At 61.6% G+C, this 113,344-nt stretch carries 116 protein-coding genes, 2 tRNA genes and 3 other RNA genes (2 of these 121 running past the window's edge); 23 read left to right on the forward strand and 98 right to left on the reverse strand.

The annotated features are described in order from the left end of the window. Positions 1–382, reverse strand: the 5' portion of a protein-coding gene (locus tag K9F62_10025; protein ID UJX42985.1) for a transglycosylase SLT domain-containing protein. It extends 110 nt beyond the left edge of the window; only the first 382 of its 492 coding nucleotides appear in the window; it begins with the start codon at positions 380–382; the stop codon falls past the left edge of the window. Between the two features lie 108 nt (positions 383–490). Here K9F62_10025 and K9F62_10030 point away from each other — a divergent pair, with 108 nt between their 5' ends. Further along, entirely contained in the window at positions 491–4,384 is a 3,894-nt protein-coding gene (locus K9F62_10030) for a hypothetical protein (GenBank protein UJX42986.1), read from the forward strand. A gap of 21 nt (positions 4,385–4,405) precedes the next feature. Here the strand turns inward: K9F62_10030 and K9F62_10035 are convergent, their stop codons facing one another. The 9 genes from K9F62_10035 to K9F62_10075 form a co-directional block, all read right to left on the reverse strand. Then, complete coding sequence (locus K9F62_10035; GenBank protein UJX42987.1) at positions 4,406–4,843, reverse strand: helix-turn-helix domain-containing protein; 438 nt, start codon at positions 4,841–4,843, stop codon at positions 4,406–4,408. Beyond that, positions 4,840–5,256 (reverse strand): hypothetical protein, encoded by a 417-nt coding sequence (locus tag K9F62_10040; GenBank protein ID UJX42988.1) that lies wholly within the window; start codon positions 5,254–5,256, stop codon positions 4,840–4,842. The genes K9F62_10035 and K9F62_10040 overlap by 4 nt, the downstream gene beginning before the upstream one ends. A 16-nt stretch (positions 5,257–5,272) precedes the next feature. Further along, on the reverse strand, positions 5,273–5,641 hold the full coding sequence (locus K9F62_10045) for a hypothetical protein (GenBank protein UJX42989.1): 369 nt from the start codon (positions 5,639–5,641) through the stop codon (positions 5,273–5,275). A gap of 3 nt (positions 5,642–5,644) precedes the next feature. Further along, positions 5,645–6,202, reverse strand: a complete 558-nt coding sequence (locus K9F62_10050) for a regulatory protein GemA (protein ID UJX42990.1) — start codon at positions 6,200–6,202, stop codon at positions 5,645–5,647. A gap of 64 nt (positions 6,203–6,266) precedes the next feature. Next, positions 6,267–6,332, reverse strand: an RNA gene (locus K9F62_10055) — hammerhead ribozyme type II. A gap of 4 nt (positions 6,333–6,336) precedes the next feature. After that, positions 6,337–6,870 carry a host-nuclease inhibitor Gam family protein gene (locus tag K9F62_10060; protein UJX42991.1) on the reverse strand — a complete coding sequence of 178 codons (534 nt, stop codon included), beginning with the start codon at positions 6,868–6,870 and terminating at the stop codon, positions 6,337–6,339. Beyond that, a complete protein-coding gene (locus tag K9F62_10065; protein ID UJX42992.1) occupies positions 6,863–7,486 on the reverse strand; it encodes a hypothetical protein in 624 nt (207 codons plus the stop codon). Before K9F62_10065 ends, K9F62_10060 begins: the two co-directional genes overlap by 8 nt. Continuing rightward, entirely contained in the window at positions 7,483–8,202 is a 720-nt protein-coding gene (locus K9F62_10070) for an ATP-binding protein (protein ID UJX42993.1), read from the reverse strand. The genes K9F62_10065 and K9F62_10070 overlap by 4 nt, the downstream gene beginning before the upstream one ends. Next, positions 8,199–10,313 (reverse strand): Mu transposase C-terminal domain-containing protein, encoded by a 2,115-nt coding sequence (locus tag K9F62_10075; protein UJX42994.1) that lies wholly within the window; start codon positions 10,311–10,313, stop codon positions 8,199–8,201. Before K9F62_10075 ends, K9F62_10070 begins: the two co-directional genes overlap by 4 nt. Before the next feature lie 80 nt (positions 10,314–10,393). Here K9F62_10075 and K9F62_10080 point away from each other — a divergent pair, with 80 nt between their 5' ends. Beyond that, entirely contained in the window at positions 10,394–10,867 is a 474-nt protein-coding gene (locus tag K9F62_10080) for a hypothetical protein (protein ID UJX42995.1), read from the forward strand. A gap of 19 nt (positions 10,868–10,886) precedes the next feature. On the opposite strand, the gene K9F62_10085 is transcribed toward K9F62_10080, so the two are convergent. The 4 genes from K9F62_10085 to K9F62_10100 form a co-directional block, all read right to left on the reverse strand. After that, positions 10,887–10,952: hammerhead ribozyme type II (locus K9F62_10085), an RNA gene on the reverse strand. Then, positions 10,952–11,146: a hypothetical protein gene (locus tag K9F62_10090; GenBank protein UJX42996.1), complete on the reverse strand. Its 195-nt coding sequence runs from the start codon at positions 11,144–11,146 to the stop codon at positions 10,952–10,954. The genes K9F62_10085 and K9F62_10090 overlap by 1 nt, the downstream gene beginning before the upstream one ends. Positions 11,147–11,244: 98 nt before the next feature. Then, positions 11,245–11,460, reverse strand: coding sequence for an XRE family transcriptional regulator (locus K9F62_10095; GenBank protein ID UJX42997.1), 216 nt, complete (start codon positions 11,458–11,460; stop codon positions 11,245–11,247). Next, positions 11,457–11,891, reverse strand: coding sequence for a hypothetical protein (locus K9F62_10100; protein ID UJX42998.1), 435 nt, complete (start codon positions 11,889–11,891; stop codon positions 11,457–11,459). The genes K9F62_10095 and K9F62_10100 overlap by 4 nt, the downstream gene beginning before the upstream one ends. A 227-nt stretch (positions 11,892–12,118) precedes the next feature. Here K9F62_10100 and K9F62_10105 point away from each other — a divergent pair, with 227 nt between their 5' ends. Next, entirely contained in the window at positions 12,119–12,895 is a 777-nt protein-coding gene (locus K9F62_10105; GenBank protein ID UJX42999.1) for a helix-turn-helix domain-containing protein, read from the forward strand. Between the two features lie 429 nt (positions 12,896–13,324). Here the strand turns inward: K9F62_10105 and K9F62_10110 are convergent, their stop codons facing one another. From K9F62_10110 to K9F62_10140, 7 genes are all read right to left on the reverse strand, one after another. Continuing rightward, positions 13,325–14,689 (reverse strand): GGDEF domain-containing protein, encoded by a 1,365-nt coding sequence (locus K9F62_10110; protein UJX43000.1) that lies wholly within the window; start codon positions 14,687–14,689, stop codon positions 13,325–13,327. 488 nt (positions 14,690–15,177) lie between these two features. Next, positions 15,178–16,050 carry a hypothetical protein gene (locus K9F62_10115; protein UJX43001.1) on the reverse strand — a complete coding sequence of 291 codons (873 nt, stop codon included), beginning with the start codon at positions 16,048–16,050 and terminating at the stop codon, positions 15,178–15,180. A 12-nt stretch (positions 16,051–16,062) separates the two neighbouring features. Beyond that, positions 16,063–16,314 carry a hypothetical protein gene (locus K9F62_10120; GenBank protein ID UJX43002.1) on the reverse strand — a complete coding sequence of 84 codons (252 nt, stop codon included), beginning with the start codon at positions 16,312–16,314 and terminating at the stop codon, positions 16,063–16,065. A 71-nt stretch (positions 16,315–16,385) separates the two neighbouring features. Continuing rightward, a complete protein-coding gene (locus K9F62_10125) occupies positions 16,386–16,724 on the reverse strand; it encodes a hypothetical protein (GenBank protein ID UJX43003.1) in 339 nt (112 codons plus the stop codon). A gap of 22 nt (positions 16,725–16,746) precedes the next feature. Further along, entirely contained in the window at positions 16,747–17,775 is a 1,029-nt protein-coding gene (locus tag K9F62_10130; GenBank protein UJX43004.1) for a sulfite exporter TauE/SafE family protein, read from the reverse strand. 27 nt (positions 17,776–17,802) lie between these two features. Beyond that, positions 17,803–18,102 (reverse strand): hypothetical protein, encoded by a 300-nt coding sequence (locus K9F62_10135; protein ID UJX43005.1) that lies wholly within the window; start codon positions 18,100–18,102, stop codon positions 17,803–17,805. Positions 18,103–18,123: 21 nt separating this feature from the next. Further along, positions 18,124–18,534: a universal stress protein gene (locus K9F62_10140; protein ID UJX43006.1), complete on the reverse strand. Its 411-nt coding sequence runs from the start codon at positions 18,532–18,534 to the stop codon at positions 18,124–18,126. Positions 18,535–18,617: 83 nt separating this feature from the next. On the opposite strand from K9F62_10140, the gene K9F62_10145 reads away from it, so the two are divergent. Further along, complete coding sequence (locus K9F62_10145; protein ID UJX43007.1) at positions 18,618–18,797, forward strand: hypothetical protein; 180 nt, start codon at positions 18,618–18,620, stop codon at positions 18,795–18,797. A 136-nt stretch (positions 18,798–18,933) separates the two neighbouring features. After that, positions 18,934–21,366, forward strand: a complete 2,433-nt coding sequence (locus K9F62_10150) for a sigma 54-interacting transcriptional regulator (protein ID UJX43008.1) — start codon at positions 18,934–18,936, stop codon at positions 21,364–21,366. 10 nt (positions 21,367–21,376) lie between these two features. On the opposite strand, the gene K9F62_10155 is transcribed toward K9F62_10150, so the two are convergent. The 9 genes from K9F62_10155 to K9F62_10195 all read right to left on the reverse strand — a co-directional run bounded on the left by K9F62_10155 (position 21,377) and on the right by K9F62_10195 (position 30,181). Then, the gene (locus K9F62_10155; GenBank protein ID UJX43009.1) at positions 21,377–21,586 is read right to left on the reverse strand and encodes a hypothetical protein; all 210 of its coding nucleotides are present in this window, start codon (positions 21,584–21,586) and stop codon (positions 21,377–21,379) included. Positions 21,587–21,627: 41 nt separating this feature from the next. After that, a complete protein-coding gene (locus K9F62_10160) occupies positions 21,628–22,014 on the reverse strand; it encodes a thioesterase (GenBank protein ID UJX43010.1) in 387 nt (128 codons plus the stop codon). 132 nt (positions 22,015–22,146) lie between these two features. Next, positions 22,147–22,320 carry a Flp family type IVb pilin gene (locus K9F62_10165; GenBank protein ID UJX43011.1) on the reverse strand — a complete coding sequence of 58 codons (174 nt, stop codon included), beginning with the start codon at positions 22,318–22,320 and terminating at the stop codon, positions 22,147–22,149. A gap of 408 nt (positions 22,321–22,728) precedes the next feature. Next, positions 22,729–22,902: a Flp family type IVb pilin gene (locus K9F62_10170; protein UJX43012.1), complete on the reverse strand. Its 174-nt coding sequence runs from the start codon at positions 22,900–22,902 to the stop codon at positions 22,729–22,731. Between the two features lie 218 nt (positions 22,903–23,120). Next, on the reverse strand, positions 23,121–25,331 hold the full coding sequence (locus tag K9F62_10175; protein UJX43013.1) for a hypothetical protein: 2,211 nt from the start codon (positions 25,329–25,331) through the stop codon (positions 23,121–23,123). 19 nt (positions 25,332–25,350) lie between these two features. Continuing rightward, on the reverse strand, positions 25,351–26,688 hold the full coding sequence (locus K9F62_10180) for an ArsB/NhaD family transporter (protein UJX43014.1): 1,338 nt from the start codon (positions 26,686–26,688) through the stop codon (positions 25,351–25,353). Between the two features lie 5 nt (positions 26,689–26,693). Continuing rightward, the gene (locus K9F62_10185; GenBank protein ID UJX43015.1) at positions 26,694–27,155 is read right to left on the reverse strand and encodes a CBS domain-containing protein; all 462 of its coding nucleotides are present in this window, start codon (positions 27,153–27,155) and stop codon (positions 26,694–26,696) included. Between the two features lie 73 nt (positions 27,156–27,228). After that, positions 27,229–28,230, reverse strand: a complete 1,002-nt coding sequence (locus tag K9F62_10190; protein UJX43016.1) for a D-glycerate dehydrogenase — start codon at positions 28,228–28,230, stop codon at positions 27,229–27,231. A gap of 178 nt (positions 28,231–28,408) precedes the next feature. After that, positions 28,409–30,181, reverse strand: coding sequence for a hypothetical protein (locus K9F62_10195; protein UJX43017.1), 1,773 nt, complete (start codon positions 30,179–30,181; stop codon positions 28,409–28,411). A gap of 1,373 nt (positions 30,182–31,554) precedes the next feature. On the opposite strand from K9F62_10195, the gene K9F62_10200 reads away from it, so the two are divergent. After that, complete coding sequence (locus K9F62_10200) at positions 31,555–32,409, forward strand: zinc metalloprotease HtpX (protein UJX43018.1); 855 nt, start codon at positions 31,555–31,557, stop codon at positions 32,407–32,409. A 191-nt stretch (positions 32,410–32,600) separates the two neighbouring features. On the opposite strand, the gene K9F62_10205 is transcribed toward K9F62_10200, so the two are convergent. The 5 genes from K9F62_10205 to K9F62_10225 form a co-directional block, all read right to left on the reverse strand. Beyond that, positions 32,601–33,182, reverse strand: a complete 582-nt coding sequence (locus tag K9F62_10205; GenBank protein UJX43019.1) for an NYN domain-containing protein — start codon at positions 33,180–33,182, stop codon at positions 32,601–32,603. Positions 33,183–33,408: 226 nt separating this feature from the next. Further along, positions 33,409–34,032, reverse strand: coding sequence for a class I SAM-dependent methyltransferase (locus K9F62_10210; GenBank protein UJX43020.1), 624 nt, complete (start codon positions 34,030–34,032; stop codon positions 33,409–33,411). Further along, positions 34,013–34,891 carry an ABC transporter ATP-binding protein gene (locus K9F62_10215; protein UJX43021.1) on the reverse strand — a complete coding sequence of 293 codons (879 nt, stop codon included), beginning with the start codon at positions 34,889–34,891 and terminating at the stop codon, positions 34,013–34,015. The genes K9F62_10210 and K9F62_10215 overlap by 20 nt, the downstream gene beginning before the upstream one ends. Before the next feature lie 2 nt (positions 34,892–34,893). Continuing rightward, positions 34,894–35,940, reverse strand: a complete 1,047-nt coding sequence (locus K9F62_10220) for an iron ABC transporter permease (GenBank protein ID UJX43022.1) — start codon at positions 35,938–35,940, stop codon at positions 34,894–34,896. Then, positions 35,937–37,007 carry an ABC transporter substrate-binding protein gene (locus K9F62_10225; GenBank protein UJX43023.1) on the reverse strand — a complete coding sequence of 357 codons (1,071 nt, stop codon included), beginning with the start codon at positions 37,005–37,007 and terminating at the stop codon, positions 35,937–35,939. The genes K9F62_10220 and K9F62_10225 overlap by 4 nt, the downstream gene beginning before the upstream one ends. Positions 37,008–37,682: 675 nt before the next feature. Between K9F62_10225 and K9F62_10230 the strand changes: the two genes are divergently transcribed. Next, positions 37,683–39,158, forward strand: a complete 1,476-nt coding sequence (locus K9F62_10230) for an outer membrane homotrimeric porin (GenBank protein UJX43024.1) — start codon at positions 37,683–37,685, stop codon at positions 39,156–39,158. A gap of 352 nt (positions 39,159–39,510) precedes the next feature. On the opposite strand, the gene K9F62_10235 is transcribed toward K9F62_10230, so the two are convergent. Both K9F62_10235 and K9F62_10240 read right to left on the reverse strand, forming a co-directional pair. Further along, a complete protein-coding gene (locus tag K9F62_10235; GenBank protein UJX43025.1) occupies positions 39,511–39,828 on the reverse strand; it encodes an RNA-binding protein in 318 nt (105 codons plus the stop codon). Positions 39,829–40,109: 281 nt separating this feature from the next. Next, positions 40,110–41,063 carry a hypothetical protein gene (locus tag K9F62_10240; protein ID UJX43026.1) on the reverse strand — a complete coding sequence of 318 codons (954 nt, stop codon included), beginning with the start codon at positions 41,061–41,063 and terminating at the stop codon, positions 40,110–40,112. A gap of 129 nt (positions 41,064–41,192) precedes the next feature. On the opposite strand from K9F62_10240, the gene K9F62_10245 reads away from it, so the two are divergent. Both K9F62_10245 and K9F62_10250 read left to right on the forward strand, forming a co-directional pair. Beyond that, positions 41,193–41,268, forward strand: a tRNA-Lys gene (locus K9F62_10245). A gap of 10 nt (positions 41,269–41,278) precedes the next feature. Then, positions 41,279–41,354: transfer RNA gene (locus K9F62_10250), tRNA-Glu, on the forward strand. A 166-nt stretch (positions 41,355–41,520) separates the two neighbouring features. Here K9F62_10250 and K9F62_10255 read toward each other — a convergent pair. The 48 genes from K9F62_10255 to K9F62_10490 all read right to left on the reverse strand — a co-directional run bounded on the left by K9F62_10255 (position 41,521) and on the right by K9F62_10490 (position 78,509). Then, entirely contained in the window at positions 41,521–41,946 is a 426-nt protein-coding gene (locus K9F62_10255) for a hypothetical protein (protein UJX43027.1), read from the reverse strand. Positions 41,947–41,977: 31 nt separating this feature from the next. After that, on the reverse strand, positions 41,978–42,730 hold the full coding sequence (locus tag K9F62_10260) for a site-specific DNA-methyltransferase (protein UJX43028.1): 753 nt from the start codon (positions 42,728–42,730) through the stop codon (positions 41,978–41,980). Next, positions 42,705–42,887 (reverse strand): Com family DNA-binding transcriptional regulator, encoded by a 183-nt coding sequence (locus tag K9F62_10265; protein ID UJX43029.1) that lies wholly within the window; start codon positions 42,885–42,887, stop codon positions 42,705–42,707. Before K9F62_10265 ends, K9F62_10260 begins: the two co-directional genes overlap by 26 nt. Before the next feature lie 146 nt (positions 42,888–43,033). Beyond that, on the reverse strand, positions 43,034–43,969 hold the full coding sequence (locus K9F62_10270; protein UJX43185.1) for a patatin-like phospholipase family protein: 936 nt from the start codon (positions 43,967–43,969) through the stop codon (positions 43,034–43,036). Beyond that, positions 43,969–44,556, reverse strand: a complete 588-nt coding sequence (locus K9F62_10275; protein ID UJX43030.1) for a hypothetical protein — start codon at positions 44,554–44,556, stop codon at positions 43,969–43,971. The genes K9F62_10270 and K9F62_10275 overlap by 1 nt, the downstream gene beginning before the upstream one ends. Further along, entirely contained in the window at positions 44,556–46,886 is a 2,331-nt protein-coding gene (locus K9F62_10280; GenBank protein ID UJX43031.1) for a hypothetical protein, read from the reverse strand. The genes K9F62_10275 and K9F62_10280 overlap by 1 nt, the downstream gene beginning before the upstream one ends. Next, entirely contained in the window at positions 46,886–47,791 is a 906-nt protein-coding gene (locus K9F62_10285; protein ID UJX43032.1) for a hypothetical protein, read from the reverse strand. Before K9F62_10285 ends, K9F62_10280 begins: the two co-directional genes overlap by 1 nt. Beyond that, positions 47,788–53,919 carry a tape measure protein gene (locus K9F62_10290; protein ID UJX43033.1) on the reverse strand — a complete coding sequence of 2,044 codons (6,132 nt, stop codon included), beginning with the start codon at positions 53,917–53,919 and terminating at the stop codon, positions 47,788–47,790. Before K9F62_10290 ends, K9F62_10285 begins: the two co-directional genes overlap by 4 nt. Positions 53,920–53,928: 9 nt before the next feature. Further along, positions 53,929–54,066 (reverse strand): hypothetical protein, encoded by a 138-nt coding sequence (locus K9F62_10295; protein UJX43034.1) that lies wholly within the window; start codon positions 54,064–54,066, stop codon positions 53,929–53,931. A 128-nt stretch (positions 54,067–54,194) separates the two neighbouring features. Next, on the reverse strand, positions 54,195–54,710 hold the full coding sequence (locus K9F62_10300) for a hypothetical protein (protein ID UJX43035.1): 516 nt from the start codon (positions 54,708–54,710) through the stop codon (positions 54,195–54,197). A 34-nt stretch (positions 54,711–54,744) separates the two neighbouring features. Then, a complete protein-coding gene (locus K9F62_10305) occupies positions 54,745–55,905 on the reverse strand; it encodes a hypothetical protein (protein UJX43036.1) in 1,161 nt (386 codons plus the stop codon). Positions 55,906–55,911: 6 nt separating this feature from the next. Next, positions 55,912–56,379 carry a DUF1834 family protein gene (locus K9F62_10310; protein ID UJX43037.1) on the reverse strand — a complete coding sequence of 156 codons (468 nt, stop codon included), beginning with the start codon at positions 56,377–56,379 and terminating at the stop codon, positions 55,912–55,914. A gap of 1 nt (position 56,380) precedes the next feature. Next, on the reverse strand, positions 56,381–56,866 hold the full coding sequence (locus tag K9F62_10315; GenBank protein ID UJX43038.1) for a phage virion morphogenesis protein: 486 nt from the start codon (positions 56,864–56,866) through the stop codon (positions 56,381–56,383). A gap of 2 nt (positions 56,867–56,868) precedes the next feature. Then, positions 56,869–57,297: a DUF1320 domain-containing protein gene (locus K9F62_10320; protein ID UJX43039.1), complete on the reverse strand. Its 429-nt coding sequence runs from the start codon at positions 57,295–57,297 to the stop codon at positions 56,869–56,871. A 12-nt stretch (positions 57,298–57,309) separates the two neighbouring features. After that, positions 57,310–57,552, reverse strand: coding sequence for a hypothetical protein (locus K9F62_10325; protein UJX43040.1), 243 nt, complete (start codon positions 57,550–57,552; stop codon positions 57,310–57,312). A gap of 24 nt (positions 57,553–57,576) precedes the next feature. Further along, positions 57,577–58,470: a Mu-like prophage major head subunit gpT family protein gene (locus K9F62_10330; GenBank protein UJX43041.1), complete on the reverse strand. Its 894-nt coding sequence runs from the start codon at positions 58,468–58,470 to the stop codon at positions 57,577–57,579. Positions 58,471–58,497: 27 nt separating this feature from the next. Further along, positions 58,498–58,905, reverse strand: a complete 408-nt coding sequence (locus K9F62_10335) for a hypothetical protein (GenBank protein UJX43042.1) — start codon at positions 58,903–58,905, stop codon at positions 58,498–58,500. A gap of 3 nt (positions 58,906–58,908) precedes the next feature. Further along, complete coding sequence (locus K9F62_10340) at positions 58,909–59,970, reverse strand: phage protease (protein UJX43043.1); 1,062 nt, start codon at positions 59,968–59,970, stop codon at positions 58,909–58,911. A 434-nt stretch (positions 59,971–60,404) separates the two neighbouring features. Beyond that, complete coding sequence (locus K9F62_10345; GenBank protein ID UJX43044.1) at positions 60,405–61,748, reverse strand: minor capsid protein; 1,344 nt, start codon at positions 61,746–61,748, stop codon at positions 60,405–60,407. Continuing rightward, positions 61,735–63,333 carry a DUF935 domain-containing protein gene (locus K9F62_10350; protein UJX43045.1) on the reverse strand — a complete coding sequence of 533 codons (1,599 nt, stop codon included), beginning with the start codon at positions 63,331–63,333 and terminating at the stop codon, positions 61,735–61,737. Before K9F62_10350 ends, K9F62_10345 begins: the two co-directional genes overlap by 14 nt. Then, positions 63,333–64,946, reverse strand: coding sequence for a hypothetical protein (locus K9F62_10355; GenBank protein UJX43046.1), 1,614 nt, complete (start codon positions 64,944–64,946; stop codon positions 63,333–63,335). The genes K9F62_10350 and K9F62_10355 overlap by 1 nt, the downstream gene beginning before the upstream one ends. Next, a complete protein-coding gene (locus K9F62_10360; GenBank protein ID UJX43047.1) occupies positions 64,943–65,470 on the reverse strand; it encodes a DUF3486 family protein in 528 nt (175 codons plus the stop codon). Before K9F62_10360 ends, K9F62_10355 begins: the two co-directional genes overlap by 4 nt. A gap of 31 nt (positions 65,471–65,501) precedes the next feature. After that, positions 65,502–65,789, reverse strand: a complete 288-nt coding sequence (locus tag K9F62_10365; protein UJX43186.1) for an ArsR family transcriptional regulator — start codon at positions 65,787–65,789, stop codon at positions 65,502–65,504. A 5-nt stretch (positions 65,790–65,794) separates the two neighbouring features. Then, positions 65,795–66,121, reverse strand: a complete 327-nt coding sequence (locus K9F62_10370) for a DUF2730 domain-containing protein (protein ID UJX43048.1) — start codon at positions 66,119–66,121, stop codon at positions 65,795–65,797. Between the two features lie 24 nt (positions 66,122–66,145). After that, positions 66,146–66,523 carry a TraR/DksA C4-type zinc finger protein gene (locus tag K9F62_10375; protein UJX43049.1) on the reverse strand — a complete coding sequence of 126 codons (378 nt, stop codon included), beginning with the start codon at positions 66,521–66,523 and terminating at the stop codon, positions 66,146–66,148. A gap of 273 nt (positions 66,524–66,796) precedes the next feature. Next, positions 66,797–67,246, reverse strand: a complete 450-nt coding sequence (locus K9F62_10380; GenBank protein UJX43187.1) for a transglycosylase SLT domain-containing protein — start codon at positions 67,244–67,246, stop codon at positions 66,797–66,799. Positions 67,247–67,681: 435 nt separating this feature from the next. After that, the gene (locus K9F62_10385; protein ID UJX43050.1) at positions 67,682–67,864 is read right to left on the reverse strand and encodes a hypothetical protein; all 183 of its coding nucleotides are present in this window, start codon (positions 67,862–67,864) and stop codon (positions 67,682–67,684) included. A 10-nt stretch (positions 67,865–67,874) separates the two neighbouring features. After that, the gene (locus K9F62_10390; GenBank protein UJX43051.1) at positions 67,875–68,318 is read right to left on the reverse strand and encodes a hypothetical protein; all 444 of its coding nucleotides are present in this window, start codon (positions 68,316–68,318) and stop codon (positions 67,875–67,877) included. An 11-nt stretch (positions 68,319–68,329) separates the two neighbouring features. Then, positions 68,330–68,782 carry a thermonuclease family protein gene (locus K9F62_10395; protein UJX43052.1) on the reverse strand — a complete coding sequence of 151 codons (453 nt, stop codon included), beginning with the start codon at positions 68,780–68,782 and terminating at the stop codon, positions 68,330–68,332. Between the two features lie 548 nt (positions 68,783–69,330). Next, entirely contained in the window at positions 69,331–69,708 is a 378-nt protein-coding gene (locus K9F62_10400; protein ID UJX43053.1) for a hypothetical protein, read from the reverse strand. Further along, entirely contained in the window at positions 69,687–70,157 is a 471-nt protein-coding gene (locus K9F62_10405; protein UJX43054.1) for a hypothetical protein, read from the reverse strand. The genes K9F62_10400 and K9F62_10405 overlap by 22 nt, the downstream gene beginning before the upstream one ends. Before the next feature lie 38 nt (positions 70,158–70,195). Further along, positions 70,196–70,615: a hypothetical protein gene (locus tag K9F62_10410; GenBank protein ID UJX43055.1), complete on the reverse strand. Its 420-nt coding sequence runs from the start codon at positions 70,613–70,615 to the stop codon at positions 70,196–70,198. Beyond that, positions 70,593–71,090: a regulatory protein GemA gene (locus tag K9F62_10415; protein UJX43056.1), complete on the reverse strand. Its 498-nt coding sequence runs from the start codon at positions 71,088–71,090 to the stop codon at positions 70,593–70,595. Before K9F62_10415 ends, K9F62_10410 begins: the two co-directional genes overlap by 23 nt. Further along, entirely contained in the window at positions 71,087–71,347 is a 261-nt protein-coding gene (locus tag K9F62_10420) for a hypothetical protein (protein UJX43057.1), read from the reverse strand. Before K9F62_10420 ends, K9F62_10415 begins: the two co-directional genes overlap by 4 nt. Next, positions 71,344–71,541, reverse strand: a complete 198-nt coding sequence (locus K9F62_10425; protein UJX43058.1) for a hypothetical protein — start codon at positions 71,539–71,541, stop codon at positions 71,344–71,346. Before K9F62_10425 ends, K9F62_10420 begins: the two co-directional genes overlap by 4 nt. A gap of 2 nt (positions 71,542–71,543) precedes the next feature. Next, positions 71,544–71,759, reverse strand: coding sequence for a hypothetical protein (locus tag K9F62_10430; protein ID UJX43059.1), 216 nt, complete (start codon positions 71,757–71,759; stop codon positions 71,544–71,546). Between the two features lie 42 nt (positions 71,760–71,801). Further along, positions 71,802–71,866, reverse strand: an RNA gene (locus K9F62_10435) — hammerhead ribozyme type II. A gap of 3 nt (positions 71,867–71,869) precedes the next feature. Further along, a complete protein-coding gene (locus K9F62_10440; protein ID UJX43060.1) occupies positions 71,870–72,058 on the reverse strand; it encodes a hypothetical protein in 189 nt (62 codons plus the stop codon). 4 nt (positions 72,059–72,062) lie between these two features. Continuing rightward, complete coding sequence (locus K9F62_10445) at positions 72,063–72,338, reverse strand: hypothetical protein (protein ID UJX43061.1); 276 nt, start codon at positions 72,336–72,338, stop codon at positions 72,063–72,065. 12 nt (positions 72,339–72,350) lie between these two features. Beyond that, complete coding sequence (locus tag K9F62_10450) at positions 72,351–72,971, reverse strand: DUF3164 family protein (protein ID UJX43062.1); 621 nt, start codon at positions 72,969–72,971, stop codon at positions 72,351–72,353. Further along, positions 72,968–73,153: a hypothetical protein gene (locus K9F62_10455; GenBank protein ID UJX43063.1), complete on the reverse strand. Its 186-nt coding sequence runs from the start codon at positions 73,151–73,153 to the stop codon at positions 72,968–72,970. The genes K9F62_10450 and K9F62_10455 overlap by 4 nt, the downstream gene beginning before the upstream one ends. Before the next feature lie 3 nt (positions 73,154–73,156). After that, the gene (locus tag K9F62_10460; GenBank protein ID UJX43064.1) at positions 73,157–73,624 is read right to left on the reverse strand and encodes a hypothetical protein; all 468 of its coding nucleotides are present in this window, start codon (positions 73,622–73,624) and stop codon (positions 73,157–73,159) included. Then, entirely contained in the window at positions 73,621–74,223 is a 603-nt protein-coding gene (locus K9F62_10465) for a hypothetical protein (GenBank protein ID UJX43065.1), read from the reverse strand. Before K9F62_10465 ends, K9F62_10460 begins: the two co-directional genes overlap by 4 nt. Continuing rightward, positions 74,220–74,978, reverse strand: coding sequence for an ATP-binding protein (locus tag K9F62_10470; GenBank protein UJX43066.1), 759 nt, complete (start codon positions 74,976–74,978; stop codon positions 74,220–74,222). Before K9F62_10470 ends, K9F62_10465 begins: the two co-directional genes overlap by 4 nt. 64 nt (positions 74,979–75,042) lie before the next feature. Beyond that, a complete protein-coding gene (locus K9F62_10475; GenBank protein ID UJX43067.1) occupies positions 75,043–77,121 on the reverse strand; it encodes a DDE-type integrase/transposase/recombinase in 2,079 nt (692 codons plus the stop codon). Between the two features lie 449 nt (positions 77,122–77,570). Next, positions 77,571–77,900, reverse strand: coding sequence for a hypothetical protein (locus K9F62_10480; protein ID UJX43068.1), 330 nt, complete (start codon positions 77,898–77,900; stop codon positions 77,571–77,573). After that, positions 77,897–78,100 (reverse strand): helix-turn-helix transcriptional regulator, encoded by a 204-nt coding sequence (locus K9F62_10485; protein UJX43069.1) that lies wholly within the window; start codon positions 78,098–78,100, stop codon positions 77,897–77,899. Before K9F62_10485 ends, K9F62_10480 begins: the two co-directional genes overlap by 4 nt. Further along, positions 78,090–78,509 (reverse strand): hypothetical protein, encoded by a 420-nt coding sequence (locus K9F62_10490; protein ID UJX43070.1) that lies wholly within the window; start codon positions 78,507–78,509, stop codon positions 78,090–78,092. Before K9F62_10490 ends, K9F62_10485 begins: the two co-directional genes overlap by 11 nt. 207 nt (positions 78,510–78,716) lie before the next feature. Here K9F62_10490 and K9F62_10495 point away from each other — a divergent pair, with 207 nt between their 5' ends. From K9F62_10495 to K9F62_10510, 4 genes are all read left to right on the forward strand, one after another. Further along, positions 78,717–79,505 (forward strand): helix-turn-helix domain-containing protein, encoded by a 789-nt coding sequence (locus K9F62_10495; protein UJX43071.1) that lies wholly within the window; start codon positions 78,717–78,719, stop codon positions 79,503–79,505. 14 nt (positions 79,506–79,519) lie between these two features. After that, positions 79,520–79,702 (forward strand): hypothetical protein, encoded by a 183-nt coding sequence (locus tag K9F62_10500; GenBank protein UJX43072.1) that lies wholly within the window; start codon positions 79,520–79,522, stop codon positions 79,700–79,702. A gap of 1,640 nt (positions 79,703–81,342) precedes the next feature. After that, entirely contained in the window at positions 81,343–85,608 is a 4,266-nt protein-coding gene (locus K9F62_10505) for an autotransporter domain-containing protein (GenBank protein ID UJX43073.1), read from the forward strand. 55 nt (positions 85,609–85,663) lie between these two features. Further along, entirely contained in the window at positions 85,664–86,161 is a 498-nt protein-coding gene (locus K9F62_10510) for an OmpH family outer membrane protein (protein UJX43074.1), read from the forward strand. 365 nt (positions 86,162–86,526) lie between these two features. Here K9F62_10510 and amrB read toward each other — a convergent pair whose 3' ends face one another. The 6 genes from amrB to K9F62_10540 all read right to left on the reverse strand — a co-directional run bounded on the left by amrB (position 86,527) and on the right by K9F62_10540 (position 93,027). Then, positions 86,527–88,167: an AmmeMemoRadiSam system protein B gene (gene amrB, locus K9F62_10515; GenBank protein UJX43075.1), complete on the reverse strand. Its 1,641-nt coding sequence runs from the start codon at positions 88,165–88,167 to the stop codon at positions 86,527–86,529. Between the two features lie 78 nt (positions 88,168–88,245). After that, positions 88,246–90,555, reverse strand: a complete 2,310-nt coding sequence (locus tag K9F62_10520; GenBank protein ID UJX43076.1) for a DUF3160 domain-containing protein — start codon at positions 90,553–90,555, stop codon at positions 88,246–88,248. A 93-nt stretch (positions 90,556–90,648) separates the two neighbouring features. Then, positions 90,649–90,948 (reverse strand): hypothetical protein, encoded by a 300-nt coding sequence (locus K9F62_10525; GenBank protein UJX43077.1) that lies wholly within the window; start codon positions 90,946–90,948, stop codon positions 90,649–90,651. A 26-nt stretch (positions 90,949–90,974) separates the two neighbouring features. Then, a complete protein-coding gene (locus K9F62_10530) occupies positions 90,975–91,493 on the reverse strand; it encodes a hypothetical protein (GenBank protein UJX43078.1) in 519 nt (172 codons plus the stop codon). Between the two features lie 125 nt (positions 91,494–91,618). Beyond that, positions 91,619–92,281, reverse strand: coding sequence for a hypothetical protein (locus K9F62_10535; GenBank protein UJX43079.1), 663 nt, complete (start codon positions 92,279–92,281; stop codon positions 91,619–91,621). 311 nt (positions 92,282–92,592) lie between these two features. Then, the gene (locus tag K9F62_10540; GenBank protein ID UJX43080.1) at positions 92,593–93,027 is read right to left on the reverse strand and encodes a hypothetical protein; all 435 of its coding nucleotides are present in this window, start codon (positions 93,025–93,027) and stop codon (positions 92,593–92,595) included. Positions 93,028–94,045: 1,018 nt separating this feature from the next. Between K9F62_10540 and K9F62_10545 the strand changes: the two genes are divergently transcribed. The 4 genes from K9F62_10545 (at position 94,046) to K9F62_10560 (ending at position 97,815) form a co-directional block, all read left to right on the forward strand. Then, positions 94,046–94,765 carry a hypothetical protein gene (locus tag K9F62_10545; protein ID UJX43081.1) on the forward strand — a complete coding sequence of 240 codons (720 nt, stop codon included), beginning with the start codon at positions 94,046–94,048 and terminating at the stop codon, positions 94,763–94,765. 89 nt (positions 94,766–94,854) lie between these two features. Beyond that, positions 94,855–95,400 carry a hypothetical protein gene (locus K9F62_10550; GenBank protein ID UJX43082.1) on the forward strand — a complete coding sequence of 182 codons (546 nt, stop codon included), beginning with the start codon at positions 94,855–94,857 and terminating at the stop codon, positions 95,398–95,400. Between the two features lie 7 nt (positions 95,401–95,407). Continuing rightward, positions 95,408–96,331, forward strand: coding sequence for a hypothetical protein (locus K9F62_10555; GenBank protein ID UJX43083.1), 924 nt, complete (start codon positions 95,408–95,410; stop codon positions 96,329–96,331). Between the two features lie 143 nt (positions 96,332–96,474). Continuing rightward, positions 96,475–97,815: a YncE family protein gene (locus tag K9F62_10560; protein ID UJX39178.1), complete on the forward strand. Its 1,341-nt coding sequence runs from the start codon at positions 96,475–96,477 to the stop codon at positions 97,813–97,815. Here the strand turns inward: K9F62_10560 and K9F62_10565 are convergent. Next, on the reverse strand, positions 97,808–100,447 hold the full coding sequence (locus tag K9F62_10565) for a SpoIIE family protein phosphatase (protein UJX39179.1): 2,640 nt from the start codon (positions 100,445–100,447) through the stop codon (positions 97,808–97,810). The genes K9F62_10560 and K9F62_10565 overlap by 8 nt on opposite strands. A 91-nt stretch (positions 100,448–100,538) precedes the next feature. Here K9F62_10565 and K9F62_10570 point away from each other — a divergent pair, with 91 nt between their 5' ends. Beyond that, positions 100,539–101,837 (forward strand): sigma-54 dependent transcriptional regulator, encoded by a 1,299-nt coding sequence (locus K9F62_10570; GenBank protein ID UJX39180.1) that lies wholly within the window; start codon positions 100,539–100,541, stop codon positions 101,835–101,837. Here the strand turns inward: K9F62_10570 and K9F62_10575 are convergent. From K9F62_10575 to K9F62_10595, 5 genes are all read right to left on the reverse strand, one after another. Beyond that, on the reverse strand, positions 101,825–103,735 hold the full coding sequence (locus K9F62_10575) for a SpoIIE family protein phosphatase (protein UJX39181.1): 1,911 nt from the start codon (positions 103,733–103,735) through the stop codon (positions 101,825–101,827). The two genes, K9F62_10570 and K9F62_10575, sit on opposite strands and share 13 nt — an antisense overlap. A gap of 29 nt (positions 103,736–103,764) precedes the next feature. After that, on the reverse strand, positions 103,765–104,109 hold the full coding sequence (locus K9F62_10580; protein UJX39182.1) for an STAS domain-containing protein: 345 nt from the start codon (positions 104,107–104,109) through the stop codon (positions 103,765–103,767). A 152-nt stretch (positions 104,110–104,261) separates the two neighbouring features. After that, positions 104,262–104,678 (reverse strand): hypothetical protein, encoded by a 417-nt coding sequence (locus K9F62_10585; protein UJX39183.1) that lies wholly within the window; start codon positions 104,676–104,678, stop codon positions 104,262–104,264. Between the two features lie 58 nt (positions 104,679–104,736). Then, complete coding sequence (locus K9F62_10590; protein UJX39184.1) at positions 104,737–105,357, reverse strand: hypothetical protein; 621 nt, start codon at positions 105,355–105,357, stop codon at positions 104,737–104,739. 121 nt (positions 105,358–105,478) lie between these two features. Continuing rightward, positions 105,479–105,826 (reverse strand): beta/gamma crystallin family protein, encoded by a 348-nt coding sequence (locus K9F62_10595; GenBank protein UJX39185.1) that lies wholly within the window; start codon positions 105,824–105,826, stop codon positions 105,479–105,481. A 509-nt stretch (positions 105,827–106,335) separates the two neighbouring features. Here K9F62_10595 and K9F62_10600 point away from each other — a divergent pair. The 5 genes from K9F62_10600 to K9F62_10620 all read left to right on the forward strand — a co-directional run bounded on the left by K9F62_10600 (position 106,336) and on the right by K9F62_10620 (position 112,949). Next, positions 106,336–107,619, forward strand: a complete 1,284-nt coding sequence (locus K9F62_10600; protein ID UJX39186.1) for a cytochrome b N-terminal domain-containing protein — start codon at positions 106,336–106,338, stop codon at positions 107,617–107,619. Between the two features lie 6 nt (positions 107,620–107,625). Then, positions 107,626–108,153, forward strand: coding sequence for a Rieske (2Fe-2S) protein (locus K9F62_10605; protein UJX39187.1), 528 nt, complete (start codon positions 107,626–107,628; stop codon positions 108,151–108,153). Positions 108,154–108,183: 30 nt separating this feature from the next. Further along, positions 108,184–110,457: a tetratricopeptide repeat protein gene (locus K9F62_10610; protein UJX39188.1), complete on the forward strand. Its 2,274-nt coding sequence runs from the start codon at positions 108,184–108,186 to the stop codon at positions 110,455–110,457. Between the two features lie 100 nt (positions 110,458–110,557). Beyond that, the gene (locus tag K9F62_10615; protein UJX39189.1) at positions 110,558–111,562 is read left to right on the forward strand and encodes a transporter substrate-binding domain-containing protein; all 1,005 of its coding nucleotides are present in this window, start codon (positions 110,558–110,560) and stop codon (positions 111,560–111,562) included. A gap of 43 nt (positions 111,563–111,605) precedes the next feature. Further along, the gene (locus K9F62_10620) at positions 111,606–112,949 is read left to right on the forward strand and encodes a hypothetical protein (protein ID UJX39190.1); all 1,344 of its coding nucleotides are present in this window, start codon (positions 111,606–111,608) and stop codon (positions 112,947–112,949) included. A 146-nt stretch (positions 112,950–113,095) separates the two neighbouring features. On the opposite strand, the gene K9F62_10625 is transcribed toward K9F62_10620, so the two are convergent. Beyond that, positions 113,096–113,344: the final stretch of a sigma-54-dependent Fis family transcriptional regulator gene (locus K9F62_10625; GenBank protein ID UJX39191.1), read on the reverse strand. The gene runs 1,809 nt beyond the window's last position; 249 of the gene's 2,058 nt are visible here — the last part of the coding sequence; its start codon lies beyond the right edge, outside the window; its stop codon occupies positions 113,096–113,098.

Genomic DNA, 113,344 nt, shown 5'->3' on the forward strand with positions numbered 1-113,344 from the left:
CCCAGCCGCCGGACTCGAAGAACCGATCCCGCAGCCGGGCCAGATACTTGCAGCCCCATTCTAGGCCGATTTCCGGGGTGAGCAGCTCCCCGAACCAGCCCCGAAAGCCGATAGAACGGGCCGTTTCGCCCATGATCTGGAGCAGCCCCCAGGAGGTGGCGCGGCCGATCGCCTCGGTGTCTTTGGAACAGCCGGGGGGGACGAAGGATAAAGCCTTGCCTTTGAGGTAACGGTCGTAGAATATTGGCTCGTATCGTATGGCAGAGCAATTCCAGCTAGATTCAGTCGAGATTAAGGCCTCAATTAACTCGACAGGAAGATGGTGTTGAAACGTGGGGTCTTTAATTATCCCTGAAATAGAAAAGTTGTGAATATTTTTCATTGTGCGCCTCACAATAAGATAATGTTTTTTAAGGTGCGTTGTCTTTTGAGTAGAGAGTCGAATGGACTGGTGTGGACGGTCATTTGTTAAGAGCAAAGAGGATTTTTTATGCCTAGTTTTCAAGAGCAATCTATTTATCCACCTAGACATTGGCAAGCATTTGAAGATCTTTGTAGAGATCTGTGGGCGGCAATTTTAAACGATAAAAATACAATTAAAAATGGCAGGGGAGGACAAAAGCAGGATGGTGTCGATATATATGGTCGGGAAGGTGGAGATGGTAGATATGTAGGTATTCAGTGTAAGGGAAAATGTGTTGATTATGGGCATAAGCTTGAAGAAAAAGAGCTGATAACTGAGGTAGGAAAAGCTGTAAAATTTGAGCCAAGTTTATCAAAGTTTATTATTGCTACCACTGCCCCCAGTGATGCTCCAATACAAAAAAAAGCAAGGTTGATAACTCAAGAGAATGAAAGAAAGGGATTATTTGAGGTAATCGTCTACGGCTGGGAGGAGATAGTTTCAAGGCTTTCAGAACATAGAGATGTAATAAGAAAGCATTATTCTGATTATGGTCGCGAATTTGTCTATGAAAGGAGCTGTGGTGATGTTAGTAATTTTGGTCAGGACGTCGGAGTTCCAAATTTTAAAAAAGATGGAGTTGGATATAGTGGTGAGCCCGCTCCTTTGTTGTATCAACTAGATATAGGTGCGGCGAAGATAAATGATATAATTATCGAGAATGAAGTAGTTAATCGAGAAATAACAAAGGTAGTTCCTTATATTGATAGTCGTCCTAGAATTGCTATTTCAATGCTAGAAAAGATTCTAGAAGAGTGCAAGGGAAAGGCAGACGATAATATTAGATTTAGAATACTAACAAACATTGGTGCGTGTCATTTCGCTCTTAATAATCAAGCTGAGGCGTCGAATTTCTTTCTTAGAGCTTTTGAATTTGCTCCGGAGGGTAATGACAAGGCGCTTAGAAATGCTTCTCTCGGATATTTGCTCGTAGGAGATCTAGATAACTCTAATAAAATGATTCTGCAGGCAATTGAACTCAATCCAACAGAGCCAGATGGATATTCTTTGTTGATAGCTTCTCTGGGTAGAGATATTGATGAAAATGAAGTAAATCGGTTGGTTCCGAAGGAATGTCTCAAAGCTTCAAGTGTTAATTTGTCTTTAGGATATGCCTATAAGAATAGCGGCAATCAAGAAAGAGCTATCCATTTTTTCAACGAAGCATATTTGTCTGAACCATCATCGCCCGTAATAGCTGCTGTTTATGGAACGGAATTGTTTCAGTTTGTTATGAGTGAAAACAAGGCTCTGGTTGAGGGGTGTGTCGATTACGAGGATGTCGAAAAACTCAAAAAGTCTCAAAAGGCACTTCAATGTACATGGGAGACAGTTAAAGGAACAGATTTTTTTGAGAGTTACATATGGGTAGGAATCAACTTGACTTGTCTCAATTCGATTCTTGGTGAAATTGATAATGCAAGGGCGATTATAGCTGACATGGAAAAGTGTGGCTGCTGTGATATGAATTTTTATGAAGCTGCAGCTAGAGTTGAGTCTGATTTATATAATTATGAAGCAGCTTTGAAATTTATAGATAAAATCAATGAGCCATTAAGGCGTGATTTGCAAATAATTAAGCTCCAATGTTTAGGCTGTTTAAATCGTTTTTCTGAGGCGAATAACTGTCTAGACACAATTGACTATGTGTCAAGTTCGGAGCCTTATTACTCAATGTTTGTCCGGTTAAAATATAAAGTTATAGAAGGAAAGAGTGGTCTTTCATTGGCACTTGATTTGGCACGTGCAGAACAAAAAGCTAGGGGAAAAGACGTATTTATTACCATAGTTGTGGGAGATCTTTTACGTAGAAGTGGTGACAAAGATGGCCTAGAAAAAGAGTTGGCTTATATAAAGTCTCTTTTGAAAAAGCAAGTATCAAAAATAGAGAAGATCGCTATTGCAGATTTTTTATATAGGAATAGTTGTTATGGGGATGCTGTAGATATTTTTAAAGAACTTGTTACTGAACGAAGAGATTCTGGGCCATTACGTAGCTTGATTGTTTGTTTGTTTAAACTGGATCGAAGGCGTGATCTTATTGATATTTTTGAAAGCATTGACAGGGAAACGAAAAAAAAAGATTTTTATTTATATCATCTCGCTGCCGTGTGTGTTAAAATTGGAGAATATGCTAAGGCTGTTGAAAATATTGATGAATATCTTTTGGTTAAACCAGGTGATTTGTCTATACGAAACAATTGGATTGATTTAAATAGTAGAATTGGGAGAGTCGATAATGTGAAGCAATTTCTTTCGATTTACGTTCCTTCTCTGGAGGCTTCTTCAGAAGACCTAACTGACTATGCAAAAAGACTCCAATATTATGGATTTGAGAAAAAAAGTCTCGAGTTGTTTTATTTTATAATTAGAAAATACCGATATGATGGTGTGGCTGCTGCATCATTTATTTCATATGTACTGCTAAATAAAATTAATTTAGACAATTATGAATTTGATACTGTTAGAGCTGATGCAGCTGTTACTATTCGAAGCGATGACGGAAAAATTTACAAATATATCATTGAATCAACGTATACAGACAGAGTCTATGATGAGGAAATCCCCTTCGAGAGCGAAATTGCCCAGATCTGTAATGGGAAACGCATTGGGGAAAGAATTGCAATTGATTTAAATAAGTATACTGAATTAAAAGGGGAGATAGTCTCGATAGAATCAAAATATAGATATGTTTTAAGAAAGCTTATCGAGTCATTTTCTCGACGATTCCCTGGTGATCAGTCTTTTTTTGTAGTTGATTTAAAAAGCAAAGATGGAAACATAGACTTTTCTCCCATATTTGACATGGTTGATTCAAAGGCTAGTCAGAGGTTGCTTGCCGAATCATACTATAAAAGCAAAACTTTTCCTTTGTGTGTAGTTGCAAAATCCCTACATCTTCATCCTTTTGAAGTGTATGAAAGGTTTTCATTGGATCCATCTATTGGAGTTATTTGCAGTCGTGGAGATGAATATGTAAGGCTTACTTCATTGAATTGTGTGCATAAAAAACATAAAGAATTTATTGTTGACCCTATTACTCTGTGCGCACTCTATGACTTTGGCCTCCTGTCGGTTTTTGACAAATTCTATGGACCTATTGGAATAACACAGTCTACGCTCGACTTGTTTTTTTTCTATCTTGATGAACTTAACAATTCTGATCATAATGGCGTTTTTTTTAAAGAAAATGGAAAATATATCTACCATGAATTTGAAGATGGCATGCTATCTGAAACTATAGATAAGTATAACAGAGTATTGGATTGGGCAAAGCGAAAAACCAAAATATATCCTGCTTCTGGTGGAGTTGTATATAACTCAAAGGAGATGGTTGGAGAATCTGAGCTTGGCCTTGCCTTCTATGATACTCTTGTTGCTGCGATTGGCAATAATCTCATTCTGATGTCTGATGATTTTTCGTATAGAGAGATTGCGGCGTTAATGGGTGTAAAATGTTCTACTTGGTCTGAAATATTATGTTTAGATTTGAAGAATAGGCACTTGATAGGCTTAGAGGAGTATTGCAGGTTTTATGTAGAAATGATTCGCAGAAATTATTTTTTGCTTTCGATTGATTACCGTATTTTATATTTTGTGATTAATAACAATAATTGGGAAATCAATGATGTGGTGGTAAAGGTGTTTGATATTTTTAAAAGTAAAAGGGCTAGCGCTGTTTCGCTACTGTATGTTGCATTTGATTTTCTCAGATGTATCTGGCGTCTTGCTATCCCTTTATATGTTAAAGATAGGTTTTTATGGTTTGTTTTGAATTTCTTGGTTATTAATGAGTCGTTTAAGGTTGATATGATTGTCGCGAATTTTATTGAGCTGGATAAATTTATACAGGAACCTCAAGATGGAAGTTATCTTGATTCGTTGGATAGATGGTTAAGAGGGCATTTTTTTGTTTTTTGATTTATCTTGTTATGGTAGAAATTAGCTAGCTTCTAACGCTTTTAGTACGCTGCTTGCTGTCACTCTTGCGGGAGGCGAAATCGGATGCTTCTCGAGGCTCCCTTCTTGAATCATCTCCCAAACCCTACTCCTCCCAATAGACAACACAAACGCTACTTCAGGAATCGTCAGCAGCGCCTTCTTCGTAACCAAGTCCCAAGCCGAAACCGCCGGCAAGCTCGCAAATGCCAGCTTTTTCGTCTGGTAGGTCACCGGCAGCATCAACTCAAATCCCACAGGATCAACCAGGCTACAACGCTTGGCGCAGCCCAAGCAGACGTATTTTCGGTCTTTCCAAAACCACCGGGGTTTGCGCCTGGGGCCGCAGCCGAGGGAGTCGTAGACATGGCCTTCCACCTGCCCCTGGTAGGGCAGAAATCCCTTGTCCAGGAGCTTCAAGACGTCGTCGATAATGCTCATGGGTTCCCCCTGTGCTGCGGGAGCAGCATGTCCACGGCCACGGCCTCGTCGCTCCCGGCGACCGCCACCCACCAGCGACCGTCCAGGCCCAGGATCGGCGGGCCGGCCACGAAGGTCTTGTCATAATAGCCATTGCCGACCGGGACGCGCACGCGGTCGCCTCGGCGCAAGTTGGGACGGGCTTCGGGATAATAAGGCTCTCCGCTCAAAAGCGACGCGACGAGCCCGGCAACGCCGGCAGGCGCGAAATACTCGTATTTGCCGCCTCCCGGGCAATGCCAGCGGCCATTGAGACGCACGCGATGGCAACCTTCCGGGCCGCCCCAGGCAACGGCCGGGAACAATTCCAACTTGATGATTTTGCCCTGGTTTCGAAGCAAAACAGTAGTCGATTTCCGTCGCTTCTCGCTCATGGCCGCGCCTGTCGTATCAACCAATGTGAGATATCGCGGCCGCCGCATACAGGGCCGCCACTTCGGCCGCCTGCCGTTCCCACAGGGCGCGGCACGATTTGCAACGCCGCTTGTCCGTAACCCGGCACCGGGCGCAGGCCACGCGTTCCAGGGCTTCGTAGACCGCTGTCAGCGAAGGCGGTTCGGGGGTTGCTTCTGTCGGCGGCGTGTCGGCCAGGGCGGCCCGGATGCGCGCCGTCTGCCGGGCCACGTTGCCCGGGTAGCGACCGGCCAAAATTTGCAGCACGATGCTTTTCGTGATGCCGGTTGCCTTGCAGTATGCGTAGATGCTCCGATGGCGGGCCAGGATGGCGGCCCGTAACGCCTCGCGTTCGTCCGGCCCCATGCGTCATGCCAATGCGCGCCGCGTGCCGCCGGCTTCGGCCGGCTCGGGATCGATGCCGGCCTTGCGGCAACGGCTCCACAAGTCCTTGGCCAGGGTGGCCAGGGCGGCCGGGTCGGACAGCCACACGAACTTTTCCACGCCGAACTGCTTGGACGCCCGGCTGTCCAGGCTTTTGGGCTCGTAGCCAAGCAGGCACCACAGCATGAGGATGTAGCGCTTTTGTCGGGCCAGCGGCCCGGCAGGAATATCCAGGCGTTCGTAGCCGTCGGCCTTGTCGCCTTTTTTCCAGTCGCGCAGGCGCTTGGGCAAAAGCGGGATGTCCACGGCCGCATGCTCGGGCAACCACTGGCCGGCTAGGGCGTCCAGGACCTGGTTGCGCTGGCCGAGCGTCAGCTTCGACCAGGACGCCGCCGGGCCGCCCAGGATGCGGCCGAACATCTCGATCAGCAGGTCTTTGTCCGCCTCATACGAGAGCGTGGTCGCCTTGAGCAGCGTCCCGAAAAAGACCTTGGATTGCATGTTGTAGATGGCGGCGCAGGGAACGAAAGATCGCTTGGCCATGGGGCTCCTCTCGTGGTTTCGGCGCATCCGGCCGTCTGCTTAGAAGGCAGAGGGCCGGCTGACGTGTGGGCTGCTCGTCAGGCCCGGGCCGCCACGCCCGGACGACCGCCCGCTCGGGGCGGTTTCGCAAAAGATCAGGCGGCCGCGTTTTCGACCGTTTCAGTTTTCAGCTCGTAGAAGAATTCATCCTCGGCCACCCGTTGCACGCCGACCGTCGCCAAGCGTTCTTCCGGCCACTCGCGCATGGCTTCTTTGTCCACTTCGGGCTTGATCCGGATCGCTTCGAGAAAAGCGCCGCCATCCGGGGAATCGGCCAGTTCCTGGAGCCGCCCCAGCACCAGCTTCCAGGTCCACCGTGCCAGCGTCTTGAGCTTGGTGGACTGCCGAAAGCCCAGGACACCGAATGTCAGGTCCAGGGACTTCTTTTTCGGGAATAAATCGTCCTTGCGGGCCGTGGAGAAGTTGGCCAGGGCCACCTCCAGGTCCTTCGCGCGAGCCGCCAACGGCGCGGACTGCGCCTTGGCCTCGGCCTTGATGCTGTCGATGGATTCGTTCATCACATGTTCAAGCGCGGCCAGATCGCGCTTGATGCCGGCCAACTCGGCCAGGGCCGCATCGGCCTCCTTGATGTCCGAAAGGGCGAGCACCTTTGGTTTCGTCCTAGCCATGGGAAACCTCCTCTTCTTCCTTTTGAAATCGGGCCAGGATGGCCTGGCAGTTCTCGACGATCTTGCCGCGAATAGCCGGCTGGTAGGGATCACGCGTCAGAAAAAGACGCACGACGTCCAGCGCGGCCCGCTTTTCGGTTTCGAACGGATCGCGGATTTTCCGAGGCGGCCAAGGCGTGTCCACCCTGTCCCTGGCGGCTTCGGTCGCGCGAAACAGGTGCGTCTGGCCGCGCATGCCGTGGCGTTCCAGAAAACCCGCCTCGGCCAGCCATTGGCAGTATTTGCGTACGTGGTCGTAGGAGACGCGTGAGACGGTGGCCAAATCTTGATAGGCAAAGCCGGGCTTGGCTGAGCGGATTGCCCGCCAGACGCGCTGATAGAACTCGCCGGAGCGTTTTTCTTCGGTATCGGGATTGAACCGAAACACGCCATCCTCGACGCGAAGCAGCTCTCGGCGTTTGACCATCTCGTTGACCTGCCTACGAACCCTGGCTTTGGCCGGCTCATCGGAGCAGACCAAAGCCTCGTAGATAAGGGGATAGGCTACGGTTTGCTTGCCGCCTACGGACAACCCCTGGATAACCAGGCGCACGCGGTCCGCATCGGGTGTTCTCATGCCCGCCTCCAGGACCGCTGTTTTTGCACGGCCCGAACCATGGCCGCGTCGGCGCGGTTGGTCTCATGCGCCTTGGCCGCCTGTTCCAGGAGCCCGATCATGTTGCGCACCAGCCGCATGTCGCCGTCGGACGTGGCCCGGACCATGGCGCAGGCTTCGGATGTCAGGTCGAGGTCGGCCGCTTCCAAGGCGAAAGCCGCTATGTCGGCCTCGTCCACCGGGGCAAAGGGCACTTCCTGGGTCACGCGCGACCAGATGCGCCGGCGCTGAGACAAGAGCCCGATAAGCTCTTCCTCACCGATGAGGATCACAGCGGCACCGCTGGCCTCGTGGATATCGCGCAGATCCTCGATCCGACTGAAATGCAGACGGTCCGCCTCGTCCATGTAGATGGAGGAGGACATTTTCTGCTTACGGCGCTTATCCAACGTCTCGATGATCTTCACTTTGCAGGCGCTGGCCGAGCGCGGTGCTTTGGTTCCTGTGGCCTCGAAGCACAGCCGTCCCAGAAAGGCGGCCTGGCTTTCGTTTTCCCAAGCGGACAGGTAGACCCCGCCCCGCTCGGTGTGGCTGTTGCGCGCGGCAAAGGTCTTGCCGCGACCGGCCTGTCCCCAGGCCACGACAATGCCCGGTTGGCCGCGTTCGGTGTCCTCGACGGTCAGCACGGCCCGCCGGAATGCGGTCACGTTGCCCGTCTCCACAAAAACCGATTTCATGCTTCCAATCCTCCCCCGTTAGCAGCCATGCGGCGGCGCGCGTAGACCCGGCGAAGGCCCTCGAAACGGCCCCGCGCGCAAGCCGCGTATTCCTCGGTTTGCTCGTAACGGGCCATCCAGTCGGCATCGGCCTCACGCAGGGCCATGCCGTCCCGGACAGACACGTTGAAAAGGTATTCGTAGCGGTCGAGTTCGGTGACGATTGAGGCCATCTGTGCCGGCGGCACATAAGCCGGAGCGGCTTCGATCTTGGCCCGGGCCGCGCTTTTGGCGGCTTCGATGCTTTTGACGTTGGGCGCGGGAGGGGCGGGGATGGCAGGTGGGGCCACCTTCTGCTCGGCCACAAGCTGCATGCGGTGCTGCGTTTCCGGGAGCACGACATTCTTGAGGAATTCCCGGGCATCGGCTGTGACCTGGTTTTCGAGAGCCTTTTTGTAGGCGATCTCGGAGGCCAGAAGCGCCTTGTCCTCATCCGTGCCCAGAATGCCGGCGGCAGGATGCACGTTGGTTGGGACCGGCGTGGCCTCGCAGATAAGCCGCTTGCCCGTTTCATCGTAGACAAGCACGGACCGGCGATCCTGCTCGTCATAGCGCACCAGCACCGAATGACGCAGGGAATGTAAAAATGGGTGGCGGTAATGCCGGCCGAAAATCTTGACCCCGTTCTGGTCGATTTGGCGAACGGTTTTGGAGAGCATGCAAAGCCGCAGTTTGCGCAACTCGGCGTCGGTCAGGCCCGACCCGGCTCCGGGCTCGAACGCTTCAAGCGGCGACCGACCTTTCAAGTGACCACGTTGCGGGCGGTGGGCGTATTCGTCGAACCACATGGCCACGGCCGTGTGGGCTTCTTCAAGGGTCAGCGGCCGGTAGCCCGACGCTTCATACAGCTTGCGATGCAGGTCTTCGCCACGCTTGAGGCGGGGCGGCTTGGTAGCGATAGACGAGCCGACATAGGAGGGGCACCAGCGTTCCAATTCACCGAACGTCCCGAAGAATCGTTCGATGGTCTTGGACTGGCCGTGATAGCCCCAAGCAAAAATTGTTTGGATGCCAAGCTCTTGAAATACGCCACCCAGGCCGGTTTGCGTCAGATCAACCCCGGTAAAGAACTTGCCCTTGAACGCTTTGCCGTTGTCCAGGTAGGCGATGCGGGGAAACTTCCCAAGGCGCAGGCAGGCCCGGCGTAGGGCCGAAGCGATGGCTTGCGTGTTTTCCGTGGGCAGGATTTCCCATCCCAAAGGGTAGCTGGACGCCATGTCGTACCAGAGCACCAGCTCCATGCGCGCGCCCTTGCCGGTCTCCGGGTCGAGTATCTCGAAGTTCAAGACATGGCCGTCAGCCACCATGATGTCGCCGACCTGGATCTTCGAGTAGTCGCGCACGATGTACGGGCAGCATTCGTCCACCCAGGCTTTTTTGCCCTTTCGGGAATAGACGAATTCGCCGTAGTTATTGGCGATCCACTTTTCGATAAAGCGGCGGATGGTGATTTCGGAGCAGGGCGGCAACCCAGCCGGCTTGAAGGCTTTGAGGGCCTCGCGGCAGACTTCGGCGATGTTCGGCTGGTTCGGATGCCGAACCAGGGCGGTGATGATGGTCTGATGGGCCACTGTGAGCACCGGCTCGACGCGCACGCCGCCGCGCGTGTCAGCCAGGGCGAGGGCAGAGCCGGTGCGCCGCAGTTTGAGCTTCCAGCGTTCGAGAGATTGCACGGACACCGCATCCCCGAGCACCTCCTTGATCTTCGGCCACACGCCGGCCCGGTAGGCGGCGAGAAATTCTTTTTGGGCAATGCCCTTGCGCGAGGCCTTAGACAGGGCTTCGGTATAAAGCCGCACCAGATCGGCCCTGGCCAGCGCGCCGCACCGTTGGTACTCGGTGAGGGCGAGTTCGGACGCTTCGGCGGGCAGGTTCGCACCTTCGGAGGCCGTCAGGGCGTCCTGGACCTCGGCAGGGAGGGAGGCAGCAAGATACAGCCGGCGGTGGCCGCCACGGCCAGGCGAGGGCTCTTCCTCAAACAGCCATCCTTCTTTCTTGGCCCTGGCTTCGGCTCTCTGGCGTGATACGCCGAGCGCTTTTGCGATATTCTGTGCCGTGTACTTGTCTTGCATTGTGCCGCCGTCCGCTTGTCGTGGCTACAGGCCCTTGGTACGAAGAATCGAGAGACGAACAGCTGTCGGGAGACACCGCCGTGACACACAAACGCTTACCGAACCTTGAGCCGCCCATCGGATATGACGACCTTGAACAGCGTCTTTTTGAAGTCCGTGACCGGATTTATGAAGCCTATGATCGAGACGAACTTGTAAAGCCCGCCTTTGATTTGTCAGAACAATTTTGGAGCAACACCGCTTTGCGAGAAGCAACGGCCGAAGTTCTTCTAGGGTGTATTGTGTGGACAGAAGCAGGGCGATCGAGCGCCGAATTGCTTCGGGACTGCTTGCCCGAAATAAGAGAACTACAGGTGTACGCGCTGAATTCTCTCCTGAAGTACACGCAACTGAAAGCACACACCCAAAAAGGGGTGATCCTGAGCCGGGGTAGTCTGGTAGATGCATGGATACATCTGCTTGTGGAATTTCGTGAAGCTCTTGTCCGAGAATCGGATCATTGGATTTGGCGAGTACAACAACCCGATTATGTTCCTGATAATTTTTTTGATTAGACATTATAAAACTCCACGTTATCGGCTGCTCATCAGGCCGGACGCGCCACCGTCCGACGACCGCCCGCGAAGGGCGGTTTCGCGCTATTCGCCCAAAAATTGCGTAAGCAGATTCGTAGCCATGTAGGCGGAACCGTTGTCGACCATCGACACCTGGACTCCACACAGGCAGACAAGCGCCGCCCGAACCGCCATTTCCGGCAGGCCGTTTTGCCTCAAAACCTGGGCAATCTGTTCCATCTCTTCCGCCTTCCCGGTCATCCGCTTCCGCTTGCTCATCACCAGCCTCCTTTCCGTTTGATATCTTCCGCGCCCCGCTCTGGCGGTCTTGCCGCTCGGCCCCTGGCTTCGCGAAAGCGCGGAAATTATAGAGCGGCCTAGGCCGCTTGCTTGTCCTTGGTCTCCGGCAGGGCGAGCCATTTCACTGGACAGCCGGCGTCCACGAGTCCCTGCAAGGCCTGACTGTTATTGCGGCGGCCCCAGATGGTGTCGGACATGTGCTGACGGGGTACGCCGGCAAAATGGGCGAGCGTGGCGACGGAGACGCCCTTGCGCGCCATCCAGGCTTTGATTTCCCTGCTGTTACGCTTCATAGTTCCGTCTCGATCTTGCGTTTGCGCGCCCGCAGGCGCTTGATTTCCTGTTCCGTCCGCGCCCACTCTAGAAGCTTGGCATCCTCGCCATCGATCACCCGCCATCCCTTTCCATGAGACCTGACCAGCAGGGCCAACGGCTCGGGCGTGCCGAAGACGTGGCAAAACAGGTTGAGCGCGCGCACGCTCGGCACGTAGTCGGGCGCTTGCGGGTTAAGCCACTTTTCGAAGGTGGCCAGCCCAAGCTCCTTGGAGCTTCCGGCCGCCAGCCGGACCCCGAACCGTCGCGCAGCTTCATTGAGCCTATCAACGGCCTCGGCCCGCGATAGCCCCGCCGCTTGGACGATCCGATCCATGGACATCGCAATGTCCGCGTCCGGATTGAGCTCGGGGAGTTCGAGCAGGCTGAGTTGTCGGGCTTGGGCTGCCAAATCCTATTTCTCCGATCCAAATTTTCCCGGGGCCTGGACATTGAGGATTTCCGCCGCCCCTGTTAGCTATGGGCTGACGGGTCAAGTGACCCCGGACAGGGTTAGGATTAGAACCTAATATTGTGAAGGTCAACAGTATTTTTAGGTTGCATATTCAAAAAAATGTAACAATTTAGGTTTCCACTTCTAACATGTTGATATTAAAAAACTAAAAAGGTGATATCTAGATGACCCCAGAGGTTGCAAATTTAGTTGCAAATTCCGACTCAGAATTAGCAACTCGGTTCGACGAAATCTTCGCACGCTTGAAGCAAGCAGTTGGGGCACAAACAGACATCGAGCTTGGGACTTCTTTAGGTTTAAAACAACAAACAATTTCAACTACTAAGCGGAGAAAACAGCTTCCGGCGATATGGATAACAAGAGCATCCCTCGCATATGGGATCTCTTCGGATTGGATTCTGTATGGTACTGGCTCCATGCGGCGGGGAGAAAGCCAACTTGCCCCGGAATCCGGGCAAAAGCCGACGGGCAGTCTCGAGGATGAACGCCGGTGGATGAGCGCTGAAGCCGCGCCAGAGCTGGGATACGAGCTGGTGCCGAAGGTCCGGGCGCGGTTGTGTGCCGGCACGGGCAGCCTGGAGACGGAAGGGGAAGTGATCGGCCTCTATGCGTTCAAGCGAGAGTTCTTGAAGCGCAAAGGGCACCCCAAGAAAATGGTGCTGATGGATGTTGTCGGTGACAGCATGGAACCGGAAATCTTCTCTGGAGATACTGTACTAATCGACGAAAGCCAGCGCGAAATAATATCTGGTGGCCTCTTTGCGGTGGGTATTGATTCGGCAGTGCTCGTGAAATACGTCGATGCTTTGCCTGGAAAGCTCAGTTTTCGCAGTAGGAACGAGCGTTATAATCCAATCGAAGTCGATATGGCTGGCGATCTGGCCAACATGGTGCGCATCATCGGCCGCGTGGTCTGGAGTTGCCGCGAGTACGTCCGCTAGCCATCTCACTTTGCCTGATATTTTTGGCCCCTCAGACGGCCAATTTCTCATCTTGCCCTTTGACTGCCTGGTGCGCCGCGCCGATGTCCCAAAGCCCACGTCCGGCCTATGTTTAGCCTAGGTTGGTCCTGTCCGATCTAGGCCCCACGCCATTTCTCACTTTGCCTGACTCCCCACAGTCATCTGACGACAGAGCCCATGGGGGGCGCGTCTTATTTTTTCACTCCCCTGGGGATCGTGGATTGGAAGGCATCCGGCAAGAGGGGCAGGTGCCTCGCAGGCTGCCCGAAATCGTTTGGAGCGCTCGGTCCGGCCTCGGGGGCGACACGTGCGCGCACCCATCTGCCCCCCGGAGATCATGCTGGTCGTCTGTGCGTGCAGATCGGCTTCCGTCGAAAGTCGACTACAATTTATAGTCAATAATCCTCGTTATTCGAAGGTTTTTCCATTCCAGGAAACGACCCTGTTTCTTCCTGCGTTTTTTGCTTCATAGAGGGCCTTGTCAGCATAATACATAATGTCGGAAAGATTCTGATCCTCTTTGCGTTCGACTATTCCAATGGATACAGTGAATGCAATACTGCCATCAGGCCCGTCGACATTTAATTGAGCCAGAGTTTGTCTGAGCCGTTCAGCGATTTGTCCCGCGCCTTCTGAAGTGGTCTCAGGTAAGATCGCCGCGAATTCTTCACCGCCAACCCTTCCAAACACATCTGTCTGGCGAAAGAGTTTTCGACATTCTGCGGAAAGGACTCTTAGAACATCGTCGCCTATGGCATGTCCAAAAGTGTCATTAATAATTTTAAAATGATCAATATCAAGCATGAGAAAAGATACAGGTCTGTCATAGCGTTCTGAATGAACAATTTCTTCCTCGGCTCTTTCCAGAAAGCGATGGCGGTTGTTCGCGCCAGTGAGAGCGTCGGTGGTGGCGAGATGGTTTAACTGAAATTCCAATTGCTTTCGCCTGGTGATGTCGTCAAGAATTATCAAAATTCCAGAAAATTTACCTGATACATCCAACATATGGGCAAGAAATACATCGAAGTATTGATTCGCACCGAAGGAGTCTATCTTTACCTCTAATCTATGGGAAAGAGCATCTCCTGCGGAAAATGAACGTACTGCGTCTTTCAGCCAAGGCAAATAATCATCGAGAGGCTTACGAAGTCCCTCAGCTTCCCGGTTTAACGTACTGTGTCCTCCAGAGTAATACATTTCTCCTGAGTCCATACCTAATCCAAGTAAATCGGTGGCTGAAAGGTTCATGCTGTCCAGCAAGCCTTCCTTGTCGATCAAAAATACAGGACGAGGAGTACTTTCAAATACGGTAAGATACTTATTCTTTTCATTTGATAGACGACGATTTGCTTTTTCAAGTCTTGAAATTTGTTCGGAATCTTCTGTGGTTACCCACTCGGCGCACAAGGCGATTTCAAAGCGATCGAAGCTCCTTAAGATAAAACGAATCCATGGTTGTTTGAATTCTTCATCTCCCTTCTCTGTTAACAGGTCGATATACGTATCTCTATAATACTTGAGAAGTCCAAGAAACATACTCAAGTTAATACCGCGCTCACGATGTCGCTTGGCCTCGAGCCTTCCGAATTCTGTAACGGAATCGGTGGTGTAGTCTTCATCTGGGTTGAATTGTGGCTCTCCCTCCCCATGCCTGTAACGAGCCATGCACAGGGCAGCTGTCAGGCCGGATATGGACATACGCCAAGCATCAAGTAATGTTGAAGTATATTTGGTAAAGTCATGTTGCTTGGCATATGAAAGAATACGCTCCATAAGCCAAGCCTCATTGTCTCGCAAAAATTGTGGGAGTTGATCCACCGCGCATTCTCCGAATGGATTGTAAATTTCAAGCTTCTACAAGTATGCGCTTCGAATGATTTTTAAAATTTCGTTAGAACATACTATATATAAAAGATGCTAGATAAAATAATAGCTCATGAAGACGGTCCGCTGCAACACTTTGTTATGCCCTTGGCCTCACGACCTTTGCGGAAAAATGTGGGCACTGACCACGGTGCCTATAGCCCTTCTCCCCCTCGCATGCCTGTCGGGTGAGCCCACTCTGGGGGCTGTCGGCTCTGTGGCGCCCGGTCCGGGGACGGCGTGCCCGCAATCGCTCCCCAAATGCGGACGAGGCCGGGGAGATGTTCTCTCCCCGGCCTCGTCCGTCATCAATGGTCGTCCTGTCTTTTCCTTATTGGATATGGCCCCCCACGCTGCGCCATGAGCGTCCGGGGGAACCTGGGCCCTGTGATCCCGCGTCAGCCGTCCGCCTCGCCCGGGGCGGCGTCTCCGGCCGCATCCGGGGACACGGGCGTGCGCGACACCACGTGGAACGGGGAAATGTCGGCATCGAGCCCCACTTTCGATTCGGAAGATTCCTTGGCCACGCGCAGGGCCGTCAGCGTGCCCACCCGGCGCAGTTTCGGGTCGAGCACGGACAGCGTGTCGCCCTCCCGCACCCCGTGGGCGCTGCCAAGACCAAAGAGGATGTCCCAGTGGTCCTTCGCCTTGGCCAGCTTGTAGATGGGGCCGAGGCCCTCGGCATGCAGCCGCTCTTCTTCCTTGCCGGCCCGGCGGTAGGCGTACACCAACAGCAGGGCGGCCAGGGGAATAATGGCCATCACCACCCACCAGGGGCCAAAGCCCAGGAAGCGTTCGGAACGCGACACGTAGCTTCCCCGCATGGCGGCGGCGTCGGGGAACACGTCGACCATCACCATGGAGCGTTCCTGGTCCGGTCCCGGCGGATGCAGCTGTTCCTTGGGGAAGACCGTCACGGCATAGTGGCCGGGAGGCGTTTGCGGGCTCACCGTGAACACGCCGCGCCAGACGCGGCCGCGCAATTCCTGGAAGTGGACGGCGATGCCGGGCGCATCGGCGTGGATGGCCAGCACCTTGTCGTTGAGCAGGGCAATCCGCTCGTTCTCCTCGTCCGGATCGTCGGAGCGGGGCCGGGCGTAAACATTCTGGACGGACTCGGGAAGTTTGCCCACCACTTCATGGTGTTCTCCGGGCAGGCTGCGCAAAACGTCCGAGCGGGCGTCGAAGACGAGGTAGAGCACGACATCCGCGATGGTTGCCAGGAAAAGGACGAACAGGAGCACCGACAGCCGCGGCAAAATGTGTCGCATGGCGCCTCCGCGCTACTGCGCCAGGGGTTCGGCCTGCTGCGCGGCCTTCATGTCCCGTGCTTCCAGGCGCTTGATGCGCCACAGCACGATGTAGGCGAGGGCGATGGTGGGCACGAAGAGCGGCACGTAGCAGTGCAGAAACGTCTCGGAAAAATCGGCCGTGGTGTTGAAGCATTTCGAAAAAGTGTAGGTCAGCTCGGCGATGATCAGGACGTCCATGGTGATCAGGGTGACGGCCCGCTTGGCGGCGTGGGACAGGGACATGGCGCACACTCCTTGGAGAGTAAGGCGGAAGCGCCCCGTTTCCGGAACGCCTCCGCCGATTGGGGTGGGGGTTACTTTTTGCGCAGGTCCTGCTTGGAGACATTCATGACCTTGGCGGCCTTCTTCTTCTCGCCTTCCACGGTGTAGGCGATGCGCAGGATGTCGCCGGGCTGGGGCGGAATCCCGATCTTGGCCTCGCTGACGTCATAGACGGTCTGGATGCCGGTGGACTTGCCGTAGGGGCTCGCGGGGCCGAAGTTGGTGTCGTAGGCTTCGATCTTGATGGTTTTCTGGGCGTTGTTGCTTTCCAGGCATTTCCCCTGGACCACGCTGAAGGCCAGGGCCTGTCCGGCCGCGAATATCAGGCCGAGGGCCAGGGCCAGGGCGACAAGGGTATGTTGACGGCGCATGGCGGTTCCTCCGTTGACTGGGTTAGGCGGATTGTTCCCGGGCTTTCTTGGCGCGCAGTTCCTGGGCCGCGCCGGAGAGCATGATCCTGATGATCCACAGGCAGATGAGCGTGATGGTTCCGAGAATGACCACCGTGGCCGCGGCGTTGAACTTGAACTGCTTGAGGATGATGGAGAGCATGCAGCACAAGACGGCCACGCCGAAGGCCAGGCGGATGCCGTAGCCCTTGGCGTACTTGGTGGCCACGGTGCCGATCTGGGCGCCGATGGCCGCGCCGGAGAGCATCACGAAGACGGCCACGAGTTCGATGCGTCCCTTGAGGGCGTAGGTGAACGAGCCGTAAAGGCCGGAGATCATGACCTCGAAGAGGTCGGTGCCCACGGCGATGTGGGTCGGGCAGCCGATGAGGTAGACCAGGGCCGGCATGCGGAAGAGACCGCCGCCGATGCCGAGGAAGCCCGCCAGCACGCCGGTGAGGTAGCTGACCAGGATGGGCAGCCAGACCGAGCAGGTGAAGCCGGCCGTCTTGAAGTACATCATGGGCGGGATGTTGATCCGCTGCATGGTCTTGTACCAGGTCAGGCCTTCGCCGCTCTCCCCACTACTATTATTCTTTTTCTTGCTGGTCGCCTTGTGATAGTCATAAAAGACCATCCAGGAAATCAGGGCCAAAAGCACCACGTACACCCAGCGCACGACCGGCCCGATGGTGCCTAGCCGCTCGAGTTTCATGACGATCTGGGCGCCGCATTCGATGCCGATCATGGTGCCGATCAGCATGACGAAGCCGAGTTTGTAGTCCACGTTGCCGAATTTGGCGTGGCGCATGGTGGAGATCATCGATTTGCCGGCGATGTGGGCGATGTCGGTGCCGATGGCGAAGGCCATGGGAAAACCCAGGATGTTAAGGCCCGGCGTGACCATCCAGGCGCCGGCCATGCCGAAGAAACCGCCGATGACGCCGACCGAGAAGCCGATCAGCACGAGGCCGGGCCATAAAATTTCCACACCCGCGATGGGCATGTACAGGTAAAGCCAACTGGTATCCATGGCGTATCCTCCTTGCAGGGTGTGGCGCTAGTTTTCGATGATCTTGCGGGACTTGAGGTCAAGCCCGGTACGGGACATGATGAAGTCCATGAGCACGCCGAGGAAGCAGCCGTAGCCGGCGGTCAGCACCACGGCCCATACCGCGAACAGCACTGGGTTGAAGTTGTAGAGGTCGGCGAAGTATTTCAGGACCTCCGAAGTGATGACACGCGTATCGGCCACGACGACCAGTTCGCTCGCCCCACCACCGGCGGCCAGGGCCAGCGCCGGAATGAGCAATCCCGAAAGCAGGGTCAATCCCGTTACCCAGAACGTGCGACGCAACATACGTACCTCCAGCGGTTGCAGTTATTTAACCACGAACACGGAACAGGGAGAGTGGGCCACCACGCCCTGGGCGACGCTGCCGACCAGCAGACGCTCCAGCCTGGATTTGCCCTTATGTCCGATGACGATGCGATCCGCCTTCATTTCCTTGGCGTAGGTCACGATGGAATTGGCCGGCGATTCGCTTTGCTCCACATGGGTCTCGGCGCGCACCCCCTTGGCGGCGGCGGCTTCCTTTGCCGTGGCCACGGTCTTTTCGGCTACAGCCCGCAGCTTGTCGTTCATGCCCGGCGGCATGTCGTCGATATCGTCGAGCAGCGAGGCCACGGAGATGATGGTGAGCTCGGCCGCTTTGTCGACGGCCATGGCAACGGCTGTTTCCAGGACTTTTCCGGCAAAGGCGGAATCGTCGATGGCCACGAGGATTTTCATGGAGCACGCCCTCTCTTTATAGGTTGCGGCGATCGGGTACGGGCCACGCTGGCCCGGCGATTGTTCCAAAAAGAGCAATCGCCATGCCAGCAGCCTTTTTTGCCAAATATAGCCTTTTTATTTCGTATAGATACCGGAAATATGGAAAACCGGTATTGACACCTTTGCCGGATTTTGCAAGATGGAAAAAAAGACCTGTATCGGAAAAAGTTCTTGAGATTCCGGTAGAAAGAGAAATCCGGCAAGTTATTGCCGGATACTGACCGGATGGGGATGACGAGGCTGCGGCCGGATTTCGCTCTTTTTTTCACACAGGGGGGGACGGCGATGACCTGGATCGACATACCCAGCCGGATACAAGCCCGATTTCTCCCGTTTTATGCGCCAAACAAGCTGCGTGTGCGAACGAAGCTTTTGGCCGTGCTCATTCCCTCCATGGTGGCTATTCTGCTTGTCACGGGCTACGTCACCTACATTTTCTCGCAACAATTCCTGCAAGAAGCCCTGGAACGTAGCGGGATCGTGCAAACCCTGGCCTTGTCCAAGGCCCTGGAAGACGCCTTGGCCCGGGGCCGGCGCGACCTGCTTTTTTTCGCCGGCGAAAGGCCGACCGCCGAGGCCATGGCCGCCTATCTCTCGCGGATAAACGCCCTGCGCCCCTTTCCCTACTGTGAATTCGGCTACCTGGATCTGGAAGGCCACGAGCACGTCTATTACGTCACCTTGCACGGCAAGGCGGTCCGGCTGCCGGACGCCGCCATCCCGGACATCCGGCCGAGTCCCTTCCGCCTGGTGGAGGAAGCGCGCGGGCTGGGCCCCGGCCAGGTCGTCCTCGGTCCCCTGGCCCAGCTCGACTACCACCTGACCCTCGGCACGGGCGAGGACGTGGCCATGGGCGACGAGGTCTACCGCCTGATCACGCCCCGCGCCGACGCCGCCGGCCGGATCGTGGGCGTGTACATCCTGAGCATCGGGGCCCGGGACCTGCGCAACATCCTGTCGCTGTACAACTCCATTCACTCGCCCCTGCACGGCTTCGAGCGCAGCCTGGAAGTCCGGTTCAGTTTCCTCTTCGACACCGAGGGCTGGGTGCTGTTCCAGTCGGCCGATGTCGGCGATCCCGGCCTGGAGCTCACCACGTATCTGGCCAGGGCCGGCTACTCCGGAACGCTCGGGCGGCGCGGCATGGAATCGGCCTTTCGGCCCGAGTCCCATTACAAGCATTTCTGGCGGATGATCGGCGACGTGCGCGAGGGCAAAAGCGGCATCATCGACCAGGCCGACGACGGCCAACTCGACGTCGGCGGTTTTCGGGCCAGCTACATGCCCTATGCCCCGGTGCGGTTTGCCTCGTCGGAAAACGGCCCGTTCAAGGTGGTGGCCGGCGTGGCCTACATGGACAAGACGCGCATGACCCTGCGCGCCGGCTACAAGCAGGTGGACGTGGTGTTCATCATCACGCTTTCGGCCATCATCCTGGTCACGGGGCTCATCACCTTGCTCGCCCGGGCCATCACCCGCCCCATTATCGACCTGTCCCGGTCCGTTTCCAGCATCGAGTCCACAAACGGGCTTTCCCCCCTCAAGCTGCCGGACCACGACCACGAGACCACGCTTTTAAAAAACGCCATCAACGCCATGATCGCGGCCTTGCGCCGCCAGTGGGACGAGATCAAAAGCCGCGACAGGAAGATCGAGCAGGTGCGCATGCGCGAGGCGGCCAGCCCGGACCCGGCCATGCTCGGGGGAACGGCCGGGCTTTTCCCGGAAATAAAGGGTGTGGGGCCGCTTCTGGAGCGGCTGCGGGCGGAAGTGGCCAAGGCGGCCCATGTGGATGCCGACGTGCTGGTGACCGGCGAGACGGGTACGGGCAAGCAGCTCGTGGCCGAGGCCATTCACCGCTACAGCCGGCGCGCGGCCAAGCCGTTCATCTCGATCAACTGCGGCGCCTTGGATGAGAATCTGCTGCTCGACACGCTTTTCGGCCACGTCAAGGGGGCTTTCACCGAAGCCCGCTCCGAGCGCAAGGGGGCGTTTCTGGAGGCCGACGGCGGCATCCTGTTCCTCGACGAGGTGCAAAGCGCCACGCCCAAGGTGCAGCAGGCGCTGTTGCGCGCCATCGCCATGCGCCGGGTGCGGCCCCTTGGCAGCGACAAGGAGCTGTCCGTGGACGTGCGCCTCATCGCCGCGTCCAACGTGGATCTGCGCGAGGCCATCGCCGCGGGGGCGTTTCGGGAGGACCTCTATTTCAGGCTCAAGGTCATTGCCGTGTCCACGCCGCCGCTACGGCAACACAAGATGAGCATCTCCGCCCTGGCCCACCATTTCCTCAAGCAGGCCGGCGACACCACGGCCCGGCGGGGGCTTGGGCTGTCGCGGGGGGCGCTGGCCAAGCTGACCGCCTACGACTGGCCGGGCAACATCCGGGAGCTCAAGCACTGCATTTTGCGGGCGGCGGTCATGTCCGAGCACAGCGTCATTCAGGATACGGACATCGTGCTCGAAGCCGACGGCGGCACGTTCGACGCCGCGACGGCGGAGCAGGCGGCCGAGGCGGTCGTCGCCCCGCCCGAATCCTTCGCCGCCGTGTCCATGTCCATCGAACAGGTGGCGCTCAACGCGCGCCAGCGGACGGCGCTTCCCGTCATCGTGCGGGAGGGTTCGGTCACGCGGGGCCGTTACGAGGCGCTTTGCGGCGGCATTCCCCAGCGCACGGCCGTGCACGACCTGCGGGACATGGTGGACAAGGGGCTGCTCGCCCGGCGGGGCAGCGGCCCGGCCACGCGCTACGAACCCACGCCGGCCGGCGTGCTCGCGGCCGGGGAGGAGTAGGGGGGCAGCGTTACTCGACCGGCTCCCAGCATTTGCCGTCGGCCGAGGCCTTGGTCGTGACGGTCTTTCTGGCCCCGCAGTGCCGGCAGAAGACCTCCACCGTGCGGGTGGTTTCCGTGCTGGCCGCTTCCGAGGAACGAAGCGCCGGCTTGTTGCAGAAGATGCAGTCGAACTCGGGTTCCTTGTCGATGGGCGCGGGCTGGTGCAGGGTAAAGCTCATGGTTCCTCCCTTCGGCAGGCCTGGGACGCCTTGACGGCGCGTTATCGGTCCAGAACGTGATGCGACGGGATGACGCAGGTAAACGTCCCGCCAAGGACCATAGTCGCTTCGCGGCGCACCGTCACCTCCACCAGCCGTTTTTTCCCTTCCCCCTCCGTGACGGTGGCTTCGGCCGCGATCTCCTCGCCCACGACCACCGGGGCCGTGAAGCGGACCGTGGCCGCGCCGAGGACCACCAGCGGGTCGTTGACCGCGAGCATGGCGGCATGGTCGGCCAGACCGAAGACGAAGCCGCCGTGCACCAGTCCCCGGTCGTCGGCGGCCATGGCCGGCAGCGTGGCCAGCCGGACCACGGCCCGGCCCGGGGACAGTTCCACGGGCGTGCCGCAAAGGGCCAGGTCGATGCCGAGATGGGTGTTTCGTTGCATGGGCGCTCCTTGACCCGAACATGCCAAAAGCGCCAGGCGAGAGCAACGGCGCGAGGTCGCAAAAAAGGCCGCTCCCCGGGAAGGGGGCGGCCTTTTTTGCGAGCGGGAAATGGCTGCCGATCAGGACGTGGCCTAGCCGGCGGGCTTGATCTTTTCGGTGATGGTGGTGAAGGTCGTGCTCAACTGCTGCCCCAGGCTGGAGACGACGCCGACGATGACGGCGGCGATCAGGGCGACCATGAGGCCGTATTCCACCGCGGTGGCTCCTTCCTCGTCACGAACGAACTTGGTGATGGCGCGCAGCATGGTTTTTCTCCCCTTTCTTTATATGTGGCTTGCCGGTTGTATCCGTTGCCGATCTTGACAGGGTATAAAGCACGGGGCGTGCCAGACCGGTGATTTTGGGCAATAGCCCGCAGTGACTGGATAAAAAAGCATACTGCCTCGATGATGTTCCCGGATACGTGGAACGGCGGGCAGCCATTCCCGAATTTGTGGAAACGGCGTCGGGCGTGGCGTTCTTGCACGCGGGCAGCGAGTAGGGACGCGACGCCGCTCGGCCTGGTGGCGTTCGGAAACAAGGCCGTGCCGACGCGGCCCAGGCGCCTGTTCGCGCCCGGAGCCGGCGGCAGGGCCTTTTCACCTAAAAAAAGCCGCCCCGGGAAGGGGGCGGCCTTTTTGCGAGCGAGAAATGGCTGCCGATCAGGACGTGGCCTAGCCGGCGGGCTTGATCTTTTCGGTGATGGTGGTGAAGGTCGTGCTCAACTGCTGCCCCAGGCTGGAGACGACGCCGACGATAACGGCGGCGATCAGGGCGACCATGAGGCCGTATTCCACCGCGGTGGCTCCTTCTTCGTCACGAACGAACTTGGTGATGGTGCGCAGCATGGTTTTTCTCCCCTTTCTTTATATGTGGATTGCCGGTTGTGTATCCGTTGCCGATCTTGACAAGTCATAAAGCACGGGGCGTGCCAGTTTCGCACAAATAAAGAATATGCTGTAATAACAGCGAAAAATACTTTTTGCCTGGATGGACTGTCTCGAAAAAATAGAAAACCGTGAGTGTGTTCCAAAAAACATGGAACCAGGGGGCGTGGTCTTTTCGATCAGCGCGGGCCGGGCGAGGGTACGGCCTGAGCGGCCGTATCCGGGGATAAGGCCGCGCCGACGAGGCCCAGGCGCTTGGTCGCGCCCGGAGTCGGCGGAAGGGTCTGCAAAGTGAGGCGGGATTCCCCCGGCGGCAGGCGCAGGGTCAGCGTGACGGGCGTGGAAAGGCGCGTGGCGTCGATTTCCTGCGTCAATCCCGGCCCCGTGAGCCGCACGCGCACGGGCGTCATGGCCACGAGGTTGCACGTGAGGCGCGCCACGACCGGTTTCCCGCGGCTGTTGGTCAGCCGCAACACCCCGCTGTCGCCCACCCAGACGATGGGGCCGCTGATGGAGTGCTCCGGCGGCGAGCAGCCCTCGCCGAAGCGCAGGGTGAGGTCCGAGGGCGCGGCCACGGCCAGCCGCCAGGACGGCACGACAGCCACCGAAGCCACGGGAATGGCCCGACCCGTGATCGTCGTTTCCGAGAGTTTCCGGCGCCCCATGGCCATGGCCGGGGTCAGCCGCCAGGCGCCGGCGTCCTCGTAGAGGATGTCGGGATAGCGGTTGGTGGCGTCGCTTACGACGTGGACGGCGTCGGCCAGCAGCCCGGGCTGGTCCGGGTGCGGGGCGTAGGGATCGGGACCCGGCGGGCCAAGGCGCGTCACCCGGGCCAGGAGAATGGACGTCACCGCATCCGTCGGCGCGGACAACCGGCGCAGGGCATAGACGGGCAGGTCCGGGGGGCTGGCCGGATCGACGGTTTCGAGGACATGCACCCGCTTGCCCGCGTGGTGGGAAAACCAGGCCTCCCAGTAGCCGGGATGGGTGATCTCCACGTTGACCGTAGTGAAAAGGTCCGGGGCGATGAGGGTCGCGCCGTCCGGCAGGGCGCCGAAATCCGGGCTCTTGGCCGCGAGCTGGGCCATGCGCCAGCGCGAGGCGGCGGCGATCTTGCTTTCGAGCACCGAAGCGTTGACCGAGGCGTTTACCAGCGCCATGGCGGCGGCCAAAACGGCCAGACCGGCGGCAAGCCCCTGGCGGGCCCGGCCGGAAAGCCGGCCGCACAGCCACAGGGCGGCCAGGGCCAGGGCGATGGCCCAGGCATAGGCGGAAAAGGTCGAGGTGACGTACCAGGTGATGCCGTGGGTGGTCGGCTCCTGGTACTTGGGCGACAGGCTGATAAGGAAATTGGGGCAGTAGGCGGCGTAGAGCACAAGGCACGCCGGGAGGAGCCGCGCGCGCGGACGGTCCGGGCCGCGCGTGAGCAGATGGTAGGCGAGTCCGCCGGTGACGACCGAGAGGCCCAGCCAGGCCGGGGCCAGGCGCGGCCAGTTGCCCGCGAGCTGGCGCAGGTAGCCGGCGAAGTCGAGGACCAGGGCGGACGTGATGACCGGAAAGCGGTTGACGTAGTCGACGTCGAGGTGAAACGCGCCAAGGGGCAGGGCGCTTTGACTGTAGGCCAACACCGTTTCCAGGATGCGCAGCGGGCTTGAGAGGTCCAGGGCGTTGCCGTCGTACTGGGAGGGGTGCAGGGCGCGGTAGGTGAGGTAGACGACGAGATAGACCGCCAGGTCGATGTTGGCCCGGACCATGGTCCGCAGCCGCTCCCGTTTGGGCCGGCCGTACCGTTCCCCGGCCAGCCAGATGACGGCGCATAAAAGCGGCGCGTAGCACAAAAACGCCTCGAAATGGCAGTAGGCGGCAAAGGCCAGCAGGTTGGCCAGGACAAGGAGCCGTGTGCGGCCCATGCGCCCGTGCCGCCACAGGCAGTAGGCCGCCCAGGTGATGCACAGCAGCCCCGAATCGAAGACCAGCGGATAGGACGAGACGATGTTGTGGTGCCAGTTGTCCTGGTAAAAGGCCGTGGCGAAGAGCATGGCCAGCAGCCCGAGCGCCGGCAGCCCGGCCACGGTCGCCGCGAGAAAGGCGCACGAGGCCATGGCCGCGGCGAAGACCGTCAGCGATATCGCCTTGCGCGCCGGTTCGCTGTCCAGATGGTAGGGCAGGGAGGTGAGCCCCACGTGCAGATAGTGGTGGAAGCGGCCGCTCCCGGCGGCCAGCTCGCCCGCAAAGGCGATCAGGCTGCCGGTGATGACGTGCTGCTCGTAGACGAGGTCGTCGCTGGTGGTGGCCCCGGTGCGCACCTGCCCGGCAAAGGCCAGCAAGAACACCGCCGCCAGACAGGACAGAAGAAGGGCGCGGACGGCGGGCGACGTGGCCTTGGGCATGGGCGCGGGGGGCACCGGCTCAGACCTTGAGCAGGTAGTAGCGCACGTAGATGTAGATCATGGACAAAAAGATGGTGGCCAGGGTCACGGGCGCGCCGTACTTGAGGAATCGGACAAACGAGATCTTGTGCCCGGCCTTTTCCGAAAGCCCGACCACGATGACGTTGGCCGAAGCCCCGATGGCCGTGCCGTTGCCGCCCAGGCAGGCGCCAAGGGCCAGGGACCACCACACCGGCAGCATGGTGGGATGGGTGTAGAGCGCCTGTCCGGAAAGACCCGTGGCCGGGCCGAGGACCTTGTCCGCCAGTTCGGCCAGAAGCGGGTTCATGGTGGCCACGAACGGGATGTTGTCCACGATGGCCGAGGCGATGCCGGAAAACCAGACCATGACCATGGACAGGGTGAGCATGGAGTCCTTGGTCGGGTGGGTCAGCGCGATGACCTTCTGGGAGAAAAGCTCGATGAGCCCGGCTTTGACCGTGCCGCCGATGATGATGAAAAGGCCCATGAAGAAGAAGATGGTGGGCCATTCCACTTCCTCGAGCACCTTTTGCGGGTCCTGCCCGGAAATCAGCAGCAACGTCGCGGCTCCGAGCAGGGCCACGGTGGCCGGTTCGTAGTGGAGAATGCCGTGGAGCATGAAGCCGCAGATGGTGAGCGCCAGGACGAAGCCGCTTTTTTTGAGCAGCGCCGGGTCCTTGATGAGCGCCCTTTCGTTCATGGCCAGGATGCGGGCCTTTTGGGCCGCGCCCACGTGCAGCCGTTTGCCGAAGATGACTTTCCAGGAGAGCATCCAGGCGATCATGATGATGACGATGGCCGGGGCGAGGTGACCCAGGAAGTCCATGAAGTCGAGCCCGGCCTTGGAGGCGATCATGATGTTGGGCGGGTCGCCGATCAGCGTCGCCGTGCCGCCGATGTTGGAGGCCAGGGCTTCGGTGATGAGGTAGGGCACGGGGTCGATTTCCAGCTCCCGGGCGACGAGCAGCGTGACCGGGGCCAGAAGCAGCACCGTGGTCACGTTGTCGAGAAAGGCCGAGGAGATGGCCGTGACCACGGCGAAGATGGCCATGATGGCGAAGGGTTCGCCCCGGCCGATCTTGGCCGCCTTGACGGCCACGTACTGGAACACGCCCGTCTTGGTCATGATGTTGACGATGATCATCATGGAAATCAGCAGGAAGATCACGTTCCAGTCCACGCCGAGGTCGGCGTCGTGGAAGGCGTCGTGCTGGGTGAGGACCTTGAAGGCCAGGGTCAGGGCCGCTCCGAAGAGGGCCACCTTGGTCTTGTGGATCTTGTCCGAAACGATGACGGCGTAAGCCAGAACGAAAATGGCGGTAGCAGTCCAGAACATGGCGTCTAAGCCTCGTCTTCAAGGCCGCAACGCTCGGCCAGGTATTTGAGAATGGCCCGGCGGGAAACTTCGCCCACCAGTCTGCCCTTGTCGTCGACAACCGGCAGCACGTTGACCCCGCGCTCGGCGATGAGCGCCTCGGCCTCGAGAAACAGGGCGTCGGGCTTAACGGCCGCGAAATCCGAGGTCATGATCTCGGCGGCCAGCTGGCCCTTGCAGGCGGAAAAGGCCTGGCGCAAGACGGATTCGTCGTCGGGCAGGGCCTTGACCAGATTGGAGTCCAGATAAAACGGAAACATGACCCGCAGGATGTCGTAGCTGCTGATGACGCCAAGGAGCTTGCCGTCCTTGTCCACGACATAGACCAGGCGCGATTCCATCTGCCTATAGGCGGCGAGCAGGGCGGCGAAATCCACATCCGGGCCGATGACGGCCAGGGATTTGTGCATCATGTTGCGTATGCGCATGGGGGCTCCTTGCCTGCGTATGCGGGGCTTCTGGATTTCGGGATTTGGCAATGCGCCCTTTTATCAAATTTTGTCAAGATTGGCGGGGGGCCCCGTCGGCAAGCACCTCCGGATTGAGGCAGGTGGGCGGGGTCTGGCCGGCGAGCATGGCCAGCAGGTTTCGCGCCGCAAGCGCGGCCATGCCGTCGCGGGCCTCCCTGGTCGCCGAGCCGATGTGCGGGGTGACGACCACGTTCGGCAGCGCGGCCATGCCCATGGCCATTTTCGGCTCGAACTCGTAGACGTCGAGGCCGGCCCCGGCCAGCCGTTTTTCCCGCAGGGCAGTAACCAGGGCCGTCTCGTCGATGATGGGGCCGCGTCCGGTGTTGACCAGGATGGCCGTGGGCTTGAGCCTGGCCAGGGCGGCGGCGTTGAAGGCGTGGCGCGTCTCCGGCGTCAGCGGCGCATGGATGCTGATGATGTCGGCCGTGGCCAGGAATTCCTCGAAGGGAAGCCTTTTCGCTCCACATTCGCGTTCCAGGGTTTCGTTGGGACGCCTGCCGCCGCAGGTGACCACGGGCATGGCGAAACCGCGCCCCATCAGGGCCATGGCCGTGCCGATGCGGCCCGGACCGAAAATGCCGAGCGTCTTGCCGCTGACCTCCTGGCCGATGAACTGGAGCGGCCCCCAGCCCGGCCAATTCCCCGAGCGCATGACCGCATCCGAGACCACGATCTGGCGGGCCACGGCGAAAACCAGCGCCCAGGCCAGCTCGGCCGTGGCCGTGGTCAGCACGTCCGGGGTGTTGGATACCGGGACACCCCGGCGGGTGGCCTCGGGCACGTCGATATTGTCGAAGCCCACGGCGTAGTTGGCGTAACCGCGAAGCAGCGGCGCGGCGTCGAAAAAATCGCCGTCGATGCGGTCCGTCAAGAGCCCGATCACGCCGTCGGCCGAGGCGGCATGCTGGAGCAGCTCTGCCCGGTCGAGGGGCCGGTCCTCGGGATTGACCCAAACGTCGCAGGTCTCACGCAATAACGATAACCCGGCTTCAGGGATCCGCCGGGTCACGATGACGCTCGGTCGCTTGGCCATGGCAGGGCCTCCTTGGGAGAGGGGAGGAGGAGGAATGCGAGAGGGGAAACCCTTTTGCAAAGGGTTCTCCCCTCTCGCGCTCTCCCCTTCCTAAAGTTTTTACCGTTACGGATGCCGCTCGACTAACATGCCGTTACTTTTAAAAGTCTTTGGAAGGGGGTCTGGGGGGAACTTTTCTTCAGAAAAGTTCCCCCCAGCTCTTTATACAAATCACACGCCTGTATAACGCCGCGCCGGCGGCGGTGTCGAGCCAGCGCTTGTCCGGGCTGGGTGGCGTTTCGGCGATCATGACGCCTCTGGCCGGGGTGAACGGCGGCAGGGGAACCACGGCCGAGGCCCGCACCCGGCTGGTCGCGGTTTGGGGGCCGTCGATGAGGGCGAGGGTGAAAAAGCCGTAGGGCTTCATGGCGGCGTCGGGGTTGTCGATGCGCAGGAAGGCCAGGTCGGCGGGCTGGGACAGGGCGCAATTGAGGTAATAGGCGTTGCCGCGGCGGGTGATGCTCGTGGCCACGTCCCCGACACGGGTGACCAGGGAGAAAAAGACGATGACGGCCAGGGCCAGGGCCTGGGCGGCGGCGCCGGTGCGAACTAGGCGCGACCGGGCGCCCAGGACCTGCCCCGCCGCGAAAAGTCCGAGCACGGCCGCGACGCCGAGGCCACGGCCCAGGGAGGCGTAGAGCGTCGCCCCTTCGTGGTCCAGGAAATCGTAGGGCAGCAGGTAGCCGAACTGGAAGCAGGGCAGCATCGTAAAAAGCCTGTCAAAGGGCACGGAATAGTTGCGGCTGTCGAGGAAGGCGTTGGGGTATTTGAAAAGGACGCAGGTCAGGCACAGGGACAGCAGGAAAAGCGGCAGGGCCAGCCATTTGTTGATCCGGCCGGGCTCGTCGAGCCAGCGGGCCAGGCCAAAGGCGACAAAGGGCATGGCCGCGGTCCAGTTGCGCGCGGCGTAGGCCTCGCTGCCGTTGGCCCAGAGCATGGTGCAGAAATAGGCCGTGAAAAGAACGAGGATGGTGCCTTCGGGCTGGTCCTTGTCCTTCCAGATGAAACAGGTGAGGCCGATCAGCCCCAGCAGCAAATGGGGGGCGTTGGGAATCAACCCGTGGCGCATGTCGAAGAGGTTGGTCAGCACCCGGTCGGGCACGGCCAGAAAGGTGACGGGAAAGGCGGGGTTGCCGCCGCCCACGGCCAGGCCGAAAAGCGCCTGGTTGTAGAGGAGAAAGAGGGCGAAGAGTCCCCCGGCAATGCCGAACATGGCCAGCTGCCTTGGCCGGGATAACTTTTGGCGAAGGCCGGCGTAGACGATCAGAAAGGCTGTGGCCGCCTCCAGGGACAGTTTGACGTGGACAAAGGGCAGAAGGCACAGGCCGAGCGCGGCCCAGAGTGCATTGGCCGGGTTCTTGTGGCGTCCGGACAGGAAGAACAGGAGCACCAGGCAGTTGCAGGTGAAAAGCAGGATCTCGGCGAAAAAAAGCCGCAGGTAGAAAATGAGCGGGCAGGCAAAAGCCACCCCGGCCACGGCGGCAAGGCTCGGGCCATGGGGGAAACGCCGTCGCAGGGCCTGGTAGAGGATGACGAGTCCGAGCGCCCCCACGGCAAAGGAAAACCAGCGCGCGCCGTCAAGCCCGGCCAGGGTCAGGGCCGGGGACCCCAGGATGGGGTAGATCACGGAATGGATGAGCTTTCCGGCGTGGCCGGCGGGGCTGGTCGCAAGCGGGGTGCGAAGGCCCGCGTCGTCCACCATCTCGCGCCACAGGGCGTCGCTGGGGTGGAAGCCCTGGCCGTGGAAAATGCCGAGGCCATAGGCCGCGTAGCGCACTTCGTCGCCGGTGAAGGCCAGCTTGCCGAGAATGAGCGCGTGCACGGCCCAAAGCGCCAGGAGCAGGGCGGCCAGGGAAACGGCGGCGTCGCCCTTCCCATGGACGCGAGTGTTGGCGGGAGCGGGGCTTTGCATCCGTAATAATGAGGTTTTTTTGGCACCGGCGGCGTTGGAGGGTGAGGCGACAGTCCGGGCCACCTTGCGCCCCGGCCGTGCTGTCGGCGCAAGGTGGCCCAGACGGCGCGTCCTTGTCAACGATGGACAAAAACCGGCTCGGACAGCCGGATTCCAGGCGGTAAGCGTCGGTGAAGTGTCTTTCTGTCGAAGATTTCACTTTACAAACGCGCCGGAAGAATTATCTCTAGAATCAACGGCAACCTCATAAGAGGTGAAACCCGAGCAGGAGGCTACGCCGTCACGAACCCCGTCTCCCATAACAGGCGAAGCGAGTCGCCCACCCCCAAGGCCCAACCGGCTTATGTCGGAGCCTTGAAGGCGAAAGGACTTACCCGATCGCCACGCAAAAGCGCCAACGGTACGGCCGACAGGCCGAGAAAGACCGCCGCAGAAGTTGGGAGCCTGAGGACCTGGAAGCGGGAAACGTACCAGACGGAATACCGGAGGGCAATGCCGATGGGCTTAGACGTCCCATACTCGGCGAAGCGAGTCGCCCCGAAGTGACGGCCGTAAGCAGGCCGGAGTGGTGGCCGAACTTATCCGGTCACCGGGGAGGAGCCAGAGGCCGAAGCGCCCCGGGCCTCTCCAAAGGACACAGGATCCGGAATCAGGCAACAGCCGAACGCAAGATAAACTGGAGGGCAATGCCGACGGGCTTGAAAAACCCATATTCGGCGAAGCGAGTCGCCCCGAAGTGACGGCCGTAAAGGTCGGATAGGCGGTCGGACTTATCCGGTCGCCGGGAGGAGCCAGAGGCCGAAGCGCCCGGGCCCCTTCCACGAAACCAAGGATCCGGAATCTGGCAACAGAAGAGCTTAAGACAAGCCGGAGGGCAATGCCGATGGGCTTATAAGCCCCAAAATCGGCGAAGCGAGTCGCCCACAAGAGACGGTCAGGTAACGGCCGTCCCGGTGAGAGGGCATCCTGGGAAGCGTTGATTGGAAAAATGGCCTGAAAAAATTGGAAAAGGCCAGGACGAAACGCGACAACCAGGCAGTGGCTCCCGGTAAAAGCGATAGCCAATGCGCGCCCGGCGCGCCAAAACGATAAAGACGCAAGATGTTCCCTACCCGGCGAGAAGGCTCGCCGCGCGCACGCGGAACCGGAGGTTCTCTCCGGAACCCGCCCGAGGCAGGAACTGCCCTGCCGTCGGCGCACGGGAAGCGGCCCGGCCGCAACAGCCGGAAAATGCCACGACCCGACAACGAAAGGGTAACGGAAACAGGTTACGGCGTAACGCAACAGTATCGAACCGACCCCGCCTGGTCCGGCAGCGGACCGGACGGGGTCTTTTTCTATAGCCCCATACGGATACGGAGGTTTTCCGCATCATGAGTAGCCAGATAAAGACCGCCCTGCTCCTCGGACTTCTCACCGCGCTCATCCTCATCGTGGGACAGGCCATGGGCGGCCGGCAGGGCCTTGTCATCGCCTTCTTTTTCGCCGTGGTCATGAACCTCGGCAGCTACTGGTTTTCGGACAAGATCGTGCTGTCCATGTACGGCGCGCGGGAGCTGTCCCCGTCCGACGCCCCGGGCGTGCACGCCATGGTCGAGGAACTGGCCCAAAACGCCGGCATCCCCAAGCCCCGGGTCATGATCGTGGCCCAGGACTCCCCCAACGCCTTTGCCACGGGCCGCAATCCTGAACACGGCGTGGTCTGCGTGACGGCGGGCATCCTGCGCCTGCTTTCTCCGGAGGAGCTGCGCGGCGTGCTGGCGCATGAGCTTTCCCACATCAGGAACCGCGACATCCTGGTCCAGTCCATTGCCGCAGTCCTGGGCGGGGCCGTGATGATGATGGCCAACATGCTCCAGTGGGGCGCGATTTTCGGCATGGGCCGCAATAGCGACGACGAAGGCGGTGGCGGCGGCGTCCTCAGCGCTCTGGCCATGGCCCTGCTCGCGCCCATCGCGGCCACGCTCATCCAGATGGCCATTTCCCGGTCCCGGGAATACCTGGCCGACGCCACGGGGGCGAAAATTTCCGGCACGCCGCTGGCCCTGGCCGGAGCCCTCGGCAAGCTCGAGAACTACGCCCGGCAGATCCCCATGCAGGCCAGCCCGGCCACGGAAAACATGTTCATCGTCAATCCGTTCGCCGGCATCTCCATGGCCTCGCTTTTCTCCACCCACCCGCCCACCGAAGAACGCATCCGCCGCCTGCGCGACATGGCCGGACGTTAGGAGGGGGGGGAGGAGAAGAGTGGAAGACAGTGCGAGAGGGGAAACCCTTTAAAAAGGGTTCTCCCCTCTCGCGCTCTCCCCTTCCTAAAGTTTTTACCTGGTAACGGGTATGTCACGGCCCCCCTTTTGAAAGTCTTTGGAAAGGGGGTTTGGGGGGAAACTTTTCTACAGAAAAGTTTCCCCCCAACTTCTTACCGCGCGACTTCGCTCGCGAAATCGTCAATCCAGTAGATGCGGTCGGCCCGGCATTGCAGGTCGGTGGACACGCCGTTCTTGAAGACGAGCAGCTCGAAGCGCTTGTTTTTTTCCGTGATGAACTCGATGGCGTCCAGCAGATCGCTGTCGCCCGAGGAGAGGATCAGGGTGTCGTAGTTCTCGATATGGGTGAGCGCCAAGGTGGCCAGGCCCACGTCCACGCCTTTTTGCTGTTCACGGCTCAGGCGATGCTTGGGGTCGTTGGGGCATGAAATGGGCACCTTGCGGTGGCACTGTTCGCAGTAGAGGTCCGTGATTTCGCTCGAACGCAGTTCGTAGAGTTTGGTGATGATTTTCGGTCCGATGGGCGGCGCGCTGCGCATCCAGTTGTAAAAGGAAACCTGGGCATCGGGCGTGGGATTGGGCACTGAATTGAGGTAATAGGCTCTCCAAAGCGGCTCGTCGATCTCAAGCTTGTTTCTCAGTTTGACATAATCGATACTATACTCGCGACTGTAAATGGATTGTCCGCGATACATGTATCCGGCGTCGATCAGCCAGAGCTTTCGATTGATCATAGGCATTCTCCGTGCGTTTCTTTTATCGCGGCCGTGTGGCCGGCTTGTTGCTGACAGTGTTGCACAACCGAACCCTCCCCTCCTACCTGAAATGCAAAAAAGCGGAAAGGGACCGCTGAAAAAAATAATATCCAATAAATTCAGCTAGATTTTGAAAATAAAGGATTATTCCTATCCCTTGGGTAAGGAATAGGGTCTCGAAAAGGCGGCGGAGAGGGGCGACTGGTCAGGATTTTCGGATATGCACCCACACCCCGTAGGAGTCGCGATGGACCTCGGCGTCGGCGATGCCGGCCTGGTCCAGGACGCGCGGCAGGTAGTCGTCGGCCTTCCAGTCGTTTCGCGAGTCCTTTTCACCCTCGCCGGACCATTTGGGGCGCATGGCCCGCACTTCCTCGATGGGCTGGTAGCGACTGAAGCCGCAACCGACAAGGGCCGCGCCGCCCGGGGCCAGCACCCGATTGAGCTCGGCAAAAGCCGCCACGTGGTCTTCCCAGAAGGGGATCGAGCCCCGGCTGACCAGCAGGTCGACGGTGCCGTCCTCCATGGGGATGGCGGTCACGTCGGCTTCGAGGAAGCGGAAACGCTCGGACGGAAGATTGTGGCGGGCCACGTTTTCCCGGGCCAGTTCGAGCACCTCGGGCTTGGCGTCGAGCCCGATCATGGTCAGGTCCGTGATCTTGGCCAGCTCGATGCACACGGCGGCGCTGCCCGTGCCCACGTCCAGGCACACGCCCTTGGTGATGCCGAAGTCGTCCACGATCTGGCGGGCGAGCAGCGGGTACATGGCGGCAAACCGATGGTTGGCGTCGTAAACGTAGAAACTCCGGTCAAAAGTCGTTTCGGACATGACGGCTCCTTGGGGCGGCGTTTGCGGTCGGGCTGGCGGCGGTCAGGGGAATGACGCGTCTTTTGCCCGGATGCCGCAAGACCCGGCGCATACGCGCCGGCACGCACACCCGCATATCTTCGTTTAAGGGATGCACCTCGATGGCGGCGTCGTAAAGCCGGCCGAGGTTTGGGCTGGTGACGGCCTCGGCCGGGGGCGCGTCGGCCAGGACATGGCCGGCGCGCATCATGACCACCCGGTCGGCCACCCACAGGGCGTGGTCCGGGAAGTGGGTGGTCATAAGGCAGGTGCGGCCCTCGTCGCAAAGCCTGCGCACGATTTCCAGAAATCGGGCCTGATTGCCGAAATCCAGGCCGTTGACCGGTTCGTCCATGACGAGCACCGGCGTATCCTGGGCCAGGGCCCGGGCCAGCATGACAAGCTGGCGCTGGCCGCCGCTTAGGCGCGTGAGCGGCGTATCGGCGAATCCGTCGACGCCGAAGCGGGCCATGGCCGCCCTGGCGATCTCCCTGTCCCGCTTTCCCGGCCGGCCGAAAACCCGGGCCCTGGCGGCCCGGCCCATGAGCACCGTTTCGAAGGCGGTGTAGGCGAAGGCCGGCTGGGTCAGCTGGGGAACATAGGCGGCCAGCCGGGCCAGCTGCCGGGGCGGGCAGGCGGCCACATCGCGCCCCTCGATGCGGGCGTCTCCGGAACCCGGGGAAAGCAGGCCGAGAATCAGGCGCAACAGCGTGGTCTTGCCGCAGCCGTTGGGGCCAAGCAGGCAGGCGAGATCGCCCGGGGCCACGGTGAAGGACACGTCTTTGAGGACCGCGCGTCCGTTGTAGGAAAAGGCCAGGTTGCTGGCGGCGACGGCGTTCATGCCTAACTCCAGCCCTTTCGGGCGTTTTTGAGTACCAGCGGAAAAAACGGGATGCCGATCAGGGCCGTCAGGATGCCAAGGGGGATCTCCACGCCAAAGGCCAGACGCGAGATGTCGTCCACGGCCAGCAGGTAGACGGCTCCGAGCAGGGCGGCGACGGGCAAAAGCCGGCCATGGCCCGGCCCGACCAGCATGCGCCCGGCATGGGGAATGATGAGCCCCACCCAGCCGATCAGCCCGGCGATGGACACGGTCAGGGCGCAAAGCACCGTGGAGAGGGCGATCAGGGCCAGCCGCACCGGGCCGGTGGAGAGCCCGAGACTCCGCGCCTCCTCGTCGCCGAGGCTTAGAAGGTCCAGCCGGCCGGCGAAGCGGAACAGGAGCACCAGCCCCAGGCAAAAGGCCGGCCCGGCCAGGCGCATGGTGGTCCCGTCGGCCCGGGACAGCCCCCCCATCAGCCAATAGGTGATGGCCGGCAGCTCGTCGTTGGGATCGGCCACGTACTTGGCCGCGGCCAACAGGGCCGTGAACAGGGCGGAGCTTATCACGCCGCCGAGAATGAGCAGCAGGAGCTTGTCGCCCTTGCCGCTGCCGGCCATGGCGACGGCCAGTCCCACGGCCGTGATGCCGCCGGTAAAGGCAAAGACCTGGACCAGGGTCCAGTTTACCCCCGCCAGCATGCCGACCGCCGCGCCAAAGGCCGATCCGGCCAGCACGCCGAGCAGTCCCGGCGAGACGAGCGGATTGACGAACATGGCCTGATAGGCCGTGCCCGAGGCGGCCAGCACCGCGCCGACGAGCATGGCGGCCAGAAGCCTCGGAAAACGGATGTCGCACAGCACCGTGGCGATGCGGTGTTGTTCGCCCGCCGCCGAAGGTTGGCCGGACAGGGCGCGCAGACAAAACCGCCACTGATCGCCGAGGGTTATGGGGTACTGGCCCACGGTCAGGGACCAGACCGCCGCCAGGACGAGCACGGCCGCCAGGACCGGTATGGCGTACCGGGCCCTGGCGGCGGCGCGGGGGGAGGCAACGGGGGTGTGGCTCACTTGCCGCGGTGCGGATTTTTGCCGGCGAGCAGGGCCTTGGCTTCGTCGGCGCTGATGTCTTTTTGCAGGTACAGCTTGAAAAAGGCCTGGGTCTCCTTGACCATGTCGTAGGGGAAGACCTCCGGATACAGGGCATGGGCCATCCATTTGGCCCCGAGCAGGCGCATGAAGGACGGCGGACGGTCGAACCAGTTAAACGGCGCGTCCGGGATGAGGAACACCTTGCCCGACTTGACGGCCGGGATGTCCTTCCACAGGGGCGAGGTGAGGATCATGTCCCGGCATTTGGCGTCCTGGACCAGGATGGCCTGGGGCGCGTAGCCCATGACGGTCTCCATGGTCACCTTGTCCATGCCGAAGCGGCGGGACTGGGGCTTTTTGTGGACATTCACGCCGCCGGCCATCTCGATGACCATGGTGTGAAAGGAACCCGAGCCATCGGTATAGAGTCCGTCGCCGCCCTCGGCGTAGTAGACGGTCAGGCGCTTGTCCTGGGGAATTTTGGCCAGGCCGGCGCGCAGTTCGGTCAGTGTCTTGTCCGCGGCCGCGGCCAGGGTGTCGCCGCGCTCCTTCTTGCCGAGCGCTTCTCCCAGAAAACGAAAGTCGGCCGGATAGTTGTCCGGCGATTCGCTGTTGATGTGCACCACCGGGATGCCCATGTCGGTGAAGAACTTGTCGAACTCGGGGTTGGACCTGGCCATGGTGCCGCTGATCACCATGTCGGGCTTGGCCGCGAGCAGGGCTTCCTTGTTGGGCACCATGCCCTGGCCGAAAAAGCCGCCCAGGATCGGCAGGTTGGCCGCGCAGGCGGGCATGAAGGCCTTTGCCGGCGGGAAGGGCTTGAAATTCCACCCGGCCAGCACGCAGGGATCGATGGCGTACACGAGCAGGCTGTCCGGCGGGGACAGGGCGTAGACCTTTTTGGGGGCGTCCGGGACGGTCACCGTCGTCTTGGCCATGTCGGTGACGGTCTTGGCCGTGGCCGGCGCGGACGGGGACAGGGCCAGCAGACTGGCGAGCAGGGCGGCCGCAAGGGGAAGCGAGCGGCACAGGGGGGTACGAAGCATGGGCGGCTTTCCTCTGGCGCGGGGCGCGGTTGGCGGCGGCGACGCGGCGGATTGCGGCGGCGCGGCCGATTGGCGATTGCCTCAGTATAGGGCGCGGGTTGGCTATCGGGCAATGTGACACTGCTCATTTTTTGTTAATTATTTAGGATAAATACATGTGCAAAGGCTGAATTGTGCTGTCACGGGAAATCCAAAACGAGAGGCAATGCCGGGTTTTCTCCCTTTTTGGAAAAGGAAATATGGCCATCGCCAAAGAGGTGGAACTGTTGTTGCGGGGTGAAAGAAGAACGTAAGCCGGAGCAGACACGCTGCTTGCGAGATTTTTGTTGTACTTTCTGTGTATCGTATGCAGGATGATTTCAGTATCGGTTTTTAGATAGCATTTTTTGCGTCGTAATTCATGGTGTGAAAATCAAGAATCACGATTATTCAATATTATCGTGATCGTAATCTTTCCATATTCAATCCAGAAATCATGCACTGTCATTGTCATGCAACTGCGCGTGTCTGTTGCTGTTGTTTTTATAATTTATAACATACTGTAATTATTTAACTTATGTCGTTTGCTGTCATATTTGTAATATTTTACAAACCGTAACGACCTCTTCGCCACAGGTCGACAAGCGGCAACGGCTATTTCTGCAAAGGCGAACAGTCGCAAAAGAGGGAGGGATGATGAAACTATTGCGCAGCCTGGCCATGGCTGTTTCTTGCGTCGTGGTCCTGTGCGCCGCGGCCCAGGCGGCCACGGAAGTGAGGATGGTGGGTGACGCCCTTGTCTACGGCGTCTTTTATTCCAACCGCAATTTCACGGGCTGGAACGCGCCGGCCTGGACCTCGGCCAAGCCGACCTGGAAGGGTCCTTCCAAGACCGAGGAAAGCTTCCAGATCTGGGAGCGCTTCCGCGTGCGGACCGACTTCGTCGCCAACGAAGCCGTGAAGTTTCGGCTTTCGCTCAAGGTGGAGGATACCTGGGGCCACGGCACCTACACCGCCGCCAACCCGACCACGGCCGTGGTGCCCTACCAGGCCTTCCTGCAGTTCAAGCTCCCGGGGTGCGCGGTTTCGGCCACGGCCGGCCTGCAGCGCGTCGAAATGCCCCAGAGCCAGCTTTTCTACTCCTCGCCGGTCTTCGGCGACAACATGGCCGCCCTCGTGGTGAAGGCGCCGCTTATCGACAAGACCCTTTCGGCCGTGGCCGGCTTCGGGCGTCTGATCGATACCGACCGCACCTATGACAACACCACCACCCAGGTGGCCGACGAGCTCGACGCCTACTTCCTGGCCCTGCCCGTCACCCTGGAAGGCTTCAAGGCCACGCCCTGGGGCGCGGTGGCCGTGGCCGGACGCAACACCGACTACTTCACCAACAAGAGCTCCCAGTACAAGACGTCCTTCTACGCCGACAACCTGACCTCGGCCGGGACGTACCTGAGCCCCACGCTGTGGAAGAACGATCAGAACGCCTTCTGGTGGGCCGGCGGCGCCTTTGAGGTGTCCGCACTCGATCCCGTGCGCTTCTACGCCGACGTGATCTACGGGACCGGCTCCCAGAGCGACCGCAAGAAGAACCGCCGCGAAGGCTGGTTTTTCGACGCCGGCGCGGAATACACCGGCTGGGACCTGCTCACCCCCAAGGCCTTCGGCTGGTGGTCCACCGGCGAAGACAAGTCCACCATGAACGGTTCCGAGCGCATGCCCATCATCCGTTCCAACTGGGGTCCGGGCAACACCTTCCTGTTTGACGACAACCAGGAACTGGTCAAGGACGCCAACATGGCCATGAGCCCGGTCGGCTCCTGGGGCCTCGGCGCCAGCCTCGACAACATGAGCTTTATTGAGAAGATGACCCACCGCCTGACCTTCACCTTTGTCGGCGGCACCAACTCGGCCCGGGCCATCCGCTTCCTCAACAGCTACATGGGCAGCAACCCCTACTTCGTCATGGGTCGCGACCTGGCCGTGGGCGAGTACGTGCTTGGCGTCAACTTCGACAACAAGTACATGATCTACCAGAACCTGGCCGCCATTGTGGAAACGGGCTGGGCCCACGGCGAGTTCAAGCAGAGCGTGTGGGGCCATCGGCTGGTCAGCCAGTCCCGGGACGGCGATACCTGGAAGGTTTCTTTCGGCCTGTCCTACAAGTTCTAGTAAGATGATGCCGGCCGCCGTGGACCCGGGAACCCTCCCGGTCCACGACGACCGCCGGCCTATGCGTTGCGTTGCCGCGCAAGGCCGGAGCTTTCGGGCTCCGGCTTTTTTTATGGCCGTTGCCCGGGGCGTCGGATCGGGTGTTGCGCCCGCAAGGGGCCGCGGCGTGCTGACGCGAAAGAAGTAGCGCGCTGTGGATGTTGCCCGAAAGCATGCAGACAGGGATTTCGAGCCCGCAACAACGCGGCAACGGGCATGAAAAAGGGCCGGAACAGACGTCCCGGCCCTTGAGTGGCTTTATCAGACAGCCCGCACCCGTTGTTCACGGATCGAAGCGGACCGTATCGGCATACTACCAGCGACCGCCGCCGCCGTAGCCACCGCCGCTGCCGCCACGACGACCGCCGCCGCCGCCACCGGAACGGGGCTTTTCCTGAGCTTCGTTGACCTTCAGAGTCCGGCCGGCCAGTTCCTTGCCGTCCAGGGCGGCGATGGCAGCGGAAGCGCCTTCGTCATCCATCTCCACGAAGCCGAAACCGCGCAGGCGGCCGGTCTCGCGATCGGTGATGAGGTTGACGCTGATGACTTCGCCGTAGGGGGCGAAATGGTCGCGGACATCGTCTTCCGTGGAGGAGAAGGACAGGTTACCCACGTAAAGTTTCTTCGACATGTACGGTAGCTCCGTTCTTTGGCATGGTCTTTTTCGGCGTGTTGGGGGGCGTCTTCCAAGGGTCCAAGCAGCGAAAGTTGGCATGCGCGTTGATAAAAGTGCCTTATTGTACACAGACCGCATACAAACACAACAAATATATGCCAGGCGGCAGAGGTTTTTTAGAGCATTTTACGGCGCTCCCGACCCAGGGCCCAGGCCGCTCCAGGGCCTTACGGGAGACCCGCTCGACCGGTCGTCGCGGTGACCGGCGAAGCGGAGAATATGCCTTCCCGCATGGTTCAGCCCAAAATGGCGTAACCCACGGTGACGAGCAGGATGCTGGCCGCCCGCAGGGCCTGGTTGTGCACGATCAGCCGCATCGCCGCCTTGGGCTTGAAAATGCCGGCATAGTACGGAAACTGGTGGCGGAAGGCGCGCATGGGCGTGGACAGGATGTTGCCGACGAGCAGGGCCAGCACCACCTGCCGTGTGGTCAGGTCGCCGGCGCCGAGCATGGCCCCGGCCGCGGCCAGCCCGGCCGTGAATTCGGCCACCACCTGGAACATGACGATGCTTGCGGCCTGGGGCGTCATGAAGGACAGGAAGCCGAGGTGGGCCGAGAGCCACTTTTCCATGGCCCCGAACGCGCCGGAAACGGCCAGAAAATGGATGCCGATGTAGATGGGCACGGTGAAAAGCACCATGGTGCGGATGCGTTTCGAAAAGCGCCGAAGCCCCTTGCGCAGGGCCTTGCGCCAGGAAAAATCGCCGTCCTTCAGGTGGCAGACCACGCAGCCGTCCGGCAGGGGCGGCAGGACCAGGCGGCCGTAGGCCAGGATGGCCACTGTGCGCAGCAGGGCGGCGAGCAGGGTCAGGCCGACGTAGAGCGCGGCCGGTCGCGTGCCGAGAAAGGGCACGGTGATGAAAAACATCTGGGGCAGATGGAGGAAGTAGGTGGGCAGGCTGTTGAAGAGGTTGGCCAGGATCAGCTCGCGGTCGGTGAGCTTTTTGGCGCTATAGGCCTCGGCCAGCAGCGAATTGGCGGCCATGCCGGAAAAAAAGGCCATGGAGAAGCTGGCGCCGACCACGTCCTTGAGATGGCCCAGCCGGATGATGGGCGCAGCCAGGCGGGCCAGAAAGCGGGTCCAGTTGAGGGCCTCGATGAGATTGGCCACGAGCAGGCCGATGGCCAGGGACACGAGGAGGCGGCCAAGCGGCCACAGCAGGGAGTGCCAAAGGTGTGCGAAATCCATGGTGGGGGGAGGTATAGCCAGGGGCGGCTTCTTTGGGAAGCGCGGCGAGGTCGTGGCGTTTTTTCCGATGAGCGGGCGAATAACGCTTGACACCTGGGCCGGATGCGCATAATCGATTTCTTCCCGTGTGGGCCGTTAACTCAGTCGGTAGAGTATCTGCCTTTTAAGCAGAGAGTCGCTGGTTCGAGCCCAGCACGGCCCACCAGCAAGCGTCCGTCCCCATCGTCTAGTGGCCTAGGACGGCGGCCTCTCACGCCGCTAACAGGGGTTCAAATCCCCTTGGGGACGCCAAGCGAATTCAGCGGTTTACGTCGACCACGTAAGCCGCTTTTTCTTTGGTCCACATCTAGTCCACATCCCGCCCTCTGTTGCTGCTGTAGGGCGACCTTTAGTTTTGTGTACAACGACGTTTAGTTTTGAAGGCCACTCCCATGGGGCGTGGCCTTTTTTGGGTAGCCTATTCGAGCGGCGTCAGCCGCCATTTCTCCGCCTGTTTATCGTCCACAATCCCATACTCCCCAGACTCGGTTTGGATGAGATAATCCCGCGTCCCAAAGCGCCGGAGGCGGCCGATGGCAATGTAGTCAGAGGCGCGCGGGGGTTTGCTTGCAGCCTCAATCAGCGGCGTGTCCAGCGACTCCCACACCTCAGCCAGGGAATCATATACAGGGCCATCCAGCCACTCGCGCTCCCAAAACTGGTCAAACGTACACTCGTCCAGCGCTTTGATGCCCTGCCACGCCGCCCGAGGATCGGCATAGAATCCTGTCGAACCATCGCTTATAAACAGCAACGGTCCCATCATCGACAGAGACACCCCGTCCCCATCCGTGCCGATCAGGCCCAGTCGACCGAGCTTGCCTGCAATCATATTGAGGTCCATGTCTCTTTCTCCTTATGCGGGCAGGATGCCATCAGGCCCTAGCTCGGGCAAGCTCAGCCATCGCCCTGATCCGCTCGGCTATACGCTCGTAATATTCCCTCGACAGCTCCACACCGACGAACCGCCGGCCGGTCTTCTGGCAGGCCACGGCCGTGGTGCCGCCACCCATGAACGGATCGAGGATCACCCCACCCTCGGGCGTAACCTGGAGCAGGTCGACCAGCAAATCGACCGGCTTGCTCGTCAGATGCACCTTGGCGGCGGGGTTTACCCGGTGGGCAAAGACACCAGGGAAGCAACGTCGGGTAAACGCCTGGGCCGGGGCTTTGACGGCATGGACCACGAACTCGGCGTCACGCCGGAACGACCCCAGCATAGGCCGGGCGCTTGGCTTGTGCCAGACCACAATGCCGCGCCACTCGAAGCCGGCGGCCTGGATCGCGTCGGTCATGGCCGGGAGCTGCCGCCAGTCCGAAAATACCATGACCGGCGCACCCGGCTTGGCCAGCCGCCAGCATTGCGAAAGCCACAGGGTAGCCCACATGACGAAGGATCGCTGGTCTTTGAGGTCGCCGAGCATGGGCGGATAGGTCCGCTTGGTGCCTGCCGATTGGTACTTTTGGGCCGGCTCCTTTCGGCGCGCGCCGGCATGGAGCCCGCCGGACGAATATGGCGGGTCTGTCAAAATGGCGTCCACCGAGGCATCCGGCAGATCGCGGAGCACAGCCAGGGCGTCGCCGTTATACAATATGCCATTGTCAAAGATCGTCTTGTGATGGTCCATGTGAGGGCTCCCGTGTTGGGGCTCTCAGGCTCTCTTGGCTGGGGCTCGTGGCCCTCACATGGTTGATTGCCCCGCACCTGGGGCACTTGATGGAGAGGTCCAGGGCCTCCCCCTTGGCCAACAAACGACTACATCGGCCGCATCGGATTTCCTTCATTCTCCCTGGCTTTACAGGTTGCGCTCGCGCTGCTACGCCCCTTCCACCCTTGATCCGCAGGGGAGGGAGCAGCTGGCGCAAGCCGGTGGACCGGCGATCCCCAGCCGGGCCAGTGGGACGGCCGTAATCCGTCCCGCCTGCTCCACTTATGCCGCCCGCCGCGTCACCATCTCGCAAATACGATCCAGCTCCGCGTCCTGGTCGGCGATCAGCCCCCGGGCCACAGCTTCGAGGGTCTCGATCGCTGCGGGGCTGGCGTCATCCATGGCCATGTCCTCGGCCAGGGCTGGCTGGAGCCGGATAAACCGATCCCGGCCGAGCATGGTCTGGCACTGGTGGGCGGCGATGTCGCTTTGGCCGTCGAACATGCACGCCAGCAGCGGCCGCAACCACTTTGCCGCGCCCCAGCGGCGCGCCCTATTATAAAGATAGGGGGCGCTGATCTGGCCGGTGCCGAGCGAGACCATGGCCACGCTGTCGAGCGCGCCGGTTTTGACCGCCTGGGTAAGGGCGCACATCGTGGGATTGTTGGCGAATAAACCGCCATCCACGGCCGTGACGACGTCCCCGGCCAGAGAGGTGATGCGCGCCGGGGGGAAATACGTCGGCGCGGCGCTGGTCGCCCGGCAGACGTCGCGCACGTAAAAATCGCGGCGCGGATCGGTCGCCGCCTTGGCAGACTTGAACAGGGTCGAGGTGCGGGCCTCGATGTCGTAGGCCGGGACCAGGAGCGAGGGACCGCAATCCGACAATCGGCGATCACCGAACACCCCGGCCAAGGCCGACTCTATGCCCGCCGCGCCATACTGCGGTCCCCACAGGCCCCACCCCGTCACCAACCTATGCAGCCACGACCGGCTGAATATCTGTGCGCCGCGCTGGCGGTAGAGGTCCGCGATCTGCCGGGCTGGGATACCAACGGCTGCGCCGCTGACGATGATGCCGCCCGTGGATGTGCCGGACATCGACTCGAAGAGGCTTCCGGCGAGCCGCCCGGTCCGGGCCTCAATTTCGGCTAGGACCATTGCCGGGATCAGGCCGAGGATGCCGCCGCCATCAATGGAGAGGATCAGATATCGGATCATGCCGCACCCCCGGTGAAATCGACAACGATAGCCTCGACCTTGGCCGGCGTAGTCGCCATCGACACTTGATCCTCCAGAGCCTGCCGCTTCCCGATGATCGGGCCAGCCACAGCGGACCAGTCCGCCGCATTTTGCCGGATGCGCCGGGCCAGTTCGGCGACGCGCGCATCCTGGGTATCGCCGAGGCTCGGACGCATAGCCGCCATCTGACGGATCAGCGGCGCGGACGCGGCGGCATCGCTCTCCAATGCCGTGGCCTCTGTCACCTGCTGCGGCCAGGATTGCACCTCGCGTTCCGGGTAGGATGCCGCCAAGGGATTCAGCGCCGCGTCGCACGCGGCGCGGATCGCGGCGAGTTTGGCGGCAATGGCCTCGGTCAGCGTCGGCGGCGTCACGATCTCCAGCTGTCGCCCCATGGCCAGGGCCGCGCGGATGTCGGATCGGTAGTCGTCGGCATGGGCTTCCAGGTAGGCCTGGACGTCGGCGACGCCATCCAAAGCACCGACCGTCCAGACGTAGGTGGTGCCGTCGAGGTTAATATTGATAGAGGCAACGCCAGCGCTGATGTCTCGAAGTGTTACCATTAGATTTCTACCCCTCCATATTTCAGCGAAAAATACATAGTGTTAGTGCCAGACGAGCTAAATCCAACGAATATTTGTCCATCAGCATTGACAGGTATTGCCCCGTTAGCAAAATTGTATGCGGAAGACCCAGCATTTACTATAACACCATAGTCTGCATTATTTATTCCGTTAACCGCTTCCCCGCTAGGGCCAGTTGAGTTTACAATGGCAACGCGATTAGATAGGGTTGCAGTGGCAGAGCCATTATCGTCAGCAACGAAAGTGATGATAACTGACTTTATTCCTCGAGGGAGTCTGCAATTAGAATCAACAGCGATAGAATGTGCCGTAAATGCTTGAGCAGTTTTTCCTGCCCATGTGTATTTAGTGGATTGTATGGACGGGAATCGAATTATTTCTCCTGTCCTGCCCACAAAGCTCCCCTCATCCAGTAGGTTCCCCCGCTGCAATTGGGGCTGGCTAAAGACCGCCTCTGCATCCGTTCCGCTGTCCGCAACCGCCTGGAACGACGTTATGCCAGCGGCTGGTGTGCGTGTGACCTGGAGATAGTGGTACAGTCCATCACCCGGGTGGTACTCCGACCAGCTCTCGCCCGCGCTGTCGATGATCCCTATCCTGGCCTTATTGGCGACCGAGGAATGGACCCATACGCCGATGACCACAGGGCCGGCCCCAGCGTAGCGGCGGCAAAACTCGGGCGTCGCCACACGCTGGCCATCACTCCAGTACACCTTGCCGCCGTAGACGCGCAGGGCGTAGTAGGAGCCGGCGTGGACATTGTTGGCCTCGCGCCAGCATTTGCTCGTGAGGTCTTTGTTCCAAAGGTCGAGTGCCTTTGTGTTGTAGTCGACGCATCCGACCGTGACCTCTGTTATGGTGATCGAATCGAACAAAGCTGTTTGAGAGGCAGTGCTGCCCATAAGATTAATGTATATCGGGACAGATGGTGCTTCGAATATCCCAGAAAAGAAAGTCCAAGACGAAAGAGAAGACCAACTACCCGTATTAAATCCAATTATTGTGTTGTCAACACCTGCTGACGTCCCAACTCCTAAAGCAGGATTACAGCTTCCGTTTTTTAGCCAAGCTGAAATACGATATAATTTTCCTTCTGTTAACCAGCTAATCTGTTGATACACAGCTCCACTAAGAACTTGTGATAATTGGCCACAATTTCCATTTATGCCACCACTAACAGCTGAAATAGTAGCTCCATTATGGCCAGACCACCCTGTCGTGTCGTTGTTGAATGTTCCATTACTGACGAGGTTCGGCCCCATGTCATATACAGAAATGGAATCAATATAGCTGTATTGACCGATTGTTGATGAATTTACAAAACAGTTTAAATATAAGGTCGTAGCCGTAGCCTCAAAGACTGCTACAGATTGCGAAAATGAAGTAGTTACTCCTTGATAAGTATTTACGACATCAAAACTTGATGCGGTTGTGCCAATGCACATTGAGCCTGCTATTCCTGTTCCATTTTTACGACTAACAGCAACCTTATAAACATGACCTATACTCAACCCAACAAGAGGATAACTTGCGCTGCCGGCGGAAGCAGTAGTATTTGTTATTTTTAAACACGCCTCGCCACTATTGTACGTGCTCGTATCTCTTGTAAGGACAGAGTTAACACCAACCCATCCGCTCGTGTCAGTTTCAAATTCACCATTTTCCACAACATTTATGCTGGAGTAGGCGCTCTCCAGTGTCCCGTTGCTCCACACGCCAAAGCCGGCGTTGGTGATGTGCGTCGGCTCGGAACTGCCAGCCGGGGCATCATCCCAGACCGGCAAGCCGCCGACCACCCGCAGAACCTTCCCCTCTGAACCGATCCCCAGCCGTTGCGGGGCTCCGGCCTCGGGGTAGTAGACGAGGTCGCCGGCCGCCGTGCCGATGCCGACAGGGATGCCGCCCGCCAGGGCCTGCTGGGCGGCATCCACGGCCTCATCCCGAGCCGCAAACGTCACATCCCTTGCCGCCTCCGAGCCGGCCTGGGCCTCGCCGGCCAGAACCGCCGATGCGGCGGCTTCATCCGCCTTGGCCGTGGCCGTGGCTGCGGCGGCCGTGGCAGTGTCGGCCGCGCCGGTTGCGGTTGTCGCCGCATCGGTGACCGTGGCGATACCTTCGGAAGCGGTGGACGCCGCCACGTTGACCTCGGCGGCTACCGTGTTGACCTGCCACCTCCATATTTCCAGCTGGGTGGCCATCTGGATCAGGCCGGCGAAAAAGGCCATGCAACGCGTGCGAAATCCGCTTCCTTCGGTTGGGGATGCGGGGAGCGCCGTTATCTCCTGAGTGACTTGTGTAGGCTCGGCCATTATTTAACCCCCGTTATCTTGTACGAGACCTCTTGCATGGTTGCCGTCTTGATCGTCGGCTCATAAGTACGCAACAACCCATAGGCTATCATAATATCGCTGAGGCCATCGGCGTGTACCTCATTGGCGCAGAAAAAAGCTGTTGGCGTGGCGCGCAACGAACGGGCAACACGCAACGCCGCGCGCAGTTGGGATGTCTCTATTTGTAGGTCACCCTCCGACCCTACAGCATAAGCGCCTTGAGAAACATATATACCGCCAAATGTATTTGTATCAAAAATTGAGTAGTCCGTTGCTGGAATCGTCGGTTCCCATTGCGCATTGCCTAAAAATTTTGACTCACCGGGTATGATCTTGCCGACATCTGTTCCATCACTCCCGCGCAACGTGATTGTCACGATGGCTGCTGTCATCATGGGTATATTTATCCATACGACGTCATTATACTCCCTCGACGCATAGATAAATTCCTCAATGTTTTGCGGGTCACTTAGCAGTAAATCAATTGTTTCTGAGTAAACAACATCGCCAGCAGTGTTTTTGACTTCGATATCTACGGCCTCGGCAACAAGCCCGAACATGGCAATCGCATCGCAGTAGCTGACCGCGAGCACGTAGGTCTGATCTCCATCGGCATGGGACGTCGTATTGATGTAGGGATCAAATGCCCGCCATCGGAGGGTGTAGCCGCTGGCCGACCACCAGGGGGTGGTGCCAGAGAGGCTGGATGGTGGGGAGTGGCCAGCGTTGCTAGCCAGCAGCGACGTGTAAATCTGATGCGCCACCACGCAGGTTTCGCCGACGCCATAGACCGTGTCGGCATCATAGGCGGGGGCGTCATCCTCGGGGATGCTGGAGGAGACCAGCACATTGTCGTCGACGACCAAGGGCAGGAGGGTTTTCACGAGGCGACCTCCACCTTGCCGTCCACCGTTACCGTGCCCTTGACGCCGACTTGCAGGCTGCCAGTGACCGCCCAATCATCCTGGCGGGCATCCATCGAGGACAATTTACGGGTCTTGATGCGGTTCCACTGGCCGGATTCGGCGCGGAACTGATCGACCTTGTCCGCCAGCCTATCCATCCGGGCGATGAGCACCGAGACCAGCTCGCCGTTGCCACGGCCGAACGCGATTTCCTCGAACGCCTCGTTCTGGCTGGGCGTCAGCACGCGCTCGGCGTCGTTGGCGCGCACCAGCGTGTTGTCGCCCCAGGCGCTGTCCGAGACGATGACGCCGCCGGCGTCGAAACCATAGGTCGATTTGAGCGCCTGCCATTGGCTGTAGGCGGACATGGCCTGGCTGTAGAGCGACATGACGTCGGACGGGAGCGCGGCGACGGATGGCCATGTGGCCTGGGAGGACGTGACCCATTGGGACAACGCACCCGACCAGTCGACATACCCGGTGCCGGCCCCGTAATTGGTGAGGTACCACCCGACATAGGCGGCCGACGTCATGCCGCCGGAGCCGCTCAGGATCGCATCGGCAGCGCGCATGGAGTTGGTGCCGCCGTCCCAATAATCCGAGGACAGCAAGTTGCCGACGCCGCCGGACCAGCCCACGGCCGTGGTGGCCATCTGCGCCACCAAAGAGCCATACTTGCTCCCCTGGAACGCAGCCACGGCCTGCGCCCACAGCGTGTCGTACTGGGTCTTGCGTTGCGCGACCTCGGCCTGCTTGATGGCCAGTTCGGCCTTGGCAATCTGGTCATCGGTCACGGTCTGGGCGATGTCGGACAGGCCGGACGTGCCCGACGATGCGCCCGAGGCCAGGGACGACAACGTGCTGGTCACATAGTCGCGGGCGGAGGCGTAGACCGACTCGTCGGCCGTGCTGCTTTTGACCGCGTCCAGATAGCTGGTGGCATAGGTGCCGATGGAGCCCATGGCATCGGTGTCGCCGGACGCCGCCTTGGCCAGCTGCTCATTGTAATAGGCCAGGGCGTTGTCAGCGACCACATTGGCCGAGTCTGTCGTGTAATCCTCGCCGGTGCGGATTTTGTAAATCGTGTCGTGGATGTCGTTGACCATCGAATCCACGGCTGAGGCAATGCTTTGCAGGGATTCAATGATCTGGTCAGCAAGATCGGTTTCTCCGGCCTTGTACCTCACAAATAGGGCCTGCAACTCCTGCATGGCTGTCTGGGTAGAGCCGTTCAACGTGTCCATCAAATCCGACTGCGACTTATACAGGTCTTGCAGATCGGATTTCATGCTGTCGAGCGTGTCACTCCAATACTTAGCCAACTCGTCAATCTGGACCTGCATGAGGTCAGCGAGCAGGCTATCGTCGACGCCATCCTCGTAAGCCTGGGTCAGCTCGTCGGCAAAACCGGCGACCTTTTGCAGCGCCTCGGCCTCGGCGTCATAGCCGGCCAACGTCGCCTTGCGCGCCTCCAGGTCCCGCTGCATGGCCTCGGTCGCCTGGGTGATGGCGTCGCCGGAATCCCGGATTTGGGCGATCAACTCCGCCCATTGGGCCTTCTGGAGTGTCTGGAAAAGGGCTTCCTCGGCCGATCCCACGCTCCAATTGTAGGTTTTGGCGAGGTCGGCCAGCTCGGCCGCGTTCTCGGCCATCTGAATGGCGATGAGCGAGGAGTTGTCGTCGATGGCCGTGGCGTAGCGTTTTTGGGCGTCGCGCAGCTCCTTGGCGTAGTCCTCGGCGTGCTGGGCGATCTTGGCCGCGTATTCCAGGGCCTGCACCTCGGCGAGGCGGGCGAGATAGGCCGCGTCGTACCCGGCGGCGCGGGCGGCCGTCAGCTCCTGCTCGGCGCTGGCCAGGGTCTCGGTCAGGTCGGCCTGATAATCGAGCCCCTGTGCCTTGAGCGCCCGGACATCCAGAGCCTGATAGGCCTGATGGACGGTCGTCGCCCACGAGTCCAGGGCGTCGGAGATGGTGTTGAGGGCGTTTACCCAGCCGGCGGCATCAGCCCACTTCTCGAAATCGTCGACCGACAGCGCCCCGTGCATGGCCGCGTCGAACCGCTGCCAGAAATTGTCGATGGTGACGCCGGACGCCCCCAGCTCCTGGAGGGACTGGTTGGCCTTGTCGGTGTAGTAGGACGCTTGCTCCTGGTAGGCCTCGACGCTGTTCAGCACGTTTTTGACGAGGTTCTGCATCAACGTCTGGAAAGCATCCTCGCCACCGACGGCGTCTTCCAACTGGCTGGCGTAGTCGGCCTGGAGTATTTTGGAGAGCTGCTGATCCGTGACCGCCAGCGCCGCCGAACCATCGTTGGCGTTGGCCGCCAGCTCGGCCAGCTGGTCGGACGTGGCCCCCATGGCGCTGGCCATGGAGAGGATAGCCTGCGATGTGCCCTCGGCGGTCTCGGTATTGATTTGCCGGATCGAGGCGATGTCGTCGGCCGTGATGCCGGCCAGGGTCTCCAGGTCGTAGCCGTAGGCCTCGGTATAGCCGCCGACCAGCTGGTAGGCGTCGGCGAGGCGTGAAAACTCGTCGACGTAGACCTCGTATCGCTCGGCAACGGCGTCGAACGCGCCCCTCAACCCCGAATTGTCCAACGCTTGAAACGCCATCACGTTGGACGTGTTGCGGATATAGCTATCCATCTGCCCGTCCGTGATGGTCATCTCGGGCATGGTCAGCCCGGCCAGCAGGTCGCCGGTCGTGATCCCGAGCACCTTGCCGAAATCATGGAGATTCTCGGCCGCTTCCTTGAGCGCGTCATTGACCGCCTTGGCGACATCGGGGTCGACCATGCCGGTGTCGACCGAAAAATTGGAGGTGGACGTGCCGCCCATGGCCGATTGCGTGGTGGTCTTGTAGAAATCCACGCCGCTCATGTTGAGCGTGCCGGCGTTGATGGCGATCTTGTAGCCGGAGCCGGTTTTCTCGGTTTTTTCGCTGGAGCTAAACAGGCTGGTCACCAGCCCGGCCACGGCACCGACGGCCCCAACCACGCCCAAAGTCGAGGAGAGGACGGAAGAGAGCGACGAGGCTGTGCTGGCAGCCGACGAAAAGGAGCTAGCGAAGGATTCACCGGTCGACCACATATCCGAGCCGGCGTTCCAAACGTCGCCGTACTGCGACAGTTCTTTCCCGATGGATTTCCCGATGTCCGGAGCATCGCCGATGACAACGCCTATGTCCGAAGTGGTCGAGGCCAGGGAATCCGCAAAACTGCCCCCCGTAGCTTTGCCAATGTAATCGCCAAGGCTCTTTAAGCCCGACAACCCGCTGGAGATGCTGCCGGAAGAGCCGCTACCGGCCGATCCCGTCAGGTTGGACAGACTGATTCCGCTTCCGGTCGAGCTGGAGCTGGACGACGAGCCGAACAGACTCCCGATGTCGAGTCGCCCCACGAAATCGTTGAGCCAGCGCCGGAGCATCTCCTCGATCATAGACGCAAAGATGCTGATAGCGCGGGATTTCAGGCTCTGAAATAAGCTCTCGATGCTGGTGGTGCCATCGCCAAAACCGCGCACCATATCGCCGACGCCGCTGACAATGCTATCCACCACATTGTTTGTGGCATCGACGATCGATTGGGCGGTCTGCTCCCAGGCGGCCTGGGCCTGGGTCGCGGCGGATTTGTAGGTCCCGTAGGTGAGCGCCCATTTCGCGGACAGCACTTCGGCGAAGCTGCTCGCATACTGTTCCTGCTTTTCGAGCAGTGCCTTGTTATAGGCGTCCCACTGCTGGGCCTCGTAAATTTTATAGGCCCGCTCGTCCGTTGCATTTTGCTTGACGATGGCAAGGTGCTGTTCGATGCGCTGCTTCTCGGCGTCGAAATATTCGCTGGAGACCCCGGCGAGGTCTTCGTATGCCTGTTTTCTGGCCTCAAGCTCCTTCAAAGCCATGACCTGTTGCAGCTCGCCAAGCTGCTTCGTCTTTTCCGCCTCGTCCTGAAGGGCGTTAATCCGCTTCTTTTGGTCCGCCTCCCAGGTCTGGGCCGTGGTCATGGAGGAGGCATAGAGGGCGTTCGGGTCGCCCGACAGCCGCCCCAGCTCGCCCAGCATATTGGCCGCGTCCTGCATGGATTTCTTCCAAGCGTCAGCCTCGGCGATCTTCTTTGCGACGGCCCGGTTCTTTTCGAGTTGCTCCAGGGCGGCACGCGCGGCCTCGGTGGAGCCCTTGGCCCCGATCATCGACCTGCTTATGCTTGCCGCGGCCGAATTGTACTGCCGGTCAATCGCTGCCAGCTTCGCACTCAGCGGGTCACCTTCAAGCTGCGCGACGAGCTGGGCATACTGATCCTGGGCCTGTATGAGGTAGGCGGACGCCTGCTCGCCGTACCGCTCGGCGGCAACGGCAGCGTTGGCTTCCGCCTTGCTCCCTTTCGTCAGGGACTTCTGGTAGTCGCCTTGCGCAATGGTCAACCCATCATAGAGCTTGGCTCTGTCCTGGAGGGCTTTTTCCAGGCCGGTTCCTTGCAAATTCCCGCTCGAAATATCTTTGTTGACCTGCGCTATTTTCGGGACAATGTCGGACCATGCCTTTTGCAACTTGGACAGAGCAGAGAGAGGCACGCCGGACATGAGCTTGGAAGAGTCATAGGACGGGGCAAGTCCCATCATCTTGTTAAACTCATCCTGCGAATAGCTCTTCAGGCTCGACTTTTGCCCGTTCTTAGCGATGTCCTCTATCTCACCCAATAGCGTAGTAAGCTCTTTCTGCTGCGCTGTATCCTGGCCCTTGGACTGGACAGCGTCACCTACCCCCGCCCAAAAATCCTTAACCATCATCACCGTTTTCAAGCCCGGGATAAAACGCGCAATCGCTTCGGCGGCCTTCATGACCTTTCCGGCGGATATCCCGGCCTCGTCGCCAACTTTCTTGATCTCAGCCGCCGCGCCTGCGGCATATCCCTTGATGCCCAGCAGGTAGAGGTTGACGCTTTCCTTGTTTTCACTGAGCAGGCTGTTCGTGCTGCGGATCGCTCCCGCCAACTCTTCGCTAAACGCCGTGTAAACCATGTCCTTGTACTCGGCGACGGCGTTCTTGAGGCGCTCCATTTCGGCGGCGGCGCTGGTGGCCGCTTCGGCCGCGCCGGCCCCATAGGCTTGGTGCATGGCCTCGGCCAGCTTCGGCAGGAGGTCCACGGCCAACACCTGCCCCTGTTCCAACATCTTGCCCAACTCGGAGGTGGTAACGCCCATGGCCTGGGCAGCCAGGTTAAATGCACCCGGAAGGCGTTCACCCAGCTGGCCCCGCAGCTCCTCGGCCTGGACCGTGCCCTTGGACATCATCTGTTGGAGGGATAAAAGCGCACCGCTCGTCTGGTCAGAGGTCAAATGGAGCGCCCGGGACGCCTCGGCCACGGCGGAAAATATCTTTTCTGTCTCCTGGCCTTCCAGCGCCGTGCCCTTGGAGGCGTTCTTGAGCTGGGCATAGGCTTGGCCGGTCGATAGCAACTCCAACCCCAGACGCTTGGCCTCGCTGCTCACAAACGCGAAATCGGCGGCGGCGGTCGCGGAATCGCCGCTGGCAGTCTTCAGGGAGTTGCGCAGGGCATCGAACTGCATACCCACGGCCATGATGTCGGCGGCCATATCGGCCAGCCCACGAACAGACAGGTACGACACGATCGCTGTGCCGGCCGTCCTGGCCAGGGCCTCTAGATTGCCCAATTCTGCACCGAACTGCTGCGCCTGGCGCACCTGGGCCTTGAGGCTGTCCACCTCCTTGACCCGGGATAGTTCGCGGCGCAGGTCGGCAACCCTGGATTTTGTGGCCGTCAGGGCGGCTTCCAGGTCGCGTCCGGACGTCGCCCCGGAGCTTGCCAGCTTCTTGTATGCGGCGACGGTCTCGGCGATATCGGCCCGGATGGCATTCCCGGACCGCATGCCGAGCTTTTGATAAGCGGCTTCGAGAGTGTCGGCCGTGACCTTGCCCTGGCTGGCCAGCTCCTTGGTCTTGGCCATGGTCGAGGACAGGGCCGCGTCGGCTTCTTTGCCCGCACGCGTAACCGTAGCCCCCAAGCCGTCCATGGCGTCGACGATCTTTCCGACGCCCTGGACGGCCTGCTCTGGGGGCAGATCAATTATGATGCGGACCCTGTTCTCAGCCACGTTGCCGCCCTAAAACAGCCTTGGTTTTTTGCTTTGGATGTAGGTTTCGAGCGCGCCCAAATCCTCCCACAGATCGAGCGGCAAACTGTCCGCCGCGAACGGGTAGCCGGCCAGCCGCAGCTGGCGCAGTCGCAGCAGCCGCAGCACATAGGGCGAGGGGCGGGAGCGATACAGCTCGCAACGCTTGCAGAAGACTGCCAGCCAGCTTCCCTTTTCGCGCTTGCATTTCTCCCGTCCCCCGTCGCAGTGTTCCAGCGTGCGCTTGATGGCCGCGATTAAGGGTTTACGGCTGGCGTGGCCTCCGTCGCGCCCGAGGTCGAGACGGCCGGGGACGCGGCAGCGGCGTCGCCTTCGCTATCGTCAAAGGCGAAATCCGGGTCTCCCAGGTCTTCGATGACCACGTCGATGCCGTCCTGTTCCTCGTTCTTCTTGCTGGCGACCGACGCGAACATCTTCTGGCCGACGGCGCGCAGGATGTCCGGCATCTGCTTGATCATCATCGGCTTCCAGTCCTTGTAGTAGGCGGGATCGCTTTCGTCCGAGGAGATGACCGAGCCATGGACCGTGTGATCGCCCTTGCGGAAACCATTGGTGATTTCGGCGGCCAGCATGGTCTGCTTTTTGAAGGTCTTCGCGGTGATGACGATCTTGCGGCCCTTGCGCTCGGCTGCGTTGCTCCAGGCCAGACGCTGGGCATCGGTCGGGATGTCGCAGTAGAATTCCATTTCGGTGTCGGACAGGGTGTCGTAAACCTCGACGACGTTGCGGTCGGGGAATGCTTCGCGGGGCATTTGTCGCTCCTTGCTTTGGTTTGGCGGTTATTGGTTAGAAGTAGCAGAGGTACATTTCATCATCGCCAGTGCGCCCCTTGCAGGGGAGGTAACTCTCGGCGTAGGTGGCGATCCCTTCCCGCGCGCCATATTTCAGGTCCGAGCGCTGGGCCGCGCCGACATAAAACGCCGCGCGGTTGCCGGGGGCGGTGCCCAAATAGCCGCTGATGGCGGACTTGGTGCCGCTTTTCCAGAGGTTCCACGGGTTGTAGGTGGCGAGCTTATCCACTTCGGGGTCCAGCGACCCCGACGGATCGCGGCCGGAGATGTACAGGCCGATCAGGCCCTCGCTTGCGTTGATGTCATTGCGCTTGCTGACCTTGGCTCCCAGGTCCAATTTCAGGGCCGTACAGACCGGAGTGTACGAGCCGATCTTGACGCCCATCCCCATGGCCTGGACGCCGACCAGTTCGGTCAACGTCGGGGCCGGCAGCACCGAATCCACCGGGTCGGCCCACAAGCCGGACAACTTGAAGTCGATGAGGGCGATTTTCCCCACCTCGGCCGTCAGCGACCACGTGCCGACGATGCCCACCAGCTTGTGCAGGATGGAATCCTTCCAGAAGTAGGTCGTATCCGACTTCTGGGCCGAGGGACCGGCCGTCACGGGCTGGTACAGCAAGGCCTTGGTCACGTCGGTCACATTGCCCGTGACGGCGGATTCGCCGCCGGTAATGACCTCGGGGGCTTCAAACGTGCCGGTGGTGGGGATGACCACGAGGATGGTGTCGCGTTCGAGGTACTCGATGACCCCGGTGGCGGCGGACGTGCCGCCGGTGACGACCTCCCCGGCCTGGAACGCGGCGGCCTCGTTGAGTGTCAGGCGCACCGCATCCCGGCGCTGCATGCCGGAACAGCGCAGCAAACAGTCGTAATCCGGCGGCAGCGGCGTGATGCCGTCCACGTCCATGCCGCCGCCCCGCATCTCGACCTGGAGGGACAGGTCCAGATACTTGGCCCCGATAATGGAGCCGGTCTTGCTGTACGTGGTGCTGATGGTATCGCGGTCGGTCTTGTCCGCATTGGGGGTCACCTCCGCCCCCTTGTTGATGAGGATGCCGTTGGCGGCCGGGGTCGGCCCGGCATCCAAGGCGTAGGTTTCCTCCAGTTTGGACAGGACGGCCGAGACGTCGGCACGTTGGGTTTCGACGGGCATGGTGGTTTACTCCATGGATACGAGGTAAACGGTTTCGATGACATAGCGGGCCGAGTAAACGCTCAGGCCCCGGCCCTGGATTTCGGACTGTTGGCCGACGCGGATACAGGGGAACACATCGCCGGCCGCGATCACCTTTTTGCCTTCCAGAAGGTCGGCCACGGCCTTGAGCAGCGCGTAGCTGCCCGAGGTGGTGGCGTCCCCCCGGCGCGCCAGGGCTTGATCGCCGCCGTGACGGGCGCAGGCAAAAATGACGAACTCCATATATTCCGCCCGGCGTGGGCCACGATCTTCAAACGACGAGCCGGTGTAGTGGACCAGCACGGCCGGCCACTGCTGTATGGCTCCCTCGAATTTTTCGAGGTCCATCTCGCCATTGTACGGTTCGATGGCGCGCACGCCGTGGGTCTCGGCCAGGGGCGTGAGCTTGGCCAGGATGCCGTCCTCGATCTCGGTGATGGTGCGGTCCGCCATGCTACGCAGCCTCCGCCAAGTACTGGTTGATGATGTCGATGCACGTCCGCAGATAGGCGTCCGGCAAAGGCGACTGCGGCAGGTACGGCCGGGCCGGGATGGTCACCCGGTGGCTGCGACCGGCTTGACCGCCGAACTGATGGATCGCGGCATAGGCGGCGCTGTTGCCCCAGCCGGCCCCGATCTCCACGGACGTGGGGCCGGGCTTGTAGTTCAGGGAGCCAAAGAGGCCGCGTTCTCCCTGCACCCGTAGAATTGCCCCCGGCCACTTGCCGCGCTTCTGCCGGGCCAGGATGGTGGACGCGGCAAGGGGCTTCCAGGGCGTGCCGTCCGGGGCCTGCTGCCGCGTGAACCCGATACGGGCGAGATTGAGCAGCCGGTTGCCGATATCGTCCATGACGTCCTGCATATTGCCGAGCCGGGAGGCCAGGGTGGCCAGGGCGGTGCGCAGGGCCGCGTCAACGATGCGGATCGTGAAGCCGGCCATGGTCAAAACCCCTTGAGTGCGTCGCCGGTCATGATGCGGATCGGCGCGTCGATCAGCACGGCCTCGCCCTCGGTGGGAGCCGGCGCTTCGACGCCGGCCGCCTGCAAGGTGATGCGCCCGGCCGCCAAGTCCTTGAGCTGGGCCAGGGCCGTGTCATTGTCTTCTTTGACCTTCGGGGGGGCTTCGTCGCGGTAGAGCAGGTACAGGGCGATGGCCGCCTGCCAGCCGTCGACCATGTCCGGCGTCGAGGCAAACGGCACGGCATAGCCAGCGGATCGCGCATACCCGTGGATCGCGGCGGCCGCGTCGGCCAGTGCCTTGTCGAGAACCGCGTCGACGATGCCCCCGGTCGCGGGCACGGCGCGGTCGGTCAGCTGGATCAGCTTGCGCTCGCCGTAGCGGTCGATCATGCCGGCTTTATCAACGTACATCGCCCTGCCTCCTTACTTGCCGGTCTTGGGCGACTTTTCGCCCTTGTCGTCCTTGCCGCCGTCGGGGTCGCCGTTGGCCGGGGCGGCGTCGGGCAGCTCCAGCTCCTGCACGACGAGATTCCGCTCGGCCTTGAGCGCCGCGAGCTGCTCGGCGGTAAAGGTGTCGGCCGGATGGTCCGTGGGCACGTCCGGGTGGGACATGCCCGCCCGGCGGAACCCCTGAATCTTGGATGTGATACGGATGACTTTCGGCATGGGATTCTCCTCTTCTGCCAGTGATTACGCGAGGTACGGCACGGGCAGCACGTCGGCCGTCCCGAACCATTCGTTGGTGGCTCCGGCTGCGTTGTATTCGTTCTTCAGGAGCTTCCGCGCCGGGCCTTCCAGACTGGGGGGGACTACGAGCAGGTTGGGCATGATGCCGAGCGGTTTGCCGTCCTCGCCCTTGAAACTCTGCATGGCCGCGCGGGCGGCGGAATAGTTGTCGGCATCCAGGGTTTGCTTGGAGCCGTAGGCCATCTGCCAGAAGCCGAAGCCGACGTTGACGCGGGCGTCCACGCCATAAAGATACTCGCCGCGCATGAACACGTTTTCATCGGTTTCGCGGTCGAGGCGGACCAAGTTGTAGTCCTTGCGCTTCTGAAAGATCAGCGGCTTGACCGGCCGGGTCGTATCCAGCAGATACCACGCCGTATCCGTTCCGCCGCCGAAGTTGGAGACGCTGACGGTGGCACCGTTGATCTCGACCGGGTGATCGGTGTCGAAAAAGTACTGGCCGTCGTAACAGGCCGTGGCGAACCCGGCCGCGAGCAGCTCGAAGACCAGGGTGTCGGGATGACGCGCGGCCGCGTCGCCGAGCATGGTGAATCGCGGTCCGTAGATGCCGTAGGTGTCGTCTTCGATGGCCTCGCGTTTGATGCCGATGGTCTTCTCAAACGGCTTGTTGCGGATCGCGTAGTCATGCAGGGCGAGTGCCTTGACCACACGGTCGCCGAGCCATTCCCGCAGGCCGCCGATATCGGCCAGCCAGGGATAATGCTCCTCGGCCGTGGTCGAGGGCGAGAGCATGGCCACCCTTTGCCAAAACGATGGTGCGGCCGCAAAAGCGGTCTGGAACAGGAGGCGGTAGCCGGCGAACAGCGTCGACAGCGCGGCGGCGTTGATGACATCCATTGTTTCAATCTCCTTTCTGGGGCCGGGTTAGAACTCGACCCAGACGCCGTTGATGGCGTCCACGTCTCGGATGATGCCGATCGCCGATCGGGTGCCGGTGCCGTCGTTGGAGGCCACGGTCTGGTCGTCCACGGCGTAGGCCGATCCGCCGACATGGGCGCGGGTGACGGTATCGGTGCCGTCGTTGTCGAACGCGAAGACGCCTCGCTCGACTTCGACAAACGCCGCGCCATCAGCCCCGGTGGCGTTGGAAACGGCCCCTGTCGCGCGGCCGAGTCCCTTTTTCCCGGTGGCCGTGGTGGCCGGCTCGGCGTAGCCGGTCGCGTTCAACACGGCCAAGGCCCCGACGAAAAAAACCGCTCCGGCGGCCACGGGATGCACAACGATCTTGCCCTTGCGCCTCGGCGTGTTGCGATCCTTGGTTAAAGCGGCCATCGCTTACACTCCCTCCTTTTTCAGACTCTTCTTGAACGCCTCGGGATCGAGGCCGAGACGCGAACACACGGCCAGATCGATCTCGCCGAGCTGCCCATCGGCGGCCGGCGGCTGGCCGTGCGGACCTTCCTGGCCGGGCTTGACGATGGACGGCGCAACCGCCGCGAAAGCCTTGAATCCTTCGAGGTCCTTGGACGCGTAGGCCAACGCCCAATCCTTGTTGCCGGGCGTGACCTTGCCGGCCTTCATGGCCGCTTCCACTGCCTCAACGGCCTTGTCTTTGGCCTGGCTGTTTTCCAGGGCCGCAAGGCGCGAGGCCACGGCTTGCAGCTCGGACACGGGAGCCCACTTGGTGGGATCGGGGCTGGCGTCCGGCTGGCCCCGCTTGGCGAGGACGTCCCTGGCGCAGGCGGCCAGCTGGGCCGGCTTGACCGGATCGGACATCCCCATGGCCTTGGCGGTTTCCTCGACGGCGGCCAGGACGTCGGCCAGGGCCTTGTCGGCTTCATAGGCCATGGCGGTTTCGGGGAGCCCCAGGCGTTTGGCCATGGCGGCGAGGCTTTTGGCCTCCCCCTGGGCGCACGTGACGATCCCTTCGGCCGTCGTGTCGGGCTTGAGCCCATACGCGGCAGCCAGGGCGGCAATGACCTGTTCGAGGGTCATTTCTCCTCCGTTGGGGTTATGGAGCCTGCTGGCCAGGGCCTGCATCTCCAGTTCAGGGGTATTGGTAAGGGCCGCGTGCTCAATGCGCAGGACGCGACCATCCACGTCGAACCAGAAAACAGGCGAAAGGTATCGATATTCTCGGGCAGCGATGCAGGCCTCCGCCGTCGGCGTCCATTCCACGCGAGCCCAAATACCGTCGTCCCGCACCGCAAATTCTTTGAACCAGCCTGCGGCCGGCGCGGGGCGGCCGTTGTCGCGGCTCCAAAGGATTTGGTGGTCGTAGTCGATGGGCAGGTCCGCACCCGAAGCGGCGGCCAAAGTGGCGTCGATGACACTCTGTGGGTCATTCAGTTGAAATGGCCCGATCCCACTCCGGCCGGCGAATGAACCGGCGGGCATGACCTGGACCCATTCAGGAGCCTCGCCGGCATTGCCGGCGGCCAACGGGAGGGAGTTTACAGCGCGTCGCAACATGGCCCGGACCCTAGCGGGCCGGGCGGCAGGATGCAGGGCGGACAACTGTCCGACCCAAACGGGTTCTCAACGGAGGGGATGCGTGGGAGGAAAACGAGGTTGCGATCCGGGTAACCCCATTGGACGGCCAGAGGCAACCCCGGACATACCCCGCAAACGCGTCAGACCATGTTTACTAGGCGATTTACTGGTTTTTACGGCCGTCGCCCTGGCTTCGCTTGCCCCGGGCCGAAAACGGGCTTATATTGCTCTTGACCTTTTTGACCGCCCTGTTTGGCCGGATAATTCGCTCCCGGCTGAGTTTGCCCCGCCCTGGCAGCGGGAAAGCTCCGGGTGGGGGTGGCGTCCCACCAGGGCGGTTATTTTATTCGCTCGTACAGCCCGGCGTTATCCAAAACGGCCGGGTCGATGATCCGACCGGACCGCACGTCGTTCGTGACGATGCGCACTCTCGCCCCAGCCGCGTCATGCGCCTTGGCGGCATAGTTGACCTGCACCACCAATTTCCCCGCCGACTCCTCGCCGGCATCGATCAGATACAACAGCGCCGGGTTGGCCTTGTCCCAGTAAATCGCCTCCGGCTCCCAGAGGGCGTCCACGGCGCGCGCGATAACCTCGCGGGGCAGGCCGATGCCGCTTGCCCGCTTTGTTTCGCGGTAAATGTGGGCAATACCCGCTTCCGAGAGCGTGATGGCCCCGCTGGACAGCTCGACCGCCTCGCCTCCGGCGCTGGCCCGGCCGGCCGCGAAAAACTCCAAGACCTCATCCGGCAGCGCCCCGACAACCCGACGTTCACCGGTTTTTATGGGCGTCCCGGCGGCCAGGGCATCCAGGCGCGGCTTGATCCAGTCCGCCAGATCGCGCTTGAGCGCCGGCACCACAAACCGGGCGCTGGCGGCCTGGGCGGCGGCCATATCCGGCGAGGTGTCCACGAGCTTACCCATCATGGCCCGGGCCGCGTGGCCGTCGAGCGCCGCCTCGCCCGGGTTGTAGGCAAAGCCCGGATCGATGCCGCGCGGGATCATTTGCGTCTCGCCCGTGCGGTCGTTGGTGTAGAGGGTCAGGTCGTCCTCGGGATCGGGCGACACCTTGTAGCCAAAGGCTTCTAGGTCGTGGGCCGAAAGCTGGATGGTCGAGCACCGGCAGTGCCAGCCATTAGGTGGATAGTGGGTCTTCCACCAAGGGTGATCGACCGGCAGGACGGTCCCATTCCAAGCGCGGTGTTGAGGGCGCGTGACGCCATCCAGAATGGCCGAATAAAGCAGGTAGGGCGCGTACTTCTTGGCCCGTTGTATGCGCGCCCATTCGCCAGCCGCCTGGGACATGCGCATGTTGGTGTCGTAGATGATCTTGAGTCGTCGTGGGCTGCCGAGTTGCACGTCCTTGACCTCGCCGGTCAGCGGGTCCGCTTTTTCCATTTTGCCCCACCATCCTTTCGCTTGCAGGATAGGGGTCAGTTGGGCCGAAAACTGTTTGAGGGTCAAGCCTTGGCTGATGGCCGCGTCGGTCGCGGCCTGGATATCCTTGAGCACGTCGAAGCCGGCCGTTTTCGCCACGGTAAACGCCGTGGCATGCTCGGCCTGCCACATGTCGCGCCAGTCCCAGCTTTCGACCTGGTTAAATCCCTTGGCCTTGAAATAGGCAATGGCTTCCTCGGGCGGGAGCGGCTGGAAACGGATAGAGCCATCGTCATTTGTCGCCACTGTCCGCCCCCGTTTCGCCGCCCAGCCTCGCCATAAACGTCATGCGGGCCAGATGCTCGGTCAAGGGGCCGGCATCCTGGCCGGCCAGGGCCTCGGACAGGCGGCGCTGAAACTCCTCCAGGCTGGTACATTCGGCGAGCAGGCGGCGCACCGGTTCCAGAAGCGGGTCCACCAACTCCTGCCAATCGTCCAGTTCCTCGGCCACGGCCACGTCCACGGCATCCATGGGCCGCTCGGGCGCGGCAGCCTGGGGCGTGGCGGCATTGACGGCCCGGCGCGAGGCGGCAGCCTGCCGGCCCGAGGGCGCATCCCCGGGATCGGGCTGCGCCGGATCGGCGGTAGCTCCCTGGCCGGGGGCGTGGAGCAGCTCCTCATCCGGGGCTGGATCGGGCAGGCCGTATTTGTCGCGGATCGTGGACATCCCGACCTTAAGCCCCAAGGGCACCAGCGTTTTCAAATTCTCGGCCAGGGCCGTCAGGTCCTCTTCATCTTCGCGGCGGATAATGATCCGAGGATAGTACCGGCGCGGGCCGAGATTGAGGTCGACCATCGGCCGCACAAGGTCGCGGTTGAGGGTGGCGGCCAGTTGCCGGGCGTCAGCCGCTTCGATGTCGCGGCGCACCTCTTCGTGGGCATTGGCCGTGCCCACGTGCTGGCCCACATCCGTGGTCCCCGTTTGGCCGAGGACGGCCTTGGAAACCTGCTTGTCCAGGAAGTTCGCCAAGTTCTCGAAAAGCTGGATCGAACCCGAAATCTTGGCCTCGATAAAGTCGATGGACATGGAGGCCGGGATGATGGCCGCCGCGTCCCGGGAGATGGAGCGCACGGCCTGGAGGAGCACCTGCTTGTCCCGTTCGGACGCGCCCGGGCCGTATTTCCCGACGCGCAGGGGCACGCCGAACACCTCGGCGAACTCCACCCAGCTCTTCAAATCGAAGTTTTTGAAGAGGTAACACCAAGCGCTGACCCTGGCCAAACCGCCACGAATGGGCAGGCCGCTCTTGGATTTGTGAACGTGGGAAATGTACTTGTACGGCGAGAGCGGCACGGGCTGGCCACTTTCGGAAAGGAGCATGGGCGTGCGGCCATCCACGCGATCGAACTGGAACCATTTGGGGTCACGCCATTCCAGACGGGCCGGGAACCACTCCCCCCCCGAGGTGTCCCAAATGATTTCCGTCTCACTGAATGCCTTTCCGACCGCATCGAGCACGTCGAAAAGCTCGTCGGCCAGCTCGTCGCGGTTGAGCCAGTCGCGGACCAAGTCCGCCGCTTTGACGTCCTCGGCCGAGTCCGTGGCCGAAGCCACAGTAATGTCCAATCCGGCGACCTGATTCTTCCGCGTACTGAGCACACTGCGGTAATGGGGGTCGCGCTCCTCCATGTCCTCGGCAAGCTCCAGATATTCGGTCGGGTCAAACTCCTCGGCCGCGCGCAGCAGCCGGGCCAGCCGTCCCGGGGTAAGCCCGGCTGCCGGGTGGCCGGACAGCACTTGGCGCACGCCGGTCACAGTCGGTCCGGCTTCCTCTTCCTTCAGCCGTCCCGTGTCCACGGGCCGGCCCAAATGGTCATATAGCGTCGGCATCAGTACGCTCCCCGGCCGAACCGCGCCCGGCCGCAAAATGCGTTGTCGTCGTCCTCACTGTCGTCACCACCGCCCTGGCCAGGGTGGCCGGCGTCACCAAAAGCGGGTGTGTAGCCGTATTCGATTCGCTCCTGGCGCGTGGCGTAATATGCCAGGACGCCAGCCACCGCCGAGTCGCCGTGCCGGTACTGGCCGTCGCTACCCTTGACCCGTGCGCCGGATATCCCGGGTTTCCCCTGGACCAAGACCACCATGCGGTGATCGGCAATAACGTCTTCGTTGGCGTCCAGGCGCACAAGCTCGGACTCCATGGCCTGCCGGTATTTCGGGAACCATTCTGCATACCAGGAAGCCGAGAACATGACGCATTCCACCCGGTCCGGCCCATACTTCTGCAAGGCGGCCTCCGCGTGGCTTTGGCCGTTCCCGCGCGCGTCGAAGGCCGCCTTTTGCATAAGCGGGATGTTGTCCAGGATGTAAAAGGTGATGAGCTGTTGCACGTCGAAAGGGATATTGCGCAGCTCCACGGCAAATACCTGCCGCCAATGTCCCGGCCGGTCCTCTTGCCAGATCCAATCCACGGACAAGTCGCCGGACCGGGCGAAGTCCTGGCTGTAAACTGTGGGTTTATCCGTGTTCAGGGCATCAATGATCGGCTTGAGGTTGTCCGTGATCCACCTGTCGGCTTTTTCAAGTCGCTCGGGATCAACCACAAATTCGGAGGGCTGTTGCCAGCGCAGCCGGGGGATGCCGTCGCTATGGCAGTGCTCCAATAAAAGCCGGGTGAAGAACGCGCCCGATCCACGTTTTGGGATGCAATCAAGCTCCTCGGCCGCATCCTCGGGGGTGGTATAGTCCGCGTAAATCTCTTCCCGGTAGATGGTCTCGGCCTGGGGGCTGTAGTCCTCTCCATTTACTAGACAGACACGCTGGTAAAATCCCTGGCGCAGGGCGTCGTCGAATGTGACCTTATGCAACGAGTACGGCAACTTTTTCGCCCTGACATCCTTGCAAAGCTGGTCAAAGACATTGTCCTCGCCGTCATGGGTGGACACGATATCGATGCGGCCGCCCCACATGCGAAAAGCCAGGGACCCTTTGATGACCTCCTGGAGGTTCTCGTGGAACGCCGCTTCATCTATGCGGGCATGGCCCTGACGGGAGCGCCAGTTATAGGGGCACGAGGAAAGCGCTTCGATTTTGAAGCCGCTGGCGAGCTGAATTTTATAGGTAACGATGCTGCGCTTTTCCTCTTCAAGGATTGTCACGCCGATCTTGCTAGCCGCCTGCTGGTATGCCCGGATAAAAAAAGCGCAATCGCCGATAAACTCGGCGGCCATGGCCATGTTGTAGCCCATGTAAAACTGGTTCATGCCCCCCTTGGCCCGGGCGGCCTCAAGGGCTGCTTCTGCGGCCAGAGCACCCCAGGAAAACCCGATGCGGCGGGATTTCTCACAGATGCGAACCGGGGCTTCATCCCGATGCCAAGCCGCTTGGTACGGTAAGAGGATTTTCGGGACATCGGCCGGGGCAAGATTTTTGGTCGCCCGAGTTCGCTGGATGTCCTCGACGAGTTGGAGGGCTTCCTCCCGTTCGGTCGTGGTCATGCTCACGATGGGTCGACCTCCACCCCGAGGATTTGCGCCCGGATCAACCCCCACTGTTCCGGCGTCAGCCCGGCCTGATCCGCTGCGCCTTGAGCCGCTTCGGCGGCCTTCTCCAGGGCTTCTTTCCTGGCCTGCTCACGAATCTTGATCTCGGTGTCCAGGCCGATTTTGGAGCCCGCGGCCAAGTCCTTGATGGCCTTGGCAAGGCGTGCGGCATCAATGGCATCAATGGCGTCACCGTCGCGCAGCTTGGCGACGCCCGCCTTGAACACCAGCCGATGCACGATTTCGATCAGCACGCGCCCCATATCCCCCTCGGGGACTTCTCCCAGCTCACGCGCGAAAGCCGAGGCGATCTCGCGGCTTTCCCGGATATGCGCGGCGACCTCTTCGAACTCCTGGGAGTACCTGCCGACGGCGGATCGGGAGACCGGCGCACCCAGTTTTTGCAGGTGGGCAACAATCTGATCCAGGGTATGCGCTCCCCCGGCCAGCAGCCGGTCCAGTTCCTTGCGGATCGGCGCGGGCAACGTCTTGATCTTACTCCTGGACGGCATACCGCTACCTCGCCCGGGGGCGCTTGACGCCCGGCACCGTCGCCCGGCCCTCGGCCACATCCTGGCCACGGCCGGTCAGTTGCACCACGGTCACTGGACCGACCTTCTCGACGTTTACGAGTCCCTGTTCGGCGAGCCAGGAACACTCGGTTTCCACGCTATCCCGCGAGCAGCCATGGCCGATCAGGTCCAAGGCATCTTGCAGCACCGACGTATTGAGCTTGTGGTCCAAATCCTCAGCCAACAGACGTAGGATCACCAGTCGGCGATCCTGGGAAAACACTTCCGCCAAACCCATTACTCCCTCCGATCGCGGCGATTACTGCCCAAGTGGTATTCGAGCAGGAGACTAAGCGGGTGTTCCACTCGTTTGAAAACCTCGGCCAGTCCCCGAAGCTCGGCAGCCTGTCCCTTGAAGTCGCCCCGTAGCCCCTCAACCTCCCTGGCCAAGTCGGTAAACGCCGTAGTCGAGGGCAGCCGTCCCATGTCCTCGGCCACTTCCTTGCGACACTGACGACGGCAGGTGGCGCAGGATTCAACCGTGACGAACTTTCCGATCATCAACCACCAGACGCCTAGCATCACCGCCTGGGCCAGAGGGCCGATGATCGGCCAATACTGCAACAGCGTGTTCACGCATCCTCCCCCTTACTTCTCGCTCACTTCCTGGCACCCACGGCACCGCGTGGCCCCAGGCACGGCGGCCAGCCGGGCGGCCGGGATCGGCTCGCCGCATTCGACGCAGACCACCCGGCCATCCTCGACAACCTGCCCACCGGCAGGGGCCGGGCGCGCGGCGGCCGTCAACGCCGCCTCCCTGAAAAGCGCCTCGGCCGCCTGGGCATCATCGCCGATATCCGTCACGCCCGGGGCTCCCTGGCACGGACCTTGGCGATGTCCACGCAGGCCTGCCAGCTGATATAGGCGACTGCCACGCAGGCCACGGCAATCAGCTCCTGGGGCGACAGCCGCTTGTCCAGGGGTATCTGCGCAAGCATCCCCACAAGGGTCACGATGGCGACCCATACCTTCCGGCTTTTCCAGCCGCTTTCGGCCGAGGGCGGCAGGGTTGCCGCCATGTCGTCGAGCAGCTTGAGTTGGTCCTTGTTCACAATGCGCTCACCCGGATGTATGAGCACCTCCGGCCCTGGCGTCCCGGGCGGGGCAGGCGGTACGACACCGCCCTTCATTCCCATTATGCGGGTCACGATTTCCTCGACTTCCGCGTGGGTCAGCCCGCCCATTTGGGACGCGGCCCGGGACAGCGTTTCCTTCTTCATGTCTTCCATGGTCGCCTCCTTATTCCGGCCACTGGCCGCCGGGGATCAGCGCCAGGATTTTGCCCGGGTACGGGCTGTCCAGCTGGTGGCGATTGCCGGGGCCTCCGTTGTAGGCGCGCATGACCGTGGGCCAGCCGCCATCGGCGAGGTATTTGTCCGCCAGCCGGCGCAGGTAGCGGCAGCCCCATTCCAGGCCGACCGCAGGGGTACACAGTTCCCCGAACCAGCCCCGGAAGCCGCAACATCGGGCCGTCTCGCCCATCACCTGCATGAGGCCCCAGGAGGTGGCCCGGCCGATCCGTTCGGTCTCCAAAGAGCAAAACTCCGGACGGAAATCGGGTGTTTCCCCCTTGAGGTAGCGCTCGTAGAATTGCGGCTCGAACCGCATGGCGGCCGGGATGCCGCCGGCCGATTCGTGGGCGACCATGGCCCGGACGAGCATGACCGGCAGCTGGTAGCTGGCGGCCATGGACACAACCAGCTCATCCTGGGTCGGAGCCGAGGCCGGCACGGGAGCCGTGGGCGAGGTGGCCGCCGGAGCGGCCCGCCTCTGTTGCAGCTCATCGCGGGCGGCGGACAGCGAATCCACAATGGTGTCAAAATCGATGGAAACTGGCATATTCGTTCCTTTCTTTATCTTCCGGCTCCCGATAGGATATCTGTGCTACCTTCAACCCAAACCGGGAGGCGGAAGAAATGTCTTACGAATATCTATCTCCGTGCGTTCGAGGCAATGATGCCAAGGACATCTCAGAGAAATTGAATGCCGAACTTGCAAATCTTGCACGGGATGGATGGGAGGTTGTGCAACTTGTCCCCCTCACATTTGAACCACGCTTTCGGGAAATAAGCTCCAACCCACAAATACCCATGCCTCCTGCTCTAGATTCCTTCCAAACCACGACTATTCAAATTCTTCTGAGGCGACCTGTTTCCGAGTACAAAGGGCTTTTTCAAGGGTGTGATTTGTCATAAGGGCTGTATCAACAGTATACACCGGGGCGGTCAGCAGTCGTCTGACCGCCTTCATCTCTCTCAGGATCGCGTTCTGCACGGCCATGTGCTGCTCGAACTGCTCGGGCGTCATAGCAAGCCTCCTATTGTCCAGCCGCGCTCGTCACGGCCAGGGCCTGCACCGCGTCGGCCACCTCGCCGATGGCGCTTCGGGCCTTGGTCCAGAGCGTCAGGGCGTTTCCGAAGTTTCCGGCCTTGGCCGCCGCCTCAACGTCCGCCACCAGCCCCCGCGCCTTATCCAGCGCCTGTTCGACGACTTCCGCCGCATGGGGCGCGACGCTCGCCAGGGCGGCCAGCTTGTCCCGCAGCCCCGACACCGACGCCCACAGCCAGGTCAAGCCGGAATCCAGGCGCGCGGCAGTCGTGTCCGTCGCGGCCTCGGTTGTCGCCGTGTCCGGCCCCAGCGTGGACGCCTGGGGCGACGCGCCCGACGTCGAGCCCATGCCGCCAATCGTGCCCAGGCCGGAGCATCCGGCCAGCATCGCGGCCACACACACCACCACCAACAGTCCGATTATGCATCGCATAAGACGGCTCCTCACCAGGGCGCGCGGCCCTGGCCGTTGTAGGGTTTGGCCAGTCCGCGCCGGACCATTTCCGTGGCCACGTCGCGCGTCTCGCCGTCGATTTGGGCCTCGATGCCGGCCAGCAGCCGACAGTTTCCGTCGCGGCGCACGTCGCGCAGCACAACCGAGATGCCGGGCGGCAGGCGCGACGCCAGCCAGTCCCGGGCCAGCTCTGCCTGGGCACGGACGGAGGGACGGGGATCATGGATTTTTGGCAAGACGAGGCCGGCCACACGGACCTGGATCGGCGAGATGACCGCCGGCCAGGACGGCACGGAAACGATCACGGTACCATCGTCGCGGACGTAGCCCACCACAGCCGGGACATTGTCGGCGTTGACCCGCTCTCCGGCGGCGATCCGGGGAGACCAGACCGCCGCCAGGAGCAGGCACGCAAGTATGGAGGAGGCAACACGTCGCATCATGGCGACGGGTTTAGCGGGATCGATGCAGGGGGGCGGGGCGGACAACTGTCCGACCCAATCGAGGGGAGGCGAGTATGGCCCATTTGCCCCAGGTCGGGGCAAGGCGTCAAGAGAGAGGACGCCTCATAAAAACCAAACGGCCCGCCAGTTTCCCGGCGGGCCGTTTGTGTTTATTCACAATGTCTTATTCTGGACGAGGTATGCCTTGTGCTTTGTATGGGTCAAAATATGGATCAAATGGCATTTCCTTTCGAGCATGTTTGGAAAATGAACCGTGGGACTGATTTGTGTCTGGTTGTTGATGTTGCGTGTCGTCAACCCAAACAAATCCTCGTGATTGCATGCATTGTTTAAATTGAGACTCTGCTATTGATCGTGTAAGATAGCCTGCCCCCTTGGCCTGCATATTAGCCATATACTGGCAGTCATAACTTTTTTGCATTGCCTCTTGGCGAGGCATTGATCCGTAGTCCCAATGCCCATGCGCGCACCCACCCAGCGCCACACAGCAGATACATAATAAAATACATTTGTTCATAATACGTCCCCTACTGTTTCCTTTCCGTCCCCGGCGCGGGCGTTGCCGGCCCCGCCGCATCACCCTCCAGGCCTATCTCCGCCACCAGCCGCGACAGCGCCAACAGCGACAACCGCCCCTTGGCAAGGTGCTGGATGCCGGCCCGAACCTCGGCCTCGGGCATGTTCGGCACGCGGCGCACATAGGCGTCGAGCGACTCGCCAAGCGCACCCATCTGGCGCAGGATCGGTACGGCTTCCTTCAAAAAATCCGCGCATGACCGCATCAGCGCCAGCCGCAACACGTGCGTGGCCATATCCGGTCCCGCCGGCTTTTGCGCAGCTGCTGCCCCTTGCGCGGTCGGACGCGGCTTCCAGGCCGGCGCTCTCATCTTGCGTTTCTTGCCCATGCCACACCCTCATAGCGTTCCAGATCATCTACCAGCACCGGCTCCCGCCGGCCAACCAAAAACACCTGCCAGCGTCCGTCCAACCCCTGCATTGGGTCCGTCATAACCACAACAGCCTCATACAATGCCGCGCCGTCATCGCCACGGCCAAGCAACAGCCGCCGCCGGTCGCCGCGTCCGACATCCGGCCGGGGATCGTCCTGGCGCTGCGCCGGGACGCCAGAAAGCTTTTCACTCATTTCCATCAGCAAAACAAACAGTTCCGCATACGTCAAAAAAACGTATTTCTGGTTGGCCGAGCGCCACCAGCTGCGGCCGACCCGAACGCGGTATTGGCCGTCGAGGCGCTCGCCGCCCGGGAACAGCCGCGCCGGGAACAGTTCAATGGCCACCCGGCTGGTGGGGCTTTCGATGGTGATACGTCCCTCGGGCTTGCGCTTATCGGCCATTTGCGTCCTCATGCGCGCACAATACGCGTCATTTTCCATCAGAACAGGTTGTACTGATCGTCGCGGCCGTTTCCGGCCCCGTACTCGTTTTTGTGGCGGCGCACCGTGCGCGCATCGACTCCAGCCAGCCGCGCAACGCGCTGGCCCGAAACCCCTTGCGCCAGCCCTTCGCGGATGGCCCGGGCCACGGCTGCCTTGTTGCCGGAGAGCGGCCCGAGCGGCACCTCGAATTTCCCGCCGCCGCAACGCCGGGCGATAACCCGCGCGGCCTCCCAGCCGCAGGCGACCACCAGCCAGTTATCGTCCGTCAGCCGCTCAGGGCGCGGGAAATAGGTCTGCGTGCCGCCCTTGGCCTCGGCCACGCGATAGGCGGCCAGCTGCCCGGCCGCGTTGGCAATGTCAGCCAGGATACCCGGCCAAATGAGCCCGTCTGCGTCAAAAGGGCGAGTGGCCGACATGTTTACCGCCTTCTTTGGCAGTTAACCGTTCCCGCTTCTCCCGGGCCAGCTTTCCCAGGCGCTTGTCCAGCGCCGCGATCACGGCGCGCAGCTGCTGGGGCGTGGCCCACTCCAGGCGCATGACGCCCGACTGCCGCTTGAGGATGCCTACGGCGTAGCTCCACGGCACGTGCCGACCTTCGGTCTGGCCAAGCGCGGTCAGCAGCGCCCCGATCTTGGCGATCATGGGCTCGCGCGCCTTGGCGCTGTCGGACGGCTTGGGATCGCCTTTCTTTTTGGCGACAAAGCCATGTTTGGTAAGGTGTCCGAGCAGATCGTCGAGCTGCTTGGGGGACAGCTTGGCCGAGGACTCCACGCCGTAGAGGTTTTCGAGCATGGCGCGGTAGGTGCCGTCGTCCATGCCCAGGTCTTTCTTGGCGATGTGGATTTTGGCCAGCATGGCCCGGCGGCCGGCGGCGGAGGTGGTGGTGCTCATCGCGTTTTCCCCTTCGTCGTTTTGGCCGGCTGGCGGATCACGACGATGGCGTCGTCCTTCACAAGGCCCGCCTTGGCCGGGATGCGGCACACACGGTCGCAACCGGGACAGACCGGGCCATGCGACGCCATCCAGACGCGATACGTTCCGGGCCGCTTGCACGGCTTGTAGCCGGGTTCGGCCTCGACGACCGTATGGCCGGGCTGACGGGAGACGACATGCAACCAGTAGGTATACTCGCCCAATCGTTCGGTCATTCGGCGTCTCCTGCAAGGTGCTCAGACACTGCCCCTTGAATATCGTCCAGGTGCTCCATGGCCTCGCTCACGAGGGTGTCGATGTAGTTGTCCTCGCCACCCCAGATGTTGGCGATGCCTTCCAACTGTTCACGGATCGCTTTGATTTTCCGCCGCGTCTTGGCTGCCGCACGTTTTGGCGTCCATGCTTGCATGGCTATCCCTCCTGGCCGTCGCCGAGGCACAGCAGGGCGCATGCAGCGTCGCCCTGAATGACCCGAAATTCCGTGACGAGCGCGGGCAAAGCCTTGAGCCTTTCCGCCACATGGCCGTCGCCCAGGATCACGTCGATCAAGTGGCGAGCCTCGGCAACATGCTTTTCGATATGCTCAAGCCGCTGCAAGGGTTGATGGGTCAAGAGTTGTTCGAACATGTTGTCCTCTGTCACCATGTTACATCTACCCACTGCATTCCCCTTTGGCTGCTCATCAGGCCGGACGCGCCACCGTCCGACGACCGCCCCGCAGGGCGGTTTCGCAAGGATTATTCCGACACTGCATCCAGTATGATTTCGATAGCGTTCAACGACAGCCCGGCCGCATGCAGGCCCTCCTGGTTTTCTTCCAGAAACCGCGCCAACGCCGTCAGCTCAATATCGCTCAGGCACAACAGGCAGCCGAGGCACATTCTGTTCGGCTGGGCCTCGCAATAGTCCTCATTGCATGCGCCCATGGCCCTAGACCGTCCCGGCCATGACACGTCTGGCCTGGGTCACGTAGCCGGCCGGGAGTGCGCCGCATGCGCCGGCCTTCTTGATGAGCGCCGAGAGCTGCTCGGCTTTCGTCTTCCAGTTCCGCGCCTCGATCTCGGCGACGACCATAAAGCGAGGGGGTGGGCAGGCCTCTATCTCGTAGGAGCCGCAGCAGACGCACACCTTGGCCTCGGACTGGCCTTCGTCATGCGCGACCTCGGACCCGACGTGGCCGCAGTTGATGCAACGATACCAACTCATGGCAGACCTCCTTTACAGTGCCGCCAGATCGAGGGGGATGGGCTCATACTTCCCATCGCTGTCGCGGCGCTTATAGACCCGCAAATACGCCTTGGAGCCGGACACCTGGATGCTGTCGGAGATGGCTTTCATGGCTTGCAGCCAATCGGGGTCGGAGATGTCCAGGCTGCGCAGACCGAGGATGCGGCCAACATTCACACGGCCTTCACGGTCTACGTCAAATGCGCTGTTCACCAGGGCCTTGATGTTGTTGTTGCTTCCCTCGGACCACCGGGTGATGCACTGATCAATCAGGTTTTTGGCCGCTTGCAGGCGTTCATCAAACACGAGATTCTCGGAAATCTGACGCTGTACCAGATAGCGACCATCGAAGGACACCAGCCGGACATTGCCCTTTTTCCCTCCTATGGGAGCCTCGTACTTTTCCGCAGAGAGGTCCGCGAACGCTTCGACGTCTCCCATGGCCTTATCCCGGAAACGCTTCATGTCGCCTTGAAGCCTTTCCGCCATTCCCACCAGTTCCATAACCAGATCATTCCGGGCCATATCCACCGGCTTGACTTTGTCCACAGGGATCAAATGCCCCTGGCCATTCTCCATGTATCCGTCAGGGATGTTGGCGCTCACTGTCATTCCTCCTTGGCCGCCAGCGCGGGCACCATGCCGGCCATGGCGGTTTCTAGTTCCTCGGCCGTGTCAGCCGCGTCCGTCAGCTCCTCGCGGGCCATCTGGATGAGCCCCCATTGTTCCTCGGTCACCAGCCCGGCCAGCACGCCCAGGCCGTTGCGCACGTTGCGGATTTTGCTACCCAGCATGGCTCAATCTCCCGCATTTCGCGCCGCGTCGCGCGGCATTTGAGTTTGTCCCGCTGCCGCCTGCCGGCAGACTTTGATCTTCCCGGCGCGGCCAGCCGCCGGATGTCCCGATCCAGTCCCTTCATGATTGGCCTCCCGGTGCGGACAAACCCGACACTCGCGGTACAGCCGCACAAACGTTGGATTGACGGCCGTCCACGGCCGCGCCTGATGCTCCCGGCAGGTCTCGACGCTGATCTCGCCAACTACCGGGCAGACCACCCGCCGCGTCATGAGTGTCTCGCGCACGCGGCGCGCCATGGCGGCCGTGTCGCCGTAAGTGCCCCCAAGCACCCTGGACACGGCCGCCGGGGAGACGCCCAGGCGAGCGGCCACAGCCCGTCCGGACGTGGCGTCGCAGGCGGCGGCCATGGCGGCCAGCCAATCCGGGATGTCTCCCCAGGCCAGCGTCACCTTTTCGATGGCGCTCATTTGGCCCGTTCCTCGACCGGCTCGGTCTCACACATGATCTCGCCTGTGTTGGGGTCCAACAGCCGGCGGATGCGCTGGATTTGCGGCGCGCGAGGCCCACGGCGCATGGCCGGGACGATGGCCCAGCGACCGGCCCCGGAGGAGCGCAGGTAGCCGGCTCGGGCAAGCCAGTCGACGTAATACTGGGCTTCATGCGGGGAGACGGGAGCCTCGGGCAGAGACGCGGTCGAAGCCAAATCCCGAATCGAGAAGTCTTTCAGGATGGGCATGATCCGCCACATCCGTTGGCGTCCGGTGGGGGGGATCAGCGTGCCGTTTTTCCGAACCCTCGGAGCTTCGAGCCCCATGGCCACGGGGACGACGGTATATTCCGCGCGGGGAAAGGCCCCAGCGTTGCCAAGCGGGGTCGGCTTACTCCCTGTTTTGGCCACGATGCCGGCCTTAACGAGCGCCTGGACGTAATCGTCCACGGAACCCCTCTTCAGCCGTGTCTGCTTGGCCAGATCATCCACGGTAAATGTCCGGTTTTCCCGCATCGCATCCCAAATCAGGTCGCGTCCGGTGAGTCCCGGGGGCACATGGACGGCTTGTCTGCTCATCGCAGCCCCCGTCGCATCGGGGCCTTGCCCGTAAACAGTTCCCGGGAGCCCCAGGCCGCGCGGTCCATGATCTCCAGGCCGTCAGCCAATCCCTCGGCCTGGATGCGCTCCAGATTCACGCAAATGCGCCGTACCGACCCTTGGGCACTTTCAACCACCAGGGCCAGCAGATCGTCCGCCACACGCACCCTGTCGCAGTACATGGCGCGTAACGTCTTGGCGTCTTCGATGTCCGCCGGCTGGGCTGGCACCCAATGCATGATCCGGCCGTGAAATCGTTCCCACGCCTCGAGCTTCCCCGGGAGCCGCTCCTCGCCGATGATGAGGATCGTTCCCTGGGAGCTTTCGAAGAGGTCTTTGACGATCTCGACCGCGTTTTTGTCCACGAGGTAATCCATCTCGTCGACGATGAGCGGCCGTCCGGCGGACAGCTCCTCGGCGGCCTGATCCACCATGCCGTAGATAGTCCTGGCCGGCTCCTTGCTGCCTTTTGGGCGGATATTCATGGTCTTGAGGACGGCCTGCAAAAAGGCTTTTTTGGTCCAAGAGGACCGGCACTCGACGTAATAGGCGTCTGTCCTGGTCGCCACGTAAGCTGCGGCCGTCGACTTGCCGTAGCCGGATGGCCCGTACATGCACACGATGCCCGGCAGATGGGACGGACGGTTTTTAGCCGCCTGCAATGCCTCCAGACACCGCTGCACATTGAGCAACGGGGCGGGGCCGCCATTGACAGGTTGTCCATGTTGCGTCATTTTTCGATCTCCCTGCTTTGATTTCACTTGGAAGCCTGCCGGTTGCAACGGCAGGCTTCTGCTTTTACTGGCCGGCCTCGGCGAGTTGCGGGAAGAACTCACGCATCTGCCGTTCGGCCAGAAATTTTGGCGTTTTCTGATAGCTTTCCCACCACTTCCGGTCTTTTTCGGGGACATCCTGCCCGGCCGTGATGGCGGCATCGACCGCAAGCCAGCGGTTGTAGCGCTGGCGTTCGGTATGCGCCTCGGGCATTGCATGGACGGTCGCCTTCTCCCTGGCCATGTCCTCGACCAGGGCGGCGCGCGCGGCCAATTCGTCGGCCGTCGGCTCGTGCGGCGTGGGCGCGTCCCCGGCCCGGGCGGCGAGGCCAGCCTCTTTGAGCATCGGGGTTTCGTGGGGGACGGTGGGCTTGGGCAGGTGCGAGAGCTTGCCGGCCTGCTCCACGGCATGCTCCACGACCTCGCGGTAGACGTCGGCCGCGCCGACCTTGCGCGAGGCCGCCCTCATGGCCGCCTTTTCCTCGGCGCGCACCTTTTTGTAGACACGGGTGCGGGCCAAGGCGGCTTCGCATCTGGAGATACCCGTCAGCAGCGGGCAGACGGCCCGGCACAGGTATTCCATGCCGCCGTCCTCGTCCTGTTGATCGTGGGGAAGGAACACGTGGACCGCGCCCCAATCGGCACTATCTTCAAGGCACAACACCTGCCGGCCCTCGTGGCCGCCAAGTTCCGGGGCTGTGTAGTGGTAGCGGCCGATCTCGAGGCCCTTTTTACGGACGGGGCGGTAGCCGTCTCCCTTCTTGCCCGGCACAGGCGAGAGCAACACGTCCAGGGCGCGTTCGTCGCTGATCCGCCGAATCGGCTCGGACCATTCCGCCGCCTTTTGCCAGGGCGTCAGACCGTCCATCCCCTCGCCGGAGTGCGGCTCGTGGGCATAGATGGCATCGGTCCACTCGTCGCAAAATTTTTGGAGCGCGTCAGGGGAGAGGAGCAGCTCGGGCGGCGTATCCAGATCGCCATGATGCAGGCCCTTGGCCAGTCGCACGGCAAACGCCTTGCGGTCCTCGATGGCCTTGCGCTCGGCCACGCTGTGCCCGATATAACCGGGTAAATCCTCGAAAACGCCTCGAAGAAACGTGCCGAAGACACGCTCGACGAACGGCTTGTGCTCCGGGGTGAACGGCGGGGCGACTTCACGTTTGATGTTCAGGGCCAGGGCCAGCCGCACCATGTGCTTGCTGACATAATCCGAGCCGTTGTCCGTCACGAGGGTTTCGACCTGCCCCCAATCCAGCAGGCAACGGCGCAGGCATGAGGCCACGGCGGCAGTGCTGGACGATCGCGAAACCAGAAACTTGACCCGGCGCGTGTAAACGTCGATGCAGGCGACAATGATGTGGCGGGACTTCTTCTTTCCGTCCCAAAGCATGATGTCGCCTTTGGTGCTGTCCATCTCCCAGCGCTGGTTCGGGTGGTCGATGCCTTCGTAACGGCTGCCCGTGGCCGGCTGATACCGGGATCGGCAGGCGTCAGGGCTGGTAATATCCAGCATGAGACGGGGATTGTTTTTGCGAAACGTCCGCAACCAATCCTGCACCATCTTTTGCGTGATGCCAGCGGCCGGAAACCGCGTCGAAATACCCTTCAGCACGCGCTTTGCAGTGATGGTCGGACGCTCGTACAGTTCGCCCTTGATGAACTCGGCGATTTCCGGGTTCTGGTCGATCTTGCCCGTGCCCTTACGGTGGCCGTAGTCGCCGGCCAGCCGCGAAATTCCTTCCCTGGTGACGGCTTTTTGCCAGTTGCCTATGCTTGTCGCGCAGACCTTAGGCAGCACGGCGCGGACTGTAGCGTCGATTTCGATTTCCCCGGTGCGGTACTGCACGGCGAAGACGTGGCGGGCGGTTGAGGCCGGGAGACCCGAAGAGAGGAGGAACGCATCGAAAGCGGCGAGGAGCGTGGCCCGGGCCTCGGCGCGAAGCCGGTCCTTGCCGGCGAGCCGGGTAAATTTTGCCAGCCCTTCCTGGCGCGCGGCATCGGCCACGGCCTGGGCGGACTCCTCTTCGAGCCGGAGCTTGAGCCCTTCCATCCGCCCGGCGGCGGCCGCTTCCGAGGCGGCGACGTTCCCTAAGGCTTGGCGCACGTCGGCAGGGAGTGAGGCGAGCGGGTAAAGCCGCCGTTTACCGCCACGGCCGCGCCCTTTCTCTTCAACGTAAGGCCAATCCTTGTCGTAGATGACCCGCGTCGAAACCCCGAGCGCTTTCGCTATATTCTCTGCCGTAACCCTGTCTTCCATCGCCGTTACCGCCTGCCTTGCCGCCTTGTAAGTGTTCCGCGTCCCCTGATAGGATCGCCGTTACATGTTTCCACAACCGTCAACCCACACAGGAGACGCGGAAATGTCTGACGCCGAAAAGAAAGGGAAAAAGTTGGCACAGGACTTAAAAGCCAAACTAACTAAAGAAATTGAAACTTTTCTTGATAAGCCAGAGAGCCGCCAATATGTGATCGGGGAAGCAGTCATATCTTTAATGGAGGAAGGGATGCCTATTAGCAAAGAATCGCTAAAAGAGTGGATTGAAGTGCGCATCTCTATTTCATCCCCTGGGTTTGGCAAAACGCGACTGGAGCATCTTCTCGATTGGATAGAATCGCTGCCAACCCCCAAAACAACATAACCTTTATGCGGAACCACTCCTGTTCGCTAAGTCCCAGCTGGTCGACCAGACCAAGGAGAGCTGTCTTCTGGTCGTCGACCGGCTGGAGGATCAGGCGGTAGGCAAGTTCCAGCCCCATAATCATATGGTCCTGTCCGTTGCCGTTCTCCTTGAAATACACTTCAAGCTCGGCTTGCGTGGGTGGAGTCTCGCAAAGGAAGAATTCCGCCCCGTCTTCAATGATCACTTCGCCAAGTGCCATCACGCCGCCTCCTTCTTTCCTTCTCCCAAGTACTTCGCCGGACACCCTTGCCCAAGGAACCAGTCCCGGATCACCAGTGCTTTCTTCTTGCCGGCCAAAAAATGGTACACATAGGACTGATGCACACCCGCGCCATCCGCCACGTCCTGGACACTGAGTCCCCGCTTGAGCATCCATATTTTGATCGACCGCTTACGCACCATTGATCCGCTCCCACAGTTCACGCTTCTTGCGGCCGCGCCGCCGCTCCTCGACCACCACCTTGCCCAGCTCGTAGACGGCCGCCTCGGCCGGAGACAGCACCACGTGGCCGGCCGGGCAGGCGGCCGCCAAAATGCGGCTGTCGCCCAGGATCACGGTCAACGCGGCGACGTATTCAACGGGCAGGTGCCGCTCGCCGGCCTTGCTCTCGGCCGTCCAACTGTTGATATGATGGATGCTGATCTGGTCGCCTGTTAACCGGGATAGCTCCCCGGCGACGTATTCCCGGGACAGGCCGGATGCGGACAAGGCTTCGCGCAGGGCCTCATAGACGGCCTCGCGGCAGCGCAGGCTGCCGGCCGCCATGTTGGCCGTGGGCAGGCTGGCCAGGGGCAGGGTGAGCTGCACCATGGTTCCGCCTAAATTTCGTTTCGCCTTAGCCATTGCCCGTCCCGTGATTCTCGACTAGAAATCGGGGAAAGCGGTCATATTTTGTGACCGCTTTAAGGCATGTCTAATGTCAAAGTCTTATGTGGTCAAGGTAAAAATTTACTTCGTAGAAGCTTTTGACCACATTTTGCGGCAAATGTTTACAACTATTTAACATCATTTAAGTTTATGCCGTCACAAGTAAAAACCAACACTTCGCAGAACGCTTCGCAGAACATCCCAGGTTCTACGAAGTCTTTTGAGGCAAAGTTTGCCAGGGTCATGGAAGCATGCGGGGCGTCAAACGATTCTGAATTAGCCAGAATATTAAATATTACGCCCCCATCCGTAGGGACTGCACGAAAAAGACGTAAAATACCGAGCGGATGGGTTGAAAAAATAGCTGAAACTTTTGACGTTTCAGCGGATTGGCTGTTTTTTGGGAAGGGGCTGAAGCAGAGCGACAACGCCCAAACTGCGCCCGCTGAAGCGCAAAACGCCTGCCTCATCCCACCGGGAGAGCCCCAGTGGATGAGCCCGGAAGCCGCGCCAGCTATGGGATATTCGCTTATCCCCAAGGTAAAGGCCCGTCTGTGTGCGGGTACAGGGAGTCTGGAGACGGAAGGTGAGGTGATCGGGTATTATGCTTTCAAAACCGACTTCCTCAGGCGGAAGGGACGCCCGAAGAAGATGGTTTTGATGGATATAACAGGCGACAGCATGTCTCCTGTCTTGATGGACCGTGATTCAGTCTTGATTGATGAAAGCCAGAATGAGATTATTGCAGGCGGTATTTTCGCGGTAGGGATAGACAGCGAGGTTTACGTCAAATACCTGGACAAAATCCCTGGCAAGCTCATTTTGCGCAGCAAGAACACTGAGTATCATCCAATTGAAGTTGATATGAACGGGGAGCTTTCAGATTCCGTGCGCGTCATCGGCCGCATCGTTTGGAGTTGCCGCGAATATGTGAGATAAAAAAGGAGATTTCCATGCTTCCAGACATCGGGCTTATGGTTGGCCTTTACATTATCACAAAAATGCTTGTCTTGATTAAGGACAACAATTCCAAACTGGTTAAAGTATTTGCCGTAATTACTATCCTCGTAGCCATAATCGGATCGCTGGATTTGTTTCTTGTCGGGACATCGGGGAAGTTCGCTGGCCTCAAGTAGTTCAAAACTATGCGTCGCAAGCGCGACGTTTGACCAAATCTAAGCGTCGTCGGCCGCGATCGCGTTTCCAGGTCCCCGACGGCGCTTGACACCCCGGATTCCCCCACGGCCCGGGGCTCCCCGTCCCATCATATCCCACGTCCTCCCGGCATATCCCGGATCACTCCCCCTTCAAAACTAAGTGTCGGGGCACAGCTGCGTCGAATCGGCTCTCTTGCCGATGCCCACAATACTGCCATAAGCCTGTTTTTTTGGCGGTGGACCGGCAGCCATACGGGCAGTCAGCCCCCTCTTCCTCCTGCTTCCCCTGCTTCGGTGTCCCAACCCGTTGCCCCTGCGGCCCGGAGAGGCAGGGTAACCGCCATAACGGCCCTCCCGGGGCACGGATGACGCGCTCTGCCGGAAGCGGGAAGGCCGCGTTCATGGCCAAACCTTCCCGGTTTTCGTCCTCGATCACACCAAGCAGGCGATAGCTACGCCCTTCCTCCCACGGGGCACTTCTTTTGGCATCGACCTTGCTGATGCCCGGAAACAAGACATTGAAGCCGCTTTGACCGCCGTCGCCGGATCCCTTTGTCTTCGACCCGGAGACAGGCCAGTCCCGCGTTCCCTTCAAGGGCACGGAGTCGTGCGACGAGGACCTGAAGTCCGTGGAAAGCGGCAACATCACGGCCTCGGCGATCTGCCTGTCATGCGCATCGAGCTGTGGCGCTTTTCGAGCCATGTCCCGAAAAACGTCAGCGTGCCGGCGACGGCGTTGCCGCAGGCCACTACGACCGGCTGCGCGTACGGCATTTGCCAAAACGCATCCTGATCCCAACGTTGCAGTAATACTACATTTAACGAAAAAACGACGATAACGTGCAATTTATAAGGAGTTTTGTGTAATGAGTAGGCGTTATTGCATATTATCGAAGAAAGAAAAGCGGAAAAATATTCGAAAGTTATCTATTGTGTGTAAATGTAGTATCATTTTTATGATTTTATGCACTGCATTGCAGCTGTTGCAATGTGTTGCTACAGCAGAAACATACAGCCCTAGCGATTTGGGTACGCTTGAAGGTAATATAAGTACAGCAAAAGACGGAGATATTATTGATCTGAAGAACCTTGCCGATCAAACAAATTCACTGATAAGTGCGCTCGCTATTGGAACTTCAGGCAGTGTAACTCTGCAAAACACAAATGCAAAAGATGTAACTCTTGCTATCGGCGATGATACCATTCTCACCGAGAGTGATAATGTTATTACTCTGTCAAATTATACGAAGTTAACCCTGGGAGGGAACACAGACAAGGGGAATATTGTGTTAACCGCCTCGGGCTCGAGTAATTATGTGATTAATATCTCCAGTATGAACGCGGCGCTGAGCTCCATAGGCAAGAATGTCACCCTCTCCGTCGATTCGCACTTCCCGGCATACGGTATTCGCGCTACTTATGGCATCAGCATCGACGGGGGGGTCTCCGGCTCCATCACCGCCACGGGGACCGGGAGTGGTGGCACCGCGTACGGCATATACGCTTTGGCAGGCGGGGTCAGCATCGACTCCATCGCCGACACGGGCCAAATCCAGGCCAAGGGGGCCCTCCAAGCTGCCGGACTCAGTGGGGCTAGCGGAGTAACCATCACGCAGGATATGGCCGGCTCCATCACCGCCACGGTGACCGAGAAAGGCAGCAGCGCGTACGGCATGCTCGCTGCTGGCGGCGCGATCAGCATCGGCGGGGGGCTCTCCGGCTCCATCACCGCCACGGCGACCGGGGATGGTGGCCGCGCGTACGGACTTAAAAATGATGCCGGCAGCATCAGCATTTCCGGGCCGCTCTCCGGCTCCATCATCGCCACGGCGACCGGAAGTAGCGGCAGAGCGTACGGCGTTAGCACTCCTTCCGGCGACTTCAGCATTTCCGGGCCGCTCTCCGGCTCCATCACCGCCACGGCGACCGGAAGTAGCGGCACCGCGTACGGCATATACACTTCGGGAAGCGTCAGCATCGACTCCATCGCCGGCACGGGCCGAATCCTGGCCGAGGGGGCCGCGGACGCTGTCGGACTCAATGGGGCTAGCGGAGTAACCATCACGCACGATATGGCCGGCTCCATCATCGCCACGGCGACCGGAAGTAGCGGCAGCGCGTACGGCATGCTCGCTTATGGCCACGCGATCAGCATCGGCGGGCCGCTCTCCGGCTCCATCACCGCCACGGTGACCGGGGATGGTGGCCACGCGTACGGCGTTGCCATTTCTTCTATCGGCGACATCAGCATTTCCGGGCCGCTCTCCGGCTCCATCACCGCCACGGCGACCGGGGATGGTGGCCGCGCGTACGGCGTTAACACTTCTTCCGGCGACATCAGCATTTCCGGGCCGCTCTCCGGCTCCATCACCGCCATGACGACCGGGGCGGGCGGCGCCGCGCGCGGCATTTATAGCAGTAAGAGTCTCACGAACGGCTCGGGTGGCGCGCTGGTCATCTCCAGCACAGGTTCCGTTTCAGCCATATCCGACGGCATGGCCACAGCCGTTCTCTCCCACGGCCAGCTCCTGTTGACCGTCGAGGGAAAGCTCTCCGCCACGAACACCAGCGGCCACGTCTTCGACAGTGGTTACGCCATCCAATCCAGTTCAGGCAACGACGGCGTCACCTTGGCCGATGGGGCCACGATCATCGGCCGCATCGACCTGGGCTCCGGCAATGACAGCGACACCCTGAAGTTGCTCGGGACCCCGAATGCCGATACGAATATTCCCTTGATAAGCGGCGTCGAAACACTCGACGTCGGCGACGGGACAACGGCCACCAACTGGTCTCTCGCGCCGACAAGCGCAAGCTCTTTTACGACGACAACCATTTATACCAACGCCGCCCTCACCATCAACAGCAACGTCTCCCTCGGCGCGTTGACCCTCGACGGCGGTATGCTCCGTCCATCCGAAGACATGACCTATTCGGGGGACGTGGCGCTCTCTGTGAAAAATGGCACCTTCGACACCAACGGATACGCCATGACGCTTGCCGGCGTCGTCTCCGGTTCCGGCGCCTTGACCAAGACAGGATCGGGCACTCTGACGCTTGCCGGCACCAACACCTACACCGGGGCCACCAACATCAACGGGGGCACGCTGAGCATTTCCTCGGCGGCCAACCTGCAAGACACGAGCGGCATCACCCTTGACGGCGGCACGCTTCAGGCCACGAACACGCTGGCGCTTGACAAGTCGATCGCCTTGGGCGCCAGCGGCGGCACCTTTGCAGTCGGCAACGGCAGCGACACCCTGACGCTTGCCGGCGTGGTCTCCGGTTCCGGCGCCTTGACCAAGACAGGATCGGGCACTCTGACGCTTGCCGGCACCAACACCTACACCGGGGCCACCAACATCAACGGCGGCACGCTGAGCATTTCCTCGGCGGCCAACCTGCAAGGCACGAGCGGCATCACCCTTGACGGCGGCACGCTTCAGGCCACGAACACGCTGGAGCTTGGCAAGTCGATCGCCTTGGGCGCGAGCGGCGGCACCTTTGCAGTCGCCAACAGCAGCGACACCCTGACCCTTTCCGGCGCGATCACCGACGCCGTGCCGGGAACCGCCGGCTCCCTGACCAAGACCGGGGCCGGGACGCTCAAGCTCACCAACACCGGCAACACCTACTCCGGCCCGACCTTCATCAACCAGGGCACGCTGCAAGCCGGGGCGGTAAACGCCTTTTCCCCGAACTCCGTGGTGGTCCTGGCCAATGCCGCCGGGGCGACGTTGGACCTCAATAATTACGATCAGGTCATCGCCGGCCTTTCCGGCGGCGGATCGAACGGCGGCAACGTCTCCCTCGGCTCGGCCACCCTGACCGTGAACCAGGCCATCGACACCACCTACGCCGGCGTCATCTCCGGCACAGGCTCGCTCAAAAAGTCCGGTTCCGGCACCCTGACCCTCACCGGAACCAACACCTACACGGGCGGCACCCTCTTCGCCGGCGGCACGATAGCGGTCGCCAGCGACGCCAACCTCGGCGACGCCTCGGGCAGCCTCACCTTCGACGGCGGCACGCTCAAGACCACCAACGACTTTGCAATCTCCCGGGACATCGAGGCCGCGAGCACCGGCACGCTGGACAACGGCGGCAACAGCGTCAGCCTGCAAGGGAGCCTGACCGGCTCCGGCGCGCTGACCCTGGCCGGCTCCGGCACGGTCACCCTGGACACGGGCTTCGACGCCTCCACGTCCACCGGCACGGTCATCGTGGCCAACGGAACCACCCTCGCCGGCGTCGGCAAGCTGCACAACCTGACCGTCAACGGCATCATCTCGCCGGGCCATTCCCCCGGCACCATCACCGTCGGCGGCGACTTCACCCTGGGCTCGACCGGCACCTACGTGTGCCAGGTCAGCGCCTCCGGAGACTCCGACCTGATCAACGTGACCGGCAAGGCGACGCTCTCCGGCACACTCACCGTCGTGGCCGTCGACACCACCTACACCAGCGGCACGAGCTGGAACATACTCCAGGCTTCCTCCGTCAGCGGCACCTATTCCAACGTGACCTATGCCGGGACGCCGCAAAACTGGGTTTTCGTGCCGGGTGTCTCAGGCACCGGCGCCACACTGACCCTGACGCGCCAGTCCTACTCGACAGCGTCTTCAAGCTCGCAATCCTCCTCGACCGGCTCCGCCCTGGACGCCGCGGCCTACACCGCCACCGGCGAGATGGCCTCGCTTATTACGGTATTGGACAACTCCTACGGCCTGGCCGACGCGTCCTGGAGCAGCGCGCAAACCCTCGCCAGCGCGATCAGGTCCACGACGCAAAACGCCCTGACCGACTATTCGCTCAATGTCCTCAGCGCCGAGGTCTACGACGCGTTTTCCCGGAATGTGTTCGCGGCCGGCCGGCTTCTGACCGCCGCCCAGCGCTCCGGGCTGCACGAAGGCGAGGACGGCGTGGGCCAGGGTTTCGCCAACCCCCTGGAAATCGGGCCGTCGACGCTCGCCTCCCAAAACAACCAGTACGGCCTGGCCCTGGGGCTCGATACCGCCGGCGTCGGCGCGTCGTCCCTGTCCCTCGGACGCCTGGGGGTCTTTATCAAGCCGCTGGGCATGCGGGCCTTCCAGCAAGGCTCCTCGAACCGGACCGGCTACTCCGCCGTTTCCGGCGGCATCACCGGCGGCCTGCTCTACCGCCCCTCCTCGAAGCTGACCCTGGCCCTGGCCCCCGGGTTCGTCACCCAGTCCATCAGCGTCCACAGCGAAGGCGGCGGCCAGGGGACGGTCAACGACTGGAGCCTGGGGCTTTTAGCCGCCTACAGGAGCGGCCCCTGGCACGCCGACGCCGGGGTGCGCGGCGCGTACAACACGTTTCGGTCCTCGCGCTCCCTGCCGTTGCCAATGGGGTCGTACACGGCCAAGGGGAACTGGGATGGCTGGAACGTGGATGTCAGCGCCGGCGGCGGTTACGACTTCACGGCCGGGGATTATACCTTCGGCCCGCTGGCGGCGGTGTCCTGGCAACGGTTGCATGAAAACGGCTTTGCCGAGACGGGGGCGGGCACGCTTGGCCAAAGCATTCGTCCCCGCAACACCGAGGCCCTCAATACGGTGCTTGGGGCGCGTCTGGCCCGGACCTTCGAGACGTCGGCCGGGGATGTGACGCCGGAGGTACGCCTGGGCTGGAGCGCGCAGTGGCTTGACGCATCGCAAAACATCACGGCCTCGTTCATTGGCGCGTCGGGGTCGACGTATCAGGTCAAAAGCGCGGATCATGCCTACAATTCGGCTCTGGTCGACATCGGGGTGAGTATGCGCGTGTCACCGTCGCTGACGGCCACGACCCGTGCCGGCGTGGAGCTCTTCCGTCCCGGCTACGAGTCCCAGGCCGCAAGCGTCGGGCTCAAATATTCCTTTTGACCGCCGGCTGGCGGCCTGGTTCGATGGCAATGCACTCTCAATAAAGGATGTCTTCATGCGGTTTGGTCTTTTTCCCCTGTTGTTTCTTGGCCTCATGCTGTGCTCCACAGGTTGTCAAATGGGTTCGGGCAAGCCGACCATGGCGGTGATCAATACGCGGCAAGTCATCACCAAGTGCAATGCCGGCATAAACGCGTCCGAGCAGGTGCGGAAGAAATTCGCCCCGCGCCAGGCGGCCTTGAAAATCCAGGAAGAGGCCATCGCGAAGATCAAGGCCGCTCCGGGGTTAAGCGATCCGAAGACCGGAAAGCAGGCGGAACTTGAAAAGCTTGTGCGCCAGTATGTGGTGGACGCCCAAGCGCTGCGCAAGGATGTCGGCGAGGAGGAATCCACGGCGTTTAAACCCATTGTGGACAGGATCAACAAGGTGCTTGCCGACTACGCCAAGGAGAATGGTTTGCTCTCCGTGCAGGATAAAAACGGCTTCGCCTTCATTGATCCGAGGATCGATATCACCGATGCGATCATAAAAAAGGTCGATGCAGCGAAATAGTTTTCTGCCCCAGGACATGAAGAATGCTTATGGCTTCCCAAGATGATCATACTGGGCGGCCATAAGCATTCCTTTCGAGAAACCGCAGCGAGAAAGAACGCCACGTCCGTGCTGGTCCTGATTGCCTCCTTCGCAACATTGTCTCTCCTTTCGTACCGCCAAGATCGCCGGGTTTCGAGAACGGCCCAAGGCAACGCCATGCCATTTCACGGGTAACGATTTCTTTTTCTGAATCCCCCCAATGGTCGCCTTCCTCTCGCCAGAAGCGCCGGGCGTCGTTATGAAAACGGCGCTCCGGGCGGCCAAGGCGTTTATCGCGGGGCATCGGCCACGTCCGGGAGGTGGGACAGGCCTCTTCAGGCGGGTCAGGGGCGCAGTCCCAGTTTCCGGTAGAGATTGCCGATGGGCAGACGGCGCAGGGCGTAGGTGCCTTGGGGGAAGAAACGGACTTCGAGGAGCGCGCCGTCGGCGTCGGGGCGGGACTGGTCGAAGAGGAAGTTGCCCAGGGACCAGGCCTGGCAGGCATTGGCGTCGCAGGTGAGCGGCCAGGCGTGATGCGGGTGGCAACCGATGACGCATTGGGTCCCTGCCGCAGTCAGGGCCTTGGCCAGGGCCAGGACCCGTGGGTCGGGGCCGCGGGCGAATTCCTCGCCCCAATGAATCATGGCGAAAAGCGGCTTGGGCGGCGTGGGGGGGATCAGCCGGTTGATGGCGGCCCGGGTCAGCAGGTTGCGGCGTCTGGGGTCGGCATTGTCCAGGTCGGTCAGGGCGGCCAGGCGAAACGGACCGAGATCCGTGGTCTGGCCGGCCAGGACGGGGATGATGCCGCTGCGGCGCAAGGTTCGGGCCATGCGGCGCAGGGCGCCTGGGCCCAGGTCATTGGCGTGGTTGTTGGCCAGTACGGCGACCGTGACGCCAAGATCGCGCAGCAGGCGCACGGTGTCGGCCCGGGGCATGCACAGGGTATAGGGGCCGGGATGGGCTGGGCAGCGGCGGGAGAGCACGCCTTCCAGATTGACGATCAGCGGCGCGCCGCCTGTACGTGCGCGCACCCGGCGGACGAGTTCCGCGCGTTTGCCGGGGCGGGCCAGCAGTTTGGCCATGAAGCGGCCAAAAAAGGCGTCGCCGGTGAAAATGAACCGGTCGGGGCCGGGCAGGGGAGCGTCCGTCGGGCCGTAGTACTGCACCATGTAGCTGGTGGAGCGGGTCACGGGCGTGGCGGCGTAGGCTTGGCTGTTGCGGTTGGCCACGGTGGCGGGGGCGGCATGATGGACGTCCCGTTGCAGGGCGCGTTGGAGAAAAAGCGCGCCCAGGCAATCCACATGGCGCGGCTGGCTGAGGGTCAGGAGCTTTGCCGGATCGGGATCGGCCAGGAGGCGCAGGGTCTGCTGGTCCATGCGGGCGGCCTCTGCCGGCGTCAGGTCGTGTGAGAAGTCCGTGCTTTGAACGAGCAGGGTGTGGGCGTCAAGCAACGGCGTCAGGGCCTTGGCCAGGGTTCTCCATTGTTTTGGGGACGCCGAGGCCCGGATGGCCACGGCCACAAGGCGGGCCCTCGGAAAGTGGTGGGCTAGAAACGGGGTCAGGGCCTGGACGCCGTGCTCGTGGGAAAAAAGATTGGAGGCGCCCACCAGAGGGCAGGCCAGCAACCGGTCCGTGGCCTTTCTGTCCAGGGCCACGGGGCCCAGCGCGGTTTGGAAGTCCCGCACGGGCACGGCAAAGGGCGTGGCCGAGCGGTGGAAGTGGTCCGGGCACAGGATGATCACTCGGTGGTAGCGTTGCCCGCGCAGGCGCGAGAAGGCGTCGGCGATGAGGTCGGCGGCCAGGAGGTGATGGGGTACGGTGAGGCCGGTGACGCGCCAGGGAATGGCCGGGGTCGGCTTTCGGGCCAGGGCCGCCCGGAAAAGTCCCGGCTCCGGGTACAGGGCGGGAAAAGGCGGCGCGGCCTGGGCCGTGGCGGCGGCCAGCAGCCAGAGCGCCACTCCCCAGCCCAAAGATATCTTGAACACCCCCGACGACTCCTTTCCTCGTGCCCGTAAGGACGGCCGGGAGGGCCGGAAAATCCCCCCGGCCGCCGGGCGTCCCGCCTATTGTGTGTCCAAGCCCTTGTACCACGCGTTTTTTGCGGGCACGCGCGGCGGTTTGGCGTAGGCGTCGCCCCGCCAGGCCTCATCGGTGAGGCGGCCTTCGCTTATGGGGCGGGCGAACTCGTAATGGTTGTAGGCCGTGCCCACGGTGAGCCTTGGGCTGTGCTCGTTGCCCACCAGCACGAGCATGACATAGGGCATGCCCGTGGCCTCGTAGAGCGCCTGCCCGGTGACGGCGTCGGTGTGGATGTCGGCGGTCAGGCCGCTTTTGCACTGGTCGCTGCAGAGGACGACCGATCCGAAGGGCGCGGCCATGAAACCCAGGTCCTGGGTACGCAACCTTTCGTATTCTTTCTCGGAAATAGGCTGGTTGGCCATCTCCTTGGCCGCCAGGGAGGCGTAGAAGGCCAGAAGGTCGTTGAACCTGCCCAGGCGTCCATACTCCTCCAGTTCATCGGGGAGCAGCTTGTAGTGGGCGAATCCGGCTTTGGCCGTGCCGAGGAGCTTGACCATGGCCGCCCAGAAGTCCGGGGCCGGTTCCACGAAGCCCCTGGGCACCGGGGGCGGCGTGCCCTCGTCCTCGCCGTCGCCGCACTCGGCATAGTTCTGCTTGGCGTACAGCACGGTGGCGTGCTTGAGTTCGGTGTAGGAGCCAAGGATGGTTTCGATGCGCTTGGCCGGGAAGGGCGGACTTTGCATGTAGGCCGGCCAGCCCGGTCCGTGGCGGGTCTTGAGGGTGGACAGGACGTGGAGCCAGGCCGCGGCCAGGCTTTCATCCCAGCTCTTTTCCGGCAGGCCGGCCAGTCCCTTGGCCGTGGCGTCCATCCGTCCCAGGAAGGCGGTCACCTCGTCCGGGGAAAAATCCTGGCCCGGACCGGCCAGAAAGGCGGCGGTGAACTCCCGGGCCGTGGCGTTGCCCAGGGCCGCCGGCACGAACAGGGCCGAAGGCATGGAGGGCAGGCGGACGTCGGTTTGTTCCTGGCCGGCGGTCAGGCGGGACAGGATCCAGGCGTCCGGGGAAAAACGCTGGCCGAACAGGCGGAAGTTTTTGAGCTGGGCGAGCATGGCCTCCTTGGTGGTCTTGGGGATGGAGGGATCGACCAGGATGTCGGACAGGATGCGCGGCTCGGGCAACTCGCCGAGACGGCCGGCGAGCCTTCCCAGCACATCCGGGTTCACGGCGTCGGCCAGGGACAGCTTCTTTTGCCCCAGCACCTTGAGGGCGAATGCGCGCAGGGTCTCGTAATCGGTGTCGTCGGGCATGCCGGCGAAAAAGCCGGTGACGTCCATCAGGCGTTTCCAGGAGGCGGACAGCGGTTTGCCGTCCTTGCCCGGCTCGGCCAGAAGCCCCGTGACGATCAGGGCGTCGGACAGGCCGGCGGGCGTGCCAAGCGGCCAGCCCATGCGGCCCAGGAACATCATGGCCCGGAAGTAGCCGCGCAGTTGCGAGTTTTTGGCGTAATGCCCCCGGGGCTTGTACTGGGTGTAGTCGGCCTTGATCGTGCCTTCGGGATCGTAGCTGCGAAAAAGCGGCGACGGCTCCATACCCTCGGCCGCGTAGATGCGCCGCAGTTCGGTTTGGAGGGCGGCCAGGGTTTGGGGCGAGAACGGCTTGGACAGGACGGCCAGGCGCTTTAGGGCGGCGGTGGGCGTGTCGGCCTTGTCGGGCACTTCCTCATCCCCGTACACGGGCATTTCGCCGGGCTTGGGGGGCGCTTTCGCCTTGACGTTTTCCAGCAGCACCAGGGGCACGGTGAGCTGGGCGGCCACGGTTTCCAGGTGGTCGGCCAACGCGCCGGAAGCGGTTTTCCTGTGGGTCAGGGCCCGGTCCCGCAAAGCGGCCACGAACCGGGTCAGCAGCGGGGCCAGCTCCTTTTTTTCCAGATACTCCAAGACGTTTTCGAAATATTTGCCCATGGCGTGGAGCACCACGTCCGGCCCCACGAACTTGGTGTTCTCCGGTTTGCGCTCAAGGGGCGAACCGTCGCCGCCGACAACGTCGAACATGCCGAGCATCTCGTCATAGCCGTTGAGGCAGTACGGGTCGGTATCGCCACCATCCTGGCCGAAGCGGGTGTCGCGCTTGGGCACCAGGAGGAATTTGTTGGCATCGAGGAAGCGTTTTTGGTCCGGGGTCAGGTTGATTTTGAGAAAGGAAAGCACCGCCTGGGCATTCCTGGCGTTTTCCAGGGAGGGAAGCGTCTCCTCCATGGCCGGTTTGGCCGGGCCCCCCTGGGCGGCGGCCAATCCGGGCAGGGCAACCAGAGACAGAACAAGCGCCAACAGCGGCAATGGACTTCGGTGGGACATGGTGCCTCCGGTCTCGCAATCGTGCGCGCTACGGTTTCTTCGAACATCCGGAATGCAAAGGGGACGTTTCCCCGGTGGGGGCATTCTGCATATCTATCGCAAAGGATATCCACTTCCAAGTAGGCGTGCGCCGCTTTTGTCGAGCATATCCAGCAGGTACAATCCGCCAAGAACCAGGGTTGCGGCCAGGCAGCAGCCCGCCAGATACAATCCCGCGCGACGCTTCCGCAAAAAATATCCCCAGAGACACCAGCACCAAAAAACTCCGGCCATGATGCAAAAGAGCAGGAGCGCATTTCCTTGCCGGGTCACCAGCAATACGCCCATGAACCAGAACTCGCATACCGCCGCAAGACACAGCGCCACGAGGCTCAAGGTGTAGTGGTAGTGCATGGACCTTCTTGCGGAAAGTTGGCGGATTACCGTCTGGCCCAGGCCCGGGCGCACTGTTCGAGCTCGTTCTCGCTTATGGCAAGCGCCTGTTCCATGAGCCAGCCGTCATGGCTTTTACCTTTGGCGTCCACGTAGCGGACCTGCAACCATTCCTTGTAGATGCCGAGCAGGCGCACGGGGGCGTCGGCCGGGACCTTCACGCCGAGGGGGCTGTCGATATGAGGGCCCTTGCTCAGGGAGGGAGCACCGTCCTCGGTGGCTGAGGCGCACGTGCCCAGCATGCTGCCGTGCATCCAGCCCGTGACGCCGCCGGCCTCGACCTTGAACCAGCTGCCGGACTGTCCGCTGACCGGGACCTGGCGCGGCGTACTGCCGCTTTCGAACGGGATGACCTTGATGATTTTTCCGGCGGGGGACGCGCGGACATTGGTCCCCCTGGGATCCTTGTCGATGAGCAGCACATTCCAGGACCGCCCGGCATCGCCGGCCGCGGCCGGCAGGGCGAAAAGCAGCAGAAGCAGGGACGCCGGCAGCAGTGTTTTCATGTCCGGTTTTCTCCTTGTGGGCGTAAAGCCCTGTCCGGGGCGTGCCGGATGCCGCACAGCGCCACCTCCCCGGCCGCCATGGCTGCATGGTCCGGGGAGGCGAGCCGACGCCGCACGGTCGCGCCTTAGAATTTTCCGATATCGGCAAAGGTGGAGGCCACCACGGTGATCGAGTCGTCCTTTTTATCCATGTGCAAGGAGTAAACAATGGCGTCGCCAAAGTCGGCCATGGTGGCTTTTTGCGTGATGTGCCCGGTAGCCTTCATTGCCTTGGCCATTTCCTCGAACATGGCTTCAGGACAAAAGGTGACGGTGATGCTTCCCTTTTCCTGGCCGGCGTAGGTGCTTAGCGCATCCTTCAGGGCGTCGTCCCGCGCGTCCGTATCCTTTCCGGCGACAGCCAGCCTGGCGAAGTTCAGTTCGTTTTTCTCGTCACCGACCAGGCGGCTGACCACCATCGGCACGGCAAGACGCTCCTGCATGTCTTGCAGCATGGTGAAAACCTGGTCGTTGCCGGTCAGTTTCGCCGTCAGCCCGACCACGGCGATGTCCTTGCCCTTGAGAAGCAGACGCACGTCCCACTTCTTGCCGCCCCAGGTGACCGTGGCCTTCATGGCGTTTTTCCCGGCTGCTGTGGCTCCCGACTTTTTGGCATCGGCCATGGTCATAGCCGGAAAATAGACGTCGAGTCCGCTCTGGCTGCCGTCGCCCGGATCGCCCTGCGCAAAGGCGAAGGATGCGCAAAGGCAGCAGCAAAAGGCCAGGAGGCTGATAAGTCGTGCATGCATGGGTGTGCTCCCAAGAGAGTATTGTTGTGCGGCATGGGCCGGAACAAGACGCCATTGCTTTTCCGGCCGTGTCCTGGACCGGCAAGGGGAGACGGCCTTGCTTCCGTTTGGCCCGCGCACCTCGACGCAGGCCTCTTTCGCGGCAGATCCCGAAATGCTTCCGGGATTGGGTGCCTTATCAGGAGGGGGACATGGCTTTCGCCGCGGACCCGAAAGCTTGCGCATCCGGGCCCACGGCCCCTTTCTTGGCTCCTGGCAGGGATGCAGAGGGGAGATTGTCCCGCGCTTCGCCTGCGTTTTGGAACCTGGAACTAGCTCGCCCGTTCGAAGTTGATATTGCGGACTTGGACTTCAACGTCGTCATACGGAAAAGAACCGCGACGGGGTTGGACTTTTCTCCAGAATTTGATCTTCAGGCCCTTTTGCCGCCCCGGTCCGAGCGCGGGCGAAAAATCCCAGTCCACCTTGACCTTGCGGGAATATGTTTCTTCTCTCCCGCTGAAATATCCATGTACGGAAACCTCTACCCAGTTCACTCTTGCTATATATTCGACTTGGGAGACATTGCGGAATATCGCATCAAATATGATGAGCTGCTTTCCATCCCGCACCGGACCGGCGATGGATCCGTTCATTTTGCAGTCGATCGTACGTGCCTCGCTGTCGATTGCCGATGCAGCAACCGCGAGGCATGTAAAAACGATCAGCATGACAAGAATTTTTTTGTACCTGGCCAGAGTGCTCATCTTGAATCTCCATTTTCGATCACGTTGCGGCGACATCACGCAATGGATATCCCCTGTGTGATCGAGCTAGACATGAAAACACGGCACATTCCTTTTTCCCCGCAATCCTCTACCCATAACGCATATATGCGGCGAACTTCCTGTGCCTCTCCCACGGACGCGAGGGGCGAGAGCCTTCGCGCGGCGGCATTGCATGCGGCGTGCCTTCCACGGCAGGCCAAGCCTCCCTGGCTTTCGGGACGTGGGCGTTGTCGCCCGTAAAAGCAATATTGTATATATTTATTATTATATTTCATGTGGTTATGATAAGGGGGCGTTGTTGCGTCGTCCTGTTCCCCGGTTTGCCCCCTCCCGGGGCCTGCGTCGGACAGCGATCGCGCATATGCCAAAAATTTTGGCGCAACAGACGCCTGGGGGAACAGCGCCGCCATGGCACTGCTTCGCCATTGGAATCCTCAGAACAAGGCGGGCTGGACAACAAACGGCGCTCACGCGCGGCAGGGGGAAGATACAGAGGAAGGAGGCGCCAGAACTGCCCACGATTCTGCCAACAGCCTGTTTTTCGGTCGGCCGGCATGGAGAATTTCCGGCTGGCGTCGCACCCTTTTCCTTGGTGCCGGCCATGGCCAGGTCCGGGAAAGAGGCGTTGAGGCCGTTTGGGTTGTCACCGCCGGATTCCCTCGGGCAGGGATGGGGGAGGGGCAGGAGGTCGCGGTGGAGGGCCGGGAGACTTTGCGCGGCGCGCGTTCCTGTCTGCCGCTGCAGGCAGTGGCGCGGCGAGGTATGGCCGCGTCGCTTGCAAAGCGCTTGCATGCGCAGGGCAGGGAAATAATCACGCAACGAGCAGCTGTGTTCCAGAATGCATAAAGCTGGTATGGTTGTTGCTTCGGGCTGAGCACACCGCCTTAGAGCAGAACCCCTGTCATGAAATGGAGTCTACATGCATACGAGAGTGCTGCACCTCCTGTTTATTTGTCTGTTCGGACTCTGTCTGGCTCTGCCCCGTGCAGCCTCCTGCATGGACGAGAAAAAAACGACCGCGCACCTGGGTTCCCTGGAGCTCAAGGATGGCCGGCTTGTGCTGCGCCAGACCGGCAAGCCTTTGCCCGATGGAGTGGCAACACTTACGCCCGTGGAGCATTCCGACATGCGGTTCGCGGTTGTCGAGGCTTTCGCCGTCGAGCGGGACAAGCTTCCCGTACGACCGGGGCTGTATCTGGTCAGGTCCGACGGTGCGGTGACGTATTTCAATTCCGCCCTGGAGGATGAGGGGCCCGAGGCCTGGGAAAGCGTCGTGGCCGTGTCCCTGTCGCCGGACAAGGACATCTTGGCTCTGGGATATTTCGCCACGCTCCAAGGAGGTTGGTATTTTTTCCACTGGCCGGACGTCCGGCCCCTCGAGCACCCCACGACCGTGGGGTACTGGGAGACTTCCCGCAAGTCGCCGCCGCTGCTGTGGAGCGGCAAGCGGCAGGTGGTTGTCGATTCCATGGACGTGGAAGGATGCAAGCGGCCGTGCGACTATGATCCCTGTGGACGGATCTCGGTCGTGGCCTACGACCTGGACACGGGCAAAACCAGCCCGATTTTTCAAGGCACGGATCTTTGCGACTATCGTGTGCGGTCCGTGAAAAATGGCTCGGTCACAGCCACGAAGCTTTGTCTGCCGAAGGTTGCGGCCTGGAAGAACTACCCGGGAAACGCATCCGCGGAAACCGTTGCCGCGCCCCTGCCGTAGGCAGGCCGGACAAACCGTCGCCAAGCGCCAGCCCAGGCACGACATCCCCCACGCACGGGGACACCCGCTTACACGACAGGAGGATAGGCATGCCGCGCGCGAGACACATCCTTTGCGCCATGGCCCTTTCGCTTTTGCTCGCAGCCCTGGCCCCGGCCGCCGACACAGCCAAGGGCGACGCCGGCATCAAGGAGGCGGCCGGACTTTGCGCCGCTCCTGCCGCGACCGTCGCCTTTTCCTGCAAGACCCGGGACAACTATCTGGTTGCCGTTTGTACCCGGGATAACGGCTTGCTCCAGCTGGTCTTCGAGCAGACGGGCAAGACGAACACCCGCGTCGCGCTGCCCAAGGACCCGGCGGAGAAGGCGTCCGTACGCGTGGGGTACATGCTGTATTCCGGCGGCGGCGGCAGCTATGGCGGGTTCAAAGCCGGGGACAGGGAGTACGTGGCCTATTCCGGCTTCGGAAAAGGCTGGAAGCAGGCCGGGATGTCCGAGGTCAGGGGGGAAAAGCACCTCGCGGAACACATCTGCCTTCCCGCGACCAGGCCCTACGATATCGGATTCCCTCTCCTGGGCGAAAAGGCCGGCTACGCCCGGGATGCGGCCCAGGATTTTGACCTCGACGTGCAATGAGGCCCCCATGCGTCCCCATTTTTTCATCTGCTGCCTGCTGGTCCTGTGCGGCCTGTCGCCCCAAGACTCGCCGGCCGGACAGGTTGAAAACGCCACCAGCGTGTTCACCCTGAGCGGCCTGTCCCTGCCGGACCTTGCGGCGCCGCGACGAGTGGACATGCGCCTCGCTCCCGGCCAAAGCGAAACGGTTTCCCTGCCGCCAGGCAAAAGCCGCCTCAAGGCGGACATGGGCATGGTCCGTTTCGTCTTTCCGGCCGGCGAATACGGCACGGCGCGAAAACTCGTGGTCCAGGGGAGCGACAAGCCTGTCCTCGTCGTCACGGACGCCCGGGGAATCCCACACCGCGTGCCAGGCACGATGCTGAACCTGCGCGCGGCTGACGCCGGGGACGAAGCGGTCTTCGACTGCCGCCAATTTCTGTCCCCGGCCGATGCCGCGGACGTCGGCGCCATTTTGGGCCTGAGTCCCGAGCAGCTGGCCTCCGGCTGGGAAGGCGCCGTAGCTTACGGTCCCTTACGCGGCACGGGGCATCTCCGTTTGCGGCACGGCCGGGTGCGGCTGACCATTTCGGGCAAGCTGACGCCCGAGACCGTAGCCAGCGTGTTGGACGCGCTGGAGGCGCAAGGACGGCTCTGGCGCGTGGCGCTGCCGGGGCGCGGCAAGGTTTCCGATGGAATCGCCCTCTCCGGAGCGCAACGCCCAAAGGCCCTGCGGCAATTGGCTTCGGACGTACAGGCCGGGCTGCGAAGCAAAGCGGGCGTCGCGCTGCTTGCGAGTGTGGACAGCGCGGCCTCGGGTGGCGCGGTGCTCGCCCCCAACCCGTCGGAGGATGCCCGGTGCGTCCTGGTGGGAATGGACTTCGCCACGGCGCGGTGGCGGTTGTCTTTTGTCACCACGGCCCAAGCCAGGGCCAGAATGAAAACCTCCTGAAACATTGCGGGTGCGGTGCAGCCACGGCTGCCCCTTTTCTTTCGTTTCCCGACCGCGGGCTGCTTCCGGCGGTCTTGTCCATGGCGGCCGGCGAAGAGTCGGCCGTTTACTCCGCCCACGATCTTACCGAAAGGGAATTCCCCATGCGATACGCATTCCGGTGTCTTGGCGCCGTCCTGCTGACGGGCTTACTCACAATTCCCGGATTGGCCCATGGCGCGCGGTTGGTCCGGGAAGTCTCCATCGGGACGTTTCGTCTGTCCCATTTCCCGCGCTCCGTCATCGAACCGGACATGCACTCCCCGAAAAGTGTGGCCTTCACCCCCGATGGCCGGCTGCTCCTTATCAACGCCCTGGAAGCCGGCAAGACCTTCGCCTTCGAAACCGGAACATGGCGCAAGGCATGGCAGGTCAGCCACGCCTTCCCGGCCTCCGAGCAAGCGCGCCACGAGGCCTTGATCCCGGACAATTTGCGGCAGTATTTCGATTTCCCCCCAAAAGCCCGGGCCTGGACAGGCAAGCCGGTGGAGATGGCCATCACCCCGGACGGACGTCTGGCCTACGTCACCAGCTATCGGAAAAATTTTGACCCGCATGGGCATCTGGCCAGTTCGGTCAGCATCATCGACATCGCCGCCGGCAAGCTGATCGCCTCCCTGCCCAGCGGCCCCATTCCCAAGTCCCCGGCCATCTCGCCCGACGGAACACGGCTGGTGGTGGCCGACTGGGGGGACAATACCGTCTCGGTCTGGGAACTCGGCAAGGACGGGCTGCCCCTGCGCCTGGTGAACCATTTCGCCGTCGGGAAACGGCTCGACGTGTCCGGACTCACGGGTAACCGGGACGTGCAATGCGGCTATTGCCTGCGCGGCACGACCTTTGCCTCGGACGGCAAAACCGTGCTCATAAGCCGCATGAGCCGCAACAACGGCCTGGACATCGTGGACGCGGTTTCGGGCGCGCATGTCGGATTTTTGCCCGACGTGCCGACTTCCTTACGGCATCTCGTTTGCACCCGGGGGATGGTCTACGCCTCGTCCTCGGCCGGAAAGTGCCTTGCCAGCATCAAGGAAGCAACGCTGTTGTCCCCCAAGCACAAACCCCGCAGGGAGAACTGGCGCGTCCGGAAAGCGGACTCCGGCGTGCGCACCATCGCCGTGGCCGGCGACGTCCTTGTGGCGGCCATGCACGGCCGCAAGGAGATCGGCCTGTATGACGCCGCGAGCCTCGCCCCCCTGGAAAGGCTCCCGACGGCGGCCTGGCCCGTGGGTGCCTGCGTGTCCCCGGACAATCGCTGGATTGCGGTCACAGCCCAGGGGTACCATGGTTCCGGCGGCAATATGGTGGCCGTTTACCGTCTTGAGGACGACCGCCAGCCCACCGTAGTGTGTTCCCTCGCCCTCGTGGCCGAAGAAAAACACGTGGATCGGTTGCGCTTCGCGATTGCTTCCCTGCAACAAAGCCTCGCGCTGGTTTTCAATTGAGTTCCTTTCCCTCCCGGGCGCGGGTGATGACCATAAGCGAAATGTCGTCCGTGGCGGGCCGTCCGGCCATGTGCCGCGCGAGATCTTCCCGCAGCCGCGCGACGATGCCTTCCGGCCCGGACTCGGGAGCGACCTCGCGACAGGCCCGGTCGAAGGATTCGGCCAGCCGCGCCTCGCCGTAGAGTTCGCCGCCGGAGGCGTCGGGAGCGTTGCCGGAGGGCGGCGGCCCCTGGGCCTCGTCCGCGCCGTCGGTGTAGAGCAGCAAGGATTGCCCCGGCGCAAGGCGCACGTGAAAGGTGGAATAACGCTGGCCGTCACGCACGCCGAGCACCAACTCGCCGGGCCAGGCCAAGGGCCGGGCAGCGCCTGGCGAAAACCCGTCTCCTTGCGGCTCGGGTCCGGGCAGCGGCGGCGGATGCCCGGCGCTGGCCCAGGAGAAGGTTCCGTCCCGGTCCAGGATGCCCACGAGCATGGTCACGAACATGGAGGAATTCTCGCGGCGCAAAAGCGCGCTGTTGAGGCGGGACAGCGTTTCGGCCGGGGAAAGGCCGGCCAACAGAAAGGCGCGGGCCAGGGACATGGTGCGGCTCATGACGATGGCCGCGGGAATGCCCTTGCCGCACACGTCGCCCATGAGGCAGCAAATCCGGGTCGGGTCTGCGGGATCGGGCACGAAACAGTCGTGCAGGTCGCCGCAGACCTCGCGGCACATATCCAGCCCGGCATGGACGGCGGCCCAGGGCAGGCGGGGAAAGACGGCTGGCAGCATGGAGCGTTGGATGTTTCGGGCCAGCTCCAGCTCGTTGCGCATGCGCTGCTCGGCCGCGGCGCTGTTGACGAGATTGCGAAACGAGGCCCGCAGGGTCACCCGCACCCGCTCGAAGGTATCGAGCATCCGGCCTATTTCGTCGGCGAAACGCGCCCTGGGCACGGGCGCGTCCAGGTCGCCCTGGCCGAAACGTTCCAGACAGGAGGCCAGGTCGTGCAGGGGGCGCAACGTGCGCGAGGTCACGAGCCAGGTGACGCAGCCGATGCACAGCGGTCCCAGAATGGCCATGAGGAAAAAGGCCCGGGGCAGTTCCTGCGGCGCGTCGCCGAGTTCCTCGCTGGAAACAAGCAGGGCCAGGGACCAGCCCGGCGTGCCCATGGGGTAATAGGCCAGGGACGTGGGCCCTTCCCAGGGCAGCGGCCAGGGGGTGGCGTCCCCATGGAGGATCGGCCGCAGTTGGACCACTCCTTTTCCCCCGGCCAGGATTTTCTTTTCCAAGGCCAGGATTCCCGACGCATGGTCTTGGCGCGCCTCGTCGGCAAGGCTCTGCGGGCCGCTGCCCATCCGCCGCCCCACGGGATAGATGACGTACTGTCCGGTATGATCGAGGAAGAAGGGGACCGCGTTTTGAAAACCGGCCAGGGCGTGCAGCGTCCTGTCGATCCAGGGCATGACGATGATCGTGCCGATCCAGCCGTCCTCAGGCCTGCCCGAGGGGGTCAGGGGCACGGCATAGAGCATGGCCGCATGGGGATCGTCCTTGCCGAAGGTCATGGGGAGGCGTTGCCAGCGGGCGGGCGCGTCGCCGGCGGCAACCAGGGCCGTCAGGTCCCGATCCAGGCCCTCCCGGCGCGGTTCCCCGTCGCGCATACGGTACAACCAGGTTTTCCCGCCGTATCCCGTCACGACGCCGAGGACGGGAACCTCGGCCACCAGGGAACGCAGTGTCGGGCCGTTTTGCAGTCGCCGCAGCAGCGCGTCCGGATGCCCGGCCAGTTGCGCGATATCGGGGAGAAGGCGGGCGTTTCGGGCCAGACGCTCCACGGCGTCCCCCACACGCGCAATGAATGTCGAGGAGATAACCGACTGGGTGTGCATGGCCTGCATGGCGCGGGTGGTGGCGTTGGCGGCGCGCACGTTTGCCACTTCCAGGGAATACAGCGCCATGGCCCCCCAGATGAGCGCCACGGAGCACAGGGTGAACACGACGGTCTGGCGCAGGGCCAGATTACCGAACCAGACCGCGCGCAGCCGGTCCAGCCTATTGCCGGCCTTGGCGGCCGGGGATGCGGCGTTCGGGGAACCCGTATCCGTCGCGCTGCGGCCGTTGAGCGGCAACTCGAGGCAAAGCCGGTTGCCGGAGCCTGTCCATTGGTACTCGGTCCGCGCGGTCAGCAGACGCACCAGGGTGAGGCCGCGTCCGCCGACCGGGGTGTCGCGGATGCCGGCCACGGGTTTGGGCTCGTAGGCGAGGGGATTGAAGGGCTTGCCCGTGTCGCGCAGCACGATGCGGACAACGCCCTGGGGAGGACGCGGTCCCGTTGTACCATGGCCTTGGGCCGACGCGGGCGGGTCCTTGTCGCCGGGCGTTTCCCCTGGCCTGTCCGCCGCCAGATGTTCCAGCTGCAGGTCGACCTTCCCCTGGGCGTCGCGGACAGCGCCATGCATGCAGATGTTCGCAAGCAGTTCATCGAGCACAAGGCGCAACGAAAGGCCGTCGTCGCGGACGATGCCTTGCTGGGCGGCCCATTCCTGGACAACGGCGAGGATGCCCTCCACGGTGTCCGGTTGGGCGTCGAAACGCAGGACAAGGGTGCGCTTCTCCGTGGCGGCGGGTGGGAAAGCGGGGTCAGCGTGCGGCATCGGTCCCCCCCGCCCAGGGAAACTTGCATCGCCCATTTTTTGGGCATATGTCGTAGACTGCCCAATTATCACCCATGATTCGCAACCGCCTATGGATACGCCCTTGCTGTACGCCAAGCTGACCCAGATTTGTGAAGCAATAAGTCGCGGAGAATACGAACAGGCCAAGGCCGTTTTCGACCTGCCCCCCGGCGACGGTCAGGCCAATCCGGGCAATGTCCTGGCCGAGGCTCTGGGCATGATGCTGGTGCGCATCGAAGCGCGCGAGTTCGAACTGGGCCGCGCCATCACGGAGCTGACCGCCACCCGCGAGGAGCTTGTCTGGCACAAGGACCGGCTGGCCCATGAAAACAGCCGGCTGCGCGCGGAATTGCGGCGCAAGTCCGACGGCGCGCGCCCCGTGGCCTCCGCGCCGGCCATGCTCCAGCTCATGCGCCAGGCCGAGCGGGCCGCCCTTGTGGACGCGAACCTGCTCATCACCGGCGAGACCGGGACGGGCAAGGGCGTGTTCGCGCGCCACATCCACGCCATGAGCCAGCGGGCGGGGAAGCCTTTTATCCCCATCAACTGCGCGGCCATTCCCGCCTCGCTGCTGGAAAGCGAACTGTTCGGCATCGAGGCCGGGGTGGCTTCCGGCGTCCAGGCCCGGATCGGACGTTTCGAGCAGGCCGCCGGGGGCGCCATCCTGCTGGATGAAATCGGGGACATGCCCCTGGAAAGCCAGGCCAAGCTGTTGCATGTCATCGAGACGGGTGTGGTGGAGCGCGTGGGCGGGCGCAAACCCATCAGCGTCGGCGTGCGCATCATGGCCGCCACCCACCGCGACCTGGAACGCCGCGTGGCCGAGGGGTCGTTTCGGGCCGACCTTTTTTACCGCCTCAATGTCATGCGCTTGCATATTCCCCCTCTGCGGGAACGCCGGGAAGATATTCCCCTGCTGGCGCGGCTGTTCCTGGCCCGGCTGGCCGAGCGCTCGCCCTTTGCCGCCTCTATCGTCGCCCCGGCAGCCCTGAAGCTTTTACTGGCCCACTGCTGGCCCGGCAATATTCGCGAACTCGAAAACGAGTTGGAACGTTCCGCCCTCCTGGCCGAAGGGCCGGCCATCGGCCCCGGCGACCTCTCTCCCCTTATCGGGATGGCTGCACCGCTGGAGGACGATTGCGCCGTCTCGCCGGAACGGTCCCGGCCGGACATGGAAGACGAAGCCGCCGCCGCGCAGGACGCGCGCATCGCCACGCTGGCGGAAGTGGAATCCGCCCATATCCGGACCGTGCTGGACCGGATGGGGGGCAACAAGTCAAAGACCGCGCAGGCCCTTGGCATCAGCCGGGAAGGGTTGCGCGTCAAACTGGAAAGGACGCGCGCAAACCACGGGCCTCAGACCTCCTGACGGCCGGCGTCCTCGGGCGACACGTTCCAGGGATCGACCGGAGGCCGCGGCGTGCCCTTGGCGACGTCGCCCCGCCAACGCACCGCGAAAAAGGTCAGGTCGTCCTGGGGCGGGCCACCGGCATGCTGGCGTATCCGCGCGTAAAGCGCCCGCACAAGGTCAGCCGGCGCATCGGTATTTCCCGCCAGGAAACGCCGTAACGCGCGTTCCCCGTAGGATCTTCCCAGGGCATCCGTCACGGAAAGCAGGCGTGGTCCGGCAAAAAGCAGCGTTTCCCCCCGGCGCAAACGGATCTCGCGCTCCGGATATGTTTCCTTGTCGCGGATGCCGAGCGGCATGTTGCCGGTCCAGTCCAACTGATCCACCTCCCGCCCCAGACTGCGAAACGGCGGCGTGTGCCCCGCGCTGGCCCAACGCAGCAGACCGTCGTCCAGGTCCAGGATCCCCGCGAAAACGCTGACCATGTGCTGTTCGCGGGAGGCCGTCGGCCCGAGCACCCGGTTGCTGTGCTCCAGGGCCTTGCCCGGGGGCAGGCCGGTCAGCAGCAATTCATGCAGCAGCGGGATGATCCGACTGGTCAGCAAGGCGGCGGGCACGCCGTGGGCGGCGGCATTGCCCATGACGCAGCACAGACGCCGGGGGCTTTGGAAAAAATAGTCGTACATGTCGCCGCACACGTCCCCGGCCGTATGCGCAAAGGCCGCCACCTCCATATCGGCCGTCTGGGGGAGCTTTGGCGGGCGCATGGATTCCTGCATGCCGCGGGCGAAGGTCATTTCGCCGAAAAGTCGCTCCCGTGTCCGTCCGATCAAAGTCAGGTCCTGCATGCGCTGTCGCAGGGCCCGGCGCAGTTTCTCCGTGGCCAGGCGCAGGCGTTGGGCTTCATCGGGAAAACGGGTGGCGGGCCCTGGGGCCGGTGCGTGCGGATCGGCCTCCAGCTCCCCGCGCGCCAGCCGCGCGGCCAGCCGGCCCAGGGGCTTGAGTGGACTGAGCACCGTTTTGGAGGTGCGGTGCAGGCTGTAGGCGGCCAGCACCAAAACTGCCAGTCCAATGAGGCCCAGCAGGTGCGTCAGCCCGTCGAGGTCGCCAAAGAGGTCCTTGCGCGGGATGAGCAATCCCAAATGCAGTTCGCCGCCGGCCATCGGCATGAAAACAGCCATGTACGGCGTATCCTTCCAGACGAAGCTGCTCTCCCCGGAGGCCTGGGCCAACATGCGGGTCTTGAGCCGGGCCAAGGGGATGTCGTCTTGCGGCGGCAGGGTCCACATCCCATTGCGCGTGAGGAAGAATACACTGCCGTTTGTAAAGGGACTGAAGGAACGCACGCGGTCGGAGAACCAGGAAATAGCCAGGCTGACGCTGCAAATGCCGATGGTTTCGGTTTTCCCGCCGCTGTCCGTGTCCACGATCGGCACGGAATAGCGCAGCATGAGATTGCGTGCGGCATCCACTTCGGGCGCGTGCCACTGCGGGGCGGTAAAAGCCTGGACGCGCTGCCGCGTCCATTCCGTCATGGGGGGAGGGCCGACCGACAGCAACTTCTTGCTGTCGTAGCGGCGCATGGTCACCTTGCCGTGTGCGTCCAACAGGAGCACGTCCACAATCTGGCGTCCACGCGCATCGGAAATGATGGCGGACAGGTCCGCGTCGGCGGCTTTCTGCTCCTGCCCGTTTAAATGGGGAAAGGTGGCGACCAACCGGAGCAGGGGCTGCATGCCGCGCTTAAGCCAGTTGCGGTTGTAATCGTCCTGCCGGGCGATGCTGCCCACAAGCTGGGCCACCTGCCCCCGGGCTGAAGCGAGTATCTGATCCCGGGCGTGCAGATAGCCAAGTGTCAGCAACAGCGCCAGCACCCCCACCAACCCCACCAGGATCGGTAGGGATTGGCGTGTTTCCAAGCGATAGCGCCAAGCTACCCGGGATGGGTTCAAGCCTTGTCCTTAAACGCCCGCAGAGCCGTGTCCACATCGGGGTATTCGGGAAACAGACTGCTAAAGCCGCTGCCCACGAAAACCTTGCGCACCTGGGCTTGCAGCGAACTCATATGAATGCCCCCCTGTAGGGGCTCCAGCAACTTCCCGGTGTTGAGCAGGCTGCGCAGGCCGAAAGAACTCACGTAATCCACCCCGGCGGCGTCGATGACGACCAGACGCATGCCCTCCCGCACCAACGCCGCGCACTGTTGCTCGAAGGCCGAGGCGGAAAAGGTGTCCCAGCGCCCGGAGAGTGTGATAATGTATGCGCCCTGGGCGGGACGGACCTGTATTTCCATAGCGTGCTCCGGGCCGTGCCCAGTCGAATATGCTACCAAAAAAACGATACCGCTCCAAGTGCATTGCGTCGCCTCACGGCGGGCCTGACCGAAGGCCACCTCCCGGGTCTGAAAAACCTCATGAACCCGCTCCCATACGAAGCGCGTCGTGCTTATTTTCCAATCTGGACATCCAGGGTATAATGCGTGTCGTCACCCCGCATGGCACCGACAATGATTTTGTAGGTACCGTCCACGGGCAGGACCCCTTTCCACGCGGTGGCATCGTCATCCTTGCCGGCTTTGGGCAGGTAGGCTTCCTCCTTGCCGGGCTTTTGGATGTGGAACAACACAAGCTTGTGCTTGTTGGACACTTTCACCTGCATGGTTTGTCCGGCCTTGGCCGTTATGGGATAGATATCGCGGTCCATCCCCTGGATCTCGCCTTTGAGGCTGGCGCTGTTGCCCCCGGACGCGAATTTGATTTGGGGCTTATCTCCGGCGACAGCAGCAGTCGCGAGGCACAAGAACATAATGAATGGCAGCGTGCGCGCCGTCAGGACGCGAAGAATGCTACAGCTCCTGGACATGTGATTTCTCCTCGGTTGTAGGCCTGGAAAGCCTGTTTCAGACGGAAAGAACCGTTTGCTATCGGGCCATGAAATCGGAACTTGCCACAAATGATTTTGCAATGTCGCTGACCAGCGGGTTGAACACGGCACTGGACGATTTTGGGTAGGTCAAGATGAATGTTGCCGTGATGGCTTTATTCTTGATCGTTTTTTGGTAAACGATCTTCCCGTCTTTTATCCCGGAAACGACAAAGAAATTCTTCCCCATATATTCATATGTAACGCGCGAGCCAATCTCCTGTTGCGCTTTTATATAAAGCACTTTTATGGGATTTGTTTTCACGGAATTCCATTTCGCCCAGCAAATCAATTTAACCTGTCCCTCCGAATCCTTGAAAATCTGCCCATCGCCAGCGTTGGACTCCCCCATGGCTGTGAGCAGTTTCTTGGGCCAAGCAATCACGTATCCATACTTGTGGTTTGTATACCATTCATATGGAGTAGCTTTGCTGCCAACGGAGATGCCCCCTGCATCATGCCCTTGTTGCGATTGTGTGGCTAATACCTCTCGCGCGCCAGCCGGCAACAGCATGAAGAGAAGAAATACTGCAGGGACTGTATGCATGGTTAGGACGTACAGCTTGGCATTCATCGCAATTTTCACTGATTGAACCGCTTGGCATGATCGCAGGCCCATGCTTACCTCTTTCTCTGATGATGTGCGGTGTAATATAAAAGCAAAAAAGCAAGCACACGCACAAATACAATGTGGGATTTTATCCCAGGCCCCGTTCGGGATGGCGCAATAGTTTGCAATACTACTCAACGATAATGGACGAAGTTATATCGTTCCATCTGTCTCCGACATATCGATGATTGCTCGTTACCGTAGCTCTTCTTCCACTGTAATTCTTATGCTCAAATAAATAAACAGTGTTTCCGTCTCTGACTTTTATCGAACTGAGCATATCATTTCCGATATCAAGATCGTCTACATTGTAGCTCCCTTCTTGCAAACATTGCCTGCTTCCTCCGTAATCTATATGTTCATAAATGATGGCCGCACAGCGCTTTGCTTCAGATTTATTGGGGATGAGTACACACAGGCCAGCCACCATGGTAAACAACGCCATGGCAATATATCCATTAAGGTACGCCCGCTTCATCTTTTTCTCCTTCATGCGATTTTGTTTTCCCAACGCTCTGGCCCGGCTCTGCATCCTATTTTGCTGCATACGCCTAGCGTTATGGTTGCCGAGGTAATGCATGGACCGTGCCGGAGCAGAGGAGAAGCGAAACGCCTGAAGCAGTGCGCCTCCGCGCCCCTCGGGCGATGCTACGCATGCCAACAATCCTGCCGGTAGCCTGTTTTTTTGTCAGATTTCCTGGCATATAACCTGACAGCCGCTGGGGCCTGTTTCCAAATCACCGGAGTCAGATGCGGCACGCTGCGATGGTGACCATGGCAAGGAAGGTCTGGGCCAGCTTTTCGTAGCGGGTGGAACATCGTGGACATGAAGCACGATTGGAACGTCATCTATCCTTCCGTGAAAAAATAGGGCAAGGCCGGAGGAACGCGCAGGGTCCACGATTTCCCCTGGCCACGTCCGGCGTTGTCGGGCGTGACGTTCGCATGGCCATTTGCCGCCCGGTCGCCCAAGAGGTTTCTTGCCGCATGGCGTCTTCCCGGAAATCCGTCACGGACCTGATCCTGCACCTGCATCCGCCAAGCGTGCCCGCCGCGACGTTGCGCTTCCGTCTGAGTTTCGGCCTTGGCGGCATGGCCGTGACACTTACCGGGCTGCTTTTCGCCACGGGCCTCCTGCTGCTTTTGGCCTACCGCCCCGAAACCGACGCGGCCTATGGTTCGATCCTGGTCATCACCCGGGAGGTCCCCTTCGGTCGCTTTGTCCGCAACATCCACCACGCCAGCGCCAACCTGCTGGTGGCCGTCGCCCTGCTGCACCTTTTCCGCGTGGCGGCGACCGGCGCGTTCGGCCCGGGCCGGCGGCTCAACTGGATCATCGGCCTGGTGCTTTTTGCCCTTGTCCTGGCCGCCAATTTCACCGGCTACCTGCTTCCCTGGGACCAGCTCGCCTACTGGGCCGTGACCATCTGCACCAGCATGCTCGGCTACGTGCCCCTTGGCGGGCAGTGGCTGCTGGAACTGTTCCGGGGCGGGACGGACATCAGTCAACCGACCCTGGCCAACTTCTTCGTGCTCCATGTAGCGGCCGTGCCCGGTCTGCTGGTCGCCTTTTCCTTCTGGCACTTCTGGCTGGTCCGCCGGGCCGGAGGGCTTGTCCGCCCCGGGGAGGAGGGCGATCCGCGCCTGCCGACCGTGCCGCATCTGCTCGTGCGGGAGGCGGCCGTTGGTCTGTGGCTGATCGCTTGCGTGCTCCTTGTCGCCATGGTCTGGGACGCGCCGCTTCTGGCCCAGGCCAATCCCGCGCTGAGCCCCAATCCGGCCAAGGCGCCGTGGTATTTCCAGGGCTTCCAGGAACTCCTGCTCCATCTCGATCCGGTTTTCGCCGTCTGCGTCTGGCCGCTTCTCGGCGCGGCGGCCTTGCTGGCCGTGCCCTTTTGGCCCGGCAGCGCCCTGCCGCCCGGGGACTGGTTCGGCTCGCCGCGCGGCCGGCGTCTGGCCGCCTGGATGGCTGCGGCCGGCCTGCTTTTTACCGCCGGGGCCATCCTGCTGGACAATTTCCTGCCCGTCGCCGCCGGGCCGGCCGCCAGCGCCTGGATCACCCGGGGCCTTTTGCCCACGCTCCTCGTGCTTGCCGTACTGGCGGGCGCGTATCGGTTGCTGGTCAAAACATGGGGCGCGACCCGGGCCGAAGCCGTGATGGCCTGTCTGTGCCTGGCCCTGGCCGGGCTTGTCGTGTGCACGGTCGTCGGCGTCTGGTTTCGCGGCCCGGAGATGCGCCTTGTCTGGCCTGTGGCGCAAGGAGGCGCGTAGGACACCATGAAGCGCAAAAGCAAAGAGGCGACGCCGGCCATGGAGAATGCCCCGGTCGAACCCGGCCGCCGCCGGTTTTTCGGCTGGCTGTGGGCCATGATCGGACTCGCCGCCGTGGCGGAATTCTGCTGGGTCGGCGTCTCGTTTCTGCTGGCCCGCAAGGAGCGAAGCGCCAAGGCCGCCGGGGCGCGCATCGTCACCGCCGGATCGGTCGACACCTTTTCGCCGGACACGGTGACCGCCATCCCAAGCGGCCAGTTCTTCCTGGCGCGCCTGCCCGACGGCGGTTTTCTGGCCCTGTCGCGCACCTGCACGCACCTGGGCTGCTCGATCCATTGGGACGCGGAAAAAAGTCGCTTCCAGTGTCCCTGCCACGGTTCGAGCTTCAATCTGGCCGGCGAGGTCCTAAGCGCCCCCGCCCCGAGGCCCCTGGACTGTTACCCGGTGCGCATCGAAAACGGCCTGGTAAAGGTAGACGTGGCCGCCCCGCGCCGCCGGGACCGCTTCGAACCGGATCAGGCCGCCCGGATCTGACGCCATGCCAACCCCAAGCGACAGCATGCCATGACGCCGGCCACGGACAACACCAAACCCTGGGAACGGGCGGCCCTTTTCGCCGCCGGGATCATCCTGGCCTCGCCGTTGCTCTATCTGCTCGTCTTCGGCCCGGGAACGCCCCCGCCCAAGGACAGGCCGGCCGCCTTCGTCGGTAGCGAAAAATGCCGGAAATGCCACGAGACGGAGTATAAGAAATGGCTCGGTTCCGACCACCGCCTGGCCATGGCCGAAGCCGGCGAGGACACGGTGCTCGGCGATTTCGGCAACGTCAGCTTCACCGATCCCTACAGCCACGTCACGTCGCGCTTTTTCCGCAAGGACGGCAAATATTACGTCGAAACCGAAGGCCCGGACGGCAAGCCCGGGCAGTTCCGGATCGCCTACACCTTTGGCGCGCGCCCCTTGCAGCAGTACCTCGTGCCCTTTCCCGGCGGCCGGCTCCAATGCCTCAACATCGCCTGGGACGTGGACAAAAAGACCTGGTACCGCCTGCCGCCCTATGACGTGGTCCCGCCGGGCGACTGGCTGCATTGGACCGGCGGCGGGCAGACCTGGAACGCCATGTGCGCCGAGTGCCACTCGACCAACGTGACCAAGGGCTACGATCCCGAAACAGGCGACTACCAGACCACCTGGTCCGAGATCACCGTGGGCTGCGAGGCCTGCCATGGCCCGGGTTCCAAACACCTCGCCTGGGCCGATCTGCCGCCTTTGGCCCGAAGCCGGACCGACAATTTCGGCCTCACCGTGCGCACGGGAAACGTCACCGCCGACGAGCAGATACGGCTGTGCGCGCCCTGCCATTCCCGGCGCTTCCAGCTCGGCGACAACCGCCATGTCCAGGGCGAGCTGCTCGACCTCATGGTGCCGGAGCTTTTAAACGAAGGGGTCTACTACCCCGACGGCCAGATTTTGGCCGAGGATTACGTCTACGGCTCCTTTGCCCAAAGCAAGATGCACCAGCGCGGCGTTCGGTGCAGCGATTGTCACGACGTGCATAGCGGCAAGCTCCACAAGGAAGGCAACGCCGTGTGCACCCAGTGCCACCGGGCCGCTGTCTACGACACCAAGGAGCACCATTTCCATAAGGACGTGTACGAGGGAAAGCCGAGCGACGGGCACCTGTGCGTCAAGTGCCACATGCCCGGCCGATACTACATGGGCATCGACTACCGCCCGGACCACAGCCTGCGCGTGCCACGTCCGGACTTAAGCGCCAGGATCGACACCCCCAACGCCTGCATGGCCAAGGGCTGCCATGCGGACAAGAGTCTGGCCTGGAATATCGACGCCTGCACGAAATGGTACGGCGAGACGCGAAAGCCCCAGTACGGGACGGTCTTCGCCGCCGGCCGCGCCCGGAAGCCGGAGGCCGAGGCGGACCTGATCCGCCTGGCCGGGGACCCGCTGTTGCCGACCATCGTCCGGGCCACGGCCCTGGGGCTGTTGCGTGCCTATCCCAACCCGGCCAGCCATGACTGCCTGGCCAAGGGGCTCGACGACCCGGACGCCCTGATCCGCTACACCGCCATCCGCAGCCTGGAGTACTTCGACCCCGAAACGCGGCTCAGGCGCATCGCGCCCAAGCTTTACGATCCGGTCAAGGCGGTGCGCATGGAAGCGGCCATGATGCTCTCCGCCCTGCCGGAAGACCGCCTGCGCCCGGACGACCGGGAGGCCTTTCGCCAGGCCCTCGGCGACTACCGGCAAGCCATGCGGTACAACGCCGACCTCGCTCCGGAGCGCTACAATCTCGGCAACCTGGCCGCCAACCTGCACGATGTGCCGACGGCCATCCGCGAGTATGAAAAAGCCATTGCCATCGATTCCCAGTTCTACCCGGCCCAGGTCAATCTGGCCATGCTGTTGAACGGGCAGGGGAAAAACAAGGAAGCCGAACGGCTCTTGAAGGAAGTCCTGCTGCAACATCCCGAACTGTATGAAGTGTCGTATTCGCTGGGACTGCTGCTGGCCGAGATGGGCAAGTACAAGGAAGCGGAGCACTATCTGGAGCGCGCCGCGATGGGCATGGACTACGGCCGCGCCTCCTACAATCTGGGGCAGGTGCTGCTGGTGCTTAGGGAGCCAACGCGGGCGGAGCGGGCGTTTTCGCGGGCTTTGGAGCTTACCCCCGGGGACCGGCAGGCCTTCGCCGCCCTGGCCGGGCTTTACCTGCGCACGGGGCGGACGGACAAGGCCAGGGAGCTGGCCGAGCGTCTCCTGCGTCTTGCCCCGGACCACCAGGAAGCCCGACAACTGTTGCGTCGTCTGGAGAATTAGGGCCGTGCCGCCGTTACTTTTGAGAGGAACAACGGCGCCGCATATTGACTTTGCCGCGAGGCGGCAGGATAACTTCCTCTACTTCCCTCAAGAGGACGCAATGCGACGCATAGTGCAGTTTTTCTGTCTGTTGTGGCTCATGGCCGGCACGGCCATGGCCGGTGAAACCCTGGACTCGGTCAAATCCTCCAGGCTGGTGCGTTGCGGCGTCAGTACCGGCATCCCGGGTTTTTCCGAAAAGGACGCGCAGGGCCGTTGGAGCGGCGTGGATGTGGATTTTTGCCGCGCCGTGGCCGCCGCGGTCGGAGAGGGAACGCGCGTCTCATACCAGGCCTTACCGACGCTGGCCCGGTTCCCCGCCCTGATGAGCGGGGAAGTCGACATCCTGGCCCGCAACACCACCTGGGCCCTGGGGCGCGAGGTGCGTCTCGGCATCGTGTTCACGGGCCCGCTCGTCTACAGCTCCCAGGGCGTTTTGGTCAGGGCGGAAAGCGGCATGGCGGACATCGCCGCTCTCGACAACACGAAAATCTGCGTGGTCAAGGATTCGACCCAGGACGCGTCCCTGCTTTACTGGGCCATGCGCTGGAAACTGCATATCGACAAGGTCGGCTTCGACAGCGACGAGCAGGCGCGCGAGGCCTTTTTGCGGGGCGAGTGCCAGGGCTACGCCAGCGATGCCGTGCTCCTGGCCTCCATGCGCCTGGGCGCCCCCGGGGGGAAGGATGCCTATGGCATTATCGAGGACGACTCCACCATGGCCCCGCTTTCCCCGGCCGTGTGCCAGGGGGACGACGCCTGGCGGCAGCTCGTGGAAACCATCTGGGCGACCCTGCTTCTGGCCGAGGAATTCGGCCTCGGGCAAGCGGATTTCACGCCCGGCGCGCCCATGTCCTCGGCCAAGGAAGTTTATCTGCGCAAATCCGACATCCTGGCCAAGCCGCTCGGCATCGAGCCCGGCTGGGCCGCACGCGTCGTGGCCGCGGTCGGCAACTACGGCGAGATGTTCGCGCGCAATCTGGGACCCGACAGCCCCCTGCATTTGGAACGGGGGCCCAACCGCCTCTGGTCCCAGGGGGGCCTGATGATTCCACCCAATTTCTGATCGCCATCCATCTCCTCAAACGCCAAACGCCGGAAACCCCGCCATGCTGGATGCGCAAACGCTTGTCATCACCGTCGTGTTCGGGCTGGTCATCGTCTGCATCGCACTCGGCGTCGCGGACATGACGCTGATCGCGCTCCTTGGCCTGTGCGTGCTGACCGTCGGCGGCCAGCTCACCCACGCCGACGTCCTGAGCGCCGTCAAGTCCTCGTCCGGCTCCCTGGCGCTTTTGTTCGGCGGCATGGTGGTGGCCCGGGTGCTTGCGCCGACCGGCGTCTTCGAAAACCTGGGCACGCGCTTTCTCATCCTGACAAGGGGCAGCGGACGTCGCTTCCTCCTGCTTTTGACCGCGCTGACCTCCCTGGTCTGCGCCATTTTGCCCAACGCCACGGCGGTCATCCTCATCGCTCCCCTCGTCATACAGGTTTGCGAGGAACTGGACGCGGATTTTACCGGGCCGCTCATTCTCACGGCCATCATCAGCAACGCGGCCGGCCTCCTCACCCTGGTCGGCGATCCGGCGACCTTTCTGGTCGGGCAGGCGGCCGGCCTGTCCTTTCTGCGTTACCTCCAAAAAATCAGCGCTGGCGGCTTGCTGAGCATCCTTATCGTGATTCCGCTCATGCCGTGGCTGTTTAGGCCGCTCTGGAAGACGCGCCGGGACCTTTCCCCAAACCTGCGGCCCAAGCCCGTCGCCCGTCCGGGATTCTGCCTTCTGTCCCTTGGCGCCCTGGCGGTCATGGTCCTCCTGTTTCTCGTCGGCGAGTTCCTGCCCGTTGCCATCATTGCGCCAAGCGCGGCCATCATCGGCGCGAGCCTGGCGCTTTTGGCGCTGCACATCTCCCGCTACGAACCCACGGAAGCCGTCTTTCGGGACATCGACTGGCGCACACTGATTTTTATTTTCTGCATGATGTGCTTTGTCGAGGAGATTACCAAAACCGGCCTCATGAGCGGCCTGTCCCGGGCGCTGTACGCCGCTTTGGGCGACCATATCCTGGAAGCGGCCCTCGTGCTGCTCGCGTCCATCGGGCTGCTTTCCGGGTTTTTGGCCAATATCCCTGTCGTTGCCGCGGCGATCCTTTTGGCCAAAGGCTATCTGGTCATGGCCAAGGTGGTTCCCGAGCTGGCCCTGGGCTACGGCTATGCCGATTGGCCGCCGGCGTCGCTGCCCATCTTCGCGGGGATGATGTTCGGCGGCACCCTCGGCGGCAATGCCACCCTCATCGGCTCCTCGGCCACACTCGTGGCCGTTGGCATCAGCGCCAGCTACGGCAAGCCCGTGCCGTTCGTCTCGTTCATGCGATACGGCATTCCCATCGCCGGTTGCCAACTTGCGGTCTCGGCTCTGTATATTTGGCTGCTGTCGTTGTTCGTCGCGCCATGAAAAACGGCTCCCGGCGAGGATTGCCCATCGTGGCGCGTCGTTTCCACTGGGGACGTCAGCCAAGTTCAAGGGCTCACCGCCAAAAAAGCCGTGAGCCCTTTTTCTCGCCCAACATGTATCCCGCGACGCGGGTATCGCCCCACGCGTTACAGCGCGCCGCGAATGGCCTCCAGGTCCAGGCCGCAGCGCTTGATGCGCGCGTAAAGCGTCACCCGCGACACCCCCAGCTCCTTGGCCGCGGCCCGTACGTTCCCCTTGGCCGCGCGAAGCGCATCGGCCAGGCCCTGCGTGCCCGTATCGCCCCCAAGGCCGGATTCCGGGGCTTTCCCGGCCGGCGGGCATGATGCGCCCCGGAGGCATTCCGGTGGCAGGTCCGCCAGCTCGATGCGCGCCCC

Source organism: Desulfovibrio sp. JY (assembly GCA_021730285.1).
Taxonomy (GTDB): domain Bacteria; phylum Desulfobacterota; class Desulfovibrionia; order Desulfovibrionales; family Desulfovibrionaceae; genus Solidesulfovibrio.

Excerpts from the sequence above, each read along its gene's own strand:
- K9F62_10535 (UJX43079.1), bottom strand. The coding sequence starts at position 92,281 with ATGCATGCACGACTTATCAGCCTCCTGGCCTTTTGCTGCTGCCTTTGC.
- K9F62_10500 (UJX43072.1), top strand. The coding sequence starts at position 79,520 with ATGCTTCCAGACATCGGGCTTATGGTTGGCCTTTACATTATCACAAAA.
- K9F62_10095 (UJX42997.1), bottom strand. The coding sequence starts at position 11,460 with ATGAAGCGTAACAGCAGGGAAATCAAAGCCTGGATGGCGCGCAAGGGC.
- K9F62_10130 (UJX43004.1), bottom strand. The coding sequence starts at position 17,775 with ATGGATACCAGTTGGCTTTACCTGTACATGCCCATCGCGGGTGTGGAA.
- K9F62_10165 (UJX43011.1), bottom strand. The coding sequence starts at position 22,320 with ATGCTGCGCGCCATCACCAAGTTCGTTCGTGACGAGGAAGGAGCCACC.
- K9F62_10420 (UJX43057.1), bottom strand. The coding sequence starts at position 71,347 with ATGACCGAACGATTGGGCGAGTATACCTACTGGTTGCATGTCGTCTCC.
- K9F62_10470 (UJX43066.1), bottom strand. The coding sequence starts at position 74,978 with ATGACGCAACATGGACAACCTGTCAATGGCGGCCCCGCCCCGTTGCTC.
- K9F62_10350 (UJX43045.1), bottom strand. The coding sequence starts at position 63,333 with ATGCCGACGCTATATGACCATTTGGGCCGGCCCGTGGACACGGGACGG.
- K9F62_10235 (UJX43025.1), bottom strand. The coding sequence starts at position 39,828 with ATGTCGAAGAAACTTTACGTGGGTAACCTGTCCTTCTCCTCCACGGAA.
- K9F62_10300 (UJX43035.1), bottom strand. The coding sequence starts at position 54,710 with ATGCCCCGCGAAGCATTCCCCGACCGCAACGTCGTCGAGGTTTACGAC.
- K9F62_10585 (UJX39183.1), bottom strand. The coding sequence starts at position 104,678 with ATGTCCAGGAGCTGTAGCATTCTTCGCGTCCTGACGGCGCGCACGCTG.
- K9F62_10140 (UJX43006.1), bottom strand. The coding sequence starts at position 18,534 with ATGAAAATCCTCGTGGCCATCGACGATTCCGCCTTTGCCGGAAAAGTC.
- K9F62_10155 (UJX43009.1), bottom strand. The coding sequence starts at position 21,586 with ATGAGCTTTACCCTGCACCAGCCCGCGCCCATCGACAAGGAACCCGAG.
- K9F62_10405 (UJX43054.1), bottom strand. The coding sequence starts at position 70,157 with ATGGCCGATAAGCGCAAGCCCGAGGGACGTATCACCATCGAAAGCCCC.
- K9F62_10380 (UJX43187.1), bottom strand. The coding sequence starts at position 67,246 with ATGGCCGCCAGCTACCAGCTGCCGGTCATGCTCGTCCGGGCCATGGTC.
- K9F62_10395 (UJX43052.1), bottom strand. The coding sequence starts at position 68,782 with ATGATGCGACGTGTTGCCTCCTCCATACTTGCGTGCCTGCTCCTGGCG.
- K9F62_10315 (UJX43038.1), bottom strand. The coding sequence starts at position 56,866 with ATGGCCGGCTTCACGATCCGCATCGTTGACGCGGCCCTGCGCACCGCC.
- K9F62_10465 (UJX43065.1), bottom strand. The coding sequence starts at position 74,223 with ATGAGCAGACAAGCCGTCCATGTGCCCCCGGGACTCACCGGACGCGAC.
- K9F62_10225 (UJX43023.1), bottom strand. The coding sequence starts at position 37,007 with ATGCTTCGTACCCCCCTGTGCCGCTCGCTTCCCCTTGCGGCCGCCCTG.
- K9F62_10065 (UJX42992.1), bottom strand. The coding sequence starts at position 7,486 with ATGAGAACACCCGATGCGGACCGCGTGCGCCTGGTTATCCAGGGGTTG.
- K9F62_10195 (UJX43017.1), bottom strand. The coding sequence starts at position 30,181 with ATGCAAAGCCCCGCTCCCGCCAACACTCGCGTCCATGGGAAGGGCGAC.
- K9F62_10340 (UJX43043.1), bottom strand. The coding sequence starts at position 59,970 with ATGCCCGCCGGTTCATTCGCCGGCCGGAGTGGGATCGGGCCATTTCAA.
- K9F62_10050 (UJX42990.1), bottom strand. The coding sequence starts at position 6,202 with ATGGCCAAGCGATCTTTCGTTCCCTGCGCCGCCATCTACAACATGCAA.
- K9F62_10275 (UJX43030.1), bottom strand. The coding sequence starts at position 44,556 with ATGGTAACACTTCGAGACATCAGCGCTGGCGTTGCCTCTATCAATATT.
- K9F62_10505 (UJX43073.1), top strand. The coding sequence starts at position 81,343 with ATGGCCGGCTCCATCACCGCCACGGTGACCGAGAAAGGCAGCAGCGCG.
- K9F62_10495 (UJX43071.1), top strand. The coding sequence starts at position 78,717 with ATGCCGTCACAAGTAAAAACCAACACTTCGCAGAACGCTTCGCAGAAC.
- K9F62_10580 (UJX39182.1), bottom strand. The coding sequence starts at position 104,109 with ATGGAAATACAGGTCCGTCCCGCCCAGGGCGCATACATTATCACACTC.
- K9F62_10330 (UJX43041.1), bottom strand. The coding sequence starts at position 58,470 with ATGGATGTCATCAACGCCGCCGCGCTGTCGACGCTGTTCGCCGGCTAC.
- K9F62_10550 (UJX43082.1), top strand. The coding sequence starts at position 94,855 with ATGCCGCGCGCGAGACACATCCTTTGCGCCATGGCCCTTTCGCTTTTG.
- K9F62_10595 (UJX39185.1), bottom strand. The coding sequence starts at position 105,826 with ATGAAGCGGGCGTACCTTAATGGATATATTGCCATGGCGTTGTTTACC.
- K9F62_10545 (UJX43081.1), top strand. The coding sequence starts at position 94,046 with ATGGACGAGAAAAAAACGACCGCGCACCTGGGTTCCCTGGAGCTCAAG.
- K9F62_10455 (UJX43063.1), bottom strand. The coding sequence starts at position 73,153 with ATGCTGGGTAGCAAAATCCGCAACGTGCGCAACGGCCTGGGCGTGCTG.
- K9F62_10415 (UJX43056.1), bottom strand. The coding sequence starts at position 71,090 with ATGAGCACCACCACCTCCGCCGCCGGCCGCCGGGCCATGCTGGCCAAA.
- K9F62_10320 (UJX43039.1), bottom strand. The coding sequence starts at position 57,297 with ATGTACGTTGATAAAGCCGGCATGATCGACCGCTACGGCGAGCGCAAG.
- K9F62_10590 (UJX39184.1), bottom strand. The coding sequence starts at position 105,357 with ATGGGCCTGCGATCATGCCAAGCGGTTCAATCAGTGAAAATTGCGATG.
- K9F62_10490 (UJX43070.1), bottom strand. The coding sequence starts at position 78,509 with ATGGTGCAGCTCACCCTGCCCCTGGCCAGCCTGCCCACGGCCAACATG.
- K9F62_10555 (UJX43083.1), top strand. The coding sequence starts at position 95,408 with ATGCGTCCCCATTTTTTCATCTGCTGCCTGCTGGTCCTGTGCGGCCTG.
- K9F62_10230 (UJX43024.1), top strand. The coding sequence starts at position 37,683 with ATGAAACTATTGCGCAGCCTGGCCATGGCTGTTTCTTGCGTCGTGGTC.
- K9F62_10215 (UJX43021.1), bottom strand. The coding sequence starts at position 34,891 with ATGAACGCCGTCGCCGCCAGCAACCTGGCCTTTTCCTACAACGGACGC.
- K9F62_10375 (UJX43049.1), bottom strand. The coding sequence starts at position 66,523 with ATGGGTCGCCATCGTGACCCTTGTGGGGATGCTTGCGCAGATACCCCT.
- K9F62_10445 (UJX43061.1), bottom strand. The coding sequence starts at position 72,338 with ATGAGTTGGTATCGTTGCATCAACTGCGGCCACGTCGGGTCCGAGGTC.
- K9F62_10205 (UJX43019.1), bottom strand. The coding sequence starts at position 33,182 with ATGATCAATCGAAAGCTCTGGCTGATCGACGCCGGATACATGTATCGC.
- K9F62_10040 (UJX42988.1), bottom strand. The coding sequence starts at position 5,256 with ATGAGCGAGAAGCGACGGAAATCGACTACTGTTTTGCTTCGAAACCAG.
- K9F62_10160 (UJX43010.1), bottom strand. The coding sequence starts at position 22,014 with ATGCAACGAAACACCCATCTCGGCATCGACCTGGCCCTTTGCGGCACG.
- K9F62_10265 (UJX43029.1), bottom strand. The coding sequence starts at position 42,887 with ATGAAGGAAATCCGATGCGGCCGATGTAGTCGTTTGTTGGCCAAGGGG.
- K9F62_10485 (UJX43069.1), bottom strand. The coding sequence starts at position 78,100 with ATGGTGCGTAAGCGGTCGATCAAAATATGGATGCTCAAGCGGGGACTC.
- K9F62_10175 (UJX43013.1), bottom strand. The coding sequence starts at position 25,331 with ATGCCCAAGGCCACGTCGCCCGCCGTCCGCGCCCTTCTTCTGTCCTGT.
- K9F62_10135 (UJX43005.1), bottom strand. The coding sequence starts at position 18,102 with ATGTTGCGTCGCACGTTCTGGGTAACGGGATTGACCCTGCTTTCGGGA.
- K9F62_10125 (UJX43003.1), bottom strand. The coding sequence starts at position 16,724 with ATGCGCCGTCAACATACCCTTGTCGCCCTGGCCCTGGCCCTCGGCCTG.
- K9F62_10510 (UJX43074.1), top strand. The coding sequence starts at position 85,664 with ATGCGGTTTGGTCTTTTTCCCCTGTTGTTTCTTGGCCTCATGCTGTGC.
- K9F62_10400 (UJX43053.1), bottom strand. The coding sequence starts at position 69,708 with ATGGGCAAGAAACGCAAGATGAGAGCGCCGGCCTGGAAGCCGCGTCCG.
- K9F62_10190 (UJX43016.1), bottom strand. The coding sequence starts at position 28,230 with ATGGCCAAGCGACCGAGCGTCATCGTGACCCGGCGGATCCCTGAAGCC.
- K9F62_10335 (UJX43042.1), bottom strand. The coding sequence starts at position 58,905 with ATGGCCGCTTTAACCAAGGATCGCAACACGCCGAGGCGCAAGGGCAAG.
- K9F62_10090 (UJX42996.1), bottom strand. The coding sequence starts at position 11,146 with ATGAGCAAGCGGAAGCGGATGACCGGGAAGGCGGAAGAGATGGAACAG.
- K9F62_10600 (UJX39186.1), top strand. The coding sequence starts at position 106,336 with ATGGCGTCTTCCCGGAAATCCGTCACGGACCTGATCCTGCACCTGCAT.
- K9F62_10390 (UJX43051.1), bottom strand. The coding sequence starts at position 68,318 with ATGCGATGCATAATCGGACTGTTGGTGGTGGTGTGTGTGGCCGCGATG.
- K9F62_10570 (UJX39180.1), top strand. The coding sequence starts at position 100,539 with ATGGATACGCCCTTGCTGTACGCCAAGCTGACCCAGATTTGTGAAGCA.
- K9F62_10105 (UJX42999.1), top strand. The coding sequence starts at position 12,119 with ATGACCCCAGAGGTTGCAAATTTAGTTGCAAATTCCGACTCAGAATTA.
- K9F62_10240 (UJX43026.1), bottom strand. The coding sequence starts at position 41,063 with ATGGATTTCGCACACCTTTGGCACTCCCTGCTGTGGCCGCTTGGCCGC.
- K9F62_10310 (UJX43037.1), bottom strand. The coding sequence starts at position 56,379 with ATGGCGGACCGCACCATCACCGAGATCGAGGACGGCATCCTGGCCAAG.
- K9F62_10540 (UJX43080.1), bottom strand. The coding sequence starts at position 93,027 with ATGAGCACTCTGGCCAGGTACAAAAAAATTCTTGTCATGCTGATCGTT.
- K9F62_10620 (UJX39190.1), top strand. The coding sequence starts at position 111,606 with ATGCTGGATGCGCAAACGCTTGTCATCACCGTCGTGTTCGGGCTGGTC.
- K9F62_10525 (UJX43077.1), bottom strand. The coding sequence starts at position 90,948 with ATGCACTACCACTACACCTTGAGCCTCGTGGCGCTGTGTCTTGCGGCG.
- K9F62_10430 (UJX43059.1), bottom strand. The coding sequence starts at position 71,759 with ATGTTCGAACAACTCTTGACCCATCAACCCTTGCAGCGGCTTGAGCAT.
- K9F62_10170 (UJX43012.1), bottom strand. The coding sequence starts at position 22,902 with ATGCTGCGCACCATCACCAAGTTCGTTCGTGACGAAGAAGGAGCCACC.
- K9F62_10180 (UJX43014.1), bottom strand. The coding sequence starts at position 26,688 with ATGTTCTGGACTGCTACCGCCATTTTCGTTCTGGCTTACGCCGTCATC.
- K9F62_10385 (UJX43050.1), bottom strand. The coding sequence starts at position 67,864 with ATGACGCCCGAGCAGTTCGAGCAGCACATGGCCGTGCAGAACGCGATC.
- K9F62_10560 (UJX39178.1), top strand. The coding sequence starts at position 96,475 with ATGCGATACGCATTCCGGTGTCTTGGCGCCGTCCTGCTGACGGGCTTA.
- K9F62_10325 (UJX43040.1), bottom strand. The coding sequence starts at position 57,552 with ATGCCGAAAGTCATCCGTATCACATCCAAGATTCAGGGGTTCCGCCGG.
- K9F62_10145 (UJX43007.1), top strand. The coding sequence starts at position 18,618 with ATGCCAGCAGCCTTTTTTGCCAAATATAGCCTTTTTATTTCGTATAGA.
- K9F62_10440 (UJX43060.1), bottom strand. The coding sequence starts at position 72,058 with ATGGGCGCATGCAATGAGGACTATTGCGAGGCCCAGCCGAACAGAATG.
- K9F62_10255 (UJX43027.1), bottom strand. The coding sequence starts at position 41,946 with ATGGACCTCAATATGATTGCAGGCAAGCTCGGTCGACTGGGCCTGATC.
- K9F62_10530 (UJX43078.1), bottom strand. The coding sequence starts at position 91,493 with ATGAAAACACTGCTGCCGGCGTCCCTGCTTCTGCTGCTTTTCGCCCTG.
- K9F62_10410 (UJX43055.1), bottom strand. The coding sequence starts at position 70,615 with ATGTCGGCCACTCGCCCTTTTGACGCAGACGGGCTCATTTGGCCGGGT.
- K9F62_10075 (UJX42994.1), bottom strand. The coding sequence starts at position 10,313 with ATGCAAGACAAGTACACGGCACAGAATATCGCAAAAGCGCTCGGCGTA.
- K9F62_10110 (UJX43000.1), bottom strand. The coding sequence starts at position 14,689 with ATGGAGCGTATTCTTTCATATGCCAAGCAACATGACTTTACCAAATAT.
- K9F62_10115 (UJX43001.1), bottom strand. The coding sequence starts at position 16,050 with ATGCGACACATTTTGCCGCGGCTGTCGGTGCTCCTGTTCGTCCTTTTC.
- K9F62_10030 (UJX42986.1), top strand. The coding sequence starts at position 491 with ATGCCTAGTTTTCAAGAGCAATCTATTTATCCACCTAGACATTGGCAA.
- K9F62_10610 (UJX39188.1), top strand. The coding sequence starts at position 108,184 with ATGACGCCGGCCACGGACAACACCAAACCCTGGGAACGGGCGGCCCTT.
- K9F62_10200 (UJX43018.1), top strand. The coding sequence starts at position 31,555 with ATGAGTAGCCAGATAAAGACCGCCCTGCTCCTCGGACTTCTCACCGCG.
- K9F62_10070 (UJX42993.1), bottom strand. The coding sequence starts at position 8,202 with ATGAAATCGGTTTTTGTGGAGACGGGCAACGTGACCGCATTCCGGCGG.
- K9F62_10060 (UJX42991.1), bottom strand. The coding sequence starts at position 6,870 with ATGGCTAGGACGAAACCAAAGGTGCTCGCCCTTTCGGACATCAAGGAG.
- K9F62_10210 (UJX43020.1), bottom strand. The coding sequence starts at position 34,032 with ATGTCCGAAACGACTTTTGACCGGAGTTTCTACGTTTACGACGCCAAC.
- K9F62_10280 (UJX43031.1), bottom strand. The coding sequence starts at position 46,886 with ATGGCCGAGCCTACACAAGTCACTCAGGAGATAACGGCGCTCCCCGCA.
- K9F62_10185 (UJX43015.1), bottom strand. The coding sequence starts at position 27,155 with ATGCGCATACGCAACATGATGCACAAATCCCTGGCCGTCATCGGCCCG.
- K9F62_10035 (UJX42987.1), bottom strand. The coding sequence starts at position 4,843 with ATGAGCATTATCGACGACGTCTTGAAGCTCCTGGACAAGGGATTTCTG.
- K9F62_10615 (UJX39189.1), top strand. The coding sequence starts at position 110,558 with ATGCGACGCATAGTGCAGTTTTTCTGTCTGTTGTGGCTCATGGCCGGC.
- K9F62_10520 (UJX43076.1), bottom strand. The coding sequence starts at position 90,555 with ATGTCCCACCGAAGTCCATTGCCGCTGTTGGCGCTTGTTCTGTCTCTG.
- K9F62_10460 (UJX43064.1), bottom strand. The coding sequence starts at position 73,624 with ATGAGCGCCATCGAAAAGGTGACGCTGGCCTGGGGAGACATCCCGGAT.
- K9F62_10605 (UJX39187.1), top strand. The coding sequence starts at position 107,626 with ATGAAGCGCAAAAGCAAAGAGGCGACGCCGGCCATGGAGAATGCCCCG.
- K9F62_10425 (UJX43058.1), bottom strand. The coding sequence starts at position 71,541 with ATGCAAGCATGGACGCCAAAACGTGCGGCAGCCAAGACGCGGCGGAAA.
- K9F62_10450 (UJX43062.1), bottom strand. The coding sequence starts at position 72,971 with ATGACAGTGAGCGCCAACATCCCTGACGGATACATGGAGAATGGCCAG.
- K9F62_10305 (UJX43036.1), bottom strand. The coding sequence starts at position 55,905 with ATGCCCGTCGAAACCCAACGTGCCGACGTCTCGGCCGTCCTGTCCAAA.
- K9F62_10120 (UJX43002.1), bottom strand. The coding sequence starts at position 16,314 with ATGTCCCTGTCCCACGCCGCCAAGCGGGCCGTCACCCTGATCACCATG.
- K9F62_10260 (UJX43028.1), bottom strand. The coding sequence starts at position 42,730 with ATGGACCATCACAAGACGATCTTTGACAATGGCATATTGTATAACGGC.
- K9F62_10045 (UJX42989.1), bottom strand. The coding sequence starts at position 5,641 with ATGGGGCCGGACGAACGCGAGGCGTTACGGGCCGCCATCCTGGCCCGC.
- K9F62_10565 (UJX39179.1), bottom strand. The coding sequence starts at position 100,447 with ATGCCGCACGCTGACCCCGCTTTCCCACCCGCCGCCACGGAGAAGCGC.